The sequence below is a fragment of the uncultured Brachybacterium sp. genome (assembly GCF_947500705.1).
Taxonomy (GTDB): Bacteria; Actinomycetota; Actinomycetes; order Actinomycetales; family Dermabacteraceae; genus Brachybacterium.
Map to the genome: position 1 here is coordinate 115,343 of NZ_CANMSY010000002.1, position 113,875 is coordinate 229,217.

Genomic DNA, 113,875 nt, shown 5'->3' on the forward strand with positions numbered 1-113,875 from the left:
CTGGGTCGTGGTGCGCTCGCAGAACTCCGCGGAGAAGGGCGAGATCGTCGCGGCGATGATCGACGGCGAGGCCACCGTGAAAACGTTCGTGCAGCGCGACGACCACGTCTGGCTGATGCCCCACAATCCGGCCTTCGCACCGATCCTGGGTGATCACGCCGAGATCCTCGGGAAGATCGTGGCGGTGCTGCGCTCCGTCTGAGGCTCGTGAGGGTGCGCCGCGATCAGCTCTCGGAGAGTCGGCGCAGCGCGCCGAGTGCCACCTCAGGGTCCGAGGTGGGCCACAGCGGGGGCATCGACTCCCGCAGATAGCCGCCGTAACGAGCGGTCGAGAGCCGCGGATCCAGCACGGCGACCATCCCGCGGTCCGCCGTGGAGCGGATCAACCGCCCCGCTCCCTGGGCCAGCAGCAGGGCCGCGTGCTGAGCGGAGACTGCCATGAAGCCGTTCCCGCCGCGCTGCCCGATGCGTTCCTGGCGTGCTGAGGTGAGGGGATCATCCGGCCGCGGGAAGGGGATCCGGTCGATGGTGACCAGGCGCAGCGAGCGACCGGACACATCCACGCCCTGCCACAGGGTGAGAGTTCCGAACAGGCTCGCATCCTCCTCCTCACGGAAGGTGCGCACCAGATTCGCCATCGAGTCCTCGCCCTGCACCGCGATCGTCAGATCGAGACGGGCTCGCACATGCTCGGCGGCGAGCTCAGCGCCCCGTCGCGAGGAGAACAGGCACAGCGCACCGCCCCGTGAGGCCTCGACAAGCTCCGTGAGGTGGTCGAGCATCGCCGGGGAGGGTCCTTCGCGCCCCGGCTGCGGAAGGTGACGGGCGGTGTAGAGGATCCCCTGCCGGCGGTACTCGAAAGGACTGCCCACATCGAGTGCGGCCCAGGCGTTCGCGTCCTCCCTGGGCGGGAGCTCCGTCGGCTCCATGCGGGCTGCACGGGCCAGACCGACCTCCCCGGCAGCCGGCTCGAAGCGACCTCCGAGGGCCAGGGTGGCGGAGGTGAGCACCGCCGTGCGGTCCTCGAGGATCGCCCCGCGCATCGCCCCGGCGACGCTCAACGGAGCCACCTGGATGCTCGAGCGTCCGGTCGCCGGGGAGTGCGCGATGGAGACCACGTCATCCTCATCGGGGGCTGCGAGCCGTTCGCAGACGTCGATGATCTCCTGCAGGTTCGCTCGCACCGTCTTGCGGGCGCCGGCGGAGGAGTCGTCCCCCGCATCCTTCGCGTCGGAATGGGCGGTGCGGGCCTCGACGCGGAGCTGGGTGATCGCGTCGGCGAGCCGCGCCGGGAGGTCGCCGATCACGCGCCCATCGGGAGAGAGCTCGAGCGCTTCCCGCAGCTCCTCGGAGGCGTCGTCCAGGGCAGTGCCCGCCACGCCGAGACCACGCAGGTCCCGCACCGTGCCCCGGAGCATGCCGGGGGTGAGCACGTCCGTGACGGCGCTGGTCACCCGGGCCGAGAGGTCATGCGCCTCGTCGAAGACGACCACATCGTGGTCCGGGATGATGCCGTGGTTGTCGAACGCATCGATCGCGAGCAGCGCATGGTTGGTGACCACGATGTCGACCTCGCGCGCGAGCTCCCGGCTGCGCTCGGCGAAGCAGTCCTCGAACATCGGGCAGCTGCTGCCGATGCACTGGTTGCCGGTCACCGAGACCTGCCGCCAGGCGCGGTCGGAGACGGCATCCTGGAGCGAGTCCCGATCCCCGCTGTCCGTCTCCTCGGACCATTCCCGCAGCCGCCGCACCTGGTCACCGAGGCGCTCGCTCCCGGTGCGTGCCGGATCATTGGAGGCCTCGGCGAACAGTGCCCCGGCTTCCACGTCGACCGGATACCCACCGGCGATCTTGTGCTTGCACAGGTAGTTGGCTCGGCCCTTGAGCAGCGCGTAGGTAGGTGTGCGCGGCAGATGCGGGGCCACCGCCTCGACCAGGAGCGGGAGGTCCTTGCGCACGATCTGGGTCTGCAGCGCGATGGTCGCGGTGGAGATCACGACCGGACGCCCGCTGACCAGCGCGTGGCGCAGCGCCGGCACCAGATAGGCGAGGGACTTGCCGGTGCCGGTGCCTGCCTGCACCAGCAGATGGCGACCGCCGGACATCGCCAGATCCACGGATTCCGCCATCGCCTGCTGGCCCGGACGGGGTGCTCCGCCGATCGCTGTCACGGCGGCGTCCATCAAGGTGGACAGGGGAATCTCACCAGCCGCGGGAGACGCGGGATGGTCGGTGGCGGCGGTCATCAGGTCAGCGTATCCGCGTCCTGTCTCCCGTTGCCTCAGGCGCCAACCGACAGGCCTGTCCGCTGCCGCACATCTCTCGCAGCACTTCTGTTCAGGAGACACCCCGGAGCTCTGCGGCGAGAGCCTCGTCCACGCGGGCATGGAGTCGGGTGCCTTCCATCAGATGCTCCTCGGCGAGGACCTCGCCGGTGGAGTGGACCCGGGAGATGAGGTCACCACGGGAGTACGGCACCACCAGGTCGACCTCCACCGCAGGACGGGGCAGACGCTCGGCGATCAGCTCCCGCAGCTCCTCCATGCCCATTCCGGTGCGGGCAGAGACGACGATGCTGGTGCCGACCTGGCTGCGCAGTCTCGCGATGGTCTCCGGCTCCGCGATATCGGCCTTGTTCAGCACCACGATCTCGGGGACGTCGAAGCCCTCGAGCTCCCCGAGCACGGTGCGCACTGCGGTGATCTGCCCCTCGGGGTCCGGATGCGAGGCATCCACCACATGGAGCAGCAGGTCCGATCCACCGACCTCCTCGAGGGTGGAACGGAAGGCCTCGACCAGCTGCGTGGGCAGATGGCGGACGAAGCCGACCGTGTCCGCGTAGGTGAACTCGCGACCGTCCGGGGTGGTTGCGCGCCGCACGGTCGGGTCCAGGGTCGCGAACAGCGCGTTCTCGACCAGCACCCCCGCTCCGGTGAGGCGGTTGAGCAGGGAGGACTTGCCGGCGTTGGTGTAGCCGGCGATGGCGACGGCGGGCACCCGGTGACGAGCGCGATCCGCCCGCTGGGCGGCCCGTCCCGGTGCCATCGCCTTGATCTCACGGCGCAGCTTGGCCATGCGGTCCCGGATGCGGCGCCGGTCCAGCTCGATCTTCGTCTCACCCGGGCCGCGCGAGCCCATGCCGGCACCGGCCCCGCCCACCTGGCCACCGGCCTGTCGGGACATCGACTCGCCCCAGCCGCGCAGCCGCGGCAGCAGGTACTCCAGCTGCGCCAGCTCGACCTGCGCCTTGCCCTCGCGGGACTTGGCATGCTGGGCGAAGATGTCCAGGATCAGTGCGGTGCGGTCGATGACCTTCACCTTGACGATGTCCTCGAGCGCGCGGCGCTGGCCGGGCCCGAGCTCCCCGTCGGTGATCACGGTGTCGGCACCGTGGGAGGCGACCAGGTCAGCCAGTTCCGCGGCCTTGCCCTTGCCCAGGAAGGTCGCCGGGTCGGGATGTGCACGGCGCTGCAGGACCCCGTCGAGCACCTCGGAGCCGGCGGTCTCGGCGAGCGCTGCCAGCTCCTGCAGGCTGACCTCTGCGTCCTGGGCATTGCCCGAGGTGTAGAGACCGGCCAGGACCACCCGTTCCAGACGCAGCTGCCGATATTCGACCTCGGTGACGTCCTCGAGCTCGGTGGAGAGGCCGGCGACGCGGCGCAGCGCCTGCCGGTCGGCGAGGTCGTACTGCTCGCCGTCGGCGTCGGAGCTGTAGGTGACGGAGGAGACCGAGGCGTCCGCGCGCGAGAGGATCCGCTCGGTGAGAGCGTCACGGGCACGGGTCGACGCCGCCGGAGCGGCCTCTGCGGGGCCCTCTGCGTCGTGCACGTGCTCCGCGGCCCCGGCCCTCCCCGTGCTGGTCCCGTCGACGTCGGTGTCGGAGTCGGGTTCGGGATGGAAGGCGATGGGCACGGTCGGGGTACTCCTTGGTGTCGGGGAACTGCAGTGTTCCCAGACTCCCACGTCCGCACCCGCCGGTCGAGTGATTTTGCGCAGGGCGGAGCAGGCTCGGCCGTCGGTCGCGACGCTTCTGCTCGGCTCCCCTGCTTCTGCTCCGTATCCTGCAGGGGTGGACGAGCACTACTTCACCCCTTCCCCCGCGGCCGCAGATCGCCGCTTCCCCCTGCCCGTGCGCCTGGACGGTCGTGACCTGGACCTGATCTCGAGCAGCGCGGTCTTCAGCGGCCACGGCCTGGACAAGGCCACCGCAGTGCTGCTGGGCCGGCTCGATGAGGTCACCCAGCCGCCCTCCGGCGCGACGATCCTGGACCTCGGTTGCGGGTGGGGGCCGATCGCGCTGACGGCAGCGCTTCGCCATCCCGACGCGGACGTGTGGGCGGTCGACGTCAGCGAGCGCGCTCGCGAGCTGACCATCGAGAACGCGCGACGGGCAGGGCTGAGCAATGTGCGGGTGATCTCCCCGGAGGAGATCCCCGAGGATCTGACCGTGGATGCGATCTGGTCGAATCCACCGATCCGCATCGGCAAACCGGCGCTGCGCATGCTGCTGCTGGAGTGGATGGAACGGCTGCGTCCCCAGGGCACGGCGGCCCTCGTGGTCGGCAAGAATCTGGGAGCGGACCCCTTGGCGCGCTGGCTCGGTGAACAGCTGCCGGAGCGCACGGTCGCGAAGGTGGCGAGCGCGAAGGGCTTCAGAGTCCTCGAGATCGGGCCGACGACCGCCTGAGCCCGGGCTCCGAGCGCGGAGCGCGGAGTGCGGGGCGCGGAGTGCGGGGCGCGGGGAGCGGGCGACTGCGCAGCTCCGGGGGCGGGCGACTCAGTCCCTCAGATGGTCAGCCCCTCAGATCAGCATGGTCCCGTCGGCGACCAGCTGCGCGGGGCCGGTGAGGGTGACCTCGCCGTTCGCAGCCCAGCCCACCTGCAGGCGCCCACCAGGGACGTCCACGGTCCAGGGTTCACGCGACTCATCGCCCGCCCGGCGGGCCGCCGCGACTGCGACCGCAGCGACTCCGGTCCCACATGACCGGGTCTCCCCCACTCCGCGTTCATGGACCCGCATCGCGACGTGCCGGGGACCGCGCTCGGTGACCAGTTCGATGTTGGCGCCCTCTGCCGGCTCGGGGTCCAGGACGGGTCGGCGGCTGAGGTCGAGCCGCTCGAGCACGGCGTCGGCGGGGAGGAAGGCGACGGAGTGAGGATTGCCCATATCGACATCTGTCACCGCGAGGCGCTGCCCCGCGATCTCGACGATGCGGTGCTCCGAGCCGAGGCGGGAGGCGCCCATGCCCACGCGGACGCTCCATGGCGCGCCCGGGGTGGTGGGACGGTGAAGGATCTCCACCGAGCGCACCCCGGCGCGGGTGAGGATCGCGAAGCGGTCCTCCCGGACGTGCCCGGCGCGCTGCAGATGCGCGGCCAGCACCCGGACTCCGTTGCCGCACATCTCGGCGATCGAGCCGTCGGCGTTGCGGTAGTCCATGAACCACTCAGGGGCGTCGGGGGCCACCTCGATGCCGGCGCTGCGGGAGCGGACGGCGCGGATCACGCCGTCGCCTCCGATGCCGGCCCGGCGATCGGCGAGCGCGGCGACAGCGGCACCATCGAGGTCCAGCACGCCCTCGGGGTCATCCAGCACCACGAAGTCGTTCTCGGTCCCGTGCCCCTTGGTGAAGGCGATGCGCTCGTTCATGCCCTGAGCCTACGGTCGAGTGCCCGGCGACGCTGTGAGGAAGGACTCGATCCGGCGCAGGGCCTGCGCGACCAGGTCTGTCCCGAGCTCGGCATCGAGCCACTGCACCCGCTGATCGCGTCGGAACCAGGTGTCCTGCTTGCGCACCAGGCGCCGGGTGCCCGTGACCGTCTCCTCGATCGCCTCCGGGCACTTCATGGTCCCCTCGAGCACCGCGATCCCCTGCTCGTAGCCGATCGCCCGGCGAGCGGTGAGGCCCTGGTCCAGACCGTGCTCGCGCAGGCCGCGGATCTCCTCCAAGAGCCCCTGCTCGACCATCCGCTGCACCCGAGCGGCGATCCGTGCATGCAGCAGCGGACGCTCCAGGCGCAGCCCGAGCTGGAGGGTGTCGGAGTCGACGTGGTGAGGACGCGGCAGGAAGGCGGCGAAGGGACGCCCGGTGAGCTCGCCGACCTCGAGCGCTCTCACGATCCGCCGGGTGTCGTGGTGGCCGATCGTGCGCGCCGCCTCCGGGTCCGTTCCCGCGAGCTCGCGATGCAGAGCCTCCGGCCCCACCTGGGCGGCGCGCTCCTCCAGTCGAGCCCGGACATCGGGATCAGTGGGCGGGAACTCGATGTCGTCCAGGGCCGCGCGCACGTACAGCCCTGAGCCGCCGACCAGGATCGGCACCCGCCCGCGGCCACGGATCGTCGCGACCGCCGCTCGTGCGGCGCGCTGGTAGGCGGACACGCTCGCCTCCTGGGTCACCTCCAGCACATCCAGCAGATGATGCGGGACCCCGCGGCGCTCCTGCACGGTGACCTTCGCGGTGCCGATGTCCATTCCCCGGTACAGCTGCAGCGCGTCGGCATTGACGACCTCTCCATCCAGGCGCTCCGCGAGGGCGATCGCGAGATCCGACTTGCCGGTGGCGGTGGCGCCGACCACTGCGATCAGGGGGGCGCGGGAGGCCGCCGCAGCGGTCCCGGGCCGAGCGGCGGGGGCATCCATGGGAGGCACACTATCGGCGTGCAGCGGCGATCCTCCTCCACGCCCGACATCGAGGGTCAGCGGGATCACCACGACCAGGCGAGACCTTCCCATGGGGAGGGAGTAGGGTGATCCGCGATCCGAGACCTCGGATCGCCCTGATCCCTACGTCGAACGCTCGAGGTTGGAAGTGACTGCACCGAACGAGTCCCCTGTTCATACGGACATGGACTCTGCCGAAGGTCTGGCGCCCCTGTCCCTGTCACGGGTCGAGGACAGCCTCACCCGCTACGGCTATGCCTTCGTCCAAGATGATGAGCATCCCGACATCGTGCGTGCCCGTTTCGACGATTACAGATTCCAGTTCATGATCTCCGGGGACGAGCACGGCGTGCTGCAGACCCGCGGCCGGTGGAGCCACTCCGTGGATGTCTCCCGCAAGGTGGAGATGATCAAGCTCTGCAACGAGTGGAACATGAACCGGATCTGGCCCAAGGTCTATGTGCGCCGCGAGTCGGAGGGCCTGCTCGGCGTCTATGGCGAGCTCGCCGCGGATTTCCGCGCCGGCGCGCTGGATTCCCAGATCGACAACGCGATCAAGTGCGGTCTGAGCACCGTGATCGCGTTCTTCCACAGCCTGGAGGAGCGTCTCGGCCCCGAGCTCGACGAGCTCGACGTCTGAGGCGTCGCCGGTTCGCTGCCGGCGCAGAGGGCGATGGCCGACACCCCCGGGTGCCGGCCATCGCCCTCTGTGCCCGGTGCTCAGGCGCGCCGCATCTCCGGCATCCCCAGGATGACCGGGCCGCTCGCCGCCGTGCCACCGCCGGTGCCGCAGGAACTGCCGGCGTCGACGCCCTGCACGACGCCCGCTTCCCATGCGTCTCCCGAACGGGTGCGTCGTACGGAGAAGCGCTCCGGGCTCCGGGCAGCCCGTTCCGGGCCGCCCTCGGCCAGCGCGCTGTCCGCGATGAGGTAGTAGGGCGCGGCATGTGTCACGGTCGCCGTGACGAGATCCCCGGGTCGGGGGCGCTCCGCGTCCGTGATCCCCTCGGGCAGCGAGAAGTGGACCAGCCGGTGGTCGCGGGCCCGGCCGGAGAGGCGCTGGGTCTGTGCATCGCGGCCGCCCTCCCCGTCGGCCACCAGGATCTCGACGGTGCTCCCCTCGAGCTTCTGGTTCTCCTCGTGGGCGAGCCGGTCCTGGAGCGCGGTGAGGCGCTCGAACCTCTCCTGGACGATCTCCTTGGGGATCTGGTCGTCCATGGTCGCAGCGGGGGTACCGGGGCGGATCGAGTACTGGAAGGTGTACGCATTCGAGAATCGCGACGCCTCCACCACGTCGAGGGTGCGCTGGAAGTCGTCCTCGGTCTCGCCGGGGAAGCCGACGATGATATCCGTGGTGATCGCCGCTTCCGGAATGCGGTCCCTGACCTTCTCCAGGATGCCGAGGAACTTCCTGCTGCGGTAGGACCGCTTCATCCGGCGCAGCACGTCGTCGCTGCCGGACTGCAGAGGCATGTGCAGCTGCGGCATCACATTGGGGGTCTCTGCCATCGCATCGATCACGTCGTCGGTGAACATCGCCGGGTGCGGAGAGGTGAAGCGCACGCGCTCCAGCCCGCCGATCTCTCCGCACGCGCGCAGCAGCTTGGCGAAGGCGCCGCGGTCGCCGAACTCGACGCCGTAGGAGTTCACGTTCTGCCCCAGCAGGGTGACCTCGAGGGCGCCGGAGTCGACCACGTCGCGCACCTCGGCGAGGATCTCGCCGGGACGCCGGTCCTTCTCCTTGCCGCGCAGCGAGGGCACGATGCAGAAGGTGCAGGTGTTGTTGCAGCCCACGGAGATCGAGACCCAGGCGGCGTAGGCGGATTCGCGCCGGGTGGGCAGGGTCGAGGGGAACACCTCGAGCGACTCGAGGATCTCCACCTGCGCCTCGGTGTTGTGCCGGGAACGGTCCAGCAGCACCGGGAGCGAGCCGATGTTGTGGGTGCCGAAGACGACATCGACCCAGGGCGCACGCTCGACGATCGTCTCGCGGTCCTTCTGGGCGAGGCAGCCGCCGACGGCGATCTGCATGCCGGGATTGGCGTCCTTGCCGGGACGCAGCGAGCCCAGGGTGCCGTAGAGCTTCTTGTCCGCGTTCTCGCGCACTGCACAGGTGTTGAACACGATCACATCGACCTCGCCGCGGCGCGCGTCGGCACCCTCCGGCGCAGCGACATATCCGGACCCCTCGAGCATGCCGGTGAGGCGCTCGGAATCGTGGACGTTCATCTGGCAGCCGAAGGTGCGCACCTGGTAGGTGCCTCGGGGCGACGCGGAAGCGTGGACCTCGGCGGACTGAAGGCCGATGGTCGGGACGTGGGAGCTGAGGGGCATAGTGCTCCCAGGGTACGACTCCAACTCACCTGGAGCCATCTCCGCAGATCCCGGATGGGCACTGCCACCTGCAGATCCACCGCCGCTGGAGGAAGGTCACAACATCGTGACGGTGCCCTGCGAGGAGGCTGGGTCGACGGTCACGTGGCTTAGCGTTCCGTCCATGACGCAGACCACACCACACCCCGAGGAGGCAGGCTCCCGGGCGGGACACCCGCTCGTCCAGCTGACCGGGGTGCAGAAGCACTTCGGCGACCTGCACGTGCTCAAGGACATCGAGCTCGAGGTCGCGGCCGGCGAAGTGGTGGTCGTGCTCGGTCCGTCAGGTTCGGGCAAGTCCACCCTGTGCCGCACGATCAACCGGCTGGAGACCATCGACGAGGGCGAGATCCGCGTCGACGGCGAGCTGCTGCCCACCTCGGGAGCGGGCCTGGCCAAGCTCCGCTCGGAGGTGGGGATGGTGTTCCAGTCCTTCAACCTCTTCGCGCACAAGACCGTGCTGCAGAACATCACCGTCGCCCCGATCAAGGTCAAGGGCATCCCCCGCAGAGATGCAGAGGTCACCGGGATGGAGCTGCTCGAGAGGGTGGGCGTCGCGGACCAGGCCGACAAGCTCCCCGCTCAGCTCTCCGGCGGCCAGCAGCAGCGCGTCGCGATCGCTCGATCGCTGGCGATGTCGCCGAAGGTGATGCTCTTCGATGAACCGACCTCAGCCCTGGATCCGGAGATGATCAGCGAGGTCATCGAGGTGATGACGGGCCTGGCCAAGGACGGGATGACGATGATCGTGGTCACCCACGAGATGGGCTTCGCCCGCCGCACCGCTGACCGGGTCGTGTTCATGGACTCCGGTCGGATCGTCGAAGTGCGCCCGCCCGAGGAGTTCTTCTCCTCCCCGCAGACGGATCGGGCCAAGGACTTCCTGGGCAAGATCCTCCACAACTGACCTCACGGTCCACCCACCCCGGTCTTCGCCGGGCCCTACCGAACCCGTTCCGCTCTTTCGAAGGAGAACCCTATGAGCAAGCCCCTGAACCGACGCCTCTTCCTCACCGGCACGCTCGGCAGCGCCGCTGCGGTGGCCCTCGCCGCCTGCGGCGGTGGGGAGGAGGAGCCCACTGTCGCCGAGGTCGACACCGCCGACTTCCCCGAGGGATCCACCATGGCGGCCCTCGCCGAGGCCGGCACCCTCACCATCGGCACCAAGTTCGATCAGCCCCTGTTCGGACAGGCCGGACCGGATGGGAACCCGGTCGGCTTCGACGTCGAGATCGGCAAGATCATCGCCGGGGCCCTGGGCATCGCCGCCGGCGACATCAAGTGGAGCGAGACCGTCTCCGCGAACCGTGAACCGTTCATCGAGAACGGGCAGGTCGACATCGTGGTGGCGACCTACACGATCAACGACACCCGCAAGGAGGTCGTCGATTTCGCCGGGCCGTACTACGAGGCCGGTCAGGCACTGATGGTCCTCATCGACAACGAGGACATCACCGGCGAGGACTCGCTGGCCGGCAAGAAGGTCGCCTCCGTGGAGGGTTCGACTCCGGCGCAGTACATCCTCGACAACCATCCCGATTCCGAGCTGGTCTCCTTCGACACCTACTCCAACTGCGTGACCGCGCTGATCAACGGCCAGGTCGACGTCGTCACCACGGACAACGTCATCCTCGCGGGCTTCGTCGCCGCGGATGAGGAGAACCTCAAGCTCGTCAACGACGGGGAGACCTTCACCACCGAGCCGTACGGGGTGGGTCTGGCCAAGGGCGACGATGACTTCCGCACCTTCCTCAACGACACCCTCCAGGCGGCGTACGACGACGGCACCTGGGCGAAGGCCTGGGAGGACACCGCCGGGGTCGTGCTGCCCACCCCGGAGCCGCCCGCGATCGACCGCTACTGATCATCGCCACTGCGTCAGGCCGGCATCGCTGCCGGCCTGACGCCAGCCAGGAGCTCCCATGGACACCTTCCTCATCGAGCGCGACATGCTGTGGACCGCCTTCTCCACCACGCTCACGCTGGCCGCGATCTCCGGCGCGATCTCCCTCGTGCTCGGCACGCTGATCGCGGCCCTGCGAGTATCCCCGTACGCCCCGCTGCGGGCTCTCGCCACGGCGTACACCGAGTTCCTGCGCAACACCCCGCTGACGATCGTGTTCTTCTTCTATGTGTTCGTCACCCCCTCGATGGGCTTCACCTTCGACTACAAGGTGGCGGCCGTGATCGCCCTGTCCTGCTACACCTCGGCCTTCGTCGCGGAGGCGGTGCGCTCAGGCATCAACTCGGTCACCGTGGGGCAGGCGGAGGCAGCGCGATCGCTGGGCATGTCCTTCAGCCAGAACCTCTCGATCGTCGTGCTCCCCCAAGCGTTCCGGACCGCCATTCCCCCGCTGATCAGTGTGTTCATCGCCCTGGTGAAGAACACCTCGGTCGCAGGCGCGTTCGGGGTCTTCGAGCTGTTCGCCCTCTCGAAACGACTGACGAACGTCTACTCGGCGGACGTCATCGCGATCCTGGTGGGCGTGGCCCTGTGCTACCTCCTCCTGTGCATCCCGCTCGGACAGCTGGCCGGGCATCTCGAGCGGAAGGTGGCGTTCGCGCGATGAGCAGCACCAGCGGTCCTGTCCTCTACGACGTCGCCGGGCCCGACGAGAAGAAGCGCGAGCGGAGGATCTCGATCGTTCTCGGTGTGGTCCTGGTGGCCCTCGCCGGCGGGCTGATCGCCCTGTTCGCCCGCAATGGCGTCTTCGATGACCGGTGGAGGGTCCTGGTGGACGTGCCCCCGAACTTCGCGGGCTTCGAGACCATGCACGTGTGGCAGGCGATCTTCCGAGGGCTGGGCAACACCCTGCTGGCCGCCGTGATCGCCTTGCCGCTGGCCGCTCTGCTGGCCGTGGTGCTGGTCTCCCTGCGCGCCTCGCCGTTCCTCCCGGTGCGGTGGCTGGTGATGGCGATCACGGAGGTCTTCCGAGGGCTGCCGGTGGTGCTGGTGATGTTCTTCGGAATTCTGGTGCTGCCGGGAGCGACCCCGCTGATCGCCGTCGTGTTCGGGCTCGTGCTGTACAACGCCGCGGTGTTCGCCGAGATCCTGCGCGCTGGCATCGCCGCACTCCCCAAGGGGCAGACGGAAGCCGCCGAGTCCCTCGGCATGAGGCCCTTCCTCATCTACCGGGACATCCAGCTCCCGCAGGCGGTGCGCATGATGCTGCCCTCCCTGATCGCCCAGGGCGTGGTCCTGGTCAAGGACTCCTCGCTCGGCTACATCGTGGGCTATGCCGAGCTGCTGCGCAGCGTCAGCAGGGTCTCGGACGCTCTGACGAACGCGCAATACCTGCTGCCGCTGCTCACGGTCGGCGCCGCGGTGTACATCGCGCTGAACATCAGCCTGTCCCGAGTGGCGGTCTGGGTGCAGCGCCGCAGCAGCTTCGCCCGCAAGGCACCAACGCGGATCACCGAGGCGCCGCCGCTCCCTTGAGTCCACGCCGCCCCCTGGCCCTGGGCCTGGGCCTGGGCCTGGGCCTGGGCCTGGGCCTGGGCCTGGGCCTGGGCCTGGGCCTGGGCCTGGGCCTGGGCGATCCTCAGCCCGCCGCCTCCTGCGCGGCGGCGCGGAGCTCTCCGGAAATCACATGGACGGCGAGGTCGCCCGGATATCCCTTCCGGGTGAGCAGGGCATCAAGGCGTCGCGAGAGCCGGCGCCGATGGGCGCCGTCGCGCTCCGTGCGCAGCTGCTCACGGTCGCGGTACCCGATCCGCGCGCGGACCAGCTCTCGACAGCGCAGCTCCTCGGCGCTGGCTTCCTCACCGGAGGACAGTGCCGCGGCGATCAGCTCGGGGTCCACCCGTTTCTTCTCCAGCTCGCGGCGCAGCGCCTCGTCGCCGAGGGCTCGCAGCTCCCGCCTCTGCCGGACCCACTCGTGGGCGAAAGCGGCATCATCGATCAGGCCGGCACGGTCGATGCGGGCCATCGCCTCGTGCGCGACCGCCCCCGGGACCTCCCGCTGCGTCAGTCGCTCCCGCATCTCGCCTGCCGAGCGGCGGCGCATGGACAGCAGCCTCATCAGGTACCGGCATTCGTGGACCACAGCCTTCTCCCGCTCGGCGTGCTCCGGATCCGTCACGGGGCGGGGGCGGTCCAGGATCTCCTGGGTCCGTTCGGTCAGCCGGGCATGGGTCCGCGTCTCCTGCGAGGACAGGGACCTCGAACGTTCCTGGTCAACGGCGGCGGCGCCGGCGACCAGGTGGTCGTCGGCGCCGCCGCCTGCGTGCTGAGGTGCCATCGATCAGATCGTGGCGGGGACGTCCTCGTCGAGGAACTCGTCCTCGCCGAGGGGCTCCTCGATCACCGGTGCCTCGGGCTCCGCGGCGTACTTGCCCACGCCGAGGGTCCGCAGGATCTTCTCCTCGATCTCCACGGCCAGATCCGGATTGTCCTTGAGGAACTGGCGAGAGTTCTCCTTGCCCTGTCCCAGCTGATCCCCCTCATAGGTGAACCAGGCGCCGGACTTGCGGACCAGGCCGTGCTCGACACCGAGGTCGATCAGACCGCCTTCGCGGGAGATCCCTTCGCCGTAGAGGATGTCGAACTCGGCCTGCTTGAAGGGCGGGGCCATCTTGTTCTTGACGACCTTGACGCGGGTGCGGTTGCCCACGGCGTCGGTGCCGGTCTTGAGAGTCTCGATCCGGCGGATGTCCATGCGCACCGAGGCGTAGAACTTGAGCGCCTTGCCGCCGGTGGTGGTCTCCGGGCTCCCGAAGAACACGCCGATCTTCTCACGCAGCTGGTTGATGAAGATCGCGGTGGTGCCTGAGGCGGAGAGGGCGCCGGTGAGCTTGCGCAGCGCCTGCGACATCAGGCGGGCCTGCAGGCCGACGTGGGAATCTCCCATCTCGCCTTCGATCTCGGCTTTGGGGACCAGCGCGGCGACCGAGTCGATGACCACGATGTCCAGCGCGCCGGAGCGGATCAGCATGTCGGTGATCTCCAGCGCCTGCTCACCGGTGTCGGGCTGGGAGACCAGCAGCGCGTCGGTGTCGACACCGAGCTTCTTCGCATAGTCCGGATCCATCGCATGCTCGGCATCGATGAAGGCGGCGATGCCGCCGTTGCGCTGCGCATTGGCCACGGCGTGCAGAGCGAGCGTGGTCTTGCCGGAGGACTCCGGGCCGTAGATCTCCACGATGCGTCCGCGAGGCAGACCGCCGATGCCCAGCGCCGCGTCCAGCGCCACCGAGCCGGTGGGGATGACCTCGACCGGCGGACGGGTGTCGTCACCCAGGCGCATGATCGAGCCCTTGCCGAACTGACGATCGATCTGGGCGAGCGCGCTGTCGAGCGAGGAGCTGCGATCCTTCGCGGACGATTTCGTGACCGGGGGCTTGGATGCTGACTTCGGTGCAGCCATGTGCTTGTTCCTTCCTGAGGGCCGGGAGTACCGACGCGGTGACCAGTGCGGCCACACTAGGCGCCGACCCCGACATTCGACCGCCGTCCCGGAACCCTGTGGAGGGAGTGGCTCTGGGGAGGAGAGGTCGATGTGTGGAGCGGGTGCTGGGAGGACCGTCGAGACACAGAATACCGAACAGACGTTCGAACGCGAACCTGATCGGGGCGTGTCGTGCGGTGTGTCGCGGGCGGAGCGTCTCGAGAGAGCCCGCGGGCTCAGCGTCGCCGCTGCGCGAGCGGGATCTCCCATCGCGCGGAGTCCGGGACGTCCATGGCCTCGCACAGTGCTGTCCACACGGAACGCACGGAGACCCCGTGCTCGAAGGCCTGCTCGGCGGTCAGGCCGCCGATTTCCTCGAGCACGAGGTCCTGGGTGTAGGTGCGCGCGAGCGCCGGCCCGAACACATGGTCGGCCAGCTCGGTGAACTCGCTGCGGCGCACCTCAGCGAGCGCCGACCAGCGGCTTGGTGCCGTCGACGAGGCCCTCGGGGACCGTGTCGGGGATCATGACCTGCTCAGCGATCGCGATCCTCTCGGACACCTCGTGCAGCACGTAGGACAACGGGAGGCCCAGCGCGTCGGTCACGGAGACCAGCAGCTCGCTGGAGGCCTCCTTCTGGCCGCGCTCGATCTCGCTGAGGTAGCCCAGCGACACGCGGGCGTCGGAGGATACCTGCCGGAGCGTGCGGCCCTGGGTACGGCGCGCGTCGCGCAGCACGTCACCGAGCTCCTGACGGAACAGGATCATGGACCTGCCTCCTTTCCTCTGGCTGTGGGTGAACTGATGGTGCACCTCGGGGATTCGGTACGTCGATGTCATCACAGAAGGCACAACGTCGACACCCGAGAAACTGTTCCCCAGAGTGTAGTGGGACACGCCCGAACATTCCCTGGAGGGTGTGTATGGCGGGACGATGGGGAGGACCGCTCAGCGTCGAGGGGCTGAGCTGGGCGGCTGCTGCTCCGCGAGCGCTTCGTCCAGCAGCTGGAGCGCGGCGTCCACGGTGCGGGTGCGGATCTCGGCTCTACCACCGCTGAGACGGAGTTCACGGGTCGCTGTCCGCCGGCCGCGCCGGGCGAGGCCCAGGAACACCGTGCCCTGCGCGGTGCCGCGCTCGTCAGGGCCGGGGCCGGCGACCCCGGTCGTGGAGACAGCGAGGTCGGCACCGTACAGGCGCAGCGCTCCCTCTGCCATCGCGGTCGCGACCTCTGCGGTCACCGCTCCGGTCCTGGCGAGCAGCCCGGCGTCGACCCCGAGCACACGGGTCTTGGCCTCGTAGGAGTAGCAGGCCGCTCCCCCGGCGATCGCCGCGCTGGCCCCTGGCGCATCCACCAGCCGCGCCACCAGTGCTCCGGCGGTCAGCGACTCGGCGGTCGCGATCCAGAATCCCTGTGCGGAGGCGCGCGCGATGAGTGACGCCGGGTCGACCGGGTACTCTGCGTCGTGCGCGGTGCCCGGAGCGGTGCTCATGCGCTCCCGGCCAGGGCCTCACGACGCAGCCGCAGGCCGTCCTTGAGGTTGACCGCTCCGGACCAGACGGTCAGCACCACGGCCAGCAGCACCAGCGCGAGCCCGATCCATCGGGCCGGGGTCCACCACAGCTCGAAGGGGATCAGGCAGAAGGTGATGGCGATGGTCTGGACCATCGTCTTGGCCTTGCCGGCCATATTGGCCGGCAGCGCCCCGTACTTGAGGATCGTGAAGCGCATGATCGTGATGCCGAACTCGCGCACCAGGATCAGGATGGTCATCCACCACGGCACGTACTCCCACACCGAGAGCATGATCAGCGCGGCCCCGGTCATCGCCTTGTCGGCGATCGGGTCCATGATCTTGCCGAAGTCGGTGATCAGGTTCCGGCTGCGTGCGAGATAGCCGTCCGCGAAGTCCGTGATCATCGCGAGCACGAACACCCCGGCGACCAGCAGCCTGCCGGGCACCGAGTCCGCATACAGGATCGCGAGCACCACCAGCAGCGGGACCATCGCGCACCTCACCATGGTGAGGATGTTGGCGATGTTCCAGAGCGGGACCTCATCGGTGCGAGGGGTGGTCATGAGGGCTCCTGGCTGGCTGTGGGGCGGGATCCGCATCGGCGATGCGGGTGGCGGGAGGGGGATGGGTTCTTGACGCTGATCGGTCGCTGGCGGGCTCGGTGAGGCGCGGGTCCGTTCACCTGCTCAGCGGCCGGTGAGGCTCCAGACGTCCTCACTCTGCTCCTCGTCTCCGTCGTCGTGGTAATCGATCGCGGGCTCGGAGCCGTCATCGGCCAGCGGGTCGCTCGCATAACGATCCTCCCCGCTGTCACCGTCGGCGACCGGCTCCGTTCCACCCGGCTCGAGGTCGACGGCCTGATCGGCGCCGTAGGGCTCGTCCTCGCCGCCGGTCGACACGTCCTCACCACGGATGCGAGCGATCGCGGTGCCCAGCTCGTCCGGGTGGATGAGCACATCGCGCGCCTTGGACCCCTCGGAGGGGCCCACGATCTCGCGCGACTCGAGCAGGTCCATCAGGCGACCGGCCTTCGCGAAGCCCACGCGGAGCTTGCGCTGCAGCATCGAGGTGGAGCCGAACTGGGTGGTGACCACCAGCTCCGTCGCCTGCAGCAGCACGTCGAGATCGTCGCCGATGTCATCGTCGATCTGCTTCTTGGCCGCGACGACCTGGACGTCCTCGCGATAGTTGGGCTTCATCTGGGTCTTGACGTGGTCGACGACCTTGTGGATCTCGGACTCGTTGACCCAGGCGCCCTGGACACGCATCGGCTTGGCCTTGCCCATCGGATGGAACAAAGCGTCGCCCTGACCGATCAGCTTCTCGGCGCCGACGGAGTCGAGGATGACCCGGGAGTCCTGCAGCGAGGACGTCGCGAAGGCCAGACGGCTGGGCACGTTGGCCTTGATGATGCCGGTGACGACATCGACCGAGGGTCGCTGGGTGGCCAGGATCAGGTGGATCCCGGCCGCACGGGCGAGCTGTGTGATGCGCTGGATGGAGGCCTCGACGTCGCGCGGGGCGACCATCATCAGGTCCGCGAGCTCGTCGACCACGACCAGCAGGTAGGGGTACGGGGCGAGGCGGCGCTCGCTGCCGGCGGGCAGCTTCACCTCTCCGGCCCGGACGGCCTTGTTGAAGTCGTCGAGGTGCTTGTACCCGAAGGCGGCGAGGTCGTCGTAGCGGGCGTCCATCTCCTTGACCACCCACTCAAGGGCCTCGGCGGCCTTCTTCGGATTGGTGATGATCGGGGTGATCAGGTGCGGGATGCCCTCATAGATGGTGAGCTCGACGCGCTTGGGGTCCACCAGCACCATCCGCACCTCCTCCGGCGTGGAGCGCATCAGGATCGAGGTGATCATGGAGTTCACGAAGCTGGACTTGCCGGCTCCGGTGGCACCGGCGACGAGCAGGTGGGGCATCTTGGCGAGGTTCGCGACGACGTAGCCGCCCTCGACGTCCTTGCCCACGCCCATCACCAGCGGGTGCTCGTTGCGGCGCGCCACCGAGCTGCGCAGCACGTCGCCCAGCGCGACCGTCTCGCGGTCGGTGTTGGGGATCTCGATGCCGATGGCCTTCTTGCCGGGGATCGGCGAGAGGATGCGCACATCGGCGCTGGCCACGGCATAGGAGATGTTCTTGTCCAGGGCCGTGACCTTCTCGACCTTCGTCCCCGGGGCCAGCTCGACCTCGTAGCGGGTGACCGTGGGGCCACGGGAGAAGCCGACCACCTCGGCATTGACGTTGAACTGCTCGAAGACCTCGCCGAGCGCGGCGACCACCTGGTCGTTGGCCTCGGAGCGGGTCTTGTGCGGAGGGCCCTCCAGCAGGAAGGAGGAGTCCGGAAGGGTATAGACGATGTCTCCGGCGAGCTCCAGCTGTTCGCCGGCACGGGGCAGGTCGCCCATCGGCGGCGGGACCAGCTCCGCCTTCTCCTCGGGCACGGCCTTGGCGGGCACGACCTTGGTCGGCATGGCCTTGGTCGGGGCGGGCTGGGAGGCGCCTGCAGAGGTCGAGGCAACGGGCAGCGATGTCGTGGCGTCGGCGCCGTTCGCCTCCTTGCCCGGGAAGGTCTTGGCGCGGTGGTTCTCGTCCTGGACCACATCGTAGACATCCGCGGCGTCGGCGGGTGCGCCGCGACGCTGCGGGCTGCGGCGGCTCTTCTTCTTCGCGGTCGCCGCGGTCGCGGCATCCTCGTCGACTCCCTGCTCGAAGGCCTCGTCGCCGTCATAGCCGAAGCTCTCGTGATCCCGTCCGGCCGCTTCCGCCTTCTCCCGGCGGCTGCGACGGCGGGGCCGACCGGTGGCCTGGGCCTCGGTCGCCTGCTCACGCAGGGCAGGGTCGATGCGGCGGGGGCGCAGCCCGAAGGCGACCCGTTCCTCGTCCTCCTCCTCGCTGCGACCCACGGCGATGTCATATACGTCGCGCAGGCGAGAGGGGATCGACTCGACCGGGGTGGCGGTGAGCACCAGGAGCCCGAACGCGATCAGGATCGAGTGGAAGACCACCACCGCGACCGGCGGCAGCAGTGCCTCGAGCGGGGCGGCGGCCAGGAATCCGAGCACCCCTCCCCCGCGGGCCAGTGCATCGATGCCGTCGGCCGGAGCGGGCAGTCGTGCCGAGACCGAGGCGATCGCCGAGATCGCGGTGAGCAGGATCGCGATGCCGATCACGATGCGGGTGTTGGCGCGCACCTGATCCGGGCGTCGGAACATGCGCAGGGACCAGCCGGCGGCCAGCAGCGGGATCACCATCGAGGAGATCCCGAAGGTGCCGGCCACCACGGTGTGCACAGCACCGAGCACCGGTCCCGCGGACTGCCACCATTCGACGACGGCGACCAGGATCGCGATGAGCAGGAGGAACAGCGCGTAGCCGTCTCGCCGCTGCTCAGGGGCGACCTCCCATCGCTGCACACCGATCGAGCGGATCATTCCGCCGACCATGCGAGCGATCGCGAGATAGCCGGAACGCAGTGCGCGTGCCGGCAGAGGGAGCGTCGAGGGGTCGTTCGCCCCGGATCCGGTGGTGCGCGAGGTGCCGGCAGCAGCGGTCCGAGAGGAGCCTTTCGACGCACGTGCGGGGGAAGACGTACGTGTCGCCATGGGTCCGATGCTACATTCCGCGCCGCCCCGCCCCCGGGAGGCGGGGTGTTCGGCCTCGTCACACGGGCGCCGCCTGAGTCACACAGGAGCTCTCCGGGACCGGTCGAGAGGGTGAGCCCGGTCAGAGAAGACCGGCGGCGTCCAGTGCTTCCGAGAGCATGCGCAGCTGGTCGGTGTCGGCCGGGACATGCGGGCCGCGCATCGCCGCATGCGGCAGCACGCCCTGCAGGTGGAGTGCGGCTTTGGCGGCCACGGCTCCGGGCATGTGGTTCATGATCGCCTCGACCACCGGGACCAGCCCGCGGTGGGCGGCGAGCGCGGCGGGCAGATCTCCCCGGTCCACGGCCTGAACCATCTCGCGCTCGAGATCGCCGGCCACCTGCCCGACCACGGACACCATTCCGGCGGCCCCGATGGACAGCCAGGGCAGGTTCAGCCCGTCCTCGCCGGAGTAGTAGACGAGGTCGGCCTGCGCCATGACCCGGCTCGCCTGCTGCAGATCTGCCTTGGCGTCCTTCACCGCGAGGATCCGCGGGTTCTCGCCGAGTCGCAGCAGGGTCTCGAAGCTCAACGGGGTGCCGGTGCGGCCCGGGATGTCATAGAGCATCACCGGCAGGTCCGTGGAGTCCGCGATCGCGGTGGTGTGCGCGATGATCCCGGCCTGGCTGGGCTTGGAGTAGTACGGGGTGACCACCAGCAGCCCGTCGATCCCGAGCTTGGCGTGCTCCCGCGCGAGGTCGATCGAGTGGGCGGTGTCGTAGGTGCCCACCCCTGCGACCACGGTGACCTCGGGGCCGACGGCATCCCTCACCGCGCGAGCCAGCTCGAGCTTCTCGACATCGGTGAGGGTGGGGGCCTCGCCGGTCGTGCCGGAGACCACGATCATGTCGTTGCCGTGCCGGACCACATGGTCGGCCAGCTTCTGCGCGGACTCCAGGTCCACGCCATGGCCGTCCTCGGTGAGCGGGGTGACCATCGCGGTCCCCACCGCGCCGAACGGTCGCGCAGAGCGCGTTGCGGTGCTGGTCATGGGATCCTCCCGAGAATGTTCTGCTGCCAGGAGCCTAGACCAGGTCCGCGGCTGCTCAATGCTGTGACGCGATGCCGAGATCGACGAGGATCGCCAGCGGGGTGCGCTGACGGCCCTGGCCGAGCGGGTTGTCCGCGAAGGTCGCCTCGAGGTGCTCGTGCGGGGTCGCGACGTCGGAGCCCAGCACGTTGCGGCCGATGTCGTTGGCATCCATCACGACGGTTCCCACGAAGCGCTCGCGCAGCGCGGCGGGGATGTCGGCACCGCGGATCGCTGCGGAGATCCGTGCGGCGACGGCGTCCGGATCCTTCGGCGGCAGCTTGGCGGAGACGTTCGAGGGGAACGCCGAGTACGGGGTCGGTCCGTCGATCGCCCGCACGTTCGCGCCGACGACTTCGTAGAACAGACCCTTCCGGCCGATCACCTTGCCCGCGGCGCCGGCGGCGGAGGCCGCGAGCACCCGGGGCAGCCCGACCTCGCGGATCGCGAGCTCCATCGTGGTGGGATCGCCCAGGCCGATGCCGGCCGGGGTGCGCGTGACGAAGCGGCTGAGCACCTTCGCCGAGCGGCGGGGCTTGACCTCCCAGGTGAACCAGGAGCGGCCCTGCGCGATCGCGATGATCTTCTCGCTGATCACGAAGTACCAGGGTGCTCCTGCGGGCAGGACATCGGCGGGGAGTCCGGCGGCGAAACGCTCGACGCGCCCCCGCGCGAGCCTCTCGATGTCGTCGCCGCGAGCCACCAGCTCGGTCTGCAGGGGCAGCCGACGCCAGCTGTGGCGGTCCGTCGCGGAGACGAGATCGAGCTGCTTGTCCGGGTTGGCGACGTAGTCGCTCTTCGGTGCCTCGGTCTCCTCGATCTGATCAGCCTCGACGGCACCTGTCGCCGGCGCGGGCACGGTCGGTGCGGCCTGGGCGTCGATCTGCGCGGAACCGCCGAGCGCGAGGGTGGCGCCCTCGGCGTCGTCGAAGAAGGTGCGCATCCACAGCTCGACGTTCAGCAGGCGCCAGAACATCAGCGTGCCGTGGTTCTCGGGGTGGGCGATGTAGTCGTCGAACAGCGCCAGCACGCTGGGGGCGTCGAAGTAGGGACGGGAGGCGAAGGACGCCGAGGCGAAGATGTCCCGCAGCTCCGGCGCGATCGTGCGGAACCACTCCCCCTCGGGGGTGGTGAAGCCGATCTTGTTGCGGCGCTTGGAGATCATGTCGGGGAGGATCCCGTCCATCGACTCCCGCAGGATCCGCTTGTTCCAACCGTCGTGGATGATCGCGGATTCGTCGAGGGAGAACAGGAACTTCAGCAGCTCCTTGTCCACGAAGGGAACGCGGCCCTCGATGCTGAAGCGCATCGTGTTCTTGTCCTCGTAGCGAAGCAGCGAGGGCAGGGAGGCCTGGAAGGTGTCCTCGAGCAGCCGCTCCTTGAGGTCGTCCTGGATCGAGGTGACCTTCTCGGAGCTGTGCTCCGCGACGAAGCCGGAGTTCAGCAGCGCCTCGATCGGCACCGAGGTGCGGCCGGAGAACTTGGTGCGGGCGAGCTTGCGGAGGATGTCACGGGAGCCGATCATCTCGCTCGCGAGCTCCTTGTACCGCTTCTGGCGGCGCAGCTGGCGCAGGTAGATGTAGAAGTACGGGTTGTAGCCGGCCATCATCTCGTCGGCGCCCTGGCCATCCAGCAGCACCGTGACGTGCTTGCTGGCCTCGCGCATCACCGCGTACTGCGCGTACGGACCGGTGGAGATGATCGGCTCCTCCTGGGTGCGCACGAAGTCGTGCAGGTCCTCGAGGAAGGCTTCCGGCTTGGGGTGGATCTTGTGTGCGGTGATCTGGCCCGCGTTGTCGCTGAGCAGCTTGTCGACATAGGCCTCCTCATCGTTCGAGGAGTTCGGGAAGACGGCGGAGAAGGTGTTCTGCCGGGAGCCGACGGCGCTGTAGCGCTCGTCCTCGGGCTGCTCGCGCAGATGGCGGGCGATCACGGCGGCGACCGCGGAGGAGTCCAGGCCCCCGGAGAGGGAGGTGCCCACGGGCACCTCGGACTGCAGGCGCAGGCGCACCGACTCCTGGAAGCGCTCGCGGTACTCGTCCACGACCTGCTGGTCGTAGGGGCGGCTGGGGCGGGCGGCGATCTCGCGCAGCTCGTCCTTGAGCTGGGTGAAGGGGGAGGTCGCGGTGCCGTCGGCGCTGATCTCGAGCACCTCACCGGCCATCAGCCGGTGCACGCCCGCGAAGAAGGTCCGGGAGTCGTCGTCCTGGACGCGGAACTTCAGGTAGCGGTAGACCGCACGGTCATCCGGCGCGGCCTCGAAGACGCGGGCGGCCAGGAGCGAGCGGATCTCGGAGCCGAAGACGACCCTGGGGGTGCCGACCCCTGTGGCTGTGCCGGTGGTGGGGTCGACCCAGTAGTAGAGGGGCTTGATGCCGAAGTGGTCACGAGCGATCGTGACGGTGCCGGTATGCGCGTCATGGATCGCGAAGGCGAACATGCCGTTGAAGCGGTCGTAGGCGGCCGTGCCCCACTCCGCGTGCGCCTCGAGCAGCACCTCGGTGTCGGAGTCCGTCCGGAAGACGTGGCCGAGACCCTCGAGCTCGGAGCGCAGGTCGAGATAGTTGTAGGTCTCGCCGTTGTAGATGATCGTGTACCGGCCATCGGCCGTCGTCATCGGCTGAGCGCCGTGCTCACGGTCGATGATGGCCAGCCGGCGATGGGCGAGCCCGGTCTGGTCGTCGACGAAGAGTCCTTCGCCGTCGGGACCGCGATGGGCCAGCGCGCCGCTCATCCGGCGGGCGATGTCCTCGGTGTCAGCACCGAATCCGTAGGTACCGGCGATTCCGCACATGGGACGAGTCCTTTCGAGGGGGACGGCTGCCGCCCGCAGTCAGGGCGCTCGGCACAGAGAGGGAGGGGCGTCAGGGACGCACCCGAGGTCTCCCGGCACGCGGACGGAACGGGTTCGGCCGCCCGAGCCTATCAACGGGTCCGAGCCCGCTGAGGCAGGCGCGACGTGACATTCAGACGTGACATTCAGCTGCCGCGGCGCGAGAGGACCAGCTCGGCCCCGTCGACTCGGAGCTCGAGGTCGTCCAACGACGTGACCAGCGCATCTGCGAGCGGGGCGAGGTCGCCGGCCGGCGTGGTGCTGGTCACCGCGATGGTGCGGGCACCGGCCGCCGCGCCGGAGTGCAGGCCACCGATCGAATCCTCGATGACGATGGTGTCGGCGGGGTCGATGGAGAGCCGCTCGGCGCCCAGCAGGTAGGGCTCGGGATCCGGCTTGCCTGTGCTGACCTGGTCGGCGGTGACGAGTCCCGCAGGAACCGGCAGCCCGGTGCGGGCCCAGCGGGCCTCGAACAGCGGTCGGGTGCAGGAGGTGACGATGGTCCAGGTGGCGCGGCCGATCTGCGCGGATGCCGCATCGAGCTCACGCAGCAGACGTTCCGTGCCCGGCAGCACCACGATCTCCGCGACGTCGGCGATCTCCAGCTCCTCGATCCTGCGGTGAGCGGCGTCCAGCGCCGCCTCGTCGAGCTCTGGCAGCAGTTCGCCGAGAACCTGCCGGGCAGGCTTGCCGTGCTCTTCAGCGCCGAAGGTGAGATCCGTGCCGAGCTCGCGCAGCAGCTGGTTCCAGGAGCGTTCGACCGACGGACCCGAATCGATCAGGGTCCCATCCATGTCCAGCAGCAGCGCGGAGGTGCGCATCGGCAGGGTCTGCCCTTCCGAAGGGACGGTACGGGAGGGGACAGAGGAAGACGTCATGCCCCCAGAATCTCATACCGACCGCAGGACAGGACAGCAGCATCTGCGCAGGTGGCCGTAGAGTGTCGAGCATCATGACCACTGCTTCACCGCCCGCGTCGACCCCCGGCCCGACCACCGCCGAGCGGTTGCGCACGATCCGCCGGACCGGTCTGTCGATCGGTGTGGCCACCGGCCTGTACGGCATCTCCTTCGGAGCCCTGGCCACCGCCTCCGGACTGGATGTCTGGCAGGCGATGGTGCTCTCGGCGGTGATGTTCACCGGCGGCAGCCAGTTCGCCTTCATCGGCGTGGTGGGCGGTGGGGGTTCGGCGATCGGGGCGGCGCTGGCCGCCGTGCTGCTCGGGATCCGCAACACCCTGTACGGATTGATCCTGGCGCCGTCGCTGCCTCGGGGCGGGTTCCGTGGCTTCGCCCGGGCGCAGCTGACCATCGACGAGTCCGCCGCGCTGGCGGCAGGCGGGACCACGACCGCGGAGAAGCGGGCGGGGTTCTGGGCCGCCGGGGTGTGGGTGTATGTCTTCTGGAATCTGTTCTCGCTGGTGGGTGCTCTGGCCGGGCAGCATGTCGCGGATCCGGGCGCGTGGGGTCTGGATGCGGCTGCAGCGGGCGCCTTCATCGCCCTGCTGTGGCCACGTCTGCGCAGCGGGGAGGCGGTCGCGGTCGCCGTGGCTGCGGCCTTCGTGGCACTGGTGACCACCCCCGCGCTGCCCTCCGGGCTGCCGGTGCTGGCCGCAGCGCTGGTGGCGGTGGTCGCGGGGCTGCTGCCCTCACGTCGGCCTCTGGTGCATCACCAGATCGAGGGCGACGCCGCGCCCGATACGGAGCCCGAGGAAGAGCCTGCACGCGACGAGGGACGACCGGAAGGTGGAGCACGATGAGCATGCTGTGGATCGCGGTGATCGCCGCCTCGGTGCTGTCCTTCGCGCAGAAGTGGGTGGGCTATCAGGCTCCGCCGGACGTGCTCGAGCGTCCCCGGGTCTCTCGGATCACGACGCTGCTGCCGATCGCGCTGCTGGGAGCGCTGGTGGCCACCCAGACTGCGACCAGCGGCAGCGAGATCGTGCTCGATGCTCGCCTGGCGGGCCTCGGCGCCGCCGTGATGCTGCTGTGCCTGCGGGCGCCGTTCCTGGTGGTCGTGGTCGGGGCGGCGGTGGTCGCGGCGGGTCTGCGGGCGCTCGGCTGGGCCTAGCCGCCACCGGCCACTGGGCCGGCTGGGCCTAGCCGCTACCGGCCTCTCGGCCGAGTGTGCCCGGTCCTCGCACGGCAGGGGCGTCGGTCAGCGACGGTGCTTGGCGATGGCGCGACGGGTGGCCATCCGGGCGCCCTTGCGGTCGCGCAGCGCGTCATAGGCCAGCGCAAGGCGGAACCAGGCGCGCCAGTCGTTCTCGGCGCCCTCCTGGAGGGTGGTGCGGGCGGCTTCGAACTCGGCCCGAGGGTCCTCGCCGTCGGCCTCCGCCGGGGGCTCGTAGAGCCGGGCCAGACGCCCGGAGCCCATCCCGAACAGCATCTCCCGCCAGGTCACCCAGATGGTGAGCAGCAGCAGGATGGCGATGCCGAGGGCGAGGCCGTAGCCCACGGCGCTCCCGGCGCGGACGAAGCCCCAGGCGATCCAGCCCAGGCCCCAGGCATAGGCGGCGGTGATCAGCACCAGGACGGCGACGAACATCTTCTCTCTCATCGGCGGGACCTGCTCAACCGAGATCCATGTAGCCGTCCAGGCCCACGGTGAGACCCGGATGTGCGGCGACCTCGCGCACGCCCAGCAGCACCCCGGGCATGAAGCTGACGCGGTCGAAGGAGTCGTGGCGCAGCACGAACTGCTCCCCCACCCCGCCGAACTGCACGACCTCGTGGGCGACCAGGCCGCGCTGACGCACGGCGTGCACGTGGATTCCCTCGACCACCGCACCGCGGGCGCCGTCCGGGTCCTTCTCGGTCGCATCCGGCACCGCGCCCAGGCCGGCGGCGGCGCGGCCGCGGGCGATCGCGGCTGCGGTGTGGCGGGCGGTGCCCGAAGGGGCGTCGAGCTTGTTCTCGTGATGCATCTCGATGATCTCGGCGCTGTCGTAGTAGCGCGCGGCGATCTCCGCGAAGCGCATGGCGAGCACGGCGCCGATCGCGAAGTTCGGGGCGATCAGCACCCCGACCTCGGTGCGCTCGGCGAGCTGGCCCCGCAGCGCGGTGAGCGACTCATCGGTCCAGCCGGTGGTGCCGACCACCGCGTGGATGCCGTGGTCCACCAACCAGCGCACGTTGTCCGCGGTGACCGAGGGGACGGTGAGGTCGATCGCGACCTCTGCCTGCGCCTCGCTGATGGCCGAGAGGTCATCGCCGCGGCCGATGCGGGCCACCAGCTCGAGATCGGGTGCGTCCCCGACGGCCCGGCAGGCGGCGGCACCCATCCGGCCGGAGGCTCCCAGCACGGCGACCCGGGTGGGGCGCTGCGAGGACGAGGCGGGGGACGGCGAGGCAGTCATCGGGGTTCTCTCCTGGGTGAGGGGCAGTGCGGCGACGAACGGCTGGCGGGGGACGAACAGGCGGCGGGTGGGGCCTCAGCTCTCGGGGCCGACCTCGACCCGGGTGCTGAAGGAGTCGGAGAACCGGGCGGCGAGGGCACGGACATCCTCCACCCCGACCCGGCCGATCCGCTCGAGCGTCTCGTCGACACCGGTGTAGCGGCCATGGACCAGCTCGATGGTGCCGAGGCGCCCCATCCGCGAGCTGGTGTCCTCGAGGCCGAGGGCGAAGGATCCGGTGATCTGTCCCTTCGCGCGTGCGAGCTCCTGCGCGTCGATGCCCGTGCTCCCCATCCGGGCCAGCTCCTCCGCGAGCAGCTCGACCACCTGGGTGCTGCGTGAGGGACGGCAGGCGGCGTACAGGCCGAACAGCCCGGCATCCCGATATCCGGCGCTGAAGGAGTACACCGAGTACGCGAGCCCGTGACGCTCGCGGACGTTCTGGAACAGGCGCGAGGACATCCCTCCCCCGAGGATGGACATCAGCACCGAGAGCGCATGCCGGTCCTCGCTGAGGGCGGTGAGGCCGTGTCCCCCGAGATAGATGTGGTTCTGCTCGGTGGCGCGGTGCAGGCGATGGGGCTGCAGTGCGGAGACATCGGCGGGAACTCCCGGAGCGCTCTCGTCCGAGTACTCGGGGCGGCTGCGCCAGGTCGGGGCCACGCCCTCCTCGAGGCTCCAGCCGCCTCGTCGCAGTCCGGCCGTCAGGAGTCCGGCCAGCTCCTCGTGCTCGATATCGCCGACGGCCGTGACCACCAGGTTGTCCGGCCGGTAGTGCTCTCGGAAGTGGGCGCGCACATCCTCGATGCCGAGCGCGGAGACGGTGGCGGCCGTTCCGCCGACCGGGCGGCCGAGGGCAGTGTCCGGTCCCAGCACGTCGGCGAGGAACGTCTCGTAGCCGACGTCGTTCGGGTCGTCCTCGGCCATCGCGAGCTCCTCGAGGATGACCTCGCGCTCGGTCGCCAGCGCATCCTCCTCGAGCGTGCTCGCGGTGATCATGTCGGTGAGCACGTCCACGGCCATCGGCACGTCGGAGGAGCGGACCCGGCCGTAGTAGAGGGTGTGCTCCTTCGCGGTGACCGCGTTGGAGTCACCGCCCACCTCGTCGAAGGCGGCCGCGATGTCCATGGCGCTCCGGCGACGGGTGCCCTTGAACAGCAGATGCTCGAGCACGTGGGTCGACCCGGCATGGGCGGGGGTCTCGTCTCGGGAGCCCACAGGCAGCCACAGCCCGATGGTCGCGCTGCGCACGCTGCGGTCCGTCTGGGTCAGCAGCCGGACTCCTCCGGGCAGGATGCTGCGCCGCACACCGGTGGCGGGATCGAGCATCACGTCGGAGGAGGGATCGTCATAAGCAAGGTCGACAGGCATCGATCGATTGTTCCACGGCTCGGGCGCGGGGTGGTCCGGGGGCGGCCCGGTCGCGAGGTGCATCACCGTCCTCCGCTCGCGGACACAGAACGGGCGTCCTCCGCTCGCGGACACAGAAAGGGAGGCCTCCCGGTGGAAGCCTCCCCGTTCTGAGATCTCGGCCGAGGCCGACGCGCGGATCACTCCGCGGTGTTCTCCTCCGCGGCGACGGAGTCAGCGGACTCCGCCGCGGGCTCTGCCTCGTCCTCGATCACACCGAGGGAGATCTTGCCGCGGGAGTCGATCTCGCGGATCTCCACCTCGATCTTCTGACCGACCTTGGCGACGTCCTCGACGTTGTCGACCCGCTTGCCGCCGTTGAGCTTGCGCAGCTGGGTGACGTGGAGCAGGCCGTCCTTGCCCGGGGTGAGCGAGACGAAGGCGCCGAAGTCGACCACGCGCACCACGGTGCCGAGGTAGCGCTCGCCGATCTCGGGAACCATCGGGTTGGCGATCGCGTTGACCGCGGAGCGCGCGGCCTCGGCCGAGGGGCCGTCGGTGGCGCCGATGTAGACGGTGCCGTCGTCCTCGATGGTGATGTCCGCACCGGTGTCGTCCTGGATCTGGTTGATCATCGCGCCCTTCGGGCCGATGACCGCGCCGATCTTGTCGACGGGGATGGTGACCGCGAGGACGCGCGGGGCGTACGGGCTCATCTCATCGGGGGTGTCGATCGCCTCGGCGAGGACACCGAGGATCGCCAGGCGGGCCTCATGGGCCTGCGAGAGCGCACCGGTCAGCACGGAGGTCGGGAGACCGTCGAGCTTGGTGTCCAGCTGGATGGCGGTGATGAACTCGCTGGTGCCTGCGACCTTGAAGTCCATGTCGCCGAAGGCGTCCTCGGCGCCGAGGATGTCGGTGAGCGCCGCGTAACGGGTCTCTCCATCCACGGTGTCCGAGATCAGGCCCATGGCGATGCCGGCGACGGCGGCGCGCAGCGGCACCCCGGCGTTCAGCAGCGACAGGGTCGAGGCGCAGACCGAGCCCATGGAGGTGGAGCCGTTGGAGCCGAGAGCCTCGGACACCTGACGGATCGCGTAGGGGAACTCCTCGCGCGTGGGCAGGACCGGCACCAGCGCGCGCTCTGCGAGCATGCCGTGGCCGACCTCGCGACGCTTCGGGGATCCGACGCGGCCGGTCTCACCGGTGGAGTACGGCGGGAAGTTGTAGTGGTGCACGTAGCGCTTGCGCGTGACCGGCCCGAGGGAGTCGATCTGCTGCTCCATCTTGAGCATGTTCAGCGTGGAGACGCCCATGATCTGGGTCTCGCCGCGCTGGAACAGTGCCGAGCCGTGCACTCGCGGGAGCACCTCGACCTCGGCGGAGAGCGCACGGATGTCCCGCAGACCGCGACCATCGATGCGCACGCCGTCGGTGAGGACCTTCTTGCGCACGAGCTGCTTGGTCAGCGCGCGGTATGCACCGCTGACCTCCTTCTCGCGGCCTTCGAGCTGCGAGCCCTCGCCGGCGAGCTCTGCGGTGACCTCACCGAGCAGCTGCTCGGTGCGCTCCTCGCGCTCGGTCTTCGCGGCGATCGACATGACCTCCGCGAGACGCTCGGCGGCAGCGGCCTCGACGATGCCGTAGGCGTCGTCCTGGTAGTCCAGGAAGAGCGGGAATTCGCGCACCGGCTTGGCGGCGGTGGCGGCCAGCTCCTGCTGGGCGATGCAGAGGCTGCGGATGAAGACCTTGGAGGCCTCGATGCCCTCGGCCACGACCGACTCGGTCGGCGCGATCGCGCCCTGCTCCTTGATGAGCGTCCATGCGTTGTCGGTGGCCTCGGCCTCGACCATCATGATCGCCACATCGTCGTCGACCATGCGGCCGGCGACGACCATGGAGAACACGGCCTCGTCCAGCTGCGAGAAGGTCGGGAAGGCGACCCACTGGCCGCCGCCCTGGGCGTTCGGCATGAGCGCGATGCGCACCGCACCGATCGGGCCCGAGAAGGGCAGGCCGGAGATCTGGGTGGAGGCGGAGGCGCCGTTGATGCCGACGACGTCATAGGCGTCGTCGGGACCGTTCGACATCACGGTCAGGACGACCTGGACCTCGTTGCGCAGACCCTTGACGAAGGCCGGGCGCAGCGGGCGGTCGGTGAGGCGGGCGGCGAGGATCGCGTCGGTGCCGGGACGGCCCTCACGACGGAAGAACGAGCCGGGGATGCGGCCCGCGGCGTACATCCGCTCCTCGACGTCGATGGTGAGCGGGAAGAAGTCGAAGTGATCCTTCGGCTTGTTCGAGACGGCGGTCGCCGAGAACACCATGGTGTCGTCGTCGAGGTAGACGGCGACGGCGCCGGCTGCCTGCTGGGCGAGACGGCCGGTCTCGAAGCGGATCTCGCGGCGCCCGTAGGAGCCGTTGTCGATGACTGCGGTCGTTGCGGTGATTTCAGGGCCTTCCATGGCCATGTGGATCTCCTCTGGTAGGGGGTTGCCCTGCCGGTGCGGCCTTCGTCAGTCATCCGCGGTGCGCTGGCGGTGGCATCTCAGCCATGCTCAGCGGTCCGCAGGCCACTGCCGAGGACCGAACCTGGTCGGGGCGGGGTGCTCTGGGTGCCCGCAGCTGCGGGCAGATGAAACCGCCGCCCGCCCAGTGGGCGAGCGGCGGACAGGATCAGCGGCGGATGCCGAGGCGCTGGATCAGCGCACGGTACCGCGTGATGTCGGTGGCCTGCAGGTACTTCAGCAGGCGCTTGCGCTGACCGACCATCAGCATCAGACCACGACGCGTGTGGTGGTCGTGCTTGTGGGTCTTCAGGTGCTCGGTCAGGTACTTGATGCGGTGGGTCAGGAGCGCGGCCTGGACCTCGGGCGAACCGGTGTCGCCCTCGCTGGTCGCGTACTCCGTGATGATCGCCTGCTTGGTGGCGGTATCGAAGGCCATATGGTTCTCCTCTGGTCGCTGCGCGGCGCCACAGGACCGAATGTCCCGGGCTCTCTGGACGAGCGGCTCCCAGGCTCAGCAACCCGCAGGACGGGTGGTGCGCAGTGGGGGCGGATCGCTCTCCGCGGCCGAATTCACGGCGCGAGCAGGATATCAGTCGTCCACGGCGGGATGGGAGCGCTCCGCTGCGAGAGTGTGGCGGGTCACCTCGACATCCTTCACCATCTGCTCGACCAGTGCCTCGGCAGAATCGAACTTGAGCGTGGGACGCTGGAAGTCGACGAACTCCAAGCGCACGGTGTCCCCGTAGAGATCCAGGTCATGGGCTCCGTGGACGTACGCCTCGACAGTGCGCCGCGGAGCGCCGCCCGCCTCGAAGGTGGGATTGGTGCCGATGGAGATGGTGGCGGGAGCTCCGGCGAGGGGCTCGACGCCCAGGTGAGAGGGATCCTGCTCGGTGACGGTGAGATATCCGGCGTAGACGCCGTCCGCGGGGATCAGGCCGGCCGGGGCCGGGCCGAGGTTGGCGGTCGGGAACCCCAGCTCCCGACCGCGCTGGAATCCGTGGTGGACCACGTCGGTGACGGTATGCAACCGGCCCAGGGCGAGGTTCGCCGCCCGCACCTCCCCCTCGAGCAGATCGCGCCTGGCGGTCGAGGACGAGATGCGTCCGCTGCCCGCGCCCTGCGGTCCGAGGTCGTCGACGGTCACGACCTCGAAGCCGTACCGTTCGCCGAGCTCGCGCATGGTGGTGATGTCTCCGGCGTTGGCACGACCGAAGAGCGCATCCTCCCCCAGCACGACGCATTTCGCTCCCAGACCCTCGACCAGGAATCGCCGCACGAAGTCCTCGGGAGAGTGCTGCGCGAAGGGGACGGTGAACTCGAGGTCGAGCACCCCATGCATGCCCGCCAGCAGCAGCAGCCGGTCACGATCCTCGTGTCCGGTCAGCAGCGGGGTCTGCGCCGGGTCCCCCATGACGTGCCGGGGATGAGGCCAGAAGGTGAGGGCGACGGGGGCGAGCGAACGCGCCTCGGCATGGCGACGGAGCTGATCCAGCACGAAACGGTGTCCACGATGGACGCCGTCGTAGTTGCCGATCGACACTGCTGTCGCGCCGAGATCGGCCGGCACCTCCTCGACGGAGTGCCAGATGGGAACGCGGGTCACGGCGCGGTCAGGTCCTTCCAGGGCCGGGTGCACTCGTGCACTGTGGGTCAGGGGGCGCCGGGACTCGGCGCTGGGGCGAAGAACGCCGGTGCACACTGTAGCGCTCGAGGGCCCGTGCGCTCGCGTCCGAGAGCTTGCACCCGAGAACTGCAGCGGCCGAGAACTGTGGCGACCGAGAGCCCGTGCACCGTCGAGCGCACACCGGTGACAACTTTCCCGACCATCATCGAAGAATCGTCACGAACCGGTCGACGACCGGCGTCCGCAGAGACCAATCTGTGACGAACCTCGGCTCCCTCCCCCCGCGCCAGGAAGTGCACGCTCCGTTACCCTGAGAGACGAGGCGGCGCCGGGGACGGACCCCTGTGCCTTTCCGTGCTCGCGCGCGGAACCAGTCACGATGGCCGCCGAGATCGGATCTGGATCCATGACGAACGTGACCGAGACGGCCGCGCTGGGCGGCCCGTCCCGACCTGCCGGTCGCCAGGGCCGTCGGCGGGTCACCCTCATCCTGGTGGCCATCATCGCCACCATAGCGGTGGTGCTCACCGGCGGTGCGCTCGCCTACGCCAAGCAGTTCGACGGCCGTGCCCTGCCCGGCACCACGGTCCTCGGTCAGGACGTCGCAGGCAAGACTCCCGAGGAGATCGCCGCCCTGGTGACCGAGCGCGGGGAGTCCGTCTCCGTCGCGGTGACCGCCGGCGAGCAGCAGCTCGAGGTGCCGCTGGCCGATCTCGGTGTGACCGTGGACGCTGCCGCGACGGCGCAGGCCGCCGTCTCTCGCGATGACTCCTTCACCGGCGTGATCTCCTCGACCTGGTCAGGCGAGCATGCCGTGGACCCTGTCGTCACCGTGGATGGGGCGAAGGTCGAGGAGTTCGCGAACACCCTGGTGCCCGCGGACATGACCACCCCGGTCGATGCCCAGGTGAGCTTCGATGAGGAGGAGCAGACCTGGAATGCTGTCCCCGGCCGCAACGGCCAGGGCCTGGATCCTCAGACCCTCGTGGACGCGGTGACGCAGAAAGCTCCCGCGCTGGAGGACTTCACGGTCGAGCAGCCGATCGAGGAGATCGCTCCGGCGATCACCACCGAGGAGGCCGAGAGCGTCGTCGGCACCATCGCGACTCTGCTCGAGCAGCCGATGTCGATCACGGGCGCCGATGACACGGTCCATGAGGTCTCCGCTGAGCGCCGCAACGGCTGGATCTCCGTGGTCCCCGACGAGTCCGGCCAGGCGCTGACGATCGCGGTCGACGAAGAGGCCGTGCGTGAGTGGGTCGTCGCCCGCGCCGACAAGGATGCTGTGAAGCCGGAGAACGGCATCGAGCAGGTCGACGAGGAGGGCAAGGTCGTCAAGGTCGTGTCCGAGAAGAAGGATGGCCTCGAGATCACCAACACCGACGCGGTGGTCGGGGAGCTGGTCACCGCGCTGAAGGGCACCACGCCGCTCGAGGCGGCCTTCGAGACCCGGAAGATCGAGTCCGAGGTCGAGAAGGTCGATGCCCCGAAGCCGGAGAAGGAAGAGGAGGAGGGGGACGGCACCGAGGACGAGGCCGCCACTCCTTCCAATCCCACCGGCGAGAAGTGGATCGACGTCGACCTGAGCAACAAGACGGTCACCGCGTACGTGGGTGACACCGCGGTATGGGGACCCCGGTCGATGGTGGACGGCAAGGAAGGCAACGAGACCGTCACCGGTACCTTCGAGATCTACCTGCGCTACGACCGCCAGGACATGACCAACGCGGCCTACTACCCCGAGGGGCATGAGAAGTACTACCTGACGCCTGACGTCCCCTGGGTGCAGTACTTCCACCGCGGGTACGGATTCCACGGCGCACCGTGGCGCTCGTCCTTCGGATACTCCGGTTCCCATGGCTGCATCAACATGCCCGTGTCGGATGCCAAGTGGCTGTACGACTGGGCGAGCATCGGCACCAAGACCGTGGTCCACTACTGACCCGTCCGGCGCCGCGCGCACCATGACGAAGGGCCCTTCCCGGATCGGGAAGGGCCCTTCTTCGCGCTCACGCCTCAGCAGCGTCAGCAGCGAGCGTCGTCCGGCACCACGAGGATCGGTCGCCAGCGCTCCTGCTCCCGCTCGAGGATCGCGACCAGGCGCCCTGAACCGTCGAGCGCTGCGACCGGCCGCTCCTCCCCCGCAGCTGCCGGTGCCCCGGGCTGCTGCCAGAGCGGAGCCGCGGGCACCGTCGTCGTGGTGATCCGCTTCCCGGTGCCGAGGGCGGCGGCCTGCTCCGCGTCGACGGGCAGCGTGCCCAGCACCAGGGACGCGATCTCCCCGAGCCCATGCAGCGGGAGCTCGACGTCGTCACCCTCGCCTCGCGCCGGCACCTGCACCGCATCTGCCACCGCGAACGGGCCCACGGCCGTGCGGCGGAGCGCGATCAGATGCCCTCCGACCTCGAGCGCGGAGCCGAGGTCACGGGCCAGCGCCCGCACGTAGGTGCCCGAGGAGCAGTCGATGACCGCGTCCAGGTCGAGGTGCTCCCCGTCCTCGCGACGGGCGGTCAGATCGAAGCGGGAGATCCTCACCGGCCGGGCCGCGAGCTGCACCTCCTCCCCCGCGCGTGCGCGTGCGTAGGCGCGCTGACCATCGATCTTGATGGCGCTCACGGTGGAGGGCACCTGCTCGATGTCTCCGCGCAGGGCGTCCAGCTCCTGCTCGATCAGAGGCTGGGGCAGGCCGGAGGCGTCGAGCTGCTCACCGAGCGGCTCGCCCTCCCTGTCATCCGTGGTGGTGGCACGGCCCAGCCTCAGCGTCGCCTCGTAGGTCTTGCCGAGTCCCACCAGGTAGGTGAGCAGGCGGGTGCCCTGGCCCACGCCGAGCACCAGCAGCCCGGTGGCCATCGGGTCCAGGGTGCCGGCGTGGCCGACCTTCTTGGTGCCCAGCAGCCAGCGCACCCGGGCGACCACGTCGTGGCTGGTCCGCTCCGGCGCCTTGTCGACCAGCAGGATCCCGTGCGGGCCGGGCGTCACGCCTGCTCGCGGCCGGTCTCGTCGTCGCTGCCCTGGATGTCGTCCTGATCGACGCCGACGCCGTCGAGCTCGTCCGCATCCTCCTCCTCGCGGGGCTTGCGGTACGGGTCCTCTTCCCCTGCGTAGCTCGCGCCGAGCTTGGTCTTCTCGAGCTCGGCGTCCCGGCCGCGCGCTTCGCTGAGCAGGTCCTCGATCACGCGTGCGTTCTCGGGGATCGCATCGGCGATGAACTCGAGGGTCGGGGTGAGCCGCACGCCGGTCTGGCGACCGACCTCGCGGCGCAGCATGCCGGTGGCGCTGACCAGCGCGGCGGCGGTGCCCTCCCGCTCCTCGTCGGTGCCGAAGACGGTGTAGAAGAGGGTGGCGTGCTGGAGGTCACCGGTCACGCGCACATCGGTGATCGTCACGAAGCCCAGCCTCGGGTCCTTGACCCGGGTGTCGAGCATGGTGGCCACGATGACCTTGATGCGATCGGCGAGCTTGAGAGCGCGGGGATGGTCTGTCATGGGATGTCGTTCTCCTGGTCTGGGGCGAGGGCTGCGGGGACCTCGAGGTGGGGGCAGTCGTAGGGGCCGCGAGAAGGGTGCCGCGGTCGAGGGGCGGGGCACCCCGGTGAGGTCTCTGGCGCTGCGTGACCCCGGAGACGGCGAGACGCCCCGCGGCCTGCGCAGGGACGCAAGGGGCCGACGGGGCGCGCAGCAGGGAGGACACCTCGGTCATCGTGGTCTCCTCCCCGCGGGTCACGGTCGGGCACCCCAGGGGCGCCCGACCGTGCCAGCATCAGATGCGGGGCTTCTCCTGCATCTCATAGGTCGTGATGAGGTCCTCGAGCTGGAGGTCGTTGTACGAGCCCAGGTTGATACCGCACTCGTACCCATCCCGGACCTCGGTGACATCATCCTTGAACCGGCGCAGGCCTGCCACTTCGATGTTCTCGGAGATGACGACACCCTTGCGGGTGATGCGAGCCTTCGCACCGCGCTTGATGATGCCGCTGCGCACGATCGAACCGGCGATGTTGCCGAACTTGGAGGAGCGGAAGATCTCGCGGATCTCCGCCGAGCCGAGCTCGACCTCCTCGTACTCCGGCTTGAGCATGCCCTTCAGCGCTGCCTCGACCTCGTCGATGGCGTTGTAGATCACGCTGTAGTACTTGATCTCCACGCCCTCACGATCGGCGTAGTCCGCGTTCAGGCCCTCGGCCCGCACGTTGTAGCCGATGATGACGGCGTTCGAGGCGACGGCGAGGTTGATGTTGTTCATCGTGATCGCGCCGACTCCGCGGTCGATGATGCGCAGATCCACGCCATCACCGATCTCGATGCCCAGCAGCGACTCCTCGAGAGCCTCGACGGCACCGGCCGCGTCACCCTTGAGGATGAGGTTGAGAGTCTCGACCTTGCCATCAGCCATGTGCTGGTTGATGTCCTCGAGGCTGATCCGCTTGCGCACCTTCGAGAGCGACGCAGCACGCTTGGCGGCCTCGCGCTTCTCGGCGATCTGGCGGGCGGTGCGCTCGTCCTGGGCGACCAGGAAGGAGTCACCGGCACCGGGCACCGAGGTCAGGCCGAGCACCTGGACCGGACGGGACGGGCCCGCCTCGGTGACGGTCTCGCCGTTCTCGTCGATCATCGCGCGGACTCGGCCGTGGCCGGAGCCGCAGACGATCGCATCGCCGACCCGCAGGGTGCCCTGCTGGACCAGCACCGTGGCGACCGGGCCGCGGCCCTTGTCGAGGTTCGCCTCGATGGACACGCCACGCGCGTCCTTGGCGGCGACCGCGGTGAGCTCGAGAGCGGCATCCGCCGTGAGCAGGACCGCCTCCAGCAGCGCGTCGATGTTGAGGTTCTCGCGGGCGGAGACGTCGACGAACATGGTCTCGCCGCCGTACTCCTCGGCGATCAGGTTGAACTCCGTCAGCTGCTGCCGGATCTTCTCCGGGTTGGCGTCGGGCTTGTCGACCTTGTTGACCGCGACCACGATCGGGACGTTCGCCGCCTGGGCGTGGTTGAGCGCCTCGATCGTCTGGGGCATCACGCCATCGTCAGCGGCGACCACGAGGATCGCGATGTCGGTGACGTCCGCGCCGCGGGCACGCATGGCGGTGAACGCCTCGTGACCCGGGGTGTCGATGAAGGTGATGGCGCGCTCTGCACCGTCATGCTCCACCTCCACCTGGTAGGCACCGATGTGCTGGGTGATGCCGCCGGCCTCGCCTGCGCCCACGGTCGCCTTGCGGATCGTGTCGAGCAGGCGGGTCTTGCCGTGGTCGACGTGACCCATGACGGTGACCACCGGCGGACGCGGGAGGCGATCCTCGGTGTCCTCGTCGGCGAGCTCGGCATCGAGATCGATGTCGAACTGTCCGAGCAGCTCGCGCTCCTCGTCCTCCGGGGAGACGATCTCGATCTTGTAGCCCAGCTCGGTGCCGAGCAGGTCGAAGGTCTCCTCGTCCAGGGACTGAGTGGCGGTGGCCATCTCGCCCATCGCGAAGAGCACCGTGATCAGCGACGCCGGGTTGACGTCGATGAGATCGGCGAAGTCGGACAGCGATGCACCGCGACGCAGGCGGATCGGCGTGCTGCCGTCGCCGCGCGGGATCGAGACGCCGCCCGGTGCGGGCGCCGACATCTGCTCGAATTCTGCGCGCTTCGCACGCTTCGACTTGCGCGAGCGGGCGGGCTTGCCGCCGCGTCCGAAGGCACCCTGGGTGCTGCCGCGACCTCCGCGACCGCGGGGACCGCCACCGGGACGAGCGGGACCGCCACCGGCAGGAGCGCCGCCGGGGCCCGGACGACCACCCCGGCCGCGGCCGGGGGCGCCGCCCTGGGCGGCGTCGGCGAGACCACCGGAGGAGTGCTGTCGCATGATGCCCGGGGTGGGCATCCCGGGACGGCTGGCCGGACGCGGTGCGCCGCCGGGACGGGGAGCCCCGCCCTCGCGCGGCGGGCGTGCGCCCGCCTGGCCGGCCTGACCGGCCTGGTCCGCGCCGGGGCGCGGCGGGCGCTGGCCCGGACGGGGCATGCCCTGCGCGCTGGCGAAGGGGTTGTTCCCCGGACGCGGGGCGCCGGGACGACCGCCGCCCTCGCGGGACGGGCGGGCACCGCCGGGGTTCGGCTTGCGAGCACCGGGGCGCGGCATGCCCTGCGAGCTGGCGAAGGGGTTGTTGCCGGGACGGCCGTTGCCAGGACGGGGAGCGGGACGCTCACCACCGGGCTTGGACGCGGCGGCGGGCTTCGCAGCTCCGGGCTTGGGTGCGTCTGCCGACGGCTTCGACGCCGGCGCGTCCGCGGAAGTGTCCTCCGCCTCAGGGGCCTCCGCAGCCGGCGTCGGCGCGGGTGCCTCCGCAGCGGGCACGGGTGCAGCTGCCTCCACCGGCGCGGCGGGTGCAGAAGGTGCCGGTGCGGGCTCGGGCTCGGCAGGCTTCTGCGGAGCGGGCTTGGCGCCGGGCTTGGGTGCGGCACCGGGCTTCGGAGCGCCGGAGGGCTTGGGGGATGCACCGGAGTCGCTCTTCGTCGCGGAGGCGCTCTCGCCGTTCTTGACGGGGAGCTCCTCACGCAGACGGCGCGCTACCGGGGCTTCGATGGTGGAGGAGGCGGAACGAACGAATTCGCCCATGTCCTGCAGCTTCTGCAGAACGACCTTACTCGGGTGTCCGAGCTCCTTGGCGAGCTCGTGGACGCGGACCTTAGCCACATTTCTCCTGTCTCGGTCCGGCCGACAAGAGGGCGCGGACCATTATTTCCTGAGGGTGCTCATTTGCGAGTACTCATCGGATGTCCATGGTTCTTCTACCTGTTCCACGTGCGGTTGGGATCGAAGGTCTCGAGGTCCCGAGCCAGGTGCCCGGTGTCGACGGCGCCGCGGAAGGACCGGGCGAAGCCGCCTCGCCGCAGGGCGAGGTCGAGACATGCTGCATCGGGGTGGAGCCACGACCCGCGGCCGGGAGCCGATCCGGCAGGATCGACGCGGACGCGTGGGGTGTCACCGTCGGGAGCGGACTCCCGGACCAGACGCACCAGCTGCTCGCGCGGGGCCACCTGACGGCAGCCGACGCACGTGCGCTCGGGAACGTGGGCGGCAGAGCGAGTGATCACTCCACCTCCTCAGTTCCGAACGCGTCCGCCCCTCAGGTGCTCGATCGTCAGACGATCTGCGACACCTCTCGGCGAACAGCCTCCCCAGTGTAGCGGACCTGCTCGGTCCCGCCATCAGTGGGGAGGCGTGGAACACACCTCAGGTCGCGGGCGGCGGTTCCGGCGCGTTCTCCGGGCGGATGTCGATCTTCCAGCCGGTGAGCTTCGCCGCCAGGCGGGCGTTCTGCCCGTCCTTGCCGATCGCGAGGGAGAGCTGCGTCTCGGGGACCACCGCGCGGGCGGCGCGGCCCACCTCGTCGATCACGGTCACGCTGGTGACCCGGGCCGGTGAGAGCGCGTTGGCGATGTAGCGCGCGGGATCCTCGTTGAAGTCGACGATGTCGATCTTCTCGCCGCCGAGCTCGCTCATGACCGCGCGCACGCGGGCGCCCATCGGGCCGATGCACGCGCCCTTGGCGTTGATGTCCGGAGCCGTGGCGTACACCGCCATCTTGGTGCGGTGCCCGGCCTCGCGGGCAAGGCCCGCGATCTCGACGGAGCCGTCGGCGACCTCCGGCACCTCGAGCGCGAACAGGCGCCGCACGAGGTTCGGATGCGAGCGCGAAAGGGTGATCTGGGGACCCTTGGGACCACGACGGGCCTCGGTGACATAGGCGCGCAGGCGCCGGCCGTGGGAGTAGTCCTCCCCCGGCACCCGCTCGTGCGGGGGCAGGACGGCCTCGACCTCGCCGAGGTCCACCAGCACCATCCGCGGATCACGTCCCTGCTGGATGATGCCGGAGACGATGTCATCGGCTCGGTCGGCGTACTCGCCGAGCACCGCTTCGTCCTCGAGATCGCGGATGCGCTGGAAGATCACCTGGCGGGCCGTGGAGGCGGCGACGCGTCCGAAGTTCTCGGGGGTGTCGTCCCACTGCTCGACGACATTCCCCTCGGCATCCCGCTCCCGGGCGATGACGGCCACCTCGCCGGTGCTCTCGTCGATCTGCACCTCCGAGTCCCGCACCGGGTGGTCGGTATGGAGATACGCGGCATGGAGCGCTGAACGGATCGCGTCCAGCAGTACGGGCAGGCGGATCTCGCGTTCGCGCTCCAGGGCCCTCAGGGCACCCATGTCGATGTCCATCTCAGCTCTCCTTCGTGACGGCAGTGCGGTTCGTGGCAGAGGTCTCGGCGTCAGCGATCAGCTGCGCGAGGTCTGCAGGCGGGTCGAACTCGATCTCGACCTTCGCGGTGGTGACGTCGGCGAGCGGGATCCGCAGCTGCTCGACGGTGCCCTCGGGCAGCTTCCGGGGCCGTCCGCGGTCATCGCGGCCGGGCTCCTGGCGCAGGAGCAGCAGGTCCCCCTCGAGCGCGAGCATCCGCGCCCGATAGGTCGTCCCGTCCTCGGTGGTCAGGGACACGAGGCGTCCGCGCGAGCGGCGGAAGTGGCGCGGCGCGGAGAGCACGCGATCCACGCCCGGGGTGGTGACCTCGAGCAGGACCGGGGCGCTGCCCAGCAGCGCATCGTCGGCGTCCACCAGCTCGGACAGCTCGCGGGAGGCCTCGGCGACGGTCTCGAGATCGACGCTGCCGAGCTGGTCCTCAGGGAGGTCCACGATCAGCCGCACCTGCGGCATCCCACCGCCCCCGCGGATCTCGACGTCCTCGAGCACGAGTCCGTGGGTGTCCAGCACCCGGGTGGCGGTCTCCCGCAGGATGGTCTGGTCGTCGAGTGCGCTCATGGCCGCTCGCCTCCTCCTGCTATGGGTGTCTGTGGCACCCGGGACGATGCCCGGAGCCGTGGCACCAGGATAGTGTCCGCGCACCACCCGCGCCCACCTCTGCCGCGGCGATGCGAGAATCCTCCTGTGTCGCTCATCGCTCGTCTCCTGCCCGCTGCCCCTGTGACCACTCGCCGCGGTGTGCTGCGGATCGCGGTCGGCGCGATGATCATGCTTCCCCTGGCGGGCTGCGGACGGGTCTCTCTCGGCGGCCCCGAGGAGTACACCCCGCCCCCGCCGGGGATCGACGACCTCTACCGCATCGATCTGCTGACCCTCCTGCACCGGGTGACGGCCGGCACCGATCACGTGATGCAAGCGCTCGACCCCGCTGCCGGAGAGCCGGCGCTGCCCGCGGCGCTCACCGCGCTCAGCACCGCCCTTCCGATCCAGCGCACCGCGCTGCTCACCGGCGCACAGCTCGAGCGCGAGCTCGAGGCAGAGGAGGATCCCGCGCCAGGGCGGACGACTCCTCCCCCGCCCGCAGACGCTCCCACCGACATCGCGGGCCTGCTGGGGGCGCTGGAGGAGCTCCGGGACCTGGCCGCCGCCGCAGCCCGGCAGGTCTCCGGCTCGCTGGCCCGCCCGGTGATCGCCATCGGGGCGCACACGGCCTGGATCAGCGTGCGCCTGCGCACCGCCGCGAGCACCACGGGCGCGACCCCCGCTCCGACCCCCGCTCCGACGGCCGAGGAGCTCGCCCCGAGCCGCGAGGTGCCTGCCACGGACCCGCCGTCCATCGGGGCACAGGCTGATTACCACACCGTGATCGAGCAGACCCAGCAGGAGGAATGGTTCGCAGGCTACCTCCACGAGGTGCTGGCAGCCCGAGTCGAGGACGAGGCCCGCCAGCAGCACCTCGACCAAGCCGAACTCCATCGAACCCGCGCTGAACAGCTGGGGCTCATCGCCGAGGAGGACCATGCCCCGGTGGTGGCACGGCAGGCGGTCTATGCGATCCCCGGCGGGACCCTCGATGCAGAGCTCGCCGGTGAGCTGCCGACCCTGCTCTCGCAGGGCCTGCTCGTGAACCACATCGCCCTGGTGGGAGCGGCGCCCTTCGAGCGACGACCGCTGCCCCTCGCAGCTGCCCTCACCGAGGCGGAACGGCTGGCCGCGCTGGTGGACCGGATGGAGCCGCTGCCGAGCCTGGAGGTCGAGGACCTCTCCCTCGGCGGCTGAGCCCGCTCAGTGCCCGGACCCAGCTGCCGACCATCGCCGCTCAGGCTCCGCGCACCTCGGCGAGAACAGCGTCGACGACCTCCTGCGGGGAGACCTCACGGATCTCGCCGCTGGCACGATCGCGCACCTCGACCACGCCGTTGGCCAGGCTCCTGCCGACCACCACGGAGGTGGGCATGCCCAGCAGCTCGGCGTCCTTGAACTTCACGCCCGGGGACACCTTGGGCCGGTCGTCGTAGATGACCTCGAGGCCGCGGGCCTCGAGCTCAGCGGCGATGCGCTCCGCCTCCTCGAAGATCTCCTGGCCCTTGCCGGTGGCGACGACATGCACATCCGCAGGAGCGAGCTGCCGAGGCCAGACCAGGCCCTTCTCGTCGTGGAACAGCTCCGCCACAGCCGCCACGGCGCGGGTGACCCCGATGCCGTAGGAGCCCATCGTCACCACGACCGTCTTGCCGTTCTCGTTGAGGACGGTGAGGTCCAGCGCCTCGGCATACTTGCGGCCGAGCTGGAAGATGTGTCCCATCTCCATGCCGCGGGTCAGTCGCAGCGGGCCGGAGCCGTCGGGCGCCGGGTCGCCATCACGCACCTCGGCGACCTCGATGGTGCCGTCCGCGGCGAAGTCACGGCCGAAGACCAGGTCGTAGACGTGCTTGTCCTTCTCGCCGGCGCCGGCGACCCACGAGGTGCCCGGCACCACGCGCGGGTCGACCAGATAGCGGATCCCCGAGTCGGACTCGAGCCCGAGCCCCTCCGGGCCGATGTAGCCCTTCTTCAGCACCGGGTGCCGCGCGAAGTCCGCCTCGCTGAACGGAGCGGCGAGCGCAGGTGCGACGGCGGCCTCGAGCCGCTTCGCATCCACCTCGCGGTCACCGGGCAGGGCGATCACGAGCGGCTCGGTGGTGCCGTCGGGGAAGGTCAGCAGAAAGACGAGGTGCTTGAGCATCTCAAAGCGGGTCCACTCCCCCGACTCCGCGATCGGGCCCTTCCCGGGGAAGGCCCGGTTGGAGTACTCGGTGAGCGCGGCGATGGTGCTCGCTCCCGGGGTGTCCTCGATGTGCATCGCCGGCAGCGCAGCGATCGCTGCGTCGTCCAGGGCGGGCGGAGCCACAGTGGTGACCGCCTCGACGTTCGCGGCGTAGCCGCCGTCGGAGACCACGAAGGTGTCCTCACCCACGGGAGTGGGGTGGAGGAACTCCTCGGAGCGGGAGCCGCCCATGGCGCCGGCGTCGGCCTGGCAGATCACCGTCGGCAGCCCCAGCCGCTCGAAGGTGCGCTGGTAGGCGCCGCGCTGCTTCTCGTAGGAGACGTCCAGGCCCGCATCGTCGATGTCGAAGGAGTAGGCGTCCTTCATGATGAACTCACGGGTGCGCAGCAGCCCGGCCCGGGGCCGTGCCTCGTCGCGGAACTTCGTCTGGATCTGGTAGAGCATCGTGGGGAGGTCCTTGTACGAGGAGTACAGGTCCTTCACCGTGAGGGTGAACATCTCCTCGTGCGTGGGCGCGAGCAGGTAGTCGTCCTGCTTGCGGTCCTGGAGCCGGAACAGGGTGGGACCGTACTCGTCCCAGCGCCCGCTGCGCTCATAAGGCTCACGGGCCTGCAGCGCCGAGAACAGCACCTCCTGGCCGCCGATCGCCTCCTGCTCCTCCCGCACGATCTGCTCGACCTTGCGCAGCACCTTCAATCCGAGCGGGAGCCAGGTGTAGACCCCGGCCGCACCACGGCGGATGTAGCCCGCGCGCACCAGGAGCTTGTGGCTCGCGACCTCGGCGTCGGCCGGGTCCTCCCGCAGCGTGCGGACGAAGGACGAGGACAGACGGATCATGGGGCAGGCCTTTCACAAGGGCGGTTCGGGGCGTGGCCACCTCGGGCTCGCGCGCGCCCATCGTACTGGGCTCGACGACCCGGCCGACGCCGCGTGCCGACCACCGTGGTCCGCTGCCGTGGGCTCCGGACGCTCTCGGTACCCTGTCGGGATGCACCGGCGAGGACAGCGGGCCCCGGGCGGCCCGGGCACAGAACCCAGGAGAGCGGGCGTGGAGGCTCCTGGCCCCCGCCCCCGCTCCTCCCGTCGGCAGCTGCTGCGCGGGGTCGGCGCAGTGACCGCGCTCGGTGCGGTCGGTGCGGGATCGCTCGCCGCACAGCAGCTGGCCGGCGACGACGTCGATCCGCGCACGGAGATCCCGCTGTGGTCCGAGACCGTCGCCTACGATCGCGCCGCGCAGCGGGTGCTGGTGGGCGGGCGCGCCGCGCGGCGCACCCTGACCCCGGGCACACGGCTCGCCGCGGACCTGCCCGGCTCCTCCCCCGCACGGGATCGCGCGGCGACGTTCGGGGCGGGCACCGCGGACTGGTGCGCCGGTCTCGCGGAGCAGCTCGCCGCAGACCCGCTCCTGCTCGAGCTCGCCGAGACCGCGCTGCAGGATCTCTGGATCCTCAGCGATGACCTGCCGGCTCCGGTCGCGGGGTGGAGCCCCTCCTGGCGCTTCATCTGGCCACGGGACGCCGCCTTCTGCGCGGTGGCGCTGGCACGGATCGGGCATCCCGCCCGGGCAGAGGAGGTGCTGGCCCACCTGCAGTCCCTGCAGGCACCCGACGGCTGGTTCGAGGCCCGGTACGAGCCGGGCACCGGGCTGGCACCGGACCGACGGCGGCGGCAGTTCGATGGCACCGGGCTGCTGCTGTGGGCGACCGCCGAGATCGCCGACGCCTCCGATGCTGCTGACGGCGCCGACGGGACTCGGCGCGGCGCGCTGCTGGAGCGGCTGTCCCCGATGATCGTCCGGTCCCTCGGCGCGCTGCGCTCGGCCACCCGGGACGGCACCGGGCTGGCTCCGGTCTCCCCCGACTACTGGGAGCGGCGCGAGCGCTCGGTGACGCTTGGCATCATGACCGCGACCCTGACCGGCCTGCAGGCAGGGGCCCGCCTCACCGATGAACCGGGAGCGCACCGGGCCGCCGAGACCTTCACCCTCCTGCTGCAGAAGACCTTCGGCCGCAGCGGTTTCCAGCGCTACCGCGGGGGAGGTGGCGCGGATTCTGCGCTGGCCCTCCTCGATGCGACCGGCGTGCACGACGTCGCACCTCGGGCACAGCTGCTGGGGCTGCGCAGCGAGCTCTCCCGTCCCGGCGGCGGGATCGCGCCCGGTGCCGCCTGGCGCAAGGACGGAGTGAGCTGGACGCCCTCGACGAGCCTGCTCGGCCTCGCCCTCGCCCGCGCCGGGGAAGCTGACGCGGCGACCGAGATCCTCCACTGGCTCGCCGAGCATCGCACCGCAGCCGGCTCGCTGCCGGAGAAGGTGCTCTTCGACGGGCGTCCCGCGGAGGCGGCGCCGCTGGCCTGGACCGCCGCGAATGCGCTGCTCACGCTGGATGTGCTGGCCCGGAGCTGAGGCCTGGACGAGAGGTCTCGGCCGATGAGGGCCGGCCGGGGCATGCGATCGGCGGATGCTGACCTGCGTCCGCGACCGATCTCAGCGGCTGCTGGCCCCTCCCGCGGGACGCTTCGCGGTAGAGCCCGGGCTGTGAGAGCCCAGGCTGTCGAGGATCTTCACCGCCGCCTCGGCGGACCCAGCCGTCGAGAGCTCCAGGCACAGCGCATCGGCGGGCGGGGGCAACATCGGCAGCTCGAGCAGCTCACTGAGAATCTGCCAGTCGGTGAGTTTGTGCCGCTCGGCGCGTCCCGGGGCGTCGACGCGTGACTGGAGCGCCTCGGGGGACGCGGTCAACCAGACCGGGACGAACCTCGCCCCACGTCGCTCAGCGAGGCTCCGCAGCCGCTCCACGTGCGCCGCGCCCTCCTCATTGTCGAGCAGCCAGACGGTGAAGACGTGGCTGAGCTGGGCGGGTGCCGCCTCAGTGGCGTCGAGGACGATCTCCCATACCCGCTCGCGCAGGGCGTCGGTCTGGGCGAGCTCCACCCCAGCCTCGCGGTGCATCCCCATCGGGACGAAGACCGTGTTGTTCACGAGGTGATTGTCGACGACGATCGCCCCGCTGCGACGCTCGAGCTCGTGGGCGAGGGTCAGCTTGCCGACCGCCGGTGGGCCGACCAGCAGGAACAGCCGAGGCGCGGGTGCGGGGCCGGGCGCGGGCGCGGGCGCAGAGACGGGGCCGGGGGCGGGGCCGGGGGCGGGGCCGGGGGCGGGGCCGGGGCCGGGGCCGGGGCCGGGGCCGGGGGCGATGCTCATCGAAGAATCGTATCCAGTCCCGACGTCGACGTCTTGTGTGCTCGATCAGCGTCGATTCTGCGCTGAGGGCCTCAGCGCTGCCCCCGCACCTGTCCCCCACGCACAACGGTCGGGGCGCACTCACGCGACGCGCGGGCGCGGGTGGGCGGCGCAGGCGGTCGGGTGGTCAGGCAGTCAGGCGGTCGAGCAGGCAGGCGGTCGAGCAGGCAGTCAGAACAAGATGGTGGTGAGCTCGCCGACCTGGCGGAAGCCGGAGGCCGCGTAGGCGCGCCGGGCCGGCTCGTTGAAGTCGTTGACGTAGAGCGAGACCCGCGGGGCGTGGTCACGGCGCACCTGGCGCACCAGCTCCGCCATCCCAGAGCGTCCGAGACCCCTGCCACGCTGGTCGGGCCGCACCCACACCCCGTGGATCTGCGCGACAGGGCCGAACAGCGAGCCGACATCGGCCTTGAACAGCACCTCACCGTCCTCGATGACGACATAGGTGCGGCGAGTCCGGATCAGCTCACCGACCCGTGCACGGTAGGAGCGGCCGCCATCACCGGCGATCGGGTCCGCCCCCACCTCCTCGCGGAACATGGCGACCGCGGCGGGGAACACGATCTGCTCCTCGCCGCGGACCGCTGGGCGCAGGCCGACCGGAGCGAGCTGCGGGGTCTCGGCCGGATCGCCGGCCAGCAGCAACGGCTGTCTCCAGCGGTACTCGCGGACGTCGGCGCCCCAGGTGGGGGCGAGCGGCTCCCAGAGCCGTTGGACCGCCGCGCGGTCCCCGACCACGGAGCTCGCGCGTCTCGCCCGCGCGGTCATGTGCCGGCCGAAGTCGTCCAGGGCGCGGTCGCTCGCGGACATCGGGGAGAGGTTCACACCATGCCACAGCAGACCCTCAGGGCTCTGTTCCTCACCGGCCAGAGAGAACTCCTGGGACAGGGCGGCGGAACGTGCGGATTCCTGCAACCGTGCCCCCGCGAGCGCGTTGACAACCGGATCGGTGAGCGCGAGCTCGAGCGCGGCCTCGACACTGCCGGGACGGATCGCACGGACCCGTCCGCCGCGCCAGAACACGGGTCAGCCCACGGAGATGGACGGGGCGCCGGTGGAGGACTCGTCCTCTTCCATCTCGGCGGCGATCCGGTTGGCCTCGGCGAGCAGGGTCGGCACGATGTCCGCCTCGGGAACGGTCTTGATGACCTTCCCCTTGACGAAGATCTGGCCCTTGCCGTTGCCGGAGGCGACACCGAGATCGGCCTCGCGAGCCTCTCCCGGACCATTGACGACGCAGCCCATCACCGCGACACGCAGCGGGACCTCGAGGTGCTTGAGCCCCTCGGTGACCTCATCCGCGAGCTTGTAGACGTCCACCTGGGCGCGGCCGCAGGAAGGGCAGGAGACGATGTCCAGCTTGCGCGCCTTGAGGTTCAGCGACTGCAGGATCTGGATGCCGACCTTGACCTCCTCCACCGGAGGCGCGGAGAGCGAGACGCGGATGGTGTCACCGATGCCCTCGCCCAGCAGGATGCCGAAGGCGACGGACGACTTGATGGTGCCCTGGAAGGCGGGACCGGCCTCGGTGACCCCGAGGTGGAGCGGCCAATCACCCTCTGCGGAGAGCTGACGGTAGGCATCGACCATGATCACGGGGTCGTTGTGCTTCACGGAGATGCCGAAGTCGTGGAAGTCGTGCTCCTCGAACAGCGAGGCCTCCCACTTCGCGGAGGCCACCAGCGCCTCGGGCGTGACCCGGTCGCCCTTCATCATGCGCTGGTCGATGCTGCCCGCGTTCACGCCGATGCGCAATGCGGTGCCATGATCCTTCGCCGCCTTCGCGATGTCCTTGATCTGGTCATCGAAGCGGCGGATGTTGCCCGGGTTCACGCGCACCCCGGCGCAGCCTGCCTCGATCGCGGCGAAGACGTACTTGGGCTGGAAGTGGATGTCGGCGATCACCGGGATCGGGGACTTCGCAGCGATCGCGACCAGCGCGTCGGCGTCCTCCTGGCGGGGGCAGGCCACGCGCACGATATCGCAGCCTGCGGCGGTGAGCTCCGCGATCTGCTGGAGGGTCGCGTTGATGTCATGGGTGGGAGTGGTGGTCATCGACTGCACCGTGATGGGGGCATCGCCGCCCACATAGAGGTTGCCGAGCTTCACCTTGCGGGTCTTCCGCCGGGGGGCGAGCACCGGCGGCGGCTGCTTGACGGACGGGATACCGAGGCTCACAGAAGTCACCACTCCATTATGGACTCGTGAGCACGCCCATGCGAGGCGACGTGCGACACCTCCACCGCACCTGCACTCCCGAGGTGGTCCAGGGCACCCCGCACCCGGCTATCCCCGTGCCCCCGGTCCCGGTGCCGGTGCCGGTGCCAGTGCACCACGCAATTGTGCGCTGTGCTTCCAGAACCGGAAGCACAGCGCACAATCGCGGAGGTCGGGCGCAGGGCAGGCCCTGGCAGGCGCGGCGCCGGGGGTCAGGGGCGCCGACGCTCAGGGGAACAGAGTGATGGGCTTGACGATGTCCGCATACAGCAGCAGCACGGTCATCAGGATGAACACGATCGCGACCGCGTTGGTCAGCGGGAGCATGCGGGACATGTCCACCGGCCCCGGATCGGGCCGCCCCCGCAGCCGGGCCAGCATCCGCCGGGCCCCCTCGAGCAGCGCCCCGGCCACATGCCCGCCGTCGAGCGGCAGCAGCGGGATCAGGTTGAACACGAACAGCGCCATGTTCAGCGAAGCCAGCATCGAGATCATGGTGCCGGCCTTCTCGCGCAGCTCGAAGCCGGGCTCATCGGCGGAGGCGACCTCCCCGGCCAGGCGGGAGACGCCCACCACGCCGAGGGGACCGTTGGGGTCTCGCTCGGCGCTGCCGAAGGCCGCCTGCGCCACCTCCCACAGCCGCACCGGCAGGGTGATGACCAGCTTCCCGGTCTGGGTGAAGGCGGACCAGGCCATCTCGGGCACCTCTGCCGGGGACTGCGGCACCAGGTCCGGGGTGCCGGAGACGCCGAGGAAGCCGACCTGCTCGGTGACCAGGTTCCCGTCGGCATCCAGGACCACGGCGCCGTCCTCGTCGAGCACCGGGCGGGCGTCGACGATCATCGTCGCCTCGAGCTGCAGGGTCTCCCCGCCGCGCTCGACGACGACCTCGACGGTGCGGTCCTGCGCGGCCCGCACGGCGGTGGTGACATCGGACCAACGGGTGATCTCCTGCCCGTCGATCACCCTCAGGGTGTCACCGGGACGGATCCCGGCCGCCAGCGCAGGAGCCGGCTCCTGACCCTCGCAGGAGACGTCGGCCGGGGCGTCCGCGGGGACGACGCATTCGGAGACGGACTGGACCGTAGGGGTGACCGCCGGCAGGCCGATCCCACTCACTAGCACCACCATCAGCACGACGGAGATGAACAGGTTCATCAGCGGGCCACCGAGCATCACCACCAGCTTCTTCGGCACCGGGAGCGCGACGAAGGTGCGGTGGGCGTCCTCCGGGCCGTACTGGGAGGACTCGTACTGCTTCGCCTCCTCGGACAGCTCGGTGATCTGCTGGAGCAGGCCGGTGGAGTCCTCACGGATGGTGCCCTCGGGCTCCCCCTTGTGCGGCGGGTACATCCCGATCATGCGGATGTAGCCGCCCAGCGGGATCGCCTTGAGCCCGTACTCGGTCTCCCCCCGGGTGCGGGAGAAGACGGTGGGGCCGAAGCCGATCATGTACTGGGTGACCCGGACCCCGAACAGCTTGGCCGGTACCAGGTGCCCGACCTCATGCAGGGCGATGGAGACGGCGAGCCCGGCGGCGATCACCAGGATGCCGAGCAGGAACAGCAGCACGTTCAGCGCTCCCGTGACGAGATCAGCGCCTGGCCGGTCTCCCGTGCCCAGGACTCGACGGCCAGCAGCCCCGCGACCCCGTCGGCGTGCGCGGCGCGCGGACGCTCCGGGTGCTCGAGCACGGCGCGGATCAGCGCGGTGATGCCGAGGAAGTCCAGGCGCCCTGCGAAGAAGGCATCCACCGCCTCTTCGTTCGCCGCGTTGTAGACGGCCATCGCGCCCCCGCCCTCGCGATGCGCGGCGCGGGCCAGAGCGATCGCGTCGAAGGTGTCCTCGTCGACCGGTTCGAAGGTCCAGGACTGCGCGGTGGAGAAATCCAGCGCCGTGGCGAGGCCGGGGAGCTTCTCCGGGTGTGCGAGCGCCCAGCCGATGGCGTGGCGCATGTCCGGGGGGCTCGCCTGCGCGATGGTCGCACCGTCGACGAGGGTGACCATCGAGTGCACGATCGACTGCGGATGGACGACCACCTGCACCCGATCCTCCGGCAGATCGAACTGGAAGCAGGCCTCGATCACCTCGAGCGCCTTGTTGACCAGCGTGGCGGAGTTGGTCGTGATCACCCGGCCCATCGACCAGGTGGGGTGGTTCAGAGCCTGCTCGGGGGTGACGCCGGCGAGCTGCTCGCGGCTCCGGCCGCGGAACGGGCCGCCGGAGGCGGTGACCACCAGGTGATCGATCTGGTCATGACGCACCCCTGCCAGGGCCTGCGCGATCGCGGTGTGCTCGGAGTCCACAGGAAGGATCTGTCCCGGCGTCGCGGCTTCGGTCACCAGGTGGCCGCCCACCACGAGGGACTCCTTGTTGGCCAGCGCGAGCCGGGCCCCGGAGGCGAGCACGGCGAGGGTGGGCAGCAGCCCGACGGAGCCGGTGATGGCGTTGAGGACCACGTCCCCCTCGCCGAGGGATCCCGCGACGTCGATGACGGCATCCTGCCCGGCAGCGATCCTCGGCGCAGTGAGACCGGAGGTGCGGCAGGCGCGCTGGACGGCCGCCTCGACCTCGTCGGCGCGCGCGACGTCGGAGACCACCAGATGCTCCGGCCGGTGGGCGAGGACCTGCTCGGCCACCAGCTCCGGGCGGCTGCCGCCGACGGCGAGTCCGTGCACCCGGGCGATGCCGGGAAAGCGGTGCAGCACATCGAGCGCCTGGGTGCCGATGGATCCGGTCGATCCCAGCAGGACCAGCCTCCGCGCTGGGGCGCTGGTCACGGGACGGAAGCCATCACGTCCGCGACATGATCGAGGTAGACGTCGACCACGGCCTCGCGATATCCGTCGGGGCCGCGACGACGCCCGAAGGCGGCACGCCGCACGTCATCGACGCTCATCGGATGGCCGTCGGTGAAATAGGCGATGAGCTGGTCGCACAGGGCATCGACATCAGCCTTGTCATAGGCGGCCTCCCCCTGCGCGGCCGGGGCGAAGCGATCTCCTGCCGGGCGCTCGAGACGCTCCTTGAGCACCTCCGCGCGCTCGGTGAGCTGTGCGACCCAGGACCCCTCGCCGTGCTGCGTGATCGCGTCATCCCGAGCTTGCAGCGCAAAGGCGTCCGAGAGCCGATCCAGGGCCTCGTCCACGACCCGCATATCGTAGCCGCCGCGCTCGGTGCCGAAGCTGGCAGCGGTGATGTCGCCCCCGTTGAATGAGGGGTCACGACCCTCATAGGCGGTGCGCGCGCGGGAGAGGAACTCGTCGACCTCGCGCATGTCGTATCCGACGCTGAAGCGCGAGACACGCTCGAACGATGTGCTCACCAGGTAGGTCCTTCCTCGGTGCTGACGGGGTCCCACTGTAACGGCGTGGGCGGGATGGGTCGGGGAGGCGTGCGGGGCGAGTGGCGGCCGTGCCGCTCTCAGCGGTGGCGGAACAGTCGGGAGAGGAGACCGTCCCGCTGCTCGGCGGGATGCGGAACGGGCCGCTCCGCGGCCGAGTCGGGAACGGGCCGCGAGGGCTTCCCCTGCGCACGGTCCTGCAGGGGCACGGCCTGCGCCGCGGCATCACCGGGAGCAGGTGCAGCGAACCGCGGAGCGAGCACCTCATCGAGGAAGACATCGACCTCATCCATGTCGTAGCCCTCCCGGAACTGGGTCGAGGTGAATCGCATCGCCAGCACGCTCTCCGCGGTGACGGAGCCGTCACCGGAGGCGAGCGCCCGATCGCAGCGGTCCAGGAAGTCGTCGACCTCGGACATGTCGTATCCGGCGCGGAAGCGCGTCGGGGTGAAGCGGACGTCCATCAGCTGTCCTCCTGGGGTCAGTCGGTGGCGGCGGCGATGGCCTCGACGCGGGCGACCCGCGCCTCGCGGTCCTCGCGGCGGGTGTCGGACTCGATCACTTCGGCCGCGAGCTGGCCGCAGGCGCCGTCGATGTCGGAGCCGCGGGTGTCCCGGATGGTGGCGGAGATGCCGTTGTCCCGCAGGATCTCCACGAAGCGCTTCTCCACCAGCGGGTCCGAGGCGGTCCACTTCGAGCCCTTGACCGGGTTCAAGGGGATCGGGTTGACGTGCACCCAGTGGGCGCCGCCCTTGGCGATCAGCCGATCGGCGAGCAGCTGAGCTCGGTGCGCCTGGTCGTTGATGTCGCGGATCAGCGCGTACTCGATGCTGACCCGACGCCCGGTGGTCTCGAAGTACTCCCACGCGGCGTCGAGGATCTCGTCGATATCGAAACGGGTGTTGATCGGCACCAGCTCGTTGCGCAGCGCGTCGTCCGGCGCATGCAGGGAGACAGCGAGCGTGACCGGGAGCTTCTCCGCGGTGAGCTTGCGGACCGCGGGCGCCAGGCCCACCGTGGAGACCGTGATGTGGCGAGCTCCCATGCCGAAGCCCTCCGGCGCAGGAGAGTTCAGGCGCCGGCAGACCGTCGCCACCGGTCGGTAGTTCGCCAGCGGTTCGCCCATCCCCATGAACACGATGTTGTTCACGCGACCGGTGCCACCGGGCAGCTCGCCGCGGGCCAGCATCAGGTTCGCCATGCGCACCTGCTCGAGGATCTCGGCGGTCGAGAGGTTGCGGGTCAGGCCCATCTGGCCGGTGGCGCAGAAGGGGCAGTTCATGCCGCAGCCGGCCTCCGAGGAGATGCACAGCGTGTTGCGATCGCTGTAGCGCATCAGCACCGATTCGACCATCGGGCCGTCGAACAGCTGCCACAGGAACTTCTGGGTCGCGCCGTGGTCGGCGGACTGCCGGGAGACCTGCGTCAGCAGCGGCGGGAAGAAGCGGTCCACCAGCTCCTGACGACCCTCCTTGGGCAGATCCGTGAGGTCCTCGGGATCGGTGGTGAAGTGCTCGAAGTAGTGCACGGAGAGCTGCTTGGCGCGGAAGCCCGGCAGACCCATCTCCTTGACGGCCTCGACCCGCTCGTCGAGCGTGAGATCGGCGAGGTGCACCGGCGGCTTCCCGCGGCGTGCCGGCTTCATCTGCAGCTGACCGGGGGCCAACGCGATCTTCTGACCGGGGATCGCCTCGCGGGAGAGATCGGGGTTCCGGGACAGCGCGACCGGCTCCGGGGCGCGCGCGCCCCCGGTGCCGATCTCGCGCGTGTTCTCCGGGTTCTTCTCAGGGGTGTTCATGGCAGCAGTACCTCCAGCATGACGTAGGTGGTGGGGGCGGCGAGCAAGATCGAGTCGACCCGGTCCAGCACTCCCCCGTGGCCGGGCAGCAGATGCCCCATGTCTTTGATTCCCAGGTCGCGCTTCAGGAGCGACTGGGAGAGGTCGCCACAGGTGGAGACGACCACCAGCACGGCACCGATGAGGAGTCCAGCCCAGACGGGGAGATCCAGAGCGAGGGTCCCCACGGCGGTGACGGCGGCGGTTCCCAGCAGCAGGGAGCCGACGAACCCCTCCCAGCTCTTCTTCGGACTGATCTTCGGCGCCATCGGGTGCTTGCCGAACAGCACCCCTGCGATATATCCGCCGATGTCGTTGCCTACCGGCCCCAGGATGGCCAGCAGCACGAGCATCTCGCCCTGTTCGCGGGCGAAGAGCAGCAGCAGGAAGCAGCCCAGGAAGGGGACCCAGGCCAGGGCGAACACTCCCCCGGCCACGTCACGCAGCGCGCTCAGACCCATCGACTCGCTGACCCGCCACAGGATCAGCACGCAGACCGCGGCAGCAGTGGCCACCAGCAGGCCCTCGGCACCGAACACGACGGTGGAGACCACCATCCCGATCACGCCCACCAGCAGAGGGATCGGGGGAAGCCGCAGTCCGCCCTCGGCGAGGGCACGGGTCAGCTCGAGCACCGCGAGGACCATCGCCACTGCGGCCACCACGGGGAAGGCCTGCGGCAGCACGAACACCGCCACGATCAGCACCGCTCCGAGACCGACCCCGACTGCGATCGCTGCGGGGAGGTTGCGTCCGGGCCCGCGTCGCTTCGCGTGCTCCTCGGAGGGCACGGCGATGACCGCCTCGTCCGGGGACGAGGCGGTCATCATGGGAGCTGACGCCGGGTCAGTGCTCACGGGCTGCGTTCACCAGTTCCGAGGTGCCGAGATCGCGGTGCGCGGCTCAGACGGTCTCGAGCTCGGTCTCCTTGAGGCCGAGCGCCTCATCGATCAGCTCGATGTACTTCTTGGTGAGCGACTCGAGCTCCTTCTCGGCGCGGTTGCCCTCGTCCTCGCCGATCTCCTTGTCCCTGACCAGCTTCTCGATGGCTTTCTTGGCGTTCCCGCGCGATCCGCGCACCGAGACCTTGCCGTCCTCCGCCTTGTTCCGGGCGAGCTTGACGTAGTCCCTGCGACGCTCCTCGGTGAGGGCCGGCAGGACGACCCGCAGGTTGTCGCCGTTGTTGGTGGGGTTCACGCCGAGGTCCGAGTCGCGCAGCGCCGTCTCGATCGCGGTCATGGCGGTCTTGTCGAACGGGGTGACGATGACGGTGCGGGCCTCCGGGAACTGGAGCGAGGCCAGCTGGTTCAGCGGGGTCGGTGCGCCGTAGTAGTCGGCCGTGATCCCCTGGAACATCGCGGCGTTCGCGCGGCCGGTGCGGATCGCGGTGAACTCGTCCTTGGTGACCTCCACGGACTTCTTCATCTTGGCCTCGGCGTCCTTCAGGATGCTCGGGGTGTCGTCGCTCACGGGGTGCTCCTCAGTTCTCAGTGGGTGTACGTAGTCCATTGTCCCGCACCGTCAAGGCCTGGGCGAGGCCTGCGGAGTGCGGAGCTCCCGGTGTGTCGGCGCCGCGAAGCACCGTGGCACGCCGGGAAGATGTCACTTGGTGACGACGGTGCCGATCCGGTCTCCGCGCATCGCCCGAGTGATGTTCCCCGGCGTGTCGAGTCCGAAGACCATCATCTGCTGTCCGTTGTCCATGCACAGGCTGAAGGCGGTGGAGTCCACGACCTTCAGTCCGCGCTGGAGGGCGTCGTTGTAGGTGACGTGATCGAGCTTCTGCGCGTCGGCGTTCGTCCGCGGGTCCGAGTCATAGACCCCGTCGACCCCGTTCTTCGCCATCAGCACCTCTTCGCAGCCGATCTCCAGCGCACGCTGCACGGCGACGGTGTCGGTGGAGAAGTACGGCATCCCGGCGCCGGCGCCGAAGATGACGACGCGGCCCTTCTGGAGGTGGCGGACGGCGCGCAGCGGGATGTACGGCTCAGCGACCTGTCCCATCTCGATCGCGGTCTGCACACGGGTGGAGACTCCTCGCTGCTCGAGGAAGTCCTGCAGGGCGAGGCAGTTCATCACGGTGCCGAGCATGCCCATGTAGTCGGCACGGCGCCGATCCATACCGCGCTGGGAGAGCTCTGCGCCGCGGAAGAAGTTGCCGCCCCCGACGACGATGGCGCACTCGATGCCCTGGGCGACGCCCTCGGCGATCTCACCCGCCACTCGGGAGACGACGTCGGGGTCGACGCCGACGGCGCCTCCACCGAATGCTTCTCCGGAGAGCTTCAGGAGGACGCGACGCCCATCCTCTCTCTTCGGGAGAACGGGTATCGGTGACGTGAACGTCTGGGTCATGTCGGTCCTTCCGCGCTGGGTCCTGGGTGATGATACCGGTGCGGCCCCGCACCGATGGTGCGGGGCCGCAGGGCGGTGGCGACGCTCACGCGCGGCCGAGGGGATCGAGCCCGGAAGGCCCGGCCCCGGAGTGGTCAGCTGCCGACGCGGAAGCGGACGAAACCGGTGATGGTGCCGCCGGCCTCCTCCACGACCTTGCCGACGGACTTCTTCGGATCCTTGGCGAAGGCCTGGTCCAGGAGGCAGTTCTCCTTGAAGAAGCCGTTCAGGCGACCCTCGACGATCTTCTCGATCGCCTTCTCGGGCTTGCCCTCGTTCTTCGCGGTCTCCTCGGCGATGCGACGCTCGTTGGCGACCTGGTCCGCGGGGACCTCATCACGGGAGAGGAAGGTGGGGGTGAACGCAGCGATGTGCATCGCGACGTCGCGGGCAACCTCGGCACCGGCCTTGTCGGTGGCCACCAGCACGCCGACCTGCGGGGGCAGGTCCTTGTTGGTGCGGTGCATGTACGAGGACACGGACTCACCGGAGACGCGACCGATGCGACGCACCAGGATCTTCTCACCCATGGTGGCGCCGGCGTTGGTCAGGGCCTCGCCGAAGGGGGTCGATGCCAGGTCCTCGGGCTCGGAGGCGCCGGACTCGACGGCCGCAGCCACAGCCTCGTCACCCAGGGCGACGAACTTGTCGTTCTTGGCCACGAAGTCGGTCTCGGAGTTGAGCTCGACGAGCGTGCCGGTCTGGCCACCGTCGGTGTCGCGGATGTCGACGGCGATGAGGCCCTCGGAGGCGGTGCGGCCTTCGCGCTTGGCGATGCCCTTGAGACCCTTGACGCGGATCAGCTCGACGGCCTTGACCTTGTCGCCGTTCGCCTCATCGAGCGCCTTCTTGACGTCGAGCATGCCCGCGCCGGTGGACTCGCGGATTTCCTTGATGTCTGCTGCCGTGTAGTTAGCCATGTTCCTCTTCCTTGTCAGAGCTGCTGCGGGAGGGGCGGGGAGGCGCTGCGCCTCCCCGTGGAGGGGCCCGGGAGCGACGCTGTCGTTCCCGGGCCCGCGGGTCACTCGGCGGCGGGAGTCTCGGAGGACTTCTCCTCGGTGGACTCCGCGGCGGGAGCTTCCTCGGCCGGAGCCTCGGCTGCGGGGGTCTCCTCCGCAGCCGGGGTCTCCTCGGCGGCGGTGACGGACTCCTCGGCGGGAGCGTCCTGCTGCTGGACCTCGGACTGCTTGAGCAGCTCCTGCTCCCACTCGGCCAGGGGCTCGGCCTCGACGGCGGAAACGTTCTTCTCGCCGCCGGTGCTCTTGGCGTGACGCTCCTGCAGACCGGCCGCCACGGCGTCCGCGATCACGCGGGTCAGCAGGGTGACGGAGCGGATCGCGTCGTCGTTGCCCGGGATCGGGTAGGTGATCACGTCGGGATCGCAGTTGGTGTCGAGGATCGCGACGACCGGGATGTTGAGCTTCTGGGCCTCGTCGACCGCGAGGTGCTCCTTGTTGGTGTCCACGACCCAGAGGGCCGAGGGCGCCTTGCTCATGTCGCGGATGCCGCCGAGGGTCTTCTCGAGCTTGTCCCGCTCGCGGCGCATCATCAGCAGCTCCTTCTTGGTGCGGCCGGAAGCGGCCACATCCTCGAAGTCGATCTGCTCGAGCTCCTTGAGGCGGTTCACCCGCTGGGAGACCGTCTGCAGGTTGGTGAGCATGCCGCCGAGCCAGCGCTGGTTCACGAAGGGCATGCCCACGCGGGTGGCCTGCTCCTGGACGGACTCCTGTGCCTGCTTCTTGGTGCCGACGAACAGGATGGAGCCGCCGTGGACGACGGTCTGCTTGACGAAGTCGTAGGCCTTGTCGATGTACGTCAAGGTCTGCATGAGGTCGACGATGTAGATGCCGTTGCGCTCGGTGAAGATGAAGCGACGGACCTTCGGATTCCACCGACGGGTCTGGTGACCGAAGTGGACGCCGCTCTCGAGGAGCTGGCGCATGGTGACAACTGCCATGATGATGCCTCTGTTTCTCCGGGCCTGGGCTCACGCGGCGCGCCCGTGGGCGTCCGCGGTCATCGCGCAGGACCTGCATTCTCGGTTGTTCCCCCACGACCGGACGGTGTGGGGCCTGGTGCCCGGGTGCCGGCCGCCTCCGAGCATTCCGCGCACGAGGTGCGAGAACAGCCGAGGACCGTTGACCGGCGAGCCCTGATGGGCACGCGAAGTCATCCGGACGGACCGGATGCTGGAAGGAGTCTATCCGACGCCGCCACCTCCCCGAGCGCGTCGTGCGTCACCTGGCGGGGTCGTCGTGGGGAGGGCGGGCGACGGCTCCTCCACAGTCGGGCGTCGTCCACAGCGCACGCTGCTCGCAGGCAGCCGACGGTCGCCGCTGGAGAGGATATCGCTCATGGCCTCCTCTCCGCCCGCCCCGTCACCGTCGGCTGCGCTGCGTGTGGGGATGGTGTGTCTGCTGCTCTTCGTGGGCTTCACGCCAGCACGCGCGGAGGCGCCGCCGTGGCAGTGGCCCCTCCCACCTCCGCATCAGGTGATCGCCCCCTTCGACGCCCCGGAGCATCGCTATGGTCCCGGCCATCGGGGGATCGATATCGCGGCGCCGGTCGCGGGTGCTGCGGTGCGCGCGGTGGCTCCGGGCACTATCAGGTTCAGCGGGATGGTGGCCGGTCGCGGAGTCGTCTCCGTCGCGCATGCGGACGGCCTCCTCTCGACCTATGAACCGGTGGCCGGGACTGTCGCGGCAGGCGAGCAGGTCGTGGCAGGGACGGAGCTCGGCACGCTGGTGGGCGGGTCGGAGCTCTCTCATTGCCCAGGCGCCATCTGCCTCCACCTCGGGGCACGACGCGGCGAGGACTATATGGATCCGATGCTCCTGCTGGGCGGCCGTGGTCCGAGCGTCCTGCTGCCCTGGGCCGGCGGGCCCGGCAGCTCCAGCGGGCCCGGCAGCTCCGGTGGGCCCGGCAGCTCCGGTGACGGCGGCGGCACTCAGCCGGCGATGGTCACCGACGTGAGCCCCGACGGCAGGACGTCTGCTCCGGTCGTGCCCGCCGGGCCTCCTGGCGGGGTGGACAGAACGTCGGAACACGTCAGAGAGCCGTTGTTCCCGGAGGGTGAGGTGCACGGCCACCGACTCGGCCCACGGCCCGCTTCTCGGGCATGAGCGGCAGGCTTCGATCGCCTGGCCGGCCGCGTCTCAGGCGCGAGGATGGGCCTGGTCGATCGTCCGGCGCAGCCGTTCGGCGCTGACGTGGGTGTAGATCTGGGTGGTCGCGAGGGAGGAGTGTCCCAGGAAGTCCTGCACGCTGCGCAGATCTGCTCCGCCTTCGACGAGATGGGTGGCGGCGCTGTGCCGCAGGGTATGCGGCGAGATGTGCCGGGAGATCCCCGCCTCCGACGCATGGCGGTCCACCAAGGTGCGCACCGCGCGATCTCCGAGCCGCCCGCCGCGCACACCGAGGAAGAGTGCATCGTCGGCACCATGAGCCGTACCAGCAGCGTCGACCAGCACCGGTCGACCGTCCCGCTGCCACCGCTCGATGACCGTGAGCGCGGGGATCCCGACCGGGACGATGCGCTCCTTGTCGCCCTTGCCGTGCACCCTCACGGTGCGCTGAGCGTGGTCGATGCCGGAGCGGTTCAGGGCGACCAGCTCGGAGACTCGGAGGCCGGAGGAGTAGAGCAGCTCGAGGACCGCGGCATCGCGGAGCCGTACCGCGCGCTCCACCGGATCCGGGGGTGCGGCGTCCACTGCGGTGACGTCTCCACGCTCGGAGGAGGGCTCCGGTGCCGTCATCCCATCGAGCAGCTCCCCCGCCTGGTCGCCCGTGAGCACGGTGGGCAGATGGCGTCCTCGGCGTGGCGCGCGCAGCCTCCCCCCGACGTCGTGCGGAATCCGTCCGGTGGCTGCGAGCCAGGAGGTGAAGGTGCGCGCCGCTGCCGCAGACCGCGCAAGTGTGCTCGCACCGGCCCCGGTCTCTGCCCTCGCCGCGAGCCAGGAGCGGAGGGCTGCGACGTCGAGCTCGGCCACGGGAATGCGTTCGGCGTCCCGCAGATGCTCGACCAGCCCTGCGATCTCCTGGCGGTAGGCGCGCACGGTGTGCTCCGAACGGCCTCGCTCGAGACAGAGGTGCGCGACGAAGTCCTCGACGACGGAATCCTCTGCGTGCCCGGGCTCGGTGCTCATACCTCTTATTGTCGTGCATCCATCGGGAGGCAGGTCGTCTGGGGAGACAGGGCGTGTTGGCGTGAGCGTCAGGACGCGGGACGGGCGCGCCTGACTCGCTCCGCCGTCCGGATCACCAGGCCCAGCAGTTCCAGCCGCGCCAGGGCTGCCTCCACCTCCGCGGCGGTGAAGCCGATCTCGTCCGTGAGCCGGGCCGGGGTGATGCTCGATCTCGGGGGCACCCCGTCCAGCACCCTCCTGTCCGCGGGGCTGAGCAGGTCCAGCTCGTCCTGCACCGCCCAGCTGCCCTCCCCAGCGGCGGGCCCGCCGGGCAGCAGATCCAGCAGATCCGCGGGCTCTGTGACCAGCACCGCCCCACGCTCCCTGATCAGCCGGTGGCAGCCCGCGCTGGCAGCAGAGGTGATCGGGCCCGGCACGGCGCCGACCGGTCGCGAGAGCTGATCAGCCAGCCGAGCCGTGGACAGCGCTCCAGATCGCCAGGAGGCCTCCACCACCACTGTCGCCTGGGAGAGGGCTGCGATCAGGCGGTTGCGGGCCAGGAACCGCCAGCGGGTCGGTGCCGTTCCCGGGGGTGCTTCGCTCAGCACCAGGTGCCGGTCCCGGATCCGTTCCAGGAGATCGGTGTTGCCACGTGGATAGAGTCTGTCCAGACCCCCGGCGAGGATCGCGATGGTCGCTCCACCGTCGGCAGCGAGCGCGCCGCGGTGAGCAGCGGCGTCGATCCCATAGGCGCCTCCGGAGACGACGGTGCCGCCGCCGGCGGCGAAGGCCGCAGCGAGGGAACCGGCGGTGTCCTCGCCGTACGGAGTGGAAGCTCGCGAGCCCACCAGAGCGAGGCACCGTGCGGAGGCGAGCTGGCCGAGCGAGCCCGGCCCCTGCAGCCAGAGGCAGTGCGGACGGGTTTCGTGGAGATCGTCCAAGGCGGCGGGCCATTCGTCGTCCTGCGGGGTGAGGATCCGGATCCTTCGCCGCCGAGCGTCCTCGAGGACCTGCTCGAGCACGATGGTGTCCAGCCGGGCATTCCACCTCGAGTGCGCTCGCTCGGCTCGTGATCGACTCGTTCCTGGGGCGGGTTCCGAGGCTTGGACGGGCAGTTGGCCGCCGAGCGCACGGTGCAGATCCTCTGGGCTGCCGTGCCGGGCCAGCTCGAGCGCTGCGGCGGGGCCGAGCACAGTGCAGGCGAGCGAGGCGACGGCATCGGAGGGTTCCGCGATCAGCGACCAGGTGATCCGAGCAGCTCGGTCCTGCTCGGCCGCCGCCGCAGTTCCGTACCGGTCCGGGACGCTCTGCGGTGTCTCGGGGGTGGTCATCGCGGTTCTCCTTCGCGCAGGGTGAGGGCAAGGCCGATGTGCTCGGCGGTGGGGCGCTGCAAGCCCGCCAGGTCGGCGAGGGTCCAGGCCAGTCGGAGCACGCGGTCGTGCCCACGCAAGGTGAGTCGCCCCTGCGCCACGGCATGGTCGAGCAGGCGGCGCTCGGAGGGGTCCGGGGAGAACTCCTTCCGCAGCAGCGGTCCAGGCAGGTGAGCGTTGGTGGTCCACGCCCGGCCCTCGAAACGGGTGAGCTGTCGCTGACGAGCTGCGGCCACCCGGGCCGCGATCACGGCACTGGGCTCCGCGGGCTCCGCGTCGACGCGGTGCACATCGACCGGACGGACCTCGACCCGCATGTCGATCCGGTCCAGCACCGGTCCCGAGAGGCGCGCCAGGTAGCGACGTCGCTGCAGCGGAGTGCAGCGGCAGCGGTCCCCTTTGCCGTAGGCCATCCCGCAGGGACAGGGGTTGGCCGCCAGGACCAGCTGGAACCGCGCCGGGTAGCGGGTGACCCCGCGGGCACGATGGAGGGTGATGTCCCCGGTCTCGAGAGGCTCGCGCAGCGCCTCCAGGACTCGCGACGGGAACTCCGGTGCTTCATCGAGGAACAGCACCCCGGCATGGGCGCGGGAGATCGCACCGGGCAGGGCGAGTCCCGCCCCTCCTCCGACCACCGCCGCGGTCGAGGCCGTGTGATGAGGATTCTCGAACGGCGGGGCGCGCAGCAGCCCGGCACGGGCATCGAAGCGGCCGTCCAGCGAATGGATCGCGGAGACGGCCAGAGAGTCCGCATCGTCGAGCCGCGGCAGGATCCCGGGAATCCGGGAGGCGATCATGGTCTTCCCCGCTCCGGGCGGGCCCGTCAGGAGCAGATGATGCGCGCCGGCGGCGGCGACCTCAGCAGCCCGCCTCGCTTGGGCCTGGCCTATCACGTCGGCGAAGTCCGTCGCATGCCCGCTGTCCATACGCAGCACCGGTTCGAGAGGCATGGGCGCGACAGGCTCTCGCGGTGGAGAGGGCGGGACATCGGCACCGTAGCGATGCAGGACGCTGGTGAGGTCAGATGCTCCGTCGATCTCGAGCCCGTCGACCAGACGCGCCTCGGGCAGATTCTCCTCAGGGACGATCGCGCGGGTGATTCCGAGGGAGCGGGCTGCGAGCAGGGCGGGCAGCACGCCCGGGATCGGGCGCAAGCGCCCGTCGAGACCCAGTTCCCCCAGCAGCACGGTGTCCGAGGGCACATGGTGGAGGAGGTCCCCCTGGGCATCGACCACGGCCATCGCGATCGCCAGGTCGAAGCCCGAGCCGCGTTTCGGCCGCCAGGCCGGAGTGAGGTTGACGGTGATGCGGCGGGACGCGAGCCGCACCCCGCTGCGGGCCGCGGCGGCGCGCACGCGTTCACGGGCCTGGAGGGTCGAGGAGTCCGGCAGCCCCACCAGGGAGAAGGCTGGCAGCCCGATCGAGACATCGGCTTCGACCTCCACCAGGGTCCCTTCCAGGCCGGTGAGGCTGATGGAGAGTGTGCGCGCGTGTCCCATCAGGACACCGCCTCGAGATGCTCCAGGGAGAAGGTGCCGTCGAGATGCGCGTGCACCGCGACCACATCGATCCGCACATCTCGATGCGGGGTCGAGCGCTCCATCAGATACTCGCCGGCGAGGCGGCGCAGTCGTCGGAGCTTGTCCGGGGTGACGGCGGCCTGCGGGACCCCGGTGACGAAGGAGCGTCTGGTCTTGACCTCGACGAACACCAGTGTGGTGTGGGCCAGGGCGACGATGTCGAGTTCGCCCTGGCGCAGGTGCAGGTTGCGCTCCACGATCTGCCATCCGCAGGCCTGCAGGTGCTCTGCGGCGAGGTCCTCCCCCGCCGCTCCGAGCTCCCGGGTGGACATGTCGCGGACCCGCCGCGGCTGAGGGGCGGCGACCGGGCCGATCACCGGCGGCTGCGCCGCAGCACCCGGGATCTGAGGCATGCCGGGCCCGTCGGCTGCTGTCGACGCGGTGGGGCGAGGGGTGCGGCCTGGACGGCGCTCTGCCGAGGGTCCAGGGTCTGTGACGAGGCTGTTCATGCCAGTCAGCCTGGTGGGAGATCAGCGAGCGCGGTACCGGGGCACAGATCTTGGGGATGACCGAGGGGTGTGGAGGAACGGTCCCTGGCCGGAGCGGGCCAGTCTGCCCGGCTCAGAGGGGCACGAACCAGGGCTGCACGGTTCAGCCCGTTTCAGCTCAGGGCAGCGAGATGTCCTGTTTGTTGAGCTCCTCGATGTTGACGTCCTTGAACGTCACCACCCGCACCGAGCGGACGAACCGGTTGGAGCGGTAGATGTCCCAGACCCAGACGTCTGCCAGCCGCAGCTCGTAGAACACCTCGCCGCCGCCGGAGCGGACCTGGAGGTCCACCTGGTTGGCGAGGTAGAACCGGCGCTCCGTCTCGACCACGTAGGTGAACAGGCTGACCACATCGCGATACTCGCGGAACAGCTGGAGTTCGAGGTCAGACTCGTAGTTCTCGAGTTCCTGGGCGCTCACCGACGCTCCTTCCCCTCGTACAGGTGCCAATCGTCGTCCCACAGTACGCCAGCGGCGGAGGTCGAGGCGGCTGCCCTCACGACCGCTGGCTCGGACCGTCCCGTCATCGTCGACGCCGGAGGGGTCCAAGGGGCCGACGGGGCCCGCGGCGGCAGCGGGTCCAGCGACCGCAGGGGGACCCGCGGCGGCAGCGGGGGCACGCTGGCGCTCAGTCGCCAGCTGTGGCGGTGATGCTCATGCGCGCCGAGCCGGTCGATGGCCTCGCGGTGCACGGCGGAGCCGTACCCCTTGTTGGAGGCCCAGCAGTAGTCCGGCGCCTGGTCATCGAGTTCGACCATGTATGCGTCGCGTGCAACCTTCGCCAGGATGCTGGCCGCCGAGACGCTCGCGCAGTCGCGGTCCGCGGCGACCCTGAGCTCCACCAGCGGCACCGGGGCACCAGCAGTGCTCAGGGCGACGGAGAGCACGTCGACGTCGCCGTCCAGCAGGATCGCATCGATCTCCAGCTCGAGGGCCTCGAGGGCGCGCAGCGCGGCACGGGTGAGGGCCGGCATGATGCCGATCTCATCGATCTCGCCGGGACTCGCCCATCCCACGGAGCTGCCGGCAGCAGCGGCGCGAACCGGTTCCACCAGTGCTTCGCGGCGCCGGGCGGTGAGCTTCTTGGAGTCCCGCACGCCGTCGGGAAGTGGTGCGGTGCGACCGTCGATGATCTCGAGGGCGCAGGCGCCGACTGCCACCGGACCTGCGAGCGCACCGCGGCCCACCTCGTCGATGCCGACGACGATGCGGCGCCCGGGCCCGCACCGGGCGGCCAGTGCGAGTTCGAGGTCCAGGGTGGGGGCAGGAGTGCTCATGGCTTTTCGGGGACGTCGACGAAGGTCTCGCGGCCGTCGTTCAGGCGATCCCAGCTGCTGGCGGGCCAGAAGATGACCTCGGCCCGGCCGGTGATGTCGGACTCGTCGACGAAGCCGCCGTCCCCCTGGGTCTCATGCCAGGCAGAGTCCGCGGAGGCGTAGCGGTTGTCCCCCATCACCCAGACCTTCCCCTCGGGGACGGTGACATCGAAGGCGATCTGGCAGGCAGGGGTCTGGGGGTTGATGTACGGCTCCTCGAGCGGGGTGCCGTTGACCTCGAGCACCCCTCCCTGCTCCTCGCAGACGATGTGATCGCCGGACACCCCGATCAGCCTCTTGACCAGGTGGTCCTGCGAGGGGTCCGGGGCCAGACCCACCATGCTCAGCAGCATCATCACCCGCACCCGCGGGGTGGGGTTCTCGGTGGCATCGCCCGGGATCCAGTCATCGGGGTCCTCGAAGACGATCACGTCCCCGCGCTGCAGATCGAACACGCCGGGGCTGAGCTTGGAGACGAGGATCTTGTCATCCGTCAGCAGCGTCGGGTTCATCGAGGCCGAGGGGATGTAGAAGGGCTGGATCAGGAAAGTCTTCACCAGCACCGCGATCACCAGCGCGACCGCCATGGTGACCAGGGTGTCGAGCCACAGCGGCATCCGCTGGCGGCGATGCCTGCGCTCGCTGCCGCGCTGGGCGTCGGAGCGGTCCACACCAGATGCGGAGTCCGCGGAATCGGACACAGCAGGGCGGGGATCTTCGGACGCGTTCATCGCGGTGATCCTATCGGCAGATGCTGGGCGTCAGAGGGCACCGCTGCGAGTGAGAGGCCACACGATCCGGTCCGCCTCTCCCACCACACGGTCCAAGGGCACCATCCCGCCTCCGGGCGCCCCGAGCAGGTGGCGGGAGTCGGTGGAGTCGGTCCGGTTGTCGCCGAGCACGAACATGTGACCGGCCGGGACCTGCAGGTCGAACTCGATCTCGCTGGGTGCCGTGCCGGCGGGCAGATAGGGCTCCTCCAGGGGAGCGCCGTCCACGGTGATCGCTCCGCTCGGATCGCAGCAGGTGACGCGGTCGCCGTCGATCGCGATGACGCGCTTGACCCAGTAGCGGTCGCCGTCGGACGAGGACGGAGCGAAGTAGCCGATGCCGTCGAAGACCACGATGTCACCGCGCTCCGCGGCGCCTCGCTGTGCACGGTCCGCCAGGATTACGTCCCCGGGCTCGAGGGTCGGTGCCATCGACGCCGAGGGGACGCGGAACGGCTGTGCGACGTAGTGCCGCACCAGCAGCGCGGCGACCAGCAGCAGCACGACGCAGACGGCGACGGCCACCACCGGGTGGGGCCGCCGCCGTCTGCTCATACTGTCTCCGGACATGCCTGAGATCAGGAGAAGTCGCGCTTCTCCTTGATGCGGGCCTTCTTGCCCGTGAGGTTGCGCAGGTAGTACAGCTTCGCGCGACGCACGTCGCCGCGGGTGACGACCTCGATCTTGTCGACGGTCGGGGCGTGCACGGGGAACACGCGCTCCACGCCGACGCCGAAGGAGATCTTGCGGACGCGGAAGGTCTCGCCCACGCCGTGGCCCTGGCGGCCGATGACGTAGCCCTGGAAGACCTGGATACGAGAGCGGTTGCCCTCGATGACCTTCACGTGCACTTTGACGTTGTCGCCGGCGCGGAATGCGGGGATGTCCTCGCGGAGCGAGGCCTTGTCGAGCTCATCGAGCTTCTGCATAGTGCTTCTCCAGCCCTCCGCCTCAGGTCGGACAGCTTCGTTCGTCGCGCTTCCCGAGAGGCGGGAGGCCCGTCATGAACTGTCGATCCGGCGGGGAGCGGACTCCCCGTGCCGGTGTGCTGGGACTCTGGCGGCGACTCCCATCGCCACGGAACATCCCGACCGCTTGCTGCGCCCCTCCCCTGAGGCAGAGGGGCGCGCGGTACGCACAAGAGGTCATTCTGCCAGCGCGAGGCCCGCTGCGGCAAGCCCCTGGCGTCTCGTCACCGCTGGTCACAGCGCCCGGATCTGTCGGCTGCGTCACGCGCGGAGGATCCCCGCCCGCGGCGGTGTCACTCCAGCAGGTCGGGGCGGCGCTCACCGGTGCGCTGGAGGGACTGCGCCCGACGCCAGGCGGCGATCTTCGCATGATCGCCGGAGAGCAGTATCGGCGGTGCCTCCCGGACCATCCCGAGCGGATCGGTCCAGCTCGCGGGCCGGGTGTAGAGGGGGTACTCGAGCAGTCCGTCGGAATGGGATTCCTCCACCAGGGACTCGGCATTGCCGACCACGCCGGGGACCAGCCGCACCACCGCTTCGGTGATCGCGAGCACCGCGACCTCGCCCCCGTTGAGCACGTAGTCGCCCAGGGAGGCGAGCGCGACCTCGCAGCCGATATCGGCGAGATGCTCGTAGACCCGCTCGTCGATGCCCTCGTAGCGTCCGCACGCGAAGATGATCCACTCGCACTGGGACCATTCCTGGGCAGTGGCCTGGGCGAACGGGGCGCCGGCAGGGTTGGGGAACACGATCAGGGGCTCGACGTCGGCCCCGAGGGCTTCCTGGCCCTCTGCTCGGACGCCGGCGAAGGCCTCCGCCCAGGGCTCGGGCTTCATCACCATGCCGGCGCCGCCGCCCAGCGGGGTGTCGTCCACGGTGCGGTGGCGGTCATGGGTCCAGCTGCGCAGATCGTGGACCTGGAGGTCGACCAGGCCCTCGCGGCGGGCCTTGCCGATCAGGGAGAGCTCGAGCGGCGCGAGGTATTCCGGGAAGATCGTGATGACGTCGATGCGCATCCCGGCTCAGCCCTTGGTGCGGGTGGACGGGGCGGAGGTCTCCGGTTCGGGCCCCTGCTCATCCTCGGGCAGGGAATCGAAAAGACCACCGGGAGGATCGGCGATCACGACGCCTGCCTCCAGATCCACCTCGGGCACGAGCTGCTCGACCAGCGGTAGCTGGACCCGCCGCCGGTCCAGAGTGCGCACCACCAGCAGGTCCTGTGCCGGATAGTGCTCCACCCCCATGACGGTGCCGAGCTCGCGACCGTCCACGTGGCGCACGACCAGGCCCTTGAGCTGGCTCGGATACCAGGCCTCGGGGTCCTCATCGGCCTCCTGCTCGGCATCCACCGCGATCACCAGGTCGACACCGCGAAGGGCTTCGGCGTCGGTGCGGTCAGCGACCTCGTCGAAGCTCAGGTACCAGCGGTCCTGCTGACGTCGGATGCGCCCCACGGTGAGGGTGCGAGGGCGGCCGGCGACCACCACGTCGAAGGCGGTGCCGTTTTGCAGACGCTCCTCGGGCTGATCGGTGCGCAGGATCAGCGCGACCTCGCCGCGCAGCCCGTGTGCTCTGCCGATGGTCGCGACGGTGACGTCGAGTGTGCTCATAAGCCTTCTCCGTAGTCCGTGCCGTCCTCACGGACGGCGTTCGCGCCGATGACGGCGCCGTTCTCGATCTCTCCGGGGTCCGGTGAGGAGTACCCGGCATCAGTGCAGGCGATGCTCAGCGTGGTGAGCGGCTGTTCCAGACCGTCCGACCAGGCGTCACCCTCCAGTGCGTCCCGGAACGGGGCACGGACCTGCTTGAGGGCGCTGCCGACCTCCTCATCGTCCACAGCCACGATCTCAGCGGCCAGCAGGTCTGCGGTCTTCTGCACCTCGTCCATCCGCTCCGCAGGGACCTCCCGGGCGGAGAGCCCCACCAGCTTGAACATATTCGAGGTCAGCACATTGGCGTTGCCGAAGTGGGTGAGAGTGCCCGGCGTGTCGAACAGCTCGGCACAGACCAGGGCCGCCGGCTTGGTCCCGTCCGCCCCGGGCGCCACCGCCCAGCTCGCCGCGACAGAGACTCCGCTGCAGCTGCTGGCCACTCCGTCCCAGGCGGCGCGGAAGGCGTCGCCGTCCGCCCCGGTGCCCCGCTCGGGCTGGGTGCGGAACCAGGCCGAGAGCGCCGCCGCGGACTCCTTCGCCGCCACGGGGGCAGCATCGAAAGCCAGGTCGATGTCATCCCCGGTCATCGCATAGAAGAAGGGGTCCGCAGGACCGGCCTGCGGGGCGGTCGCGGCACGGTCCAGGATGGTCCTGGAGAGAGGATCGGTGTAGTCGGGATCCCCCCAGAACGTCGCGCATGCCGCACCGAGGCCGGGATCCTCAGTGAGCGTCTGATCCGCGGCGTCAGTGCTGACAGATCCGTCGCCCGGCGCGGTCTCCACAGGCTCCGTGTCGGTGGCTGCGCATCCTGCCAGCAGGAGTGTCAGGCCCACCAGGGCGGCGCCGGTGCGCGCGACGACCGCCTTTGGGGCGCCGGATGCGACGGCCTGTGGCCGCTGCGACCCGGAATGCCAGGAGCGGTGCTGCCCGGACCTCTCGGTCCGATCGGCAGCACCGCTCCGTGAAGTGGCTCGAGGCAACTCAGCGCCGGTCGACGTCGACGATGTCGACTCGCACGTCGTCATCCGACAGGGCCGCGGTGACCGTGCGCAGGGCACGGGCGGTGCGGCCGGACCGACCGATGACGCGACCGAGGTCGGCGGCGCCGACCCGGACTTCGAGGAGCGGTCCGCGTCGCGTGGACTTCTCGGTCACGGCCACAGCGTCGGGGTCATCGACGATTCCCCGGACCAGGTGGTCGAGTGCGTCGGCGCGGGCGCTCATCTCAGGCCTCGTCGGTCGTTGCGGCGTCGGCGTCCTCGGTGGACTCGCCCTCGGCCGGTGCTTCCTCGGAGCCGGGCTCGACCTCTGCGGACTCGGCGGAGCCGGACTCGGCCTCCTTCGCATCCTTGGCCTTCTTCGCGCCCTCGCGGGACTCCGCGGCGGCCTTGTCGGCGTCGGCGATGAGCTCCTCGGCGGACTTCTTGGTCTCGGCGGTCTTCAGGGTGCCGACGGCGTCGCTCTCACCCTTGGCCTTCTGCCAGTCACCGGTGATCTTCAGCAGCGCAGCGACCTGCTCGGTCGGCTGTGCGCCGACGCCGAGCCAGTACTGTGCACGCTCGGACTCGACCTCGATGACCGAGGGGTGCTCGGTCGGGTGGTACTTGCCGATCTCCTCGATCACGGCGCCGTCGCGCTTCTTGCGTGAGTCGGCGACGACGATGCGGTAGTACGGTGCACGGATCTTGCCCATGCGCTTCAGACGGATCTTGACAGCCACGTGGGTGGACTCCTTCAAAGATGTTCGGGTGAGTCCCGCCGCTGCCTGTGGGGTCATGCGGGCGCTGACGGTTCTCGGGGTGTCGTGCACAGGCTGGTAGAGGGCCGGTCCATGCACATACAGAGGTTGATTATGCCAGGGATGCGGGCCGACGTTCCACCCCGATCCGTGTGCGGCGGGGCACACGCCCCGCAGCGGGTCCCCTACCGGCGTCGTTGCACCCGTCATCGTGCCCCGAAGAACCCGCTCCGTGCGCCCGGCGAGGCGCGGAGCACCTGTCTCGCACCCGTCCTCAGGCGACGACCGTACCGCCCAGGACGACGTGATTGCGTTCCCGCAAGGCCCGGTGATCCCTGCGCGGGTCTCGGGGCACCACCAGCAGGTCTGCGGGGGCGCCGTCCTCGAGGCCGGGCACGCCGAGGAAGCGACGCGGCGCCCAGGCGGCAGCATCGAGGATCGCGGTGGCATCGAGGCCGGCCCGGGCCAGCTCTTCGAGCTCGTCGTGGATGATGCCGTGGCCGAGCACTCCCCCGGCATCGGTGCCGACCAGCAGCTGCACGCCGGCGTCGTGCGCATCACGGGTGCGGTCGAAACGCCCGGCCCGCAGCCGGCGCATATGGGCGGCGTAGGTGGGGAACTTCTTCTCGCCCTGGCTCGCATAGCTCTCGAACTCGTCGACGTTGACCAGGGTGGTCACTACCGGAACCCCGGCCTGCGCGGCGCGGGCGATGGTCTCGTCCGTCAACCCGGTGGCATGCTCGAGGCAGTCGAAGCCTGCGTCGAGCGCAAGCGGCACCGTGGCCTCATCAAAGGTGTGGGTGGTGATCCGGGCACCGGCGGCGTGGGCGGCGGCAGCTGCGGCCACGAAGTCCTCCGCGTCCCAGCATGGGGTGAGGTCCCCGACGCCCCGGTCGATCCAGTCCCCCACGAGTTTCACCCAGCCGTCGCCGCGATGCGCCTCGCGGGTCACCGCAGCGGGCAGATCCTCGGGCTCGACCTCGTCGGCGTAGCCCTTCAGGTAGCGGCGAGTGCGGGCGAGGTGCCGGCCGCAGCGGATCAGCCGCGGCAGGTCGCTCTGCTGCTGCAACGGCGAGTTGTCGATCATCGAGCCCGCATCCCGGATCAGCAGCACGCCGGTGTCACGGTCCGTGAGCGCCTGCCTCCGCGCCGTCCCGATCGTGGTGGGCTTGCCGTCGTGACCGATGCCGAGGTGGCAGTGCAGATCCGCGAGGCCGGGGACGACGAAGCCGTCGAGCTCACGAATCTCGGCACCTGCACGCAGTTCCGGGCGCTGGTGGTGGATCCGGCCGCCGACCACCCAGGCCCCGCCGACCTCCTGCTCAGGGCCGAGCAGGATCGGGCCCGTGAGGCGGAGGACCGGAGCCTCACCAGGTGTGGTGCCGGGAGCGGGATCGGGCGCGGTGCCCGTCGCGGTGGTCAGGGGAGCTGAGTCGCTGCTCATGCGACCGAGCCTACCGACGCCGTCCCCGGGCTCGTCCCCGCGCCCACTGCCGTTTGTCCCCGTGCACCGTGGCTCATGGCTCAGGGCTTATGCCCCATGCCCCATGCCCCATGCCCCATGCCCCATGCCTCATGCCCCATGCCTTATGCCTCATGCCTCATGCCTCATGCCTCGAGATCTGAGCTCGGCGCTTCACGCCTCGCATCCACGACCCCGGTTCACGCTCCGTCGAGATTGGTTCCACCTTCCCAGTACCTTTTCGGTCCGGAGTAGGGCGCACCCTAGTCATGACGCGAAACGTTCCGCTTTCTTGGCACCTTTTCGATCGCGAAGCTCTCGTGCATGGCACAGAGCACGGCTCCATGCGGTGGGAAGCCCAGTGGGGCACCCCGTCGCGCATGCGGATGCGGAGCACGCGGACGCGGAGCCTTCGGACGCCGAGCATGCGAACGCGGGGCCTGCGGACGGCGAGCATGCGGACGCGGACCGGGCAAGTGCGGGCAGGGCGATGGGCCTGAGACTCAGCCTGCGGAAGTTCGTCGGCGCCGCAGCGCATCGTCGAGTCGCGCGAAGAGGTCCGCGGGTCGGTGGTAGTCGGCGATCGACGCTCGGACCACCTTCCATCCCGCCTCGTGGAGGACATCGTTCTTGTTCAGATCCTCCTGCCACCTCTCCTGATTCTTCCGATGGTCCTCGCTGTCGTATTCGATCGCAATCTTCTCCTTCTCGTAGGCCAGGTCGATGTAGAACAGTCGCCCTGTCGTCGGCTCCACCACCTGAACGTTCAGCCCCGGTTCGGGATACCCGCGCTCGAGGATCAGCAGCCGCAGCTTGGTCTCCATCGGGGACCAGGAACGCTCACGGAGTTCGGGCACCGCCCGACGCAGGGCCGGCGTGCCACGGCCGCGCATCGTGGCGACGAAGTTCTCGATCTCCGGACGGCGCATCCTCCTCTCCGTCCCGAAACGGTCGGCCGCGAGTGCGTCCAGGCAGACAACCAGTTCGACGTGCGTCAACCGCGGCGCGATCTCCCGCAGCGCGATCAGAGGATGCGAGATCTCAAGACCCTCGTGCACGAATGCCGGCTCGTCCATCGGCTGATGAACGACGACGAGGCCACCGGAGGTCCGGGGAGCACCCTCCGGCCCCCGGCAGTGGATCGGTGCCCCGAACGCATGAGTCAGCGTCCGGGGCAGCGGGAACCCGACGAGTTCAGCAGCAGTCTCATGGCTGAAGACTGCGCCGGGTCGCACAGCGGACTGGAAGACCCGTGCCAACTGCTCCAATGACGTCTCCACATCGGCGCGCATCCACCACCCGGGGAATACCCGCCTCATGGCGTCCGAGGCTAGATGCCTGCGATGCATCCCGCGCAGGAGCAGATCCGCGCGACTGTAGATGGTGTCGCGGCGCAGGTCCTTCGGGCGGAGAGACATGACGGGAGCGTACGGATACCGGTCCACGGCGGTGCGGACGGACGCTCCGTTGTGGACGACCTCCGCTTGGGGAGGACAAGTGCATGCTCCCGGTGCGGTGATGCGTCGCCCGAGCCGGTCTGCACCGGGGCCGGCCGCCCACATCGCGCAGCACGGGAGAGTGCTGGCATCACCCAGCGCATCGCACGCCGATCAAGTACAGCGCGCGAGGTAAAAATGATCCGTCACGACGAGAAAGGTGCCAGTTAGGCGGAACCTTTCACGTCACAGCCTGGGCAGGACACCCGATGACCCCGTCACGACGCGAAAGGTGCCGGGAAAGTGGAACCTTCCCCGTCGCGGTGCGCAGATCACGGCGCGCAGATCGCGGATCACGGTGCGCAGATCACGGTGCGCAGGTCGCAGATCACGGTGCGCAGATCACGGTGCGCAGGTCGCGGATCGTGGCGCGCAGGGTACGGCGGGCCCGACAGGCGGGACGCACGGCGCGCGAGTCGCGGCGTGCGCGGCACGACCTGCCGCCATGCCCCCGGCGTCACTTGCCGCCGAACAGCTTCTGCATCTCCGGCGGCAGCTGGCTGGGATCGAAGTCGGAGAGGTCCGGCTGGCCTGCCTGCTGGGAACCACCACCGCTGCCGCCGCCGAAAGCCGACCCGCCCTGGCCACCGGCGCCGCCGCCTGCTGCAGCTCGCTTCGCGGCCTCTGCCTGCTCGCGTGCGGCCTTGGCGGGGTTCTTGGACTTGCCCTTCTTGAGCTGCTTCTGCGGGGCCTGCTTGCCGCGGGACTTCTTGCCCATCCCCATGCCGGGGCCGCCGGGCATCCCGGGCATGCCGCCGCCGGCCATGCCCTTGCCCATCGTCTTCATCATCTGCTGGGCCTGCTTGAACCGTTCGAGCAGCTGGTTGATCTGCTGCACGCTGGTGCCGGAGCCCTTGGCGATGCGGTTACGGCGCGAGCCGTTGATGATCTTGGGGTCGTTGCGCTCCTGCGGCGTCATCGAACGGATGATCGCCTCGACCTTGCCGATCTCGGACTCGTCGAAGTTGTCGAGCGCCTCGCGGTACTGGCCCATGTTCGGCAGCATGCCGAGCATCTTCTTGATGCTGCCCATGTTCTTGAGCTGCTGCATCTGGGAGAGGAAGTCATCGAGGGTGAAGTCCTCACCGGAGGCCAGCTTCGCGGCGGCCTTCTCGGCTTCCTCGTGGTCGAAGGCCTTCTCCGCCTGCTCGATCAGGGTGAGCACGTCACCCATGTCGAGGATGCGGTTGGCCATGCGGTCCGGGTGGAAGCGCTCGAACTCGTCGAGGCTCTCGCCGGTGGAGGCGAACAGGATCGGCCGCTGGGTCACGCCGGTGATCGAAAGCGCGGCGCCACCGCGGGCGTCGCCGTCGAGCTTGGAGAGCACCACGCCGGTGAAGCCGACGCCGTCGCGGAAGGCCTCGGCGACGCGGGCGGCGTCCTGGCCGATCATCGCGTCGACCACGAACAGGGTCTCGTGAGGGTTGACGGCGTCGCGGATGTTCCGCGCCTGCTCCATCATCTCCCCGTCGATGCCGAGCCGCCCGGCGGTGTCGACGATGACCACGTCATGCTGCTGGAACTGCGCGGTGGAGACGCCGTTCATCGCCACCAGCACCGGATCGCCCACGCCGTTGCCCGGCTCGGGGGCGAAGACCGGCACCCCGGCGCGCTCGCCGACGACCTGCAGCTGGGTCACGGCATTGGGGCGTTGGAGGTCGGCGGCGACCAGCAGCGGGGTGTGGCCCTCGGACTTCATCCATTTCGCGAGCTTGCCGGCGAGGGTGGTCTTGCCGGCGCCCTGCAGGCCCGCGAGCATGATCACCGTGGGAGGGTTCTTCGCCCAGTGCAGCTCGCCGGTGGCACCGCCGAGCACCTCGACCAGCTCGTCGTTGACGATCTTGACGACCTGCTGGGCAGGGTTGAGGGCCTTGGAGACCTCTTCCCCGAGCGCCCGCTCGCGGACCCGCCCGGTGAAGTCCCGCACCACCGAGACGGCGACGTCGGCGTCGAGCAGGGCACGACGGATCTCGCGGATCGTCTTGTCGACGTCCGCTTCGGTGAGGCGGCCATGGCCGCGCAGACCCTTCAGCGACGCTGTGATGCGATCGGAGAGGTTGTTGAACACGAAGCGCTTCCCCCTGGTCGTATGGACCGCATCAGTGTAGTGCGCCCAGCGCTGCCACCCCAGGATGCGCGCCAAGACCCACAGGAGAGAACCGCCACCCCGCACACGTGCAGTCGCGGCCAGACCGCAGCGAGACCCTGTTCAGGTCGCTGCGGCCTCCATCAGCGCCGCGACGATCCGGCCCACGGTGGGCGGGTCCAGCGCTCGCCCGTGCTGGTCGGTTAGATACAGCACGTCGACCGCTCGCCGGCCCAGGGTCATCACGTGGGCGCTGCGCACCTGGATGCGGTGATCGGCGATCACCCCGGCGACGTCGGCCAGCAGGCTGGGGCGGTTGCGGGCGTTGACCTGCACCACGGTGGCCTCCCGGGATGCTCCCGGCAGCAGGGTCACCACCGGGGTGTCCTCGGAGGTGCGCGGCGGAGGGGCGGGCGGCAGCTCGAGGACGCGGGCATCGGCCCGGTCGCGGTGGGCGAGCTCGCGGTCCAGTGCGGTGCGCAGCACGGAGGGGTGAGGGAGCTCCGACGGGGCGCCGGCGACCCACCAGGTGTTCACGGCGACGCCGTCCATCGTCATCACCACCGCACTGTGCACGTCCAGCCGCAGCCGCACCAGCACCCTCGCCATGGCGGCGAAGACCCCGGCGCCATCGGGAGCACCCATGCAGATCTGGGAGATCGGCTCGTCCTCGAGATGCGCCGGATAGAGCACCTGGGCTCCACCGGCGCGCAGCACGGCGGCCCGCACCGCCTCCTGCGCGGGGCGCTGTGGGGCCAGCCGCGTGCGCGGAACGGCCGCGGTGCCGCTGAGGGCGTCGCGGGCCACTGCTGTGAGGTGCTCGACGAGGTCCGCCCGCCAGGTCGACCAGGCCGACGGGCCGGCCGCGATGGCATCGGCCTCGGTGAGGGCACGGAGGATCTCGAGACCCTCGAGGCTCTCATCGACCGCGCTCAGCAGCTCGCGCACGGTGGTGGGATCGGCGAGGTCGCGGCCGGTGGAGAGCTCGATCAGGGTGAGATGCTCCCGCACCAGGACCCCCACCAGTCGGGCGTCGGTCCGGTCGAAACCGAGGTGGCGGGCGGCCTTCTCGGCCAGCGGCGCACCCTCGGCGGCGTGGTCGCGGCTGCCGGGCCGCTTGCCGAGGTCGTGCAGCAGGGCGGTGACCAGCAGCAGGTCGGGGCGGCTGACCCGGGACAGGAACCGCTGCGCCTCGAGCACGGTCTCGACCTGGTGGCGGTCCACCGTGAAGCGGTGCACGGCCGAGCGCTGCGGGCGATTGCGGATCTCGGCCCAGCCCGGCACCCACCGCTCGAAGATGCCCTTCACGTCGAGAGCTTCGTAGACCTCGGCGAAGTGCTCCCCCGCCAGGGCATCGACCAGCACGTCCCGCTGTGCGGGCAGCAGCGGCGCGGCGGTGCCCTGGGCCATGCGGGCGAGCGTGGCGTCGGCCAACGGAAGGCCGGTGGTGGCGGCGTGGCGGACCGCGGCCATATCGCGCAGCAGGTCGCGGGACTCCGGGTCGACGGAGACCTCGCCCGCCTGGACCAGCACGCCGTGGGGCAGCCGGGTCAGGGCAGGACGGCGCTCGGCGCCCTGCCCACGGGTGGCGGCGCCGCCGGGAGCGATCGCGGCCTCGGCGGCGCGGACGGCGCGGTGCAGCTCCCAGGTCACGGCACGGGCGGCCTCGGCGAGCACGGCGTGGTGGTCATCGGCGTTCGGGTAGCCGGTGAGGGCTGCGACCGCGTCCTGGTCCGCCCGGCCCAGGCGGGTGCCGGAGGATCCCGTGACGGCCTGCAGCGCGTCGCGCGCGTCGCGCAGGGTGCGGGAGGCGTCATCGACCACTTCGTGGTCGTGATCGGCCAGCCAGCTCTCGGCGAGGGCGCGGATGACGGTGATGTCCCGCAGGCCGCCGCGGTCGGACTTCAGGTTCGGCTCGGAGGAATGCGCGAGGGATCCGCGGCGGCGGACGCGGTCGGTCGCGAGGTCGACCAGCTCCCCCACCCGGCGCCGGGCCTCACTACGCCACTGGCTGCGCAGGCGCCTCGCGGTGTCCTCGACGAGCTCCGCATCACCCGCGACCACCCTCAGGTCCAGCAGGGAGATCGCGGTCCGCAGATCCTTCCGGGCGACCTCCTCGCACTCGGCGGGGCTGCGCACCGAGTGATCGAGCGAGGTGCCCGAATCCCAGATCGGATACCACAGCGCGCTCGCGAGCCGGGCCGCCTCCGGCTGGTCGACCCGTTCGGGATCCAGCAGCAGCACCAGGTCGAGGTCGCTGCCGGGACCGAGCGAGCGCCGTCCCAGAGAGCCGATGGCGGCCAGCGCTGCCCCGGACGCGGGGGCGCCGGCCCGCTCCCACAGCTCGCGCAGCCAGTCGTCCACGAGATCGGACTGGGCGAGACGACGGGAGGGGCCGGCAGCAGGATCCGCGAAGCCCTCATGGAGCACCTGGGAGATCCGGCGGGAGGAGAGCGCCTCAGAGGGCATCCGCACCCCGTTCACCGGTGCGGACTCGCACCAGGGTGCCGACCTCGGTGGTCCAGACCTTGCCGTCCCCGATCCGCCCGGTGCGGGCGCCGGCGACGATCAGGTCGATGATCGCGGGCTCGTCGATCTCCTCGGCGAGCACTTCGAGCTTGATCTTCGGGATGGTGTCGATCGTGTACTCGGCGCCGCGGTAGACCTCGGTGTGGCCGCCCTGGCGACCGTAGCCGGCGACCTCGGTGACGGTGATCCCGCTGACCCCGTACTCGCGCAGGGAGTCTGTGACCGCCTGCAGCGCGTGCGGCTGGATGATCGCGGTGATGAGCTTCATCGAGTCTCTCCTGTGGTGACCGGGGTGGGGTCCGCCTCGACCGAGGGGGCGGCGAGGGGCGTCGGGGCCGGGTTGCGGGGTTCCGCAACCTCCGTCCCGGCGAAGGGGACGGGGGCGGGACGGTCACGGCGGGAGGACAGCGCTCCGACGAGATCGTATCCGGACTCGGCGTGCTGAGTGATGTCGATGCCCGCGCGCTCGTCCGCCTCGGGCACCCGCCAGCCCATCGTGTACTTGAGCACCAGGGCGATGGCGAGGGTGAGCACCCCCGAGATGACCATCGCGGCGAGTGCCACCAGGATCTGCACCAGCAGCAGGCTCGCGCCACCTCCGAGCAGCAGTCCGCCGTCGGCCGCGAGGAAGCCGATGCCGATGGTGCCGACGAGACCTCCCACCAGGTGGACGCCGACCACGTCGAGCGAGTCGTCGATCCCGAAGCGGTACTTGAGGCCGACGGCGAGAGCGCAGGCGAGACCCGCGACCAGCCCCAGTACGATCGAGGTGAGCGGCGTGAGCGCGGCGGCTGCGGGCGTGATCGCGACCAGGCCCGCGACCACTCCGGAGGCCATGCCGAGGGAGGTGATGTGACGATCGCGGATCCGCTCCACGAGCGCCCAGCCGAGCATCGCCCCGGCGGTGGCGACGGTGGTGTTGACCCAGGCGAGGCCCGCGGTGGCGTCGGCCGTGCCGGCGGAGCCGCCGTTGAAGCCGAACCATCCGAACCACAGCAGGGCGGCGCCGAGCATGACCAGGGGCAGGTTGTGCGGCTTCATCGCCTCCTTGCCGAAGCCCTTGCGGACGCCGACCACGAGGGCGAGCACCAGACCGGCGACGCCGGCGTTGATGTGGACCACGGTGCCGCCGGCGAAGTCGATCGGCTCGGCGATCGCGGCGAACGGACCATCGGCGCCGAGCAGGCCGCCACCCCAGACCATGTGGGCCAGGGGTGCGTACACGATGAGCACCCAGATCGCGGCGAACACCATCCAGGTGCCGAGCTTGACGCGATCGGCGATGGCACCGGAGATCAGGGCGGTGGAGATGATCGCGAAGGTCATCTGGAAGCCGGCCGCCACCAGGAAGGGCACGCCGCTGCCGCCGAGCACGGACTGCTCGTCGGTGCCGGCCAGGCCGATGTGGTCCAGCGGGTTGCCGAACAGGCCGCCGACGTCGGTGCCGAAGGCGATCGAATAGCCGGCGACGGTCCAGGCGACGGCCACCACGGCGATCGCGCTGAAGGACATCAGCATCATGTTCAGCACGGTGCGGGCACGCACCATGCCGCCGTAGAACAGGGCCAGGCCGGGGGTCATGAGCAGCACCAGAGCGGCACTGGTGAGAATCCAGGCAGTGGCTCCGGTGTCGAGGACGAAGGGCTCCATGGCAGCTCCTGGGAGGGAGGAGGACCGGTCGGGGGACGACTTCCTCGACCCCGGACCGAACGGCCGTGCGGGCCGTGGCCTCATCGTGCGGCCGTGGCCGATGAGCACCTAGGCCGGAAGGGCGCCGTGACCGTTCCGTGACCCGCCGTCCCGCGCGCTGGACAGCGAGGACACGACGGACCCCCGCCGCGGGCGACGGGGGTCCGATCTGTGGGTGGTGCAGGGGGCGCGGAGGCTCAGCCCTCGAGCAGAGCGTCCACGAAGCCATAGGCGTCGAAGGGAGTGAGGTCGTCCATGCCCTCTCCGAGACCCACCATCTTCACCGGGACGCCGAGCTCCCGCTGCACGTTGACGACGATCCCGCCCTTGGCGGTGCCGTCGAGCTTGGTGAGCACGAGGCCGGTGATGTTCACCGCGTCGGAGAACACCCGTGCCTGCTGCATGCCGTTCTGTCCGGTGGTGGCGTCGATGACCAGGAGCACCTCGGCGACGTGATCGCCGTGGAGACCCTTCTCGGCCACCCGGCGCACCTTGCCGAGCTCGTCCATCAGCCCCTTCTTGTTCTGGAGGCGGCCGGCGGTGTCGATGATGACCACATCGACCTCCTGGGCGATCCCCTCCTTCACCGCGTCGAAGGCGACAGCGGCGGGGTCCGCGCCGTCCCGATCCGAGCGCACGGTGTCCACGCCCACGCGCGAGCCCCAGGTCTGGAGCTGGTCAGCGGCCGCGGCGCGGAATGTGTCCGCCGCGCCGAGCACGACGGTGCGTCCGGCGGCGACCAGGACGCGGGCGAGCTTGCCGACGGTGGTGGTCTTGCCGGTGCCGTTGACTCCGACCATGAGCATCACCGAGGGCACCTCGGTGCCGTCCGGTGCGGTGCGCCGGGTGGCGGCCAGGCGGCGGTCCAGATCCGGGTTCACCAGGGCCACGAGCTCCTCACGGAGCACCTCGCGCACCGCGCCGGCATCGTCGGTGCCGAGCACCTGGATGCGGCGGCGGAGGTTCTCGATCATCTCGTCGGTGGCATCCGGGCCGAGGTCCGCCAGCAGCAGCGTCTCCTCGATCTCGTCCCAGGTGTCCTCGTCCACGCCACTGCCGCGGGTGAGCAGGGTGAGGATGCCGCGGCCCAGTGCGCCGGAGCGGGAGAGCCGCTCGCGCAGGCGCACCATGCGATCTGCCGGAGCCTCGGGGGTGTCGAGGGCCGGCGCGGCCGGCGCGGCCGACGCGCTCTGCACGGGGGTCGTGGTTCCGCCCGTTGTGGGGGCTGCTGCGGGCACTGCCTCTGCCGGCTCCGCGGCCTGGTCCGCAGGGTCCGCCGGGGCGGCGACGTCAGCGTCGAGGGACGGGGCACCTGGGGTGCCCGTGGTGCTGGTCTGCTCGTCGAGGGCCGACGGCGCAGGGGCGTTCTCCTGGTCGAACGGGATATCCGCCGGTGCGGCGCGCTCAGGAGCACGTGCGACGTTCCCGGTACCGGCGCCGGAGTCCTGCTCCGGGTCGGCGACCGACGTGGCGCGGCGATCCTGGTCTGCGGGCCTCGTCGGGGCTGGCGAAAGGGTATCGGCCCAGGTGGGCGCGGCGGGCCGCTCCTTGACCGCAGTGGCGGTGCTGGAGGGCTGCGTATCGCTGCCCTGGCCGGTGGGGTCCTGCGAGGCAGGGTCGCCGGAGGACTTCGTCCGCCCGCGGCTGCGGATATAGGCCCAGGCGCCGGCGCCGAGCACGAGCACGCCTCCACCGCCGCCAGCGATCAGTGCGAGTAGGGCATCGGGATCCACGGGTCACCTCCGAGGTCGGGAAGCCGACGAAGCGGCGAGGACAGCCGCCAGTCTAGGCCGCGCGCGGCGGGCACCCTGGACGGCCACCGTTCAGGGGCGGCTTCGCACTGCTGTGCGTCCCGGTGAGCCCCGACGCCGGCTGCGGTCCAGCGCGGGAACAGGCGCTCACCGACGGGTGCGCGAGCTGTGCCGGGGGTCGCTCTCCTGCTGCTCCTGCTTGGAGCGGCTCTTCAGATGCGGCAGTGCGACCACGATCAGGATCCCCGCAGCGAGCAGCACGGCAAGCACCAGGAAAAGGATGACGACGAAGGGCAGTTCCATGCTCGTCATTGTGCACGCCGCAGCGGGGGCGGCGCGGGACCGCGGAATGCGGCACGCCTCACCCTCGCCGTGGCGTGCGGGTCCTGCGGTGCAGAGAGCTGGAGAGGTCCAGCTCAGGGAGTGGTCAGCCCAGCTCGGGGAACCAGATCGCGATCTCGCGGGCCGCAGACTCCTCGGAGTCCGAACCATGGACGAGGTTCTGGATGACAGGGAGATCCCACTCGCGGGCGAGATCACCGCGGATGGTGCCCGGGGCGGCCTCGGTGGGATTGGTGGCGCCGGCCAGCGAACGGAAGCCGGGGATCGCGCCCTCCCCCTCCAGAACGATGGCGACCAGCGGGGCGGAGCCCATGTAGTCCACGAGTCCGGGATAGAAGGGCTTGCCCTCGTGCTCGGCGTAGTGCGAGGAGAGCTCCTCCGCCGTGGCGGAGCGCTGGGTGAGGGCGAGGATGTCGTAGCCCTTGGCCTCGATGCGGCGGATGATCTCTCCGCGCAGGCCGCGCTGGACGGCATCGGGCTTGAGCAGGACGAGTGTGCGCTGTGCGGTCATGGCACCAGGGTACCCACGAGCGAGACCGTCGGAGTGCGGAGCAGCTCTGTGCTGCCGGGAGCGTCAGGATGCGGTGCTGCCGGGAGCGTCAGGATGCGGGGCTGCCAGGTTCCCCTGAACGGGCCGCCCATACCTCGGCGTCGACGGTGTCCTTCTCGGCGTCGAGCTGGTGCCCCTTGACGATGCCGTAGGCGTACAGCGCCGCGAACAGGATGCCCACGACCCACATCGCGGTCACCTGGATCCCGAGCAGGATGACCGGCAGCTGCAGCACCAGTCCCAGCCAGTACGGCCAGGCACCCCGCCGGAGCAGCCCGGAGCAGAGCACCAGGAGGAGCATCGCCAGCAGGCTCCAGGTCCAGGTGAGCAGCCGGTCCCCGGGAGCCAGCTGGTGGGCGACGAGCGCGGCGAAGAACACCACGAAGGCCTCGATGACCAGGATCGTCGAGGCGATCATCCGCTGCGCGCCGTGGGGGCGGGCGGAGGGGGTGAGATCGAGGTCCATCGTCACTCCTCTCCCGGTGCGCCGAGCAGTTCTCGCACCTCGGCGACGAGCGTCACCGATCCGGCCGCCACCACGCCTCCGAACTGATCCCCTTCCATCTCGGCGAGGTCCACGGCGGCCTGGATGGCATCGGGCAGGCTCCCCTGCTCGAAGACGCGGTCCTCGTCATCGAAGATGTCGCGGGCGAGGTCGGCGAGCTGGTCGGCAGGAATCGCGCGCGGGGAGCTCGACTGGGTGATCACCACCGCATCCAGCAGCGGTTCGAGCACGTCGAGGATCCCGGCGGCGTCCTTCTCCTGCAGGATCCCGACGAGTCCGATGGTGCGGGTGAAGCGGAAGTTCTCCCGGACCGTCTCGACCAGCGACAGTGCTCCTGCCGGGTTGTGGGCGGCGTCCAGCAGGATCGTCGGCGCCTGCCGCACCACCTCGGCGCGGCCCGGCGAGGTGACGCTCGACAGCGCGGCGCTCAGCAGCTGCCCATCCAGGGCGGTGCGACCGTCCCCGAGCAGCGCCTCCGCGGCGGCCACCGCGAGCAGGGCGTTGCGGGCCTGATGCTCCCCGAGCAGCGAGAGGAAGAGCTCCTCGTACCGGCCCGCGATGCCCTGGAGGGTCAGCATCTGGCCCCCGACCCCCGGGGTGTGGGAGAGCACGCCGATCTGCTGGTCCTCGATGGCTGCCTCCGCGCCCAGCTCGCCGATCCGTGCGCGCAGCACATCGGCGGCGTCCTCGTAGGGCTGGGAGGCGATGATCGCGGTGGCGTCCGTGGTGAGGATGCCTGCTTTCTCCCCCGCGATCTCGGCGATGGTCTCGCCGAGGTATTCCTGATGGTCCAGGGAGATCGGGGTGATCACGGTGACGTCGGGGGTGACCACACCGGTCGCGTCCCAGGTGCCGCCGAGGCCGGTCTCCACCACGGCGACGTCGACCGGCGCCGAGGCGAAGGCCTGGAAGGACATGGCGGTGAGATATTCGAAGTACGTCAGCGGCGGGCCTCCCGCGGCCTCCGATTCGGCATCGACGATCGCGGCGAAGGGCTCGACATCGCGATAGGCCTGGAGGAAGCCCTCCTCGTCGATCGAGGCTCCGTCGATCGCAATCCGCTCGACGGGCGAGCGCAGGTGCGGGCTGGTGGTGCGCCCGGTCCGCAGGCCTGCCTCACGCAGGATCCGCTCGAGGATCCGAGCGGTGGTGGTCTTCCCGTTGGTGCCGGCGATGCGGATGGAGCGGTACGAGTTCTGCGGGTCCCCCATCAGCTCCATCACCCGCGTGATGCGGCTCAGGTCCGGCTCGATCTGGTTCTCGGGCGCACGCTCGAGCAGCGCCGCGTAGACCTCCCGCACTTCGGGCGACATGGCCTGACGGGATGGCCCCTGGCGGGGAGATTTCTGCACAGCGGCTCCTGCGGGGACGAGGGGTGAACGGGCGTCGTTCAGTGTACGAGGCAGTGCTGGGACCGTTCCTCCCCACCAGGTGCCGGTCCACAGGAAGAGTGCTGCCCGTCACCGGCACACGGCCCCGCTCATAGCCTCAGCAGCACGACCGGCGGCCGACGGGGTCGCGCCGGAGACGAGGAGGGATGCGATGACCGAGGTGATCGCGACCGTGGAGCACGCTACGCAGTGGGCGCGCAGGGGAACGATGCCGGAGGCATCCTGGAATCCGGTGTATCGGGCGCTGGCCGATGACTCTGCGCCGACTCCACCGCCGCCGTCACCGGGCATCCCTGACGACGCGAGCCTCGAGCTCGTGCGGAGACAGCTCACCACCCTCGCCCTGCTGGTCGTGGCGGTGACGGACGGGCAGCAGACGCGCCGGCTGCGGATCGGTCTGGATCCCGCCGCCGCGACCGTCGAAGAGGCTGCCGCTGACCAGGCCTCGCGATGGTCCGAGATCAGCACCCAGAAGATTCCCGCGAGAATCATCCAGCTGCTCGAGGAGTCCGGGGTGGAGCCCGCCCCTGCACAGCTGCGCATCGAGCGCGGCACGACCGCCCTTCGCCTCACCCCGGCGCAGAGCCGCACGGCACACGGCGCTCTCCTACGGGGCCTTGCTCCCGAGCAGGCGTTCGCCGCGATCCCGGATCTCGACGACGCCCTGCGCGATGCGCTGACCGCGACCGGCCCGCGCATCTCCCTCTCCCTGACCCTCCACGATCCGAGCGGGCGGGCGACAGAGAGACCGGTGGCCTGGTCCCGGCTCTGGGTGGCCGGGCAGAAGGGCCTGTACCGCCTGGACCAGCCCTCGAGCCCCGCAGTGGGCGTCCATCCGGTAGGTGGTGGCGACGTGCTCGGCACCTTCCTCCCACTTCTCGAGGAGGGCGTGCGATTCGCCGGCGCCTGCGCCGGGTCGGGCAGCGCGCGATGACTGCCTTCTGGGGGATGGACACCGCGCAGCTGCGCAGCCACGCCGAGCACCTGCGCACCGCCTCCGACGAGGTCGAGGGCCTCACCGCTCGCCTCGGGACCACGGTGCAGGGGGCGCCGTGGACCGGCTCCGATGCGGAGGCGTTCCGGGCTCGCTGGATGACACTGGCCGCGAGCCGACTGGAAGAGTTGTGCGCCGAGCTCCTGGCCCTGGGCGATGGCGCGCTCCACGAGGCGGACCAGCAGGACATCGCCTCGAGCGCTGACGGAGTCCCGGCTGACCCGAATGTCTCGGCTGACCCGGTTGTCCCAGCTGACCCCGTTTTCCCGGCTCACCCGGTTGTCTCCGCTGACCCGGGAACCTCCGCGATCCCACCTGCGGAGGCCTCGGAGACGAGCGGCGGGTACCTCCGCGAGGACAGCCCCTGGATCCCGGACTGGCTCGAGATCCCGGTCGAAGGAGCGGCCTCCGGACTGGCGGGCAGCGTCTCCGATGGAATCGGCTGGAGCGTCACCGCCGGGGCGGACCTGCTCGGCGGAGGTCTGGATCGGCTCGGGGTGCGCACGGACGGGTTCGCGCAGTTCCAGCGGGACGCCGGCCACTTCGGGGAGACCCTCGAGGACTGGGCCACCGGCGAGCGGGTGCCGACCATCGCCGAGATCGCCGCCGCCGGCCTGCTCACCGCGGGATCCGCCGGCGCCGGGGTGTTCGAGGCCGTCACCGGTCAGGACACCCCGTTCCTGGATGACCGGCCCGGCGGCATCGTCGTGTCGGTGACCGTCGATGCGGGCCCGGCGCAGAGCCCCCAGTCCCTGCAGGAGCTGGTCATTCAGAATGATGCGCTGCGCCTCGACAACCCGGGCGGTCCGCTGGAGCACGGACAGATCGGTGTTCAGGAGGTGCGCAGCCTCGAGGGCGGGGAGCCGACGTTCATCATCCAGATCCCGCCCACCGAAGGCGCGAGCGTCATGGATGTCCCCGGTGCTTACGGCGCGCAGGGGAACTCCCGCGACTGGGGATCGAATCTGCGACTGGTCTCCGGCCAGCATCCCGCCGCGATGGATGACGTACGGGCTGCGGTGGAGGCCGCCGGGGTGCCGCCGGGGGCGGACGTGATGATCGTCGGCCACTCCCAGGGCGGCATCGTCGCGAATCAGCTCTCCGCCGATCCCACCTTCAACAGCGCCTCCGGACAGCCGGGCACCTACGACGTGACGCACATCCTCTCGGTGGGCTCGCCGGTGCAGACTGTCGTCCCTGCGCAGCTGTCGACGCAGTCGGTGAACGTGAACCACGCGAACACGATCGGGACCGGCGGGGCCGGCGGGGACCTGATCCCGGCGCTCGACCTGGGCGGTGCGCAGGTCGACGGCGGCACCCTGCGGGCCCCGAACCGGCATGAGGTCTCGCTGCCGGGCTATCCGGTCCCCTCGCTCCATCCCATCACCGTGCTCGAGTCGAACCATGATTCGATGAGCCCGGACGGTGACGCCGCGGGTGGGTACTCAGGCAGCGTGGGCCGAGCCACCGCCGGCGATCCCACGCTCTCCGCGCTGCAGGAGGACCTCACGGGGAGGTATCTCGGGGACGGGACCTACATCGCCCAGTCCCAGGTCGTCACGGTGGGCCGCGGCGCACCGTGAGAGCCTGAGGCGGCGGCCCGAGCGGAGCACTGGTCGCCCCGCCATCCCTTGCTCAGCTCAGCCCGTACTTCTCGTAGAACGACTCGGCTGTCAGCCGATCCCGTCGCGGATTCGGGATCGACACGTCGGGGAGGAGATCCCACGGGGTCAGCGCCTCCCCGCCATCGAGCGCTGCGGTGATACCCCCGACCCTGAGGCTGCGAGCCTCCGGATCGTCGAGCTCTGCATGAATGACCGTCACGACCTCGCGCATCACCTGGTCGAAGAGCACGAGGCCACTGTCACGGTCCTCCGCCTCCAGGGAGACGGTGCCGCTCAGGAGGCGCTCGAAGTTCGCGCCATCGGCCATCTCGAGCTCCACTGCGGAAACACCCTCGACCCCGGCCGCGGCCTCCTCGGTCGCGGCGAGGAGATTCCTGCGACCGATCCCGCACCCGCCCAGCAGCAGTGCCACCGCACCAGCTGCCCCGCCCAGAAGTCCCCGTCTGCCCACCATGCTCATCCCCTCGTCGGAACGTTCACCCTGAGCATGTCATGCACGGTGCCCGGAGTCAGTCGATCGTCATCCGGTAGATGAACGCTGCCATCGCGTCACGGTTGATCGGCTGCAGCGGCCGGTAGGTGCCGTCGGACCACCCGGTGGTGATGTTCTCGTCCTCCGCCCAGGTGATCTCCGTGTAGAACAGAGAACTGCGCGGCACGTCCTTGAAGGGAGACGTGCCCGGAGGGGTGAAGGCGGGCTCACCGGCGGAGCGGTAGAGGAACGCCGCCATCGCATCCCGGTTCACGGGCTCCAGGGGACGGAAGGTCCCATCGGGCCAGCCGTCGGTGATCCCCTCGGACTCCGCCCAGGCGATCTCCTTGTAGAACGACGAGCTGCGCGGCACATCCTTGAAGGGAGAGGTCGCCGGGGGTGTGTAGGCGGGTTCCCCGGCAGCGCGGTAGAGGAAGGCGACCATGGCGTCACGGGCGATGGGCTGCAGCGGCCGGTAGGTGCCGTCGGGCCAGCCGTAGGAGAGCTCCATGTGCTTCATCCAGGCGATCTCGGTGAAGAAGATCGAGCTGCCGTAGCGCACATCGGTGAACGGCGCGGCAGGGTTCTTCCCCCAGGGCGCGGCCGTCGGGTAGCGGTCCACGGGCGTGCCTGTCGGAGAGCCGAACCACTGCGAGAAGGTCCGGAAGAAGTTCCGGTTGCCGTAGGTCGCGCAGACGTCGTCCGAGACCCCGCCGGCTCCGGCGTCGAGCGTGGCCTGAGTAGGCGTGAACGGCGTGTAGTTGTACAGCGCGGCCGTGGCCCGGTTGGCGATCTTCACCTCGCCGTAGCCGCAGAACTCAAAGGGGCTGTACTGGATGTCGTAGGTCTGCCCGGCCTGGTAGCGGTAGCCGCGTGCCGGGTCCCCGTACTCCTGCAGGCGGGAGGTGCCGTGGTAGATCTGGTGGACGAATCCGCCGTAGGCGGGATCGCAGGCCTGGAAGTCCGGGCAGCGGAAGCCGAGCGCCTTCTCCAGCTGCGTCGGGGTCGCGTTCCGGGTGGTGATCAGCCCCTGCTCCTTCTGGAGCATGACGACGATGACCTGGGGGTTGACGTCGCAGGCCCGGGCCACATCGGTGATGATGCGTCCCGCCGTCGCATTCGAGACGGCGGCGATCTCGGTGCAGTACTTCGTGGCCGAGCGCTTCGGGGTGTTCGCCGTGAAGTTCTTCAGGCACTTGGCCCCATCGGTGCCGTCGACGCAGTTCGCTCCCTTCTCGTCGAGGAAGGCATCGACCTGGGCGCGGGTCATCGACGTCGAGTCGAACATGCGCGTATCGGTGATGAGGAAGTTCGGCGAGAAGCCGCCGAGACCGTCCGGTGGGGTCTCGGCACGAGCACCCGGGGAGCCTGCGAGCACGGAACCGGCGAACAGGAGGAGGGAGAGGGCGAGCAGCAGGGCACGGGAGCTGCGGGAGCGCACGGGAGCCTCCGGTGCCATCTGGGAAGTCGCCGGCACCGCGGGAGGGGGAGTCAGCAGGGGGGCGGGGCGAACCATCATGATCTCCGTTGTCAGGGAATCCCGGGGCGTGGATCCTCCCCCAGGATAAACCCGGTCGACTTCTGTGGAACCACGCGTTGACCAGCTGATACCGACTTGCAATGCGCCGCCTTGCGGCGACCCTGTCTGAGCATCCGAGGTGCCGTGGTGACGCACGGTCGATCGCGCTCTCCAGCTCCGGATCCGGGTCCATCCGCGCAGCGGACCCAGACCGGTCTGATCCGGTCTGGGTCCGCTCGGGGACGGAGGCAGTCTCAGGCGCGGGCGACGGACACCGTGACGGTGCCGCCGGAGACCTTCTCGTTCGCTGCATGCGCACCCTCAGCCGGGGCCGCGGGAACCGCGAGCTCGACCGCGAGCACCTCACCGGCGACCAGCTCCTGGTGCGCGACGACGGCAGCGGTCACGGACTCGTCACCGTCCACGGTGAGACGGATCCGGTCCGAGACGTCGAAGCCTGCTTCGCGGCGGGCCGACTGGATCGCGCGCACCACGTCACGGGCCACGCCCTCGGCCTCGAGCTCGACGGTGACCCGGGTGTCGAGCGCGACGAAGTCCCCACCTCGCAGCACGCCGACGGCTCGGCCCTCCATCGCCGCGGACTGCCCCGCGACCAGATCCAGCGTGTACTCGCCCTCGGCGAGCTCGATGCCGCCTGAGGTGACCACGCCGTTCTCGTCAGCGGACCAGTCACCGGACTTGGAGCCCTTGATGACCGTCTGGACCTGCTTGCCCAGCCGCGGACCGGCGGCGCGCGCGTTGACGCTGAGCCGCTGCTCGACGCCCATCCCCTGTGCCTCGTCGCTCGCGACATCCAGCAGGCGCACGGCCTTGACGTTCAGCTCGTCGGCGATGATTCCCGAGAACGCCTCGAGCGTGCTCGGAGCGTGGTGGACCACGGTGAGCTCGGCCAGCGGGAGGCGGGCACGCAGCTGCCCCTTCTTGCGCAGGGAGTTGCCGACGCTCGCGATGGCGCGGACGTCGTCCATCTGTGCTACCAGCTCCGGGTCACGGGGGAACAGCTCCCCATCGGGCCAGTCGGTCAAGTGCACGGAGCGACCGCCGGTGAGCTGCTTCCAGATCTCCTCGGTGACCATCGGCAGCAGGGGTGCCGCCACCTGGCACAGGGTCGTCAGGCACGTCGAGAGCGCGTCGATCGCCTGCTCATCACCCTCCCAGAAGCGGTCGCGGGAGCGGCGCACGTACCAGTTGGTGAGCATGTCCAGGTAGTCCTGGATCAGCTCGGCGGCGTCTGCGATCGCGAGCGCGGTCATGGACTCCTTCACCTCCCGCACGAGGTCGCCGGTGCGGGCCAGCAGGTAGCGGTCCATGACGTCGGTGGAGTCGAAGCGGGTCTGCCCGCGGTAGCCCGTCGGCTTCCCGTCGGCGTTCTTCTCGCCCGCCGCGTTGGCGTACAGCCCCAGGAAGTACCAGACGTTCCACAGCGGCAGCACCATCTGACGGGTGGCGTCGCGGATCTTCGGCTCGTCGACCACGAGATTGCCGCCGCGCAGGATCGGCGAGCTCATGAGGAACCAGCGCATCGCGTCGGCCCCGTACTTGTCGAACATCTCGCGCACGTCGGGGTAGTTGCCCAGCGACTTCGACATCTTCTGTCCGTCCTCGCCGAGCACGATGCCGTGGCAGATCACCGAGGTGAACGCCGGACGGTCGAAGAGCGCGGTGGAGAGCACGTGCATCACGTAGAACCAGCCACGGGTCTGCCCGATGTACTCGACGATGAAGTCCGCCGGGTTGTGGGACTCGAACTGCTCGGTGTTCTCGAAGGGATAGTGCATCTGCGCGAACGGCATCGAGCCGGAATCGAACCAGACGTCGAAGATCTCCTCGACGCGGCGCATGGTGGACCGCCCCGTCGGATCGTCGGGGTTCGGGCGGGTGAGCTCGTCGATATAGGGACGGTGCAGGTCCACCTCACCGAGCTCGTTGTGCGGCAGGGTGCCGAAGGCCTCCTCGATCTCCGCCAGAGAGCCGTAGACGTCGATCCGCGGGTGGTTCGGATCGTCGCTCTTCCAGATCGGCAGCGGGGTGCCCCAGTAGCGGTTGCGGGAGATCGCCCAGTCGCGGGCGCCCTCGAGCCACTTGCCGAACTGGCCGTGCTTGACGTTGCCGGGGACCCAGTCGATCTGCTCGTTGAGCTCGAGCATGCGCTCGCGCTGGTCGGCGACCTTCACGTACCAGGAGGAGACGGCCTTGTAGATCAGCGGGTTCCGGCAGCGCCAGCAGTGCGGGTAGGAGTGCACGTAGCTGGCCTCGCGCATCAGGCGCCCGGCTTGCTGGAGGTTGCGGATGATCGGGCGGTTCGCCTCGAACACCTGCACCCCGGCGATCTCGTCGAGCTCGGTGCCGGCGAAGTAGTCCAGGAACTGCGCGCCCTCGTCCACCGAGACGATCACGGGGATGCCGTACTCGGCGTTGACCTGCTGGTCGATCTCGCCGTAGGCGGTGGCCTGGTGGACCACTCCGGTGCCGTCGTCCGTGGAGACGTAGTCCGCGACGGTGACGATCCAGGCGTTCTCGGTGCCCCACTTGGCGCGGTCCTCGGAGTAGACCGTCCACAGCGGCTGGTAGGCGACGTGCTCGAGCTCGGAGCCGGCGAACACCCGCTCCTCGCAGGCGGCGAGCGCCTCCTCGGAGCTCTCGAAGCCGAGCTCCTTGGCATAGGAGCCGAGCAGCGCGGTGGCCATGAGATAGCGCGCCTCGCCCGCGGCGGTGCCGTCAGCGGCGCCGAGCGGCCCGGCGGGGACCACCGAGTACTCGAGCTCCGGGCCGACCGCGAGGGAGAAGTTGGTGGGCAGGGTCCAGGGAGTGGTGGTCCAGGCCAATGCCTTCACGCCGTCAAGGCCCAGCTGCTGGGCCTTCTCCCCGGTGAAGGGGAAGGTGACGGTGACGGTCTGGTCCTGGCGCTCCTTGTAGACGTCATCGTCCATCCGCAGCTCGTGCGCGGACAGCGGAGTCTGGTCCTTCCAGCAGTAGGGCAGCACGTAGTAGCCCTCATACGCCCGGCCCTTGTCGTAGAGCGTCTTGAACGCCCACAGCACCGATTCCATGAAGGTGACGTCGAGGGTCTTGTAGTCGTTCTCGAAGTCGACCCAGCGGGCCTGGCGGGTGACGTAGTCCTCCCACTCCTTGGTGTACTTCAGCACCGAGGCCTGGGCGGCGTTGTTGAACTCCTGGACCCCCATCGCCTCGATCTCGGACTTCTCGGTCATCCCGAGCTCCCTCATCGCCTCGAGCTCGGCGGGCAGCCCGTGGGTGTCCCAGCCGAAGCGGCGGTCGACCTTGTTCCCGCACATGGTGCGGAAGCGCGGGACGACGTCCTTGACGAAGCCGGTGAGCAGGTGACCGTAGTGCGGCAGGCCGTTGGCGAAGGGAGGGCCGTCGTAGAAGACGAACTCCTCGGCACCCTCGCGCTGGGCGATCGAGGCACGGAAGGTGTCGTCGACGCGCCAGAACTCCTGGATGGAGTTCTCGAGCGAGGGCAGGTTCGGTGAGGGGACGAGCGGGTCTCCGCTGACCGGGTAGACCATGGGACGGACCTCCGAGGCAGGACAAGGGCGAGAGCTGGGACATCGTGCAGTCCGAGGACGCTTCCCGGCGCAGGGCCGGTGGCGCGGTACCACCTCGGTTGATGTCCGCTGCACCGCCGATGGCGGTCCAGGGGCCTCCCCTTGTTCCTCAGCTGTGACGGGCTGGTCCCGGCGGGTTCTACTGGGCCCTCCCCGCGAACGGGCGATGGACGGTTCTTCCCGCGGCTCTCCGGTGATGGCCGGGTCGATGCCGATGGTGATCAGTGTACGCGGTGGCTCGGTGACGGTCACGTGCCCGGACGGGGAAGAGACGTGCGGAACAGGCCGGCTCTTCCGTGCGCGTCCCGTGTCCGTGCGCTTCCTGTGCGCGTCCCAGCTGATCCGGGTGAGACGCACAGCACCTGCCCAGGCGCAGGCCGTCGAATACAGGCAGCGGCTCGACCTGCCGCTCCCCCATCGAGGAGGTCGCATGGATGAGGACACCGATCCGCGGGACGCCGTCCCCCGACGCAGCCGGGCCACGGCGAGCGCCTCGGCGCTCGGTGCAACGGCCCTGCTCGTGCTCAGCTTCGGTCCCTCGGCGCTGGCGCTGACGCCCTCCGGCCCGGCGGCGTCCAGCGCACGGGCGGCGATCTCGGCCCCCGCCTCCGTCGCTCCCGCACCGGCGACAGCCACCGCCCAGAACCTTCGGAACGCGGCAGGCGAGGAGGCGTGACTCACCTCGTCGTGGAGGTGCGGACGTGGAAGACTGAGATCTTCACGGTGCCGCCCCGCCTCACGGGACGGTCGATGCAGAAGGAGCGAGGATGTCGCTGTTCGGAGAGCCCTTCACCGCCAAGTGCCTGAAGTCCGGCATCACGCTCGAGGTGGGCGAGGGTCAGACTCTCCTCCAGGCGCTGCTGGACGCTGACATCCCGATGGACTACTCCTGTGAGGGCGGCGTATGCGGCACCTGCGTGGTCCCGCTAGTCTCCGGTGAGGTCGAGCACCTGGACGAGTACCTGATGGACGACGAGCACGCGGACCAGATGATCACCTGTGTCTCCCGCGGCGAGGGCGAGATCGAGATCGACATCTGAGGGCGCTCCTCAGAGTCACTCGAAGCAGAGTCCCTCCCTCGGAGCAGAACCCCTCAGAGCCGGGGACCGGCCACCATCCAGGCCACGCCCACCAGCATCATGAGCGCCGTCGCGGAACCGATCGCGAGCGGCAGGGCGATGCTCGGACCGGCGACCAGCAGAAGCAGCATGCCGGCGGCGGCGACGGCGAGCAGCAGGGCGAACAGCAGCGGCCTGCCCATGGCGGGCTTCGACCTGGCTCGACCCTGCTCGGCACGGCCGAGATGCGTCGTCGTCATCAGGTGGTCCCGTCTGCTCGGATGTCTGCGCGGATGCTCGGGAGAATGCCGACCGGCAGGGTTGCGGCGCCTCTCCATGGAGAGATCTTCTCCCGGTGAGCAGGTGCCCCGCATCCTGCGCAGGGTGGAGATCTCCCTCCACCTTTGGTCGTAGATCGGCTCCGCTCGTCGGGAACCGGTCAGCTCCGCAGCGGTGGAACGGAGTCCTCCGCGTCGTCTCCCGCCGCCCCCAGCTGCATGTCCTCGCCCTCATCGGAAGTCGCTGCTGCGCCATCCCGTCGGGCGTCCTGGATCGCAAGCTGGGCGAACAGCCCGCCGCGCGCGACCAGCTCCTCATAGGTGCCGCGTTCGGAGACGCGGCCATGCTGCATCACGATGATCTGGTCGGCGTGGCGGATGGTCGAGAGTCGATGGGCGATCGAGACGGTGGTGCGGCCGCGGGCGGCCGCGTCGAGCGCACCGGACATCGCGCGCTCGGTGGCGACGTCCAGGGCGGAGGTCGCCTCATCGAGCAGCAGCACGGGCGGATCACGCAGGATCGTGCGGGCGAGCGCCAGGCGCTGCTTCTCCCCGCCGGAGAACCGGTATCCGCGCTCCCCCACCACGGTGTCGTACCCCTGCGGCAGGGACTCGATGTGGTCGTGGATCTGCGCGATCCGGCAGGCCTGCCGGAGCTCCTCAGCGCTCGCCTCCGGCCGGGCGAAGCGCAGGTTGTCGGCGATCGAGGCGTGCAGCAGATAGGTCTCCTGGGTGACCACGCCGATGCTCGCCGCGAGCGAGTCCATGGTGATCTCCCGCAGGTCATGCCCGTCCAGGGTGATCCGGCCGGAGCTGGGCTCGTAGAGCCTCGCCATCAGGTAGCCGGTGCTGGTCTTGCCCGATCCGGTGGCTCCCACCAGGGCGGTGTGCTTCCCGGCCGGGACCACCAGGTCGATGCCGTGCAGCGCCGGCCCGTCCGCGCCCGGGTAGGTGAAGGTGACGTCCTCGAAGCGGATCTCGCCGCGCAGGGTCGCCGGATCCAGGGCCAGGGCGTCCGGTGCGTCGGTGATGAGGATCGGGGCATCGAGGTACTCGAACACCCTGGAGAACAGTGCCAGCGAGCTGTTGACCTGGCTCGCGACCCGCAGCAGTCCGTTGATCTGGGGGAACAGGCCGGACTGCAGGGCGATGAAGGCGACCAGGGTGCCGATGGTGACGCCCTGTCCCTCGGGGTCGCCGAACAGCAGGTGCCCGCCGAGCAGGTAGGTCAGGGCAGGGAACAGCGCCATCAGGGTGGTGAACACGGCCATCTGCCAGCGCCCTGCCATCTCGGAGCGGACCTCGAGGTCGGCGAGCTCCCGCGAGTCAGTGGCGAAGGCACTGCTCAGCGCCCGGGTGCGGCCCATGGTGACGCCCAGCAGGATCCCGGAGACGGACAGCGACTCCTGGATCCCGGCGGAGAGGTCAGCCGCCTTCTCCTGCCGGGTCTTCACGATCTCCCGGCGGCGTCGGCCCACCCGGCGATTCATCCACACTGCGAAGGGAAGCGCGATGAGCGAGAACAGCGTCAGTCGCCAGTCCAGGGCGAACATCGCCACCAGTGCCATCGCCACCCCCGCACCGGAGGAGACGATCTGGGTCATCACGGAGGTGACCACGGCCTGCATGGAGCCGATGTCGGAGAAGATCCTCGACTGGATCTCACCGGTGCGGGTGCGGGTGAAGAACCCCAGACCCATCCGCTGCAGGTGGGAGAACACCGAGACCCGCAGGTCGTGCATCACGGACTGGCCCACTCGGGTGGAGAGCATCGACTGGGTGACCCCGAGCGCGCTCGCGATCACCGTCACCGCGATCAGCCCGCCGACCGACCATGCCAGCACGTCCGCGCGCTGCTCGGGCAGGGCGACATCGACGATCTCGCGGATCAGGAACGGGGAGACCACCCCGACCGCGGCGCCGATCACGATCAGGGTCAGCACCCCGGCGAGAGTTCCGCGATAGGGGCGGAACAGGGACAGCACCCGCCGCAGATCGGGGCGCTGGCCGGGGGCGAGCTTGAGATCGTCGCGCATCCGACCGCCCCCGCCACCCATGCCCCCTCCCGCCATTCCTCCGCCGGGGACACCCATCCCGCCGTGGACCATCAGACCCCCTGATGGCGGGCGAGGCGGTGGGCGGCAGCCTGGGCGAGGGGACGGACCGTCACCAGATCGAGGTTCACATGATGAGGGGCATTGAGCGCATAGGTGATGACATCCGCGCAGTCCTCCGCCGTCAGCGGCTGCTCGACCCCGTCGTAGACGGCGTCGGCCGCGCCCTGGTCGCCGAGGCGCACCAGGGAGAACTCCTCGGTGCGGACCATCCCGGGGGCGATCTCGATGACGCGGATCTTCTCCCCGTTCAGCTCGAGGCGCAGGGCGCGGGCGAGCATGTGCTCCCCGGCCTTGGCGGCGTTGTAGCCGGAACCGCCGGGATAGGCCTCCTGGCCTGCCACCGAGGTGACGAACAGCAGGTCTCCCCGGCCGCTCTCCCGCAGCGCCGGCAGCAGGGCGCGGGTGACCCGCACCGGGCCGAGCACATTGATGTCGTACATGCGCTGCCACTTCTCGAGGTCCGCCTCGGCCGCGGTCTCGACGCCGAGAGCGCCGCCGGCCACATGCACGACGGCGTTCAGGGAACCGCCGAACAGCTCGGCGACCCTTTCGACCAGGCCCTGGACGGAGTCCTCGGAGGTGATGTCGACGGCGAGCACCTCGCAGCCGGTCTCCTCGGCGAGCTCGCGCAGCCGGTCCTCGCGGCGGGCGACGGCCAGCACCTGCCAGCCCTCGGCCACCAGGCGCACGGCGGTGGCGCGGCCGATGCCGGAGGAGGCGCCCGTGACGACGGCGGTCAGGCGGACAGAGTCATCGGCGGCAGCATTCGTGGAGGTCGTCGTGGTCATGGCCCCAGCGTACGCGGCGGCGCCGACGGCGAGAGCGCGCCCGGGCGCGGCAGCTACCAGCCGATCTCGAGGCAGCCGTGGTGATCGGTCGGCTCGGTCTGGACGGTCGCGTGGGCGATGCCGTGCGTGGTGCTGAGCAGCTCCTGGGCGGCGTCGAGGACCGGGTGCGGATCCGCTCCCGGCGCGGTCACCAGATGGACGGTGGCGACCTCCATCCCGGAGGTGAGGGTCCACAGGTGCAGATCGTGGACGTCGGCGACCCCGTCGAGGGCCCGCAGATCGTCCTCCACCTGCCGGGGATCGATGCCGGCGGGCGCGGCCTGGCCGAGCACGGTGAGCACCTCGCGGGCCAGCATCACGGCGCGCACCGCGATGAACGCCCCGACGGCGAGCGCGACGATCGTGTCGATGACACTCGCGCCGGTCAGGCGGATCAGCGCCGCCGCGACGATCACCCCGACCGAGCCGAGGGTGTCGGCGAGAACCTCGAGATAGGCACCCTTGACGTTGAGGCTCTCCTCGGCCCCGCCGCGCAGCATCACCAGCACCACCAGGTTCACCACCAGGCCGAGCCCGCCGACGACCAGCATCGGCGTAGTGTCGACGTGGACCGCGGTGCCGAGCCGGCCGATCCCGCTGATCGTCACGAGGGCGGCGACGACCAGCATGATCAGCACCGCGAGCAGGGCGGCGAAAGTCTCGAGGCGATAGTTCCCGAAGGTGCGGCGGCCATCACGGGAGGGGCGCGCGGCGAGCACCGTCGCGGCGAGCGCTGCGGAGAGGGTGACCACGTCCGCGGCCATGTGCCCGGCGTCCGAGAGCAGCGCGAGCGAGCCCGAGAGCAGGCCGGCCACCAGCTCGACGAGGAAGAACCCGCCGATCAGCACCACCGCGACCAGCAGTCGCCAGCGGTGCGTTGCCCCGGCGTGGCCGGAGGCGCCGACCCCGTGGGAGTGGCTCATGAGACTGCTCCCCCGGACGGCTCGTGGGGCGAACCCGCACGCTTCTGCGGCGCATCGATCGAGACCCGTTCGGGATGCTGCAGCTCGCTGTGCCCGGTGTGGGTCAGTGCCACCTCGAGCAGCATCCGCACATGCGGGTCGTCCAAGCGATAGAAGGCGCGCCGCCCCTCCCGGCGCACGCGGACGATGCGGTGGGCGCGCAGCAGCTGGAGCGCATGCGACACCGCGGAATCCGACTGCCCGGTGAGGGTCGACAGCTCCCCCACGCTCACCTCGCCCTCGCGCAGCGCGAAGAGCAGGCGCAGGCGGCTGGGGTCCCCCAGCAGGGAGAAGACGTCGGCGAGGTCAGCGATCTCGGCGGCCCGCACCGCAACATCTGAACGTTTGCTCATATGTGCATTACGGCAGATGCTTCGCTCGCGCGCGGCCGACGAACCGAAGCGGGCCCGCCTGCACCCCACAAGGTGCTGACGGGCCCGCTCTCACGACAGCTCAGACGCCGTGCACCTGCGGGTGGTGCTGTGCGGCCAGGTCGCCGCTGACCCGTCCCCGGGAGAACCGGGCCACGAGGGCCGCGATCGCACCGTCACCGGTGACGTTCGTGGCGGTGCCGAAGGAGTCGATCGCGATGTACGCGGCGATCATGAGGCCCACCGCCGCCTCGCCGAAGCCCAGCACGGAGGCGAGCACACCGGCGGCGGCCATGATCGCACCGCCCGGGACGCCCGGCGCCGCGATCATCACCACGCCCAGCATGAACACGAAGCCCACCAGGGCGCCGATGTTCAGCGGCATGCCGGTGACGATCATGATCGCCACGGCGAAGGTGGTGATCTTCAGGGTCGAACCGGACAGGTGGATCGTGGCGCACAAAGGCACCACGAAATCGGCGATCGCGTCGGGGATCCCGTTGCGCTTGGTGCACTCGGTGGTCACCGGGATGGTCGCGGCCGAGGAGCTGGTGCCGAGCGCCGTCATATATGCCGGGAGCATGGTCCACAGCATCTTCAGGGGGTTGCGACCCATGGCCCAGCCGGCGACGGCGTACTGGGCGAGCAGCACCACCACCGTCATCCCGAGGACCAGCAGGATCACGGTGAGGAAGGTGCCGATCACGGTCCAGATCTGGCCGTTCATGGTCAGCCCAAGGAACATGCCGAAGATGTACAGCGGCAGCAGCGGGATGATGATCGCCTCGATGATCCGCACGATGATCGTGCGCAGCTGCACGAAGGACTCCTGCAGCGCGCCCTTCTTCACCAGCGTGAGCCCGATGCCGAGGCAGAACGAGAGGACCAGCGCGGTCATCACGTCGAACACCGGCGGGATCTCGATCTCGAAGAACGCCGCGATCGCGGAATCCTCCGGGTTCTCGAGGGAGTCGATGCGCGCCCCACCCAGCATGCGCGGCAGCAGGAGCAGGGAGAGCGCCAGCGCGAACAGCCCGCACACGATGGTGGAGAGATAGGCGATCCCGGCGGTCGCGGCGAGCATCTTCCCCGCGCCATGGCCGAGCTCGGCGATCGCCGGGGTCACCAGGCCCACGATGATCAGCGGGATCAGGAAGCCGAGGAAGCCGGAGAAGACCCCGTTGAAGGTGGTGAACACCCGGGCGATCGCTTCGGGCATCACCAGGCCCAGCACGATCCCCAGCAGTATCGCGATGAGGATGCGGGGCAGCAGTCCGAATCGGGACCGGCGGGGTGCCGCAGCGGCTGCCGACGAGGAGTCGGAAGAGGCGGAGGGGTCGACGGCGGTGTCGGTGGGGGTGTTCATGGGGCCGGCTCTCGCAGGTATCGGGTGGGGACCGGGACAGCGTAGACGCGGCGGAGAGCGGAACCGAGTCGCGCCGAGCCGGGTTCGCGCTCCTGCGGGTGAGCCCGAGGACGCACCACCAGGTGGCGCGAATGCGGGCTGCTGCTTGTGGCACCCCCCACAGATCGCTAAAATCGCGCGAGTGCCCACGTACTGGACGATCGCGGCCGCGGCCTTCCGCCAGTACTCGACCTATCGTCTGGCCACAGTCGCGGGGGTCTTCACGAACTCCGTCTTCGGCCTGATCCGTGCCTCGATACTGTTCGCCGCGATCACGACCGCCGGCGGCGAGCTCAGCGGGTACACGATCGCCCAGGCCGCGACCTATGTCTGGCTCGGGCAGGCCCTGCTGGCCCCCATCGAAGCCTTCGGCACCCGGGAGGTCTCCCAGCGGGTCCATCAGGGGGACGTGGCGATCGATCTGCTGCGCCCCACCTCCTTCCTGGGCCTCTACTACGCGCAGAAGCTGGGGCGTGCCGCCTTCCTGCTGCTGGGCCGCGGGGTGCCGCCGCTGCTGATCGGCGCGCTGCTCACGGGGCTCGCCCTGCCGGAGGACCCGCTGTCCTACCTGCTCGGTGCCCTCTCCCTGCTGCTGGCGATCACCGTCGCCTTCCTCACGGACATGCTGGTGAATCTCACCGCCTTCTGGCTGCTGGAGACCCGCGGCCTGACCGTGGTCTACACCGCGGTGATGAATCTGCTCTCCGGCTTCCTGATCCCGATCGTCTGGTTCCCGGACTGGCTGCTGTCCATCGCCCGAGCCACCCCCTTCCCCTCGATGATCCAGACCCCGATCGACACCCTCTCCGGCCGAGTGCCGCCGCTGGAGGCGCTGCCGCTGCTGGGGACGCAGCTGGGCTGGACCGCGGTGCTCACCGCCGCGGCGCTGCTGATGCTGCATGCCGGGGTGCGGAGTGTGGAGGTGCAGGGTGGCTGAGCAGGACCGTTCCTCTCCCGTCGCACGTCCCGAACCGGCTGACCGACCCGTCTCCACGGCCCGGATGGTCCGCACCCTCTATGGTTCCCGGATCCGCTCGCAGGCGACCTTCCGCACCAGCTTCCTCGCCGACCTGCTCGGCCAGCTGCTCGTGGTGAGCACAGAATTCCTCGAGCTGTGGGTGATCCTCACCCAGGTCAGCACGCTGGGAGGGATGACCCTCACCCAGGTCGCGGTGGTCTACGGGCTCGGCGCCCTCGCCTTCGGGATCGGGGACATCCTCTTCGGGGAGATCGACGGGCTCTCCACTCAGATCAAGTCCGGAAAACTCGAGACCCTGCTGATCCGGCCCGTGCCGGTGCTCCTGCAGATCTCGAGCCTGGACCTCTCGCTGCGCCGCATCGGACGCATCGTGGTGGGCCTGGCCATGTACGTCACCGCGCTCGTGCTGGCGGGATTCCAGCCGACCGCGGCCACTCTCCTGCTCGCCGTGCTCGCCCCGCTCGCCGGCGCACTGCTGTTCGGCGCCCTGTTCACGGTGGCCGGCGCCCTGCAGTTCTGGCTGGTCGACGGCCGTGAGTTCGCCAACGCCTTCACCTACGGCGGCAACTACGTCGCCACCACCCCCGGCGCCGTGTTCGCACTGCCCCTGCGCGCCTTCTTCACCTTCGTCATCCCGGCGACGCTGATCGCCTACGCCCCCACCCTCACGCTGCTGGAGCTGCCCGGCCCGGCGCTGATCCCGGCCTGGGCCGGCTGGCTGGGACTGCCGGCCGCGATCGTGGCCTGGCTGCTCGCCGGCCTGCTCTGGCGCGCGGGGATCCGCAGATACACAGGAGCCGGTGGATGAACCTTCCCGAACAGTCCAGCACGCACAGCGCGCGCCTTGCCGTGGAGCTCGTCCGGCTGCGCCGCGACTACGTCGTCCGCTCTCCCGTCGCCGGTTCCCGCCGCCGTCGCCGACAGGTGGTGCGCGCGGTCGACGACGTCACCCTGCGCATCGACCGCGGGGAGACGGTGGGCTTCGTGGGTGCCAACGGTGCCGGCAAGTCCACCACCATCAAGATGATGACCGGGATCCTGCAGCCCACCTCCGGCGCCGTCCGGGTGCTGGGCCGGGACCCGGTGCCCGAGCGCCGTCATCTGGCCCGCGAGATCGGGGTGGTCTTCGGCCAGCGCTCCCAGCTGTGGTGGGACCTGCCCCTGCGGGACAGCTACCGGATCCTGGGCGCGATGCACCGTCTCACCGACCGTGCCCGCGAGCAGCGCCTGGAGCGGTTGGCGGCCGGGCTGGACCTCGGAGGGTTCCTGGACCGGCCGGTGCGTCAGCTCTCGCTCGGACAGCGGATGCGCGGGGAGGTGGCGGCGGCGCTGCTGCACTCCCCCGAACTGGTGGTGCTCGATGAGCCGACGATCGGGCTGGACATGGTCTCCAAGGAGGGGCTGCGCCGCTTCCTGCGGGAGGATCGCGCCGAGCGCGGCACCACGCTGTTCCTCACCACCCACGACATGGGGGACGTGGAGCGGCTGTGCAATCGGATCGTGGTGGTGAACTCCGGAACCGTCGCCTACGACGGAGCGCTGGACTCCTTCCGCGAGCGCCTCGGCGCACCCCGTGAGCTGGTCGTCGACCTCGAGGAGCCGCTCGACGTGCTCACCCTCCCGACCGCCGCGCACACCCTCGCGGTGGAGGCCGGGGGGATCCGGCACCGGATCGCGTTCTCGGGCGCCGAGCTGACGGTCCCGACCCTGCTCACGGCGATCGGCTCCCAGGCAGCGGTGCGGGACCTGTCGCTGAGCGAACCGGCGATCGAGGACCTGGTGCGGCAGATCTACTCCCGGGGCGGGAGGCTCTGACCCTTTCCCCGCTCTCCTGCTTCCTTCCTTCCTGCGTCCTCCCTTCCGCGCCGGCCACCGACCCAGGACACGCCTGGCATCACCACCTGCGGCGATGCACATCACCGGAGGAGCAGAATAGGACTCCACTCCACCCGGCTCGACCCCTTCGAGCCCACTCGTGCCCACCTCGGAGAAGGAGGACCATGGCCCGCTCGTACGCCACCGTCGGACAGATGCTCACCTACGCCGTGGACCGCTCCGCGCTCTCCCCCGATCTGGAGCACCCCGCGGAGCGGCATGTGCGGGTCGAGGTGATCCTGCGGCACATGCTCGAGTTCGTGCTGATGTCGCCGCGCAGCCGGGACGCATTCCTCCGCACGATCGCTCGCACCGAGCACACCACCGGCTCGATCGCCGCCGCCCCACGGCTGCGGAGGACCTCCGCCGATCTGCTCGCCGAGCTGCTGCCCACCACGGGAGAGGCCGACGACGGCGCTCGACTGGGCATCGCCCTGCGGGTCGGCGGCCCCTTCTCCACCACGAATCTGCAGGAGATGCGCGCCGCGCTCGGCTCCTCGCCCCATCACCTGCTGGTCGCGATCGCCCGACACACCGACCGCGCCGAGCTCGACGGCGAGGTGCCCAGCGGGGTCGTCGCCACCAGCTGGGCCCGAGTGGGCCGGCGGATGTCGAAGGCTGATCCCGGCCACGCCCACCTGTGGGAGACCCTCGGCGAGGTGGGTGAGAACGCCGGCCGGCCCGTCGTTCAGTTCCCCGTCGATGCCAGGAAGCTCCTGACGAAAGCCTCCACCGCCCGTGAGCTCCGCGCCCATCTGGACGTGCTCCACCTGGCCAGCCGCACCCTGCTCGGCACGAGCCCGCACTTCTCGACCCGTCGAGGCCAGACCGACGCCCACCTGCAGGCGGGCGTGGGACGGCAGCGCACGGGCCTCGAGTTCGGGGAGGTCGAGCAGGGCACCCCGGTGCACTTCCTGCGCACGGGCGAGGACCCCGTCCCGCTGGGCATCGGCCGGCTCGAGAGGGACGAGGACCGCGAGGTCGCCACGGAGCGCCTGGCGACGTTCTCCCGTCGCACCGCCTGGCGCACGGAGGCAGGCAGCATCCCCGCGCCCGGTGAGCTGATCGGCGCGCCCGCCTCCCCCGAGGTGGAAGGAGCGCGGCTGCTGCTGTGGGCGCTGCTGAACCCCATGCTGCTGCGTGACCGCGGCTTCGAGCCGGCACCCGCCAGGCGCCAGCCGGCGCTGACCGCGACCACGATGGGGCTGCGTCTGCTGCAGCGCGGGGACGAGACGGGCACCGAGTACCGCCTCTGGGTGGGCGGAGACCGCGACTGGAAGACCCTCATCCCTCGCGTCACGCGCGAGGAGACCGCACGACGCCCGGCCGAGACCTACGCGATCGCCCCGCGCAAGAGCCAGTCCACCGCAGACTTCGTCTGGGAGGTCCACCGCGCTCTGCGCTCGCTGACGATCTGAGGGACCCGTCGTTCTGAGGGGTCAGCCGTCGGAGTCCGGGTGCTCGGTCTCTTCGGGCTCGAAGGTGTCCTTCTCACCGAGGGTGCCGCCGATTCCGTCCTCGTTGAGCTCCTCGAGGTCGCTGCCCTCGACGTCCGGCCGCTGATCGTCGGCGCTGCTGCTGGTGGTCTCGCTCATGGCTGATCCTCACTCCGGGGCGCCGAGATCACGGCGCGGGATCCCATTGTGACCCCCACGTGCCCGCCACCGCCAGGGCCGGGATCGACCGATGGGTCAGCCCGGCCCGGGCGAGGTGCGCCGCGAGCTGCCGCTCCGCCCCACTTCACGGCGCGCGATCGGACCGCGTCACCGCCTCCGGGATGCGGGACAATGGCGGGCATGGATGAGCGCAGCGACAGCACGGTGAAGACCAGTACGGTGATGAACGGTCAGTACAAGGTGCGCGGCGGCAAGCTGGTCTCCGTGGACGTCACGGTCGCGGGCGGCCGGATCGCCTCCGCCCACGTCTTCGGGGACTTCTTCCTCGAGCCGGACGATGCCCTCGAGGATCTGAACGCCGCGCTGGAGGGGATGCCCACCGAGGCGACCGCCGCGGAGCTCGGCGCGGCGCTGACCGCCCGGATCGAGGCCCGCCCGGATCCGGTGTCGATGATCGGCTTCTCCGTCGAGGCGGTCGCGATCGCGGTGCGCCGGGCCCTCGGTCACGCGACCAGCTGGGACGACCTCACCTTCGACGTGATCGGCCCGCAGGTGCTGCCGCCCGTCATGCATGTGGCGCTGGATGAGGTGCTGCCGAACGAGGTGATCGCCGGGCGTCGCAACCCTCACTTCCGGATCTGGGACTGGGACTCCCCGCTGGTGGTGATCGGCTCGTACCAGTCGCTGCGCAACGAGATCGATGCCGAAGGCGCGGCGAAGCACGGCATCGGCGTGGTGCGCCGCATCACCGGCGGCGGCGCGATGTTCATGGAGCAGGGCAACTGCATCACCTACTCGCTGGTGGTCCCCACCTCCCTGGTGGAGGGGCTGAGCTTCGAGCAGGCCTACGCCTATCTCGACGACTGGGTGATGGGGTCGCTGGCCGAGATCGGGGTGAAGGCCCACTACGTGCCGCTGAACGACATCGCCTCGGAGCAGGGCAAGATCGGTGGTGCCGCTCAGCGCCGCTTCGCGGGTGGGGTGCTGCTGCACCACGTGACCATGAGCTACGACATCGACGCCGACAAGATGGGCGAGGTGCTGCGGATCGGCCGCGAGAAGCTCTCCGACAAGGGCACCAGGAGCGCCAACAAGCGCGTGGACCCGATGCGCTCGCAGACGGGCCTGGCCCGTGAGCAGATCATCGGCGGGTTCCTGGACTTCTTCCGCGCCCGCTACGACACCGTCGACTCCGACTACACCGAGGACGAGCTCGCCAAGGCCCGCGCGCTGGTGGAGACGAAGTTCGGCACCGAGGAGTGGACCGCGCGCGTGCCGTGACCGCTCGATCCGTGCGGTGAGGCTCAGCCGCGCGGCGTGCTGAGCCCGCGCGCCGCGTGGTCCCCGCGGTACACCCCGGTGCGCAGCTCGATCGTGTAGGCCTCCGTCTCAGGCATGCCGAGTGCACGGGTCGCCGCGATCTCGGCTTCGACGTCATAGGGCACCCGGACGAACTGGATCCCGAACGGGGCGTCCTTCCCGCCGACCGAGTCGCCCTCGAGGATCGCGTACGAGGGGGTCGGGTCGTCGAGCTGGTTGCCGACGCTGCCGACGTTCACCAGCGCCCCCTCCTTCCCGGAGCGCAGGAAGGGGTCATGGATGTCGCCGTAGACGACGACATCCGCGGGGCCGCCGTCCCCGGTGAACGGCGTGGGCGTGAACATCATCGCGAACTGTTCCGCGCTGTGCTCGCGGTGCACCCGGGTGAACTCATCGACCGGCGAGGCGTGCAGTACGCGCACCCGCCGGCCGGACAGCTCGAGATCCAGGCTGCCGGGCAGGGAGAACAGCCACCGCCGGTCCTCCGCGGACAGCTCGGCCCGCCACCAGGCCTGGCCCTCGCTGCGCAGCTCGCTGTCCCCGGCGACGAACACCTCCCAGTTGCCGCGCACCGTCGCCTCGCAGCGCTGCCGGGTCAGGGCTGTGCAGGCCGCTCCGCGCGGCCCCTTGCCCACCAGGTCACCGAGGTTGATCACGCGGGTGATGCCGCGCGCGGAGATGTCGGAGAGCACGGCCTCATAGGCGGTGAGGTTGCCGTGCACGTCGGAGATCAGGGCGATGCGCTCGAAGGACATCCCTCCACGGTACGGCGCACCCCCGCTCCGTCCAGCCCCGTACGCGAGGGCGCTCACACTGTCGCCGCCTGCGTTGCAGCCGAGCACAGACCTGGAACAATGGCCCCATGACCGATACTGCATCGCGCCCCGACCCCGGCTCCTCCATCCCCGATCGCCCCTCGCTCGAGGGCCTCGAGGACAAGTGGGACGGCGTATGGAGCGAGCAGCAGCTCTACGCCTTCGACCCCGACACCACGCGCGACCAGGTTTTCAGCGTCGACACCCCGCCGCCCACGGCCTCGGGCTCGTTGCACGTGGGCCATGTGTTCGGATACTCGCAGGCGGACATGATCGTGCGCTACCAGCGCATGCGCGGCAAGAACGTGTTCTACCCGCTGGGCTGGGACGACAACGGCCTCCCCACCGAGCGCCGGGCCCAGAACTACTTCGGCGTGCGCTGCGACCCCTCGCTGCCCTATGTGGAGGACTACACGCCCCCGCAGGAGGGCGGGGACAACAAGTCCTCCAAGCCCGGGAACCAGGTGCCGGTCTCGCGCCGCAACTTCATCGAACTGTGCGAGCGCCTCACCGCGATCGACGAGAAGTCCTTCGAGGAGGTCTTCCGCACCCTCGGCCTCTCGGTCGACTGGAACCACAGCTACCAGACCATCAACGCGCACTCGCGGGCCACCTCGCAGCGCGCCTTCCTCGAGAACCTCGAGGCCGGTCAGGCATACCAGTCCGAGGCCCCCACCATGTGGGACGTCACCTACCGTACTGCGGTGGCGCAGGCCGAGCAGGAGGACCGCGACCGCGAGGGCGCCTACCACCGCCTCGGCTTCAACCGCACGGACGGCACCGGCGAGAGAGTCGTCATCGCGACCACCCGTCCTGAGCTGCTGCCCGCCTGCGTGGCCCTCGTGGCCCACCCGGACGATGAGCGCTACCAGGGCCTCTTCGGCTCCACCGTCACCTCTCCCCTGTTCGGCGTCGAGGTGCCCGTGCTGGCGCACCCCCTGGCACAGCCCGACAAGGGCGCCGGCATCGCGATGATCTGCACCTTCGGAGACTCGAACGACGTCACCTGGTGGCGCGAGCTCGAGCTTCCCACCCGCTCCGTGGTGGGCCGTGACGGCCGCTTCCTGAGCGAGGCGCCGTGGATCACCACGCCCGAGGGCCAGGCGAACTACGCCGAGCTGGCGGGGCTGACCGTGTTCAGCGCGCAGAAGCGCGTGGTGGAGATGGCGACCGAGTCCGGTGACCTCACCGGCGAGATCGAGAAGATCTCCCACCCGGTGAAGTTCTACGAGAACGGCGACAAGCCGCTGGAGTACGTCACCTCCCGCCAGTGGTATCTCACCAACGGCGGCCGGGATCAGTCCGAGGGCGGCCTGCGTGACGATCTCATCGCCCGCGGCAAGGAGCTCACCTGGCACCCCGCGTACATGGAGTCCCGCTACCGCAACTGGGTCGAGGGCCTGGCCGGTGACTGGCTGATCTCCCGCCAGCGCTTCTTCGGCGTGCCCTTCCCCATCTGGTACGCGGTGAGCGCCGACGGCGAGACGGACTACGACACCGTGCTCACCCCGCCGGTCGAGTCCCTGCCGATCGATCCCACGATCGACGTGCCCGCCGGCTTCGAGGAGTCCCAGCGCGGCGTGCCCGGCGGCTTCATCGCCGACCCCGACATCCTCGACACCTGGGGCACCTCCTCGCTGACCCCTCAGCTCGCGGGCGGCTGGAACTCGGACCCTGAGCTCTTCGCCAAGGTGTACCCGATGGATCTGCGGCCCCAGGGCCACGACATCATCCGCACCTGGCTGTTCTCCACGATCGTGCGCTCCCACCTGCAGCAGGACTCGCTGCCGTGGAAGCACGCCTCGATCAACGGCTGGATCCTGGACCCGGATCGCAAGAAGATGTCCAAGTCGAAGGGCAATGTGGTCACCCCCATCGGCCTGCTCGAGCAGCACGGCTCCGACGGTGTGCGCTACTGGGCCGGCCGCGCCCGCCAGGGAGTGGACACCGCCTTCGACGAGGGCCAGATGAAGATCGGCCGACGCCTCGCGATCAAGATCCTCAACGCCAGCAAGTTCGCCCTCGGCTTCGGCGATGCCCCCGCCGATCCCGCCGGTCGCCTGGCAGCGGACCCGGCGATGGTCACCGATCCGCTGGACCGGGCCCTGCTCGCGCAGCTGGCGGACGTCATCGAGCAGGCCACGGCCGCGAATGACGAGATGGACTACGCCCGCGCCCTCGAGCTCATCGAGCCGTTCTTCTGGGCGTTCTGCGATGACTACATCGAGCTGGTCAAGGAGCGCGCCCACGGAAACTCTCCCGCCGGCGAGGCCGGTGCGGCGTCGGCTCGCGCCGCGCTCGCGATCACGCTCGAGGTGCTGCTGCGGCTGTTCGCCCCGGTGGTCGTGTTCGCGACCGAGGAGGTCTGGTCGTGGTGGCGCGGCGGCAGCGTCCACACCCAGGCCTGGCCCGAGGCCGCTCCGCTGCGGGAGGCGGCAGCTGGTCAGGAGGCGGCGCTCGTGGACACGGTCGCCCAGGCCGCGATCACGCTGCGGCGCATCAAGTCGGACGCGAAGGTCTCCCAGAAGACCCCGATCCTGTCCGTCACCGTCGTGGCCCCGCAAGCGGCGCTCGCCCACCTCGAAGCCGCCGCCGGTGACCTCACTGCGCTGGGCCGCATCGAGCAGCTCGAGCTGCTCGCCGGCGACGTCGAAGGGATCCTCACGCGCGACGTCGAGCTCGGCGAGCCACCGGTCAAGCAGCCCCGGAACCAGGGCTGAGTCCGGCGCACCACCGCAGGGGCGTCACCGCCGCCCGGGCAGGAACGAGCACTGGGTGGTCGTCTCCGGGCTGCACGAGCCCGGAGACGCGGTGCTGCCGCGGCTGAGGGACGGCTCCGTGGTGCCGACCGCGCCGCAGCAGAGGACGCAGCGCTGAGCCGACGAGGTCAGCACGGCCAGAGATCCGCGAACAGCACTCAGAAGGGCCACTTGTCCGCCACCCAGTGCCCGGCATCCCGAGCTGCGCCGGAGGCATCGCCGAGCGCGTCATCGATGTCGTAGTCACCGGGGGTGAAGGAGTCGACGATGGCGTTGGGGTGGATCGCGAGCGAGAGGTTGCCGGTGCCTCCTCCGTAGACGGCGAACTCGCCACCGAGGCCGAAGGAGATCTCGTCGGCCGAGAAGGAGCCGCCGGTCGACGCGCCGGCGCCGAAACCTGCCTGACCGCCCGCAGACCCCTCGCTGGAGAACCAGCCTCCGGGGCTGGTCCGCTCGAACGTCGCAGCGCCCTCAGCACCGGCGAAGGCCTCGGCTCCCGCACCCCACTCGGCGCCGTTGATCTGTCCGTCCTCATTGCGGGTCAGGTTCGCGTAGGCGTTGGCCTCGGCGTGGGCCCCCGCGTAGCCCTCGACTCCGATCTCGTAGCTAGAGCCCATCGGCCCGTGGACGGTGTTCGAGAGGTCTCCGTAGACCCCAGTTCCTGCGCGGGCACCGGCGCTCGCCCCGTCGGGGCCGAAGCTGGCACCTCCCTCGGCGTAGGCCTCGGCGCCGAGACGTCCCTCCGCGGAGATCAGGGGCTGGCCGTCAGTGCCGTGGACCGTCTCGTCGAAGCCGATCTCGGCACCGGCCCGTGCACCTGCACTCGCGGTGTGGTTGCCGTACTGGTCCTGGGTGACGTGAGCGCCCGCGCTCGCGCGGGTCTCGGCGTAGCCGTCGAAGTAGCCTCGCTCGTTGTCGATCTCTCTGCCTTCCCAGTGGGAGCCTCCTGCCTCCGACTGGCCGATAGGACGCCCGTCGGCGGCCACCTGACCTTCGCCGAAGTCCTCCCCGGACCCGTACATCTGGTGATCGCCCTCGGCGTCCCCGCCGGTGAACCAGTCGTCCAGGCCATCGGCCAGGCCACGGATGACGTCCGGAGTCAGGGGGAGGCCGATGAGTGGTCCGCCGATCAGGGGCGGCTGGACAGGGAGGTCACCGATCAGGTCGCGATGGCCGCCTCCGCCGCCGTCTCCTGCCGAAGCCTGGTCCTGCTCCTCGGCGTGCTGGTCGAGCTGATCGCCCTTGCCACGCAGGGTCTCCGCCTGGGTGTGGAGTCCGGGCTTGAGCGTCCCGTTCCACTCAGCACGGAAGGCGTCTGCGTCGGTGCCGACCCAGGCCGCCGCGTCGATCACTGCGGAGACCCGCTCTGTCAGCTCGATCAGGGCCTCCGCGCCCTGGCGGGTCGCCGTCCCGTGCTGTCGCAGCTGATCCGTGTCAGCGCCGTAGAAGCCCGTCATGCCACCCCGTCCTCACTTTTCCTCCCCGAACACCCCGAGGCTACCCAGTGGCCTTCACCCTGCCCATGGGGACAACTCCCCATGACGCGGCGCCCTCTGGCTCTGAGGGCTGGGCCAGTAGTGTGGTGGGGTCCGTGCCCTCTCATGTCGGAGACCCCTTGTGAGCATCACCATCCGCAGCGTCGCCGCCACGGTGAACTACGCCGTCGGACCCTTCGTCATCCTGATAGGGATCGCGGCCGGCATCGCGGCGGTCGTCCTGACGTGGGTCCTGGAGAGTGAAGGATTCCTCCTGCTGTTCTTCCCGTCGCTGCTGGCGGTCGGAGCGGGTGCGTTCATCCTCTGGGCCGTGCATCGCTCCGGGCTGAGGATCGATGAGCAGGGCTTCAGCTGGTGCGGGGCGTTCAAGGCTGCGCAGTCGCTGCGCTGGGAGCAGGTCCACCAGCTGCTGCCTCCCCCACCGGGCAGCCCTCGGACCGTCGTGATCGCCCAGCTGCGCGATGGCCGGCAGGTCGAGGTCAGGGCGGTCTGGGAATCGCCGACCTCTCCCTCCTCGTTGCTGAGCGCAGCAGATCACAGCACGGCCCAGAACGCTCTGCTGAGCGCCCATCAGGAATGGCTCACCGCGCGGCGCTGAGGCGCATCGAGCCCAACGCCTGGTGCGCTGCACGGCCCAGAGCAGCGCTCTGAGCACAGCTCAGCGCACGACCTCGCGGTGGCCGGGATCCGGGCGGCGAGTCCAGCCGCGGCCGTCGAGGTGCTCGAGCAGCGGGATCGCGACCCGACGGGTGGTCGCGAGCGCCCGCCGCGCCTCGCTGGTGGTGAAGGGCTGCGGCAGCGCGGCGAGTTCGCGCATCGCGAGCGCGGGCGCCGAGGGCAGCAGGATCACCTCGTCCGGCAGGCGCAGCAGCCGTCCCTGCGCAGCAGCGGCAGCGAGCTCTCTCGGCCCGAGCCCCAGCGCGGCGAGATCATCGGCCTCCGGCGCGGCGAAGGGTGAGCGAGCGAGCCGCTCCTCGAGCGCGCGGACCCCTGCCTCGGCGGCGCCGAGATCCCGGCCCGACTCCGCATCGCGCACCCGACCCTCGTGCTGGCTGAGTCCGGCAGCGGCCACGACCATGTCGAGCAGCGCCTCATCGGGCACCGCGAGCGCATCGATCGCGGCCTTGCGCGGCAGACCGGCGGTGAGGGGATCGGCGCGACGATGCTGCGCGACGCTCCGGCCCAGCTGTTCCGTCCAGCCCGTCAGCGCCTCCGCATCCACCAGCCAGCCCCCATGGCGGTGCACCGTCTCGGGCAGCGGGGCCGGAATCGCGATGCCGCAGCGGAGGAGGAAGGACTCACGCACCGCGCCGCGGCGCCGCACCTCGACGGTCAGGTCGCCGCCCGGCGGCATGCGCTCGAGCACGGCGCGTCGGCGTGCCCCGTCACCACGCCGCTCGAGGGACGGCGGGTCGAGGTCGAGCACCTGCACGCCGTTGCGCACCGAGTGGCTGCCGCTGCTGCGCAGCACGAGCCGGTCCCCGAGCTGCAGCGGCAGCGGGCGGTCCAGGGTGAGGCGCGCGTGGTCGGGCCCCAGCGGGCGCACGCGCACCCCGACGGCGGCGGTGCCGACGTGGGCGACCAGCTGCTGCGGTGCCTGCTCGAGGGATGCGCCGGTGCTGCGGCGCACATCCAGAAGGTGCGGGAGCTCCCAGGCATCCGGGGTGAGCAGCACGTCGCCGCGGCCGATCTCCTCGGTGCTCACCCCGCGCAGGTTCACGGCTGCACGACTGACCGGGCCGAGCTGCGGGATCTGACCGCCGCGGCTCTGCAGGCCACGCACCACCACCTCGCCGCTGCGATCCGCCCCGCACAGCGCAAGGCGGTCCTCGCGGCGCAGGGTGCCGGCGGCGAGGGTTCCGGTGACGACGGTGCCGGCTCCGGAGATGCTGAAGGAACGGTCCACCCAGAGCCGCACGCGCTGCACGGCGGAGGGTTCACGGGCGCCGGCGACCGCGGCGTCCAGCAGCGTGCGCAGCTCTTCGAGTCCCTGCCCGGTCACTGCCGAGACGCCGATGGCGGGTGCGCCGGCGAGGCCCGTTCCGGCGAGTTCGCTGCGGGCCTCGGTGATGACGTGCGCGACGCGGTCGGGGGCGAGGTCCGTGCGGGTGATGACGATCAGGCCCTGGTCGATGCCGAGCGCCGCGATCGCGTCCCGGTGGTCGCCGGACTGCGCCTGCCAGCCGTCATCCGCCGCGACCACGAAGCACACGATCGGGGCGGGGCCGAGGCCGGCGAGCATGTTGCCGAGGAAGCGCTCGTGGCCGGGGACGTCGACGAAGGACACCTCACGACCCGAGGGCAGGGCGGTCCAGGCGAAGCCCAGGTCGATGGTCAGCCCTCGTCGCTCCTCCTCGGCCAGGCGATCCGGCTCGATCCCGGTCAGGGCTCGGATCAGGGTGGATTTGCCGTGGTCGACGTGACCGGCGGTCGCGATGACCTGCATCATCGAGGTGTCTGCGCCAGGACTGCGCGGGCCGTGGTCACGGCCCGGACGAGTCGTTCATCCTCGGAGACGGGCACACAGCGCAGATCCAGCAGACAATCGCCATCCCGCACGGTGGCGACCACCGCCGGATCACCGATGCGCAGCGGGGCAGCGAGCTCGGGCTCGAGAGCGAGCGCCCAGCCGGGCAGCGGCACCTCGGCCCCTCCTCCGCCGCCGACCCGGCCCTCGTGCGCGAGAACCCTCCCGCCGAGCAGCCCGGCGAGACGCTCGGTGCGCGCGCGCTGAGCGTCCGGATCCTGGCGCAGCACTGCAAGGACCGGCGGCACCGGTCCGGTCAGGGTCGCCTCGAGCGCGGCGAGGGTGAGCTTGTCCGCGCGCACGGCGCGAGCCAGGGGGTGGCGGGCGAGACGCGCGATGACGGGGGCCCGGCCCAGCAGGATCCCGGCCTGCGGGCCGCCGAGCAGCTTGTCGCCGCTGGCGATCACCAGCTCCGCGCCCTCGCGCAGAGCGGTGGCGGCATCCGGCTCTCCGGGCAGGTGCGGCTCGGGAGCCAGCAGCCCGCTGCCGAGGTCCGCGATCAGCGGGATCCCGGCCTCGCGGCAGGGACCGGCGAGCTCGCTCAGGCCCACTTCGGAGGTGAAGCCGATGACGCGGTAGTTGCTGGTGTGGATGCGCAGCACGCAGCCGGTCGCCGCACCGAGCGCGCCCGTGTAGTCGGCGAGGTGGGTGCGGTTGGTGGTGCCGACCTCGCGCAGGCTCGCACCGGTGGAGGTGATGAGATCGGGGAGGCGGAAACCGGCGCCGATCTCGATCAGCTCCCCACGGCTGAGCACCACCTCCCCGGTGCCGGCCAGCGCCGTGAGGGCCAGCAGCAGGGCGGCCGCCCCGTTGTTGACGACCAGCGCATCCTCGGCCTCGGGGCAGGCGGCGAGCAGCGCCGCTCGGGCTCCGGCCCCACGCCGGGAGCGGGCACCGGTGACGAGATCGAACTCGACGTCGGTGTACCCGGCGGCGTCCTGGAGCGCCGTGCGCGCGGCGTCCGAGAGCGGCGCCCGGCCGAGGTTGGTGTGGACGATGACCCCGGTCGCGTTCAGGACCGGGCGCGACGACGTCGCGCGACGGTCTCCGAGCGCGGAAAGGACCTCGCCCTGCACCTGCTCCGGGGTGATCTC

The 113,875-nt window shown here is 70.2% G+C and carries 104 protein-coding genes (2 of these 104 cut by a window edge); 24 read left to right on the forward strand and 80 right to left on the reverse strand.

Annotated elements, in window-relative coordinates:
* Nucleotides 1-202 carry the final stretch of a transcriptional repressor LexA gene (gene lexA, locus Q0937_RS03630; protein WP_299299863.1) on the forward strand. 500 nt of this gene lie to the left of the window's left edge, so only the last 202 of its 702 coding nucleotides appear in the window; its start codon lies off the left edge, out of view; it ends in the stop codon at nt 200-202.
* Nucleotides 203-224: 22 nt separating this feature from the next.
* Here the strand turns inward: lexA and Q0937_RS03635 are convergent, their stop codons facing one another.
* Nucleotides 225-2,246 carry an ATP-dependent DNA helicase gene (locus tag Q0937_RS03635; RefSeq protein WP_299299865.1) on the reverse strand — a complete coding sequence of 674 codons (2,022 nt, stop codon included), beginning with the start codon at nt 2,244-2,246 and terminating at the stop codon, nt 225-227.
* Nucleotides 2,247-2,337: 91 nt separating this feature from the next.
* Nucleotides 2,338-3,912: a GTPase HflX gene (gene hflX, locus Q0937_RS03640; RefSeq protein ID WP_299299867.1), complete on the reverse strand. Its 1,575-nt coding sequence runs from the start codon at nt 3,910-3,912 to the stop codon at nt 2,338-2,340.
* 157 nt (nt 3,913-4,069) lie between these two features.
* Between hflX and Q0937_RS03645 the strand changes: the two genes are divergently transcribed.
* Complete coding sequence (locus Q0937_RS03645; RefSeq protein WP_299299869.1) at nt 4,070-4,687, forward strand: class I SAM-dependent methyltransferase; 618 nt, start codon at nt 4,070-4,072, stop codon at nt 4,685-4,687.
* Nucleotides 4,688-4,801: 114 nt separating this feature from the next.
* Here Q0937_RS03645 and dapF read toward each other — a convergent pair whose 3' ends face one another.
* Nucleotides 4,802-5,650, reverse strand: coding sequence for a diaminopimelate epimerase (gene dapF, locus Q0937_RS03650; protein ID WP_299299871.1), 849 nt, complete (start codon nt 5,648-5,650; stop codon nt 4,802-4,804).
* 9 nt (nt 5,651-5,659) lie between these two features.
* A complete protein-coding gene (gene miaA, locus Q0937_RS03655; RefSeq protein ID WP_299299873.1) occupies nt 5,660-6,640 on the reverse strand; it encodes a tRNA (adenosine(37)-N6)-dimethylallyltransferase MiaA in 981 nt (326 codons plus the stop codon).
* Between the two features lie 205 nt (nt 6,641-6,845).
* Here miaA and Q0937_RS03660 point away from each other — a divergent pair, with 205 nt between their 5' ends.
* Nucleotides 6,846-7,301 carry a YbjN domain-containing protein gene (locus Q0937_RS03660; RefSeq protein WP_299299875.1) on the forward strand — a complete coding sequence of 152 codons (456 nt, stop codon included), beginning with the start codon at nt 6,846-6,848 and terminating at the stop codon, nt 7,299-7,301.
* A gap of 80 nt (nt 7,302-7,381) precedes the next feature.
* On the opposite strand, the gene miaB is transcribed toward Q0937_RS03660, so the two are convergent.
* Nucleotides 7,382-8,995: a tRNA (N6-isopentenyl adenosine(37)-C2)-methylthiotransferase MiaB gene (miaB, locus tag Q0937_RS03665; RefSeq protein WP_299299877.1), complete on the reverse strand. Its 1,614-nt coding sequence runs from the start codon at nt 8,993-8,995 to the stop codon at nt 7,382-7,384.
* 163 nt (nt 8,996-9,158) lie between these two features.
* On the opposite strand from miaB, the gene Q0937_RS03670 reads away from it, so the two are divergent.
* The 4 genes from Q0937_RS03670 (at nt 9,159) to Q0937_RS03685 (ending at nt 12,473) form a co-directional block, all read left to right on the forward strand.
* Nucleotides 9,159-9,941 (forward strand): amino acid ABC transporter ATP-binding protein, encoded by a 783-nt coding sequence (locus Q0937_RS03670; protein WP_299299879.1) that lies wholly within the window; start codon nt 9,159-9,161, stop codon nt 9,939-9,941.
* Nucleotides 9,942-10,013: 72 nt separating this feature from the next.
* Nucleotides 10,014-10,898 carry a glutamate ABC transporter substrate-binding protein gene (locus Q0937_RS03675; RefSeq protein ID WP_299299881.1) on the forward strand — a complete coding sequence of 295 codons (885 nt, stop codon included), beginning with the start codon at nt 10,014-10,016 and terminating at the stop codon, nt 10,896-10,898.
* Between the two features lie 58 nt (nt 10,899-10,956).
* A complete protein-coding gene (locus Q0937_RS03680) occupies nt 10,957-11,604 on the forward strand; it encodes an amino acid ABC transporter permease (protein ID WP_299299883.1) in 648 nt (215 codons plus the stop codon).
* A complete protein-coding gene (locus Q0937_RS03685) occupies nt 11,601-12,473 on the forward strand; it encodes an amino acid ABC transporter permease (protein WP_299299885.1) in 873 nt (290 codons plus the stop codon). Before Q0937_RS03680 ends, Q0937_RS03685 begins: the two co-directional genes overlap by 4 nt.
* A gap of 103 nt (nt 12,474-12,576) precedes the next feature.
* On the opposite strand, the gene Q0937_RS03690 is transcribed toward Q0937_RS03685, so the two are convergent.
* The 10 genes from Q0937_RS03690 to Q0937_RS03735 form a co-directional block, all read right to left on the reverse strand.
* Nucleotides 12,577-13,275 (reverse strand): regulatory protein RecX, encoded by a 699-nt coding sequence (locus Q0937_RS03690; protein ID WP_299299887.1) that lies wholly within the window; start codon nt 13,273-13,275, stop codon nt 12,577-12,579.
* A 3-nt stretch (nt 13,276-13,278) separates the two neighbouring features.
* The gene (recA, locus tag Q0937_RS03695) at nt 13,279-14,400 is read right to left on the reverse strand and encodes a recombinase RecA (protein ID WP_299299889.1); all 1,122 of its coding nucleotides are present in this window, start codon (nt 14,398-14,400) and stop codon (nt 13,279-13,281) included.
* Nucleotides 14,401-14,657: 257 nt separating this feature from the next.
* The gene (locus Q0937_RS03700; RefSeq protein WP_299299890.1) at nt 14,658-14,882 is read right to left on the reverse strand and encodes a DUF3046 domain-containing protein; all 225 of its coding nucleotides are present in this window, start codon (nt 14,880-14,882) and stop codon (nt 14,658-14,660) included.
* Nucleotide 14,883: 1 nt separating this feature from the next.
* Nucleotides 14,884-15,189, reverse strand: coding sequence for a helix-turn-helix domain-containing protein (locus tag Q0937_RS03705; protein ID WP_299299892.1), 306 nt, complete (start codon nt 15,187-15,189; stop codon nt 14,884-14,886).
* A gap of 180 nt (nt 15,190-15,369) precedes the next feature.
* Nucleotides 15,370-15,912: a CinA family protein gene (locus tag Q0937_RS03710; RefSeq protein ID WP_299299894.1), complete on the reverse strand. Its 543-nt coding sequence runs from the start codon at nt 15,910-15,912 to the stop codon at nt 15,370-15,372.
* Nucleotides 15,909-16,499: a CDP-diacylglycerol--glycerol-3-phosphate 3-phosphatidyltransferase gene (gene pgsA, locus Q0937_RS03715; protein WP_299299896.1), complete on the reverse strand. Its 591-nt coding sequence runs from the start codon at nt 16,497-16,499 to the stop codon at nt 15,909-15,911. Before pgsA ends, Q0937_RS03710 begins: the two co-directional genes overlap by 4 nt.
* 123 nt (nt 16,500-16,622) lie before the next feature.
* Nucleotides 16,623-19,382 (reverse strand): DNA translocase FtsK, encoded by a 2,760-nt coding sequence (locus tag Q0937_RS03720; protein ID WP_299300934.1) that lies wholly within the window; start codon nt 19,380-19,382, stop codon nt 16,623-16,625.
* A gap of 280 nt (nt 19,383-19,662) precedes the next feature.
* Nucleotides 19,663-20,571 carry a 4-hydroxy-tetrahydrodipicolinate synthase gene (gene dapA, locus Q0937_RS03725; RefSeq protein WP_299299898.1) on the reverse strand — a complete coding sequence of 303 codons (909 nt, stop codon included), beginning with the start codon at nt 20,569-20,571 and terminating at the stop codon, nt 19,663-19,665.
* 55 nt (nt 20,572-20,626) lie between these two features.
* Nucleotides 20,627-23,404: an asparagine synthase (glutamine-hydrolyzing) gene (asnB, locus tag Q0937_RS03730; protein ID WP_299299900.1), complete on the reverse strand. Its 2,778-nt coding sequence runs from the start codon at nt 23,402-23,404 to the stop codon at nt 20,627-20,629.
* A 185-nt stretch (nt 23,405-23,589) separates the two neighbouring features.
* On the reverse strand, nt 23,590-24,321 hold the full coding sequence (locus Q0937_RS03735; RefSeq protein ID WP_299299902.1) for an HAD family phosphatase: 732 nt from the start codon (nt 24,319-24,321) through the stop codon (nt 23,590-23,592).
* Nucleotides 24,322-24,395: 74 nt separating this feature from the next.
* Between Q0937_RS03735 and Q0937_RS03740 the strand changes: the two genes are divergently transcribed.
* Entirely contained in the window at nt 24,396-25,202 is an 807-nt protein-coding gene (locus tag Q0937_RS03740) for an AzlC family ABC transporter permease (protein ID WP_299299904.1), read from the forward strand.
* The gene (locus Q0937_RS03745) at nt 25,199-25,513 is read left to right on the forward strand and encodes an AzlD domain-containing protein (RefSeq protein ID WP_299299906.1); all 315 of its coding nucleotides are present in this window, start codon (nt 25,199-25,201) and stop codon (nt 25,511-25,513) included. The genes Q0937_RS03740 and Q0937_RS03745 overlap by 4 nt, the downstream gene beginning before the upstream one ends.
* Nucleotides 25,514-25,600: 87 nt before the next feature.
* Here the strand turns inward: Q0937_RS03745 and Q0937_RS03750 are convergent, their stop codons facing one another.
* From Q0937_RS03750 to Q0937_RS03775, 6 genes are all read right to left on the reverse strand, one after another.
* Entirely contained in the window at nt 25,601-26,002 is a 402-nt protein-coding gene (locus Q0937_RS03750) for a hypothetical protein (protein ID WP_299299907.1), read from the reverse strand.
* A 13-nt stretch (nt 26,003-26,015) separates the two neighbouring features.
* Complete coding sequence (gene dapB, locus Q0937_RS03755) at nt 26,016-26,801, reverse strand: 4-hydroxy-tetrahydrodipicolinate reductase (protein ID WP_299299908.1); 786 nt, start codon at nt 26,799-26,801, stop codon at nt 26,016-26,018.
* 75 nt (nt 26,802-26,876) lie between these two features.
* A complete protein-coding gene (locus Q0937_RS03760; RefSeq protein WP_299299909.1) occupies nt 26,877-28,211 on the reverse strand; it encodes a pitrilysin family protein in 1,335 nt (444 codons plus the stop codon).
* A gap of 179 nt (nt 28,212-28,390) precedes the next feature.
* Nucleotides 28,391-30,655, reverse strand: coding sequence for a polyribonucleotide nucleotidyltransferase (locus Q0937_RS03765; RefSeq protein WP_299299910.1), 2,265 nt, complete (start codon nt 30,653-30,655; stop codon nt 28,391-28,393).
* A gap of 211 nt (nt 30,656-30,866) precedes the next feature.
* Nucleotides 30,867-31,136, reverse strand: a complete 270-nt coding sequence (rpsO, locus tag Q0937_RS03770) for a 30S ribosomal protein S15 (RefSeq protein WP_299299911.1) — start codon at nt 31,134-31,136, stop codon at nt 30,867-30,869.
* A 153-nt stretch (nt 31,137-31,289) separates the two neighbouring features.
* Nucleotides 31,290-32,306 (reverse strand): bifunctional riboflavin kinase/FAD synthetase, encoded by a 1,017-nt coding sequence (locus Q0937_RS03775; RefSeq protein ID WP_299299912.1) that lies wholly within the window; start codon nt 32,304-32,306, stop codon nt 31,290-31,292.
* A gap of 427 nt (nt 32,307-32,733) precedes the next feature.
* On the opposite strand from Q0937_RS03775, the gene Q0937_RS03780 reads away from it, so the two are divergent.
* Nucleotides 32,734-34,269, forward strand: a complete 1,536-nt coding sequence (locus tag Q0937_RS03780; RefSeq protein ID WP_299299913.1) for a L,D-transpeptidase family protein — start codon at nt 32,734-32,736, stop codon at nt 34,267-34,269.
* 83 nt (nt 34,270-34,352) lie between these two features.
* Here Q0937_RS03780 and truB read toward each other — a convergent pair whose 3' ends face one another.
* The 6 genes from truB to Q0937_RS03810 all read right to left on the reverse strand — a co-directional run bounded on the left by truB (nt 34,353) and on the right by Q0937_RS03810 (nt 41,127).
* Nucleotides 34,353-35,306 carry a tRNA pseudouridine(55) synthase TruB gene (truB, locus tag Q0937_RS03785; protein ID WP_299299914.1) on the reverse strand — a complete coding sequence of 318 codons (954 nt, stop codon included), beginning with the start codon at nt 35,304-35,306 and terminating at the stop codon, nt 34,353-34,355.
* A complete protein-coding gene (rbfA, locus tag Q0937_RS03790; RefSeq protein ID WP_299299915.1) occupies nt 35,303-35,812 on the reverse strand; it encodes a 30S ribosome-binding factor RbfA in 510 nt (169 codons plus the stop codon). Before rbfA ends, truB begins: the two co-directional genes overlap by 4 nt.
* A 274-nt stretch (nt 35,813-36,086) precedes the next feature.
* Nucleotides 36,087-39,002 (reverse strand): translation initiation factor IF-2, encoded by a 2,916-nt coding sequence (infB, locus tag Q0937_RS03795; protein WP_299299916.1) that lies wholly within the window; start codon nt 39,000-39,002, stop codon nt 36,087-36,089.
* 95 nt (nt 39,003-39,097) lie between these two features.
* Nucleotides 39,098-39,403: a YlxR family protein gene (locus tag Q0937_RS03800; RefSeq protein ID WP_299299917.1), complete on the reverse strand. Its 306-nt coding sequence runs from the start codon at nt 39,401-39,403 to the stop codon at nt 39,098-39,100.
* Between the two features lie 139 nt (nt 39,404-39,542).
* Nucleotides 39,543-40,529 carry a transcription termination factor NusA gene (nusA, locus tag Q0937_RS03805; RefSeq protein WP_299299918.1) on the reverse strand — a complete coding sequence of 329 codons (987 nt, stop codon included), beginning with the start codon at nt 40,527-40,529 and terminating at the stop codon, nt 39,543-39,545.
* 1 nt (nt 40,530) lies between these two features.
* Entirely contained in the window at nt 40,531-41,127 is a 597-nt protein-coding gene (locus Q0937_RS03810; protein ID WP_299299919.1) for a ribosome maturation factor RimP, read from the reverse strand.
* Between the two features lie 162 nt (nt 41,128-41,289).
* Here Q0937_RS03810 and Q0937_RS03815 point away from each other — a divergent pair, with 162 nt between their 5' ends.
* The gene (locus Q0937_RS03815) at nt 41,290-42,348 is read left to right on the forward strand and encodes a DUF4439 domain-containing protein (protein WP_299299920.1); all 1,059 of its coding nucleotides are present in this window, start codon (nt 41,290-41,292) and stop codon (nt 42,346-42,348) included.
* A 40-nt stretch (nt 42,349-42,388) separates the two neighbouring features.
* On the opposite strand, the gene Q0937_RS03820 is transcribed toward Q0937_RS03815, so the two are convergent.
* Entirely contained in the window at nt 42,389-44,173 is a 1,785-nt protein-coding gene (locus tag Q0937_RS03820; protein WP_299299921.1) for a proline--tRNA ligase, read from the reverse strand.
* Between the two features lie 211 nt (nt 44,174-44,384).
* Here Q0937_RS03820 and Q0937_RS03825 point away from each other — a divergent pair, with 211 nt between their 5' ends.
* Complete coding sequence (locus Q0937_RS03825) at nt 44,385-45,740, forward strand: hypothetical protein (RefSeq protein WP_299299922.1); 1,356 nt, start codon at nt 44,385-44,387, stop codon at nt 45,738-45,740.
* A gap of 81 nt (nt 45,741-45,821) precedes the next feature.
* On the opposite strand, the gene Q0937_RS03830 is transcribed toward Q0937_RS03825, so the two are convergent.
* From Q0937_RS03830 to rpsB, 13 genes are all read right to left on the reverse strand, one after another.
* Nucleotides 45,822-46,538, reverse strand: coding sequence for an AAA family ATPase (locus Q0937_RS03830; RefSeq protein ID WP_299299923.1), 717 nt, complete (start codon nt 46,536-46,538; stop codon nt 45,822-45,824).
* Between the two features lie 210 nt (nt 46,539-46,748).
* Entirely contained in the window at nt 46,749-47,600 is an 852-nt protein-coding gene (locus tag Q0937_RS03835) for a DUF4081 domain-containing GNAT family N-acetyltransferase (protein WP_299299924.1), read from the reverse strand.
* A 3-nt stretch (nt 47,601-47,603) separates the two neighbouring features.
* A complete protein-coding gene (gene ispG / locus Q0937_RS03840; RefSeq protein ID WP_299299925.1) occupies nt 47,604-48,764 on the reverse strand; it encodes a flavodoxin-dependent (E)-4-hydroxy-3-methylbut-2-enyl-diphosphate synthase in 1,161 nt (386 codons plus the stop codon).
* A 258-nt stretch (nt 48,765-49,022) separates the two neighbouring features.
* Complete coding sequence (locus Q0937_RS03845) at nt 49,023-50,366, reverse strand: RIP metalloprotease (RefSeq protein ID WP_299299926.1); 1,344 nt, start codon at nt 50,364-50,366, stop codon at nt 49,023-49,025.
* A 2-nt stretch (nt 50,367-50,368) separates the two neighbouring features.
* A complete protein-coding gene (gene dxr / locus Q0937_RS03850) occupies nt 50,369-51,574 on the reverse strand; it encodes a 1-deoxy-D-xylulose-5-phosphate reductoisomerase (protein ID WP_299299927.1) in 1,206 nt (401 codons plus the stop codon).
* Nucleotides 51,571-52,119 carry a DivIVA domain-containing protein gene (locus tag Q0937_RS03855; protein WP_299299929.1) on the reverse strand — a complete coding sequence of 183 codons (549 nt, stop codon included), beginning with the start codon at nt 52,117-52,119 and terminating at the stop codon, nt 51,571-51,573. Before Q0937_RS03855 ends, dxr begins: the two co-directional genes overlap by 4 nt.
* Nucleotides 52,120-52,217: 98 nt before the next feature.
* Entirely contained in the window at nt 52,218-52,601 is a 384-nt protein-coding gene (locus Q0937_RS17980) for a DivIVA domain-containing protein (RefSeq protein WP_363323193.1), read from the reverse strand.
* Between the two features lie 17 nt (nt 52,602-52,618).
* The gene (gene rlmN, locus Q0937_RS03870; protein ID WP_363323204.1) at nt 52,619-53,782 is read right to left on the reverse strand and encodes a 23S rRNA (adenine(2503)-C(2))-methyltransferase RlmN; all 1,164 of its coding nucleotides are present in this window, start codon (nt 53,780-53,782) and stop codon (nt 52,619-52,621) included.
* 149 nt (nt 53,783-53,931) lie between these two features.
* Entirely contained in the window at nt 53,932-54,801 is an 870-nt protein-coding gene (locus tag Q0937_RS03875; RefSeq protein ID WP_299299933.1) for a phosphatidate cytidylyltransferase, read from the reverse strand.
* A 76-nt stretch (nt 54,802-54,877) separates the two neighbouring features.
* Nucleotides 54,878-55,444, reverse strand: coding sequence for a ribosome recycling factor (gene frr, locus Q0937_RS03880; protein ID WP_299299935.1), 567 nt, complete (start codon nt 55,442-55,444; stop codon nt 54,878-54,880).
* A 132-nt stretch (nt 55,445-55,576) separates the two neighbouring features.
* On the reverse strand, nt 55,577-56,329 hold the full coding sequence (pyrH, locus tag Q0937_RS03885; protein ID WP_299299937.1) for a UMP kinase: 753 nt from the start codon (nt 56,327-56,329) through the stop codon (nt 55,577-55,579).
* Nucleotides 56,330-56,463: 134 nt separating this feature from the next.
* Nucleotides 56,464-57,288 carry a translation elongation factor Ts gene (gene tsf / locus Q0937_RS03890; RefSeq protein ID WP_299299939.1) on the reverse strand — a complete coding sequence of 275 codons (825 nt, stop codon included), beginning with the start codon at nt 57,286-57,288 and terminating at the stop codon, nt 56,464-56,466.
* Between the two features lie 101 nt (nt 57,289-57,389).
* Nucleotides 57,390-58,325, reverse strand: a complete 936-nt coding sequence (rpsB, locus tag Q0937_RS03895) for a 30S ribosomal protein S2 (RefSeq protein WP_299299941.1) — start codon at nt 58,323-58,325, stop codon at nt 57,390-57,392.
* A 397-nt stretch (nt 58,326-58,722) separates the two neighbouring features.
* Here rpsB and Q0937_RS03900 point away from each other — a divergent pair, with 397 nt between their 5' ends.
* A complete protein-coding gene (locus tag Q0937_RS03900; protein WP_299299943.1) occupies nt 58,723-59,490 on the forward strand; it encodes a peptidoglycan DD-metalloendopeptidase family protein in 768 nt (255 codons plus the stop codon).
* Nucleotides 59,491-59,523: 33 nt separating this feature from the next.
* Here the strand turns inward: Q0937_RS03900 and Q0937_RS03905 are convergent, their stop codons facing one another.
* From Q0937_RS03905 to Q0937_RS04025, 25 genes are all read right to left on the reverse strand, one after another.
* Nucleotides 59,524-60,513, reverse strand: a complete 990-nt coding sequence (locus Q0937_RS03905; RefSeq protein ID WP_299299945.1) for a tyrosine recombinase XerC — start codon at nt 60,511-60,513, stop codon at nt 59,524-59,526.
* Nucleotides 60,514-60,581: 68 nt separating this feature from the next.
* Nucleotides 60,582-61,823 carry a DNA-processing protein DprA gene (dprA, locus tag Q0937_RS03910; protein WP_299299947.1) on the reverse strand — a complete coding sequence of 414 codons (1,242 nt, stop codon included), beginning with the start codon at nt 61,821-61,823 and terminating at the stop codon, nt 60,582-60,584.
* Nucleotides 61,820-63,361 (reverse strand): YifB family Mg chelatase-like AAA ATPase, encoded by a 1,542-nt coding sequence (locus Q0937_RS03915; RefSeq protein WP_299299949.1) that lies wholly within the window; start codon nt 63,359-63,361, stop codon nt 61,820-61,822. Before Q0937_RS03915 ends, dprA begins: the two co-directional genes overlap by 4 nt.
* Nucleotides 63,361-63,795: a YraN family protein gene (locus Q0937_RS03920; RefSeq protein WP_299299951.1), complete on the reverse strand. Its 435-nt coding sequence runs from the start codon at nt 63,793-63,795 to the stop codon at nt 63,361-63,363. Before Q0937_RS03920 ends, Q0937_RS03915 begins: the two co-directional genes overlap by 1 nt.
* A 253-nt stretch (nt 63,796-64,048) precedes the next feature.
* Nucleotides 64,049-64,351 (reverse strand): DUF2469 domain-containing protein, encoded by a 303-nt coding sequence (locus tag Q0937_RS03925; protein WP_012804628.1) that lies wholly within the window; start codon nt 64,349-64,351, stop codon nt 64,049-64,051.
* Nucleotides 64,348-65,208, reverse strand: a complete 861-nt coding sequence (locus Q0937_RS03930; RefSeq protein WP_299299957.1) for a ribonuclease HII — start codon at nt 65,206-65,208, stop codon at nt 64,348-64,350. Before Q0937_RS03930 ends, Q0937_RS03925 begins: the two co-directional genes overlap by 4 nt.
* Nucleotides 65,205-65,978 carry a signal peptidase I gene (gene lepB / locus Q0937_RS03935; protein ID WP_299299959.1) on the reverse strand — a complete coding sequence of 258 codons (774 nt, stop codon included), beginning with the start codon at nt 65,976-65,978 and terminating at the stop codon, nt 65,205-65,207. Before lepB (Q0937_RS03935) ends, Q0937_RS03930 begins: the two co-directional genes overlap by 4 nt.
* Nucleotides 65,979-66,008: 30 nt before the next feature.
* On the reverse strand, nt 66,009-66,572 hold the full coding sequence (lepB, locus tag Q0937_RS03940; RefSeq protein WP_299299961.1) for a signal peptidase I: 564 nt from the start codon (nt 66,570-66,572) through the stop codon (nt 66,009-66,011).
* Between the two features lie 23 nt (nt 66,573-66,595).
* Nucleotides 66,596-66,946 carry a 50S ribosomal protein L19 gene (gene rplS / locus Q0937_RS03945; RefSeq protein ID WP_299299963.1) on the reverse strand — a complete coding sequence of 117 codons (351 nt, stop codon included), beginning with the start codon at nt 66,944-66,946 and terminating at the stop codon, nt 66,596-66,598.
* Nucleotides 66,947-67,278: 332 nt separating this feature from the next.
* Complete coding sequence (trmD, locus tag Q0937_RS03950; RefSeq protein ID WP_299299965.1) at nt 67,279-68,001, reverse strand: tRNA (guanosine(37)-N1)-methyltransferase TrmD; 723 nt, start codon at nt 67,999-68,001, stop codon at nt 67,279-67,281.
* Nucleotides 68,002-68,007: 6 nt separating this feature from the next.
* Nucleotides 68,008-68,595: a ribosome maturation factor RimM gene (gene rimM / locus Q0937_RS03955; RefSeq protein ID WP_299299968.1), complete on the reverse strand. Its 588-nt coding sequence runs from the start codon at nt 68,593-68,595 to the stop codon at nt 68,008-68,010.
* Complete coding sequence (locus tag Q0937_RS03960; RefSeq protein WP_299299970.1) at nt 68,592-69,419, reverse strand: hypothetical protein; 828 nt, start codon at nt 69,417-69,419, stop codon at nt 68,592-68,594. Before Q0937_RS03960 ends, rimM begins: the two co-directional genes overlap by 4 nt.
* A 199-nt stretch (nt 69,420-69,618) precedes the next feature.
* On the reverse strand, nt 69,619-69,861 hold the full coding sequence (locus tag Q0937_RS03965) for an RNA-binding protein (RefSeq protein ID WP_299299972.1): 243 nt from the start codon (nt 69,859-69,861) through the stop codon (nt 69,619-69,621).
* Between the two features lies 1 nt (nt 69,862).
* Nucleotides 69,863-70,357, reverse strand: a complete 495-nt coding sequence (gene rpsP, locus Q0937_RS03970) for a 30S ribosomal protein S16 (protein WP_299299974.1) — start codon at nt 70,355-70,357, stop codon at nt 69,863-69,865.
* Nucleotides 70,358-70,649: 292 nt separating this feature from the next.
* Nucleotides 70,650-71,819 (reverse strand): amidohydrolase family protein, encoded by a 1,170-nt coding sequence (locus Q0937_RS03975; protein ID WP_299299976.1) that lies wholly within the window; start codon nt 71,817-71,819, stop codon nt 70,650-70,652.
* A gap of 521 nt (nt 71,820-72,340) precedes the next feature.
* Nucleotides 72,341-72,913, reverse strand: coding sequence for a DUF559 domain-containing protein (locus Q0937_RS03980; RefSeq protein ID WP_299299978.1), 573 nt, complete (start codon nt 72,911-72,913; stop codon nt 72,341-72,343).
* Between the two features lie 877 nt (nt 72,914-73,790).
* Complete coding sequence (gene ffh, locus Q0937_RS03985; protein ID WP_299300937.1) at nt 73,791-75,401, reverse strand: signal recognition particle protein; 1,611 nt, start codon at nt 75,399-75,401, stop codon at nt 73,791-73,793.
* A 141-nt stretch (nt 75,402-75,542) separates the two neighbouring features.
* Entirely contained in the window at nt 75,543-77,888 is a 2,346-nt protein-coding gene (locus Q0937_RS03990; protein WP_299299980.1) for an HD domain-containing protein, read from the reverse strand.
* On the reverse strand, nt 77,878-78,216 hold the full coding sequence (locus Q0937_RS03995; RefSeq protein WP_299299982.1) for a P-II family nitrogen regulator: 339 nt from the start codon (nt 78,214-78,216) through the stop codon (nt 77,878-77,880). Before Q0937_RS03995 ends, Q0937_RS03990 begins: the two co-directional genes overlap by 11 nt.
* Nucleotides 78,213-79,598 carry an ammonium transporter gene (locus Q0937_RS04000; RefSeq protein ID WP_299299984.1) on the reverse strand — a complete coding sequence of 462 codons (1,386 nt, stop codon included), beginning with the start codon at nt 79,596-79,598 and terminating at the stop codon, nt 78,213-78,215. The genes Q0937_RS03995 and Q0937_RS04000 overlap by 4 nt, the downstream gene beginning before the upstream one ends.
* Nucleotides 79,599-79,834: 236 nt before the next feature.
* Nucleotides 79,835-81,370 (reverse strand): signal recognition particle-docking protein FtsY, encoded by a 1,536-nt coding sequence (gene ftsY, locus Q0937_RS04005; RefSeq protein WP_299299986.1) that lies wholly within the window; start codon nt 81,368-81,370, stop codon nt 79,835-79,837.
* A gap of 165 nt (nt 81,371-81,535) precedes the next feature.
* The gene (locus Q0937_RS04010; RefSeq protein WP_299299988.1) at nt 81,536-81,691 is read right to left on the reverse strand and encodes a hypothetical protein; all 156 of its coding nucleotides are present in this window, start codon (nt 81,689-81,691) and stop codon (nt 81,536-81,538) included.
* 124 nt (nt 81,692-81,815) lie between these two features.
* Nucleotides 81,816-82,241 carry a nucleoside-diphosphate kinase gene (ndk, locus tag Q0937_RS04015; RefSeq protein ID WP_299299990.1) on the reverse strand — a complete coding sequence of 142 codons (426 nt, stop codon included), beginning with the start codon at nt 82,239-82,241 and terminating at the stop codon, nt 81,816-81,818.
* Nucleotides 82,242-82,329: 88 nt separating this feature from the next.
* Entirely contained in the window at nt 82,330-82,746 is a 417-nt protein-coding gene (locus Q0937_RS04020; RefSeq protein ID WP_299299992.1) for a DUF4233 domain-containing protein, read from the reverse strand.
* 2 nt (nt 82,747-82,748) lie between these two features.
* Entirely contained in the window at nt 82,749-84,098 is a 1,350-nt protein-coding gene (locus Q0937_RS04025) for a folylpolyglutamate synthase/dihydrofolate synthase family protein (protein WP_299299994.1), read from the reverse strand.
* A 229-nt stretch (nt 84,099-84,327) separates the two neighbouring features.
* Between Q0937_RS04025 and Q0937_RS04030 the strand changes: the two genes are divergently transcribed.
* Both Q0937_RS04030 and Q0937_RS04035 read left to right on the forward strand, forming a co-directional pair.
* Complete coding sequence (locus Q0937_RS04030) at nt 84,328-85,110, forward strand: hypothetical protein (protein WP_299299996.1); 783 nt, start codon at nt 84,328-84,330, stop codon at nt 85,108-85,110.
* Nucleotides 85,107-86,753 carry a WXG100 family type VII secretion target gene (locus tag Q0937_RS04035; RefSeq protein WP_299299998.1) on the forward strand — a complete coding sequence of 549 codons (1,647 nt, stop codon included), beginning with the start codon at nt 85,107-85,109 and terminating at the stop codon, nt 86,751-86,753. Before Q0937_RS04030 ends, Q0937_RS04035 begins: the two co-directional genes overlap by 4 nt.
* Before the next feature lie 52 nt (nt 86,754-86,805).
* Here Q0937_RS04035 and Q0937_RS04040 read toward each other — a convergent pair whose 3' ends face one another.
* The 3 genes from Q0937_RS04040 to ileS all read right to left on the reverse strand — a co-directional run bounded on the left by Q0937_RS04040 (nt 86,806) and on the right by ileS (nt 92,337).
* A complete protein-coding gene (locus Q0937_RS04040; protein WP_299300000.1) occupies nt 86,806-87,249 on the reverse strand; it encodes a hypothetical protein in 444 nt (147 codons plus the stop codon).
* Between the two features lie 55 nt (nt 87,250-87,304).
* Nucleotides 87,305-88,786, reverse strand: a complete 1,482-nt coding sequence (locus Q0937_RS04045) for an S-layer homology domain-containing protein (RefSeq protein ID WP_299300002.1) — start codon at nt 88,784-88,786, stop codon at nt 87,305-87,307.
* A gap of 254 nt (nt 88,787-89,040) precedes the next feature.
* Nucleotides 89,041-92,337 carry an isoleucine--tRNA ligase gene (gene ileS / locus Q0937_RS04050; protein WP_299300004.1) on the reverse strand — a complete coding sequence of 1,099 codons (3,297 nt, stop codon included), beginning with the start codon at nt 92,335-92,337 and terminating at the stop codon, nt 89,041-89,043.
* Nucleotides 92,338-92,806: 469 nt separating this feature from the next.
* Between ileS and Q0937_RS04055 the strand changes: the two genes are divergently transcribed.
* Both Q0937_RS04055 and Q0937_RS04060 read left to right on the forward strand, forming a co-directional pair.
* On the forward strand, nt 92,807-93,052 hold the full coding sequence (locus Q0937_RS04055; RefSeq protein WP_299300006.1) for a hypothetical protein: 246 nt from the start codon (nt 92,807-92,809) through the stop codon (nt 93,050-93,052).
* Between the two features lie 91 nt (nt 93,053-93,143).
* Complete coding sequence (locus tag Q0937_RS04060; protein ID WP_299300008.1) at nt 93,144-93,416, forward strand: 2Fe-2S iron-sulfur cluster binding domain-containing protein; 273 nt, start codon at nt 93,144-93,146, stop codon at nt 93,414-93,416.
* A 53-nt stretch (nt 93,417-93,469) separates the two neighbouring features.
* Here the strand turns inward: Q0937_RS04060 and Q0937_RS04065 are convergent, their stop codons facing one another.
* From Q0937_RS04065 to Q0937_RS04090, 6 genes are all read right to left on the reverse strand, one after another.
* A complete protein-coding gene (locus Q0937_RS04065) occupies nt 93,470-93,694 on the reverse strand; it encodes a hypothetical protein (protein ID WP_299300010.1) in 225 nt (74 codons plus the stop codon).
* Nucleotides 93,695-93,873: 179 nt separating this feature from the next.
* A complete protein-coding gene (locus Q0937_RS04070) occupies nt 93,874-95,748 on the reverse strand; it encodes an ABC transporter ATP-binding protein (RefSeq protein ID WP_299300012.1) in 1,875 nt (624 codons plus the stop codon).
* Between the two features lie 71 nt (nt 95,749-95,819).
* On the reverse strand, nt 95,820-96,617 hold the full coding sequence (locus Q0937_RS04075) for an SDR family oxidoreductase (RefSeq protein WP_299300014.1): 798 nt from the start codon (nt 96,615-96,617) through the stop codon (nt 95,820-95,822).
* 53 nt (nt 96,618-96,670) lie between these two features.
* Nucleotides 96,671-97,579 (reverse strand): cation diffusion facilitator family transporter, encoded by a 909-nt coding sequence (locus tag Q0937_RS04080; protein ID WP_299300016.1) that lies wholly within the window; start codon nt 97,577-97,579, stop codon nt 96,671-96,673.
* Complete coding sequence (locus Q0937_RS04085; protein ID WP_299300018.1) at nt 97,576-97,971, reverse strand: helix-turn-helix transcriptional regulator; 396 nt, start codon at nt 97,969-97,971, stop codon at nt 97,576-97,578. Before Q0937_RS04085 ends, Q0937_RS04080 begins: the two co-directional genes overlap by 4 nt.
* Nucleotides 97,972-98,071: 100 nt before the next feature.
* Nucleotides 98,072-99,355 (reverse strand): dicarboxylate/amino acid:cation symporter, encoded by a 1,284-nt coding sequence (locus Q0937_RS04090; protein ID WP_299300020.1) that lies wholly within the window; start codon nt 99,353-99,355, stop codon nt 98,072-98,074.
* 181 nt (nt 99,356-99,536) lie between these two features.
* Here Q0937_RS04090 and Q0937_RS04095 point away from each other — a divergent pair, with 181 nt between their 5' ends.
* The 4 genes from Q0937_RS04095 to Q0937_RS04110 all read left to right on the forward strand — a co-directional run bounded on the left by Q0937_RS04095 (nt 99,537) and on the right by Q0937_RS04110 (nt 103,666).
* Nucleotides 99,537-100,331: an ABC-2 family transporter protein gene (locus Q0937_RS04095; RefSeq protein WP_299300023.1), complete on the forward strand. Its 795-nt coding sequence runs from the start codon at nt 99,537-99,539 to the stop codon at nt 100,329-100,331.
* Nucleotides 100,332-100,395: 64 nt separating this feature from the next.
* Entirely contained in the window at nt 100,396-101,181 is a 786-nt protein-coding gene (locus tag Q0937_RS04100; RefSeq protein ID WP_363323205.1) for an ABC-2 family transporter protein, read from the forward strand.
* On the forward strand, nt 101,178-102,188 hold the full coding sequence (locus Q0937_RS04105) for an ATP-binding cassette domain-containing protein (protein WP_299300027.1): 1,011 nt from the start codon (nt 101,178-101,180) through the stop codon (nt 102,186-102,188). Before Q0937_RS04100 ends, Q0937_RS04105 begins: the two co-directional genes overlap by 4 nt.
* A gap of 185 nt (nt 102,189-102,373) precedes the next feature.
* Nucleotides 102,374-103,666, forward strand: a complete 1,293-nt coding sequence (locus Q0937_RS04110) for a hypothetical protein (RefSeq protein WP_299300029.1) — start codon at nt 102,374-102,376, stop codon at nt 103,664-103,666.
* Nucleotides 103,667-103,687: 21 nt separating this feature from the next.
* On the opposite strand, the gene Q0937_RS04115 is transcribed toward Q0937_RS04110, so the two are convergent.
* Entirely contained in the window at nt 103,688-103,843 is a 156-nt protein-coding gene (locus Q0937_RS04115; protein ID WP_299300031.1) for a hypothetical protein, read from the reverse strand.
* 243 nt (nt 103,844-104,086) lie between these two features.
* Here Q0937_RS04115 and Q0937_RS04120 point away from each other — a divergent pair, with 243 nt between their 5' ends.
* Entirely contained in the window at nt 104,087-105,145 is a 1,059-nt protein-coding gene (locus Q0937_RS04120; RefSeq protein ID WP_299300940.1) for a lipoyl protein ligase domain-containing protein, read from the forward strand.
* 23 nt (nt 105,146-105,168) lie between these two features.
* On the opposite strand, the gene Q0937_RS04125 is transcribed toward Q0937_RS04120, so the two are convergent.
* Nucleotides 105,169-105,939 (reverse strand): metallophosphoesterase, encoded by a 771-nt coding sequence (locus Q0937_RS04125; protein WP_299300033.1) that lies wholly within the window; start codon nt 105,937-105,939, stop codon nt 105,169-105,171.
* Between the two features lie 107 nt (nt 105,940-106,046).
* Between Q0937_RS04125 and valS the strand changes: the two genes are divergently transcribed.
* A complete protein-coding gene (valS, locus tag Q0937_RS04130) occupies nt 106,047-108,719 on the forward strand; it encodes a valine--tRNA ligase (RefSeq protein ID WP_299300035.1) in 2,673 nt (890 codons plus the stop codon).
* Nucleotides 108,720-108,916: 197 nt separating this feature from the next.
* Here the strand turns inward: valS and Q0937_RS04135 are convergent, their stop codons facing one another.
* Nucleotides 108,917-110,215, reverse strand: coding sequence for a WXG100 family type VII secretion target (locus tag Q0937_RS04135; RefSeq protein ID WP_299300037.1), 1,299 nt, complete (start codon nt 110,213-110,215; stop codon nt 108,917-108,919).
* Nucleotides 110,216-110,375: 160 nt separating this feature from the next.
* Between Q0937_RS04135 and Q0937_RS04140 the strand changes: the two genes are divergently transcribed.
* Complete coding sequence (locus tag Q0937_RS04140; RefSeq protein ID WP_299300039.1) at nt 110,376-110,852, forward strand: hypothetical protein; 477 nt, start codon at nt 110,376-110,378, stop codon at nt 110,850-110,852.
* A 60-nt stretch (nt 110,853-110,912) separates the two neighbouring features.
* Here the strand turns inward: Q0937_RS04140 and selB are convergent, their stop codons facing one another.
* Nucleotides 110,913-112,700: a selenocysteine-specific translation elongation factor gene (gene selB, locus Q0937_RS04145; protein WP_299300943.1), complete on the reverse strand. Its 1,788-nt coding sequence runs from the start codon at nt 112,698-112,700 to the stop codon at nt 110,913-110,915.
* Nucleotides 112,700-113,875, reverse strand: the 3' portion of a protein-coding gene (gene selA, locus Q0937_RS04150; protein WP_299300946.1) for an L-seryl-tRNA(Sec) selenium transferase. The gene runs 162 nt beyond the window's last position; the window shows 1,176 of its 1,338 coding nt (coding positions 163-1,338); its start codon lies off the right edge, out of view — the gene reads right to left on this strand; its stop codon occupies nt 112,700-112,702. Before selA ends, selB begins: the two co-directional genes overlap by 1 nt.

Bases quoted from the DNA above. Each gene is read 5' to 3' on its own strand.
- Q0937_RS04120 (WP_299300940.1), top strand. From the start codon at position 104,087: ATGAACGGTCAGTACAAGGTGCGCGGCGGCAAGCTGGTCTCCGTGGAC.
- Q0937_RS03760 (WP_299299909.1), bottom strand. From the start codon at position 28,211: ATGCCTGTCGACCTTGCTTATGACGATCCCTCCTCCGACGTGATGCTC.
- Q0937_RS03680 (WP_299299883.1), top strand. From the start codon at position 10,957: ATGGACACCTTCCTCATCGAGCGCGACATGCTGTGGACCGCCTTCTCC.
- Q0937_RS04135 (WP_299300037.1), bottom strand. From the start codon at position 110,215: ATGACGGGCTTCTACGGCGCTGACACGGATCAGCTGCGACAGCACGGG.
- Q0937_RS03995 (WP_299299982.1), bottom strand. From the start codon at position 78,216: ATGAAGCTCATCACCGCGATCATCCAGCCGCACGCGCTGCAGGCGGTC.
- Q0937_RS04020 (WP_299299992.1), bottom strand. From the start codon at position 82,746: ATGGACCTCGATCTCACCCCCTCCGCCCGCCCCCACGGCGCGCAGCGG.
- Q0937_RS03635 (WP_299299865.1), bottom strand. From the start codon at position 2,246: ATGACCGCCGCCACCGACCATCCCGCGTCTCCCGCGGCTGGTGAGATT.
- Q0937_RS03915 (WP_299299949.1), bottom strand. From the start codon at position 63,361: ATGGGACACGCGCGCACACTCTCCATCAGCCTCACCGGCCTGGAAGGG.
- Q0937_RS04000 (WP_299299984.1), bottom strand. From the start codon at position 79,598: ATGGAGCCCTTCGTCCTCGACACCGGAGCCACTGCCTGGATTCTCACC.
- Q0937_RS04085 (WP_299300018.1), bottom strand. From the start codon at position 97,971: ATGAGCAAACGTTCAGATGTTGCGGTGCGGGCCGCCGAGATCGCTGAC.
- lepB (WP_299299961.1), bottom strand. From the start codon at position 66,572: ATGAGCAGACGGCGGCGGCCCCACCCGGTGGTGGCCGTCGCCGTCTGC.
- Q0937_RS03690 (WP_299299887.1), bottom strand. From the start codon at position 13,275: ATGGCACCTCAGCACGCAGGCGGCGGCGCCGACGACCACCTGGTCGCC.
- pgsA (WP_299299896.1), bottom strand. From the start codon at position 16,499: ATGACCACCCCTCGCACCGATGAGGTCCCGCTCTGGAACATCGCCAAC.
- Q0937_RS03710 (WP_299299894.1), bottom strand. From the start codon at position 15,912: ATGAGCACCGCTCCGGGCACCGCGCACGACGCAGAGTACCCGGTCGAC.
- asnB (WP_299299900.1), bottom strand. From the start codon at position 23,404: ATGTGCGGAATCGCCGGTACCTACGGATTCGGTGCTGACACCGAGGAC.
- Q0937_RS04090 (WP_299300020.1), bottom strand. From the start codon at position 99,355: ATGAACACCCCCACCGACACCGCCGTCGACCCCTCCGCCTCTTCCGAC.
- Q0937_RS04035 (WP_299299998.1), top strand. From the start codon at position 85,107: ATGACTGCCTTCTGGGGGATGGACACCGCGCAGCTGCGCAGCCACGCC.
- Q0937_RS04010 (WP_299299988.1), bottom strand. From the start codon at position 81,691: ATGGAACTGCCCTTCGTCGTCATCCTTTTCCTGGTGCTTGCCGTGCTG.
- dapF (WP_299299871.1), bottom strand. From the start codon at position 5,650: ATGAACGAGCGCATCGCCTTCACCAAGGGGCACGGGACCGAGAACGAC.
- Q0937_RS04110 (WP_299300029.1), top strand. From the start codon at position 102,374: ATGGCCCGCTCGTACGCCACCGTCGGACAGATGCTCACCTACGCCGTG.
- trmD (WP_299299965.1), bottom strand. From the start codon at position 68,001: ATGCGCATCGACGTCATCACGATCTTCCCGGAATACCTCGCGCCGCTC.
- Q0937_RS03675 (WP_299299881.1), top strand. From the start codon at position 10,014: ATGAGCAAGCCCCTGAACCGACGCCTCTTCCTCACCGGCACGCTCGGC.
- valS (WP_299300035.1), top strand. From the start codon at position 106,047: ATGACCGATACTGCATCGCGCCCCGACCCCGGCTCCTCCATCCCCGAT.
- Q0937_RS03930 (WP_299299957.1), bottom strand. From the start codon at position 65,208: ATGAGCACTCCTGCCCCCACCCTGGACCTCGAACTCGCACTGGCCGCC.
- Q0937_RS04040 (WP_299300000.1), bottom strand. From the start codon at position 87,249: ATGGTGGGCAGACGGGGACTTCTGGGCGGGGCAGCTGGTGCGGTGGCA.
- rpsO (WP_299299911.1), bottom strand. From the start codon at position 31,136: ATGGCCTTCGATACCGCCACCAAGCAGGCGATCATCACGGAGTACGCG.
- Q0937_RS03990 (WP_299299980.1), bottom strand. From the start codon at position 77,888: ATGCCCTCTGAGGCGCTCTCCTCCCGCCGGATCTCCCAGGTGCTCCAT.
- rplS (WP_299299963.1), bottom strand. From the start codon at position 66,946: ATGCAGAAGCTCGATGAGCTCGACAAGGCCTCGCTCCGCGAGGACATC.
- Q0937_RS03820 (WP_299299921.1), bottom strand. From the start codon at position 44,173: ATGATCCGTCTGTCCTCGTCCTTCGTCCGCACGCTGCGGGAGGACCCG.
- dprA (WP_299299947.1), bottom strand. From the start codon at position 61,823: ATGACCACCCCCGAGACACCGCAGAGCGTCCCGGACCGGTACGGAACT.
- Q0937_RS03745 (WP_299299906.1), top strand. From the start codon at position 25,199: ATGAGCATGCTGTGGATCGCGGTGATCGCCGCCTCGGTGCTGTCCTTC.
- ileS (WP_299300004.1), bottom strand. From the start codon at position 92,337: ATGGTCTACCCGGTCAGCGGAGACCCGCTCGTCCCCTCACCGAACCTG.
- Q0937_RS03975 (WP_299299976.1), bottom strand. From the start codon at position 71,819: ATGAGCAGCGACTCAGCTCCCCTGACCACCGCGACGGGCACCGCGCCC.
- nusA (WP_299299918.1), bottom strand. From the start codon at position 40,529: ATGGACATCGACATGGGTGCCCTGAGGGCCCTGGAGCGCGAACGCGAG.
- Q0937_RS04045 (WP_299300002.1), bottom strand. From the start codon at position 88,786: ATGATGGTTCGCCCCGCCCCCCTGCTGACTCCCCCTCCCGCGGTGCCG.
- selB (WP_299300943.1), bottom strand. From the start codon at position 112,700: ATGCAGGTCATCGCGACCGCCGGTCACGTCGACCACGGCAAATCCACC.
- Q0937_RS04055 (WP_299300006.1), top strand. From the start codon at position 92,807: ATGGATGAGGACACCGATCCGCGGGACGCCGTCCCCCGACGCAGCCGG.
- Q0937_RS03810 (WP_299299919.1), bottom strand. From the start codon at position 41,127: ATGAGCGCACTCGACGACCAGACCATCCTGCGGGAGACCGCCACCCGG.
- Q0937_RS03830 (WP_299299923.1), bottom strand. From the start codon at position 46,538: ATGAGCATCGCCCCCGGCCCCGGCCCCGGCCCCGGCCCCGGCCCCGCC.
- Q0937_RS04065 (WP_299300010.1), bottom strand. From the start codon at position 93,694: ATGACGACGACGCATCTCGGCCGTGCCGAGCAGGGTCGAGCCAGGTCG.
- Q0937_RS03740 (WP_299299904.1), top strand. From the start codon at position 24,396: ATGACCACTGCTTCACCGCCCGCGTCGACCCCCGGCCCGACCACCGCC.
- Q0937_RS04100 (WP_363323205.1), top strand. From the start codon at position 100,396: ATGGTCCGCACCCTCTATGGTTCCCGGATCCGCTCGCAGGCGACCTTC.
- pyrH (WP_299299937.1), bottom strand. From the start codon at position 56,329: ATGACCCAGACGTTCACGTCACCGATACCCGTTCTCCCGAAGAGAGAG.
- Q0937_RS03920 (WP_299299951.1), bottom strand. From the start codon at position 63,795: ATGCCTCAGATCCCGGGTGCTGCGGCGCAGCCGCCGGTGATCGGCCCG.
- rbfA (WP_299299915.1), bottom strand. From the start codon at position 35,812: ATGACAGACCATCCCCGCGCTCTCAAGCTCGCCGATCGCATCAAGGTC.
- Q0937_RS03905 (WP_299299945.1), bottom strand. From the start codon at position 60,513: ATGAGCACCGAGCCCGGGCACGCAGAGGATTCCGTCGTCGAGGACTTC.
- Q0937_RS04080 (WP_299300016.1), bottom strand. From the start codon at position 97,579: ATGAGCCACTCCCACGGGGTCGGCGCCTCCGGCCACGCCGGGGCAACG.
- Q0937_RS03670 (WP_299299879.1), top strand. From the start codon at position 9,159: ATGACGCAGACCACACCACACCCCGAGGAGGCAGGCTCCCGGGCGGGA.
- Q0937_RS04025 (WP_299299994.1), bottom strand. From the start codon at position 84,098: ATGTCGCCCGAAGTGCGGGAGGTCTACGCGGCGCTGCTCGAGCGTGCG.
- Q0937_RS04030 (WP_299299996.1), top strand. From the start codon at position 84,328: ATGACCGAGGTGATCGCGACCGTGGAGCACGCTACGCAGTGGGCGCGC.
- Q0937_RS04105 (WP_299300027.1), top strand. From the start codon at position 101,178: ATGAACCTTCCCGAACAGTCCAGCACGCACAGCGCGCGCCTTGCCGTG.
- miaA (WP_299299873.1), bottom strand. From the start codon at position 6,640: ATGGATGCCCCCGCCGCTCGGCCCGGGACCGCTGCGGCGGCCTCCCGC.
- rlmN (WP_363323204.1), bottom strand. From the start codon at position 53,782: ATGAAGCCGGCACGCCGCGGGAAGCCGCCGGTGCACCTCGCCGATCTC.
- Q0937_RS03780 (WP_299299913.1), top strand. From the start codon at position 32,734: ATGACGAACGTGACCGAGACGGCCGCGCTGGGCGGCCCGTCCCGACCT.
- Q0937_RS03900 (WP_299299943.1), top strand. From the start codon at position 58,723: ATGGCCTCCTCTCCGCCCGCCCCGTCACCGTCGGCTGCGCTGCGTGTG.
- Q0937_RS03705 (WP_299299892.1), bottom strand. From the start codon at position 15,189: ATGATCCTGTTCCGTCAGGAGCTCGGTGACGTGCTGCGCGACGCGCGC.
- Q0937_RS03980 (WP_299299978.1), bottom strand. From the start codon at position 72,913: ATGGACGAGCCGGCATTCGTGCACGAGGGTCTTGAGATCTCGCATCCT.
- Q0937_RS04070 (WP_299300012.1), bottom strand. From the start codon at position 95,748: ATGCGCGACGATCTCAAGCTCGCCCCCGGCCAGCGCCCCGATCTGCGG.
- Q0937_RS03765 (WP_299299910.1), bottom strand. From the start codon at position 30,655: ATGGAAGGCCCTGAAATCACCGCAACGACCGCAGTCATCGACAACGGC.
- miaB (WP_299299877.1), bottom strand. From the start codon at position 8,995: ATGCCCCTCAGCTCCCACGTCCCGACCATCGGCCTTCAGTCCGCCGAG.
- dapB (WP_299299908.1), bottom strand. From the start codon at position 26,801: ATGACTGCCTCGCCGTCCCCCGCCTCGTCCTCGCAGCGCCCCACCCGG.
- Q0937_RS17980 (WP_363323193.1), bottom strand. From the start codon at position 52,601: ATGGACGTCCGCTTCACCCCGACGCGCTTCCGCGCCGGATACGACATG.
- Q0937_RS03750 (WP_299299907.1), bottom strand. From the start codon at position 26,002: ATGAGAGAGAAGATGTTCGTCGCCGTCCTGGTGCTGATCACCGCCGCC.
- Q0937_RS04125 (WP_299300033.1), bottom strand. From the start codon at position 105,939: ATGTCCTTCGAGCGCATCGCCCTGATCTCCGACGTGCACGGCAACCTC.
- rpsB (WP_299299941.1), bottom strand. From the start codon at position 58,325: ATGGCAGTTGTCACCATGCGCCAGCTCCTCGAGAGCGGCGTCCACTTC.
- Q0937_RS03685 (WP_299299885.1), top strand. From the start codon at position 11,601: ATGAGCAGCACCAGCGGTCCTGTCCTCTACGACGTCGCCGGGCCCGAC.
- rimM (WP_299299968.1), bottom strand. From the start codon at position 68,595: ATGAGCACACTCGACGTCACCGTCGCGACCATCGGCAGAGCACACGGG.
- Q0937_RS03875 (WP_299299933.1), bottom strand. From the start codon at position 54,801: ATGACCGCCTCGTCCCCGGACGAGGCGGTCATCGCCGTGCCCTCCGAG.
- tsf (WP_299299939.1), bottom strand. From the start codon at position 57,288: ATGGCTAACTACACGGCAGCAGACATCAAGGAAATCCGCGAGTCCACC.
- Q0937_RS03720 (WP_299300934.1), bottom strand. From the start codon at position 19,382: ATGGTCGGCGGAATGATCCGCTCGATCGGTGTGCAGCGATGGGAGGTC.
- recA (WP_299299889.1), bottom strand. From the start codon at position 14,400: ATGGCTGCACCGAAGTCAGCATCCAAGCCCCCGGTCACGAAATCGTCC.
- lepB (WP_299299959.1), bottom strand. From the start codon at position 65,978: ATGAACGCGTCCGAAGATCCCCGCCCTGCTGTGTCCGATTCCGCGGAC.
- Q0937_RS04115 (WP_299300031.1), bottom strand. From the start codon at position 103,843: ATGAGCGAGACCACCAGCAGCAGCGCCGACGATCAGCGGCCGGACGTC.
- ndk (WP_299299990.1), bottom strand. From the start codon at position 82,241: ATGACCGCACAGCGCACACTCGTCCTGCTCAAGCCCGATGCCGTCCAG.
- Q0937_RS03965 (WP_299299972.1), bottom strand. From the start codon at position 69,861: ATGAGCGCCCGCGCCGACGCACTCGACCACCTGGTCCGGGGAATCGTC.
- Q0937_RS04060 (WP_299300008.1), top strand. From the start codon at position 93,144: ATGTCGCTGTTCGGAGAGCCCTTCACCGCCAAGTGCCTGAAGTCCGGC.
- Q0937_RS04075 (WP_299300014.1), bottom strand. From the start codon at position 96,617: ATGACCACGACGACCTCCACGAATGCTGCCGCCGATGACTCTGTCCGC.
- dapA (WP_299299898.1), bottom strand. From the start codon at position 20,571: ATGACCAGCACCGCAACGCGCTCTGCGCGACCGTTCGGCGCGGTGGGG.
- Q0937_RS03660 (WP_299299875.1), top strand. From the start codon at position 6,846: ATGGACTCTGCCGAAGGTCTGGCGCCCCTGTCCCTGTCACGGGTCGAG.
- Q0937_RS03735 (WP_299299902.1), bottom strand. From the start codon at position 24,321: ATGACGTCTTCCTCTGTCCCCTCCCGTACCGTCCCTTCGGAAGGGCAG.